Origin of the sequence: Odoribacter sp. N15.MGS-14, from assembly GCF_000980245.1 — a bacterium.
GTDB classification, from domain to species: domain Bacteria; phylum Bacteroidota; class Bacteroidia; order Bacteroidales; family Marinifilaceae; genus Odoribacter; species Odoribacter splanchnicus.
Genome location: NZ_LARE01000003.1, coordinates 1 through 88,504 on the forward strand (window position 1 = coordinate 1; position 88,504 = coordinate 88,504).

Below are 88,504 nucleotides of genomic sequence, written 5' to 3' on the forward strand. Positions count from 1 at the left end.
GTTGCCAGAAGAAAATACCGCAACCCAACAGGAGAAAGAATAAGGCGGCATATTTCCATAAACCGGAATACAGCCGGTGTTTGTGCAGACGTTGCTGTAATTGGGCGTAGGCTTGTTTTTCATCCGGTTTGTCCCATTGTTCTGTCCAACGGATTGCCTGATAGTCTTTGGCTGATTGCTTAAACAGCTTTTGGCTTTCCGGATTTTGTTTCAGCCATGAATCGAACTGCTTTTCTTCCTCCGGACTCATTTGTCCTGCGAGGTAGTCCTGTATTTGTTGTTTCGGATCAGATATGTTCATAAAGAGTGTTACTTGTTATAAGTTAATAACACAACTTTAAAAATGGGTGAATGATTTTTTCAATTATTTTTCAAAAAATTGAAAAGTTATAGTGTCAGGGAGTCGTTTTCGATACAATAAAATATTAGCAGGAGTGTATCGGGGAATTGTTTCCGTAATTGCTTTACGCCGTAGTTGAGTAGAGTTTTCACTGTATTGACAGAAACATTTAATTCTTCGGCTGTTTCTTTGTATTTTTTCCCCTGAATCAGGATAGAAACGATCACTTGGCGTGTTTTGTCAGGTAATTGTTTGATCGTTTCCCGGATTGCAGCGATCAGTTCGGGCGATATGGTCATCGCTTCCTCTTCTGCTGCTTCGAATTTCAACAATTCGGCTTCCATAACAAGCTTGCGATTGCGCAGACGGTTCAGGCAGGTATTCCGTATGCACCGGAACAGATAAGTGGTGAGAGCTTCCGGGGCGATCTGGCGGTAGGAACGATGTTTTATGAAATCATAGAAAACATCCTGTACGATGTCTTCCGAAAAATGAATGTCCGTCAAAAAAGAATCTGCAAACAATACTAACGGTTTATAGTATCGTTCGAATAATAATTTTCCTCCCTCGTCCGGATTTTTTGTAAAAGCCGTTAAAATTTCAGATGCGGACGGATACATTCTTTGTTTTTATTTTCTCACAAAAATAATAAAATATAAAATTCAAATCAATTGCTTGAAAAACAAATGGAAAAGCGTCGGATTTAAGATTCCCGGGAATAAAAAACCGTAGATCGCCCCGTAAAAATGGGCATTATGATTGATGTTGTCACTTCCCTGGCGGGCCATATATTGGCAGTAAGCTAAATAAAGAAGGCCGAACAGAATACCTGGAATGGGAATTGCGGCAAAAAGCAGAATTTTGTCCCACGGATTCAGGAATATGGCTGTGAATAAAACGGCAGAAACCGCACCGGAAGCTCCGATAGAAGTGTACCATGCCGCATTACGGTAACGGATCACATCGGAGGCAGAAGCTACAACCATCCCTCCGAAGTAGAGTAATAAAAAAGCCCCTTCTCCGAATCCCAGATAACGGAATGTATCTTCGATATACTTGCCGAATGACCAGAAAGTAAACATATTCACGAATAAATGTACCCAGTCTGCATGAACAAAACCATGCGAAATGATACGGTACCATTCCTTTGCATGTACAATCCGATAGGGTTTGAGCGAAAGTTTATCGAACAATAGTCTGTTGTTGAAACAAATAAAAGAGACCACAACGGTTATTCCGGTAATGAGATAGGTGAGCATTGATCGGGGTTATTGCTTGAAACGTATACTCAGGATTTGATAAATCAGTTTTGAGGCCAGGAAATCCGGGGCTTTATTGATATCGTTCGGACAAAGTTCGACAACATCGAGACCGACGATATTATGGCGTTCGTTGATTAGTTTGAGCAAAGTCAACACTGTCCGGTAGGTCAGTCCGTCGGGTTCGGGGGTACCTGTCGACGGCATATAAGCGGGGTCGAATACGTCCAGGTCGATTGTGACATATACATTATCGTGGAGTTTTTGAGACACCTCGTACATCCAGGTAGAATCGTCCGATTCTTTAATTTCATGGGCATAAAAAATACGGTCCGGATCGATATTGTGCTTTTCTTCGATGGCGCTGCTACGAATACCTACCTGAACGACACTTGGGGTAATTTCTTTGCCCCGGGCCATAACACAGGCATGATTGTAAGGCGAACCTTCGTATTCGTCCCGCATATCCGAATGAGCATCCAGTTGCAGGATAGAAAATGTATCATAGTATTTGGCTATAGCCTTGAAAGCACCGATACTGACCGAGTGTTCCCCACCCAATAACACCGGGAACTTTTTATCTTTCAAGATAGCTTCCACGCGCTGTTCGACTTCCTGAGCCATAGCTTGGGGAGAAGAATCGGCCGTAACGGGTTCTAAAGTGGCGATACCGTGTTTATATACTTCCGAATCGGTTTCGATATCGTAAAATTCCATGTTGGGCGAAGCTTCGAGTATGGCACGTGGTCCCTTGTCTGCTCCTTTCAGCCAAGTACTTGTACCATCGTAAGGCACAGGAAGAATAGCTATTTCCGCCGTTTCGTAATCGGTGTATTGTTCTTCAAAGTCTCCGTAAAGTAATTTATCCATACCTAAATAGTTTATACTACAAATCTAGATTTATTTTGTGGGAAATAAGCGCTATACATGTGAAATATATTTAAAATAGTCAGAACGTTACCTGAAATCCTACACCCAGACTTTCTTTAAATTGTAAGCGTGGCCCTTTACTTCCATCTTTTTGAACGATTTTAGTATCGTTGTCATAGATCAGGTTTGTGGAAATATTGGCCGAAAACCATTTATTCACGGTCATATTTAATTGTACATCCCAACGGACATCCACGTTTTGCGGATCTTCCAGATAATTCGAGAAAAGATCGACTCGTGAATAGATCGTCATATTTTTCAGAAATTCGTATTTTACTTCTACCTTTAAGTTACCACCCATTTCTGAAAAAAGATGCTCGCCGGGATCAACACCGAATGAACCTTCGTCGGAAAGAATTTTACTACTGACAAAAGTTCCCCGCCAGGAAATGGCCGAAAAGGTAGCTGTTATCCAATTCTTTGGATTCCAGGTCAAACCTAGACCGGTAGTCAGGTATCCCGGAGACATAAAACGTGAAATATAAGTCCGGGGTTCTGTTTTATAATCATACCCTTTCGCAAATTGCGTGTTGAAGTTCAACAGAGCACTCAAATAAAGGCTTTTGGTCATTCCGTAGCCATAGGTCGACGAAAAATAAAGTTTGTCATTCGTTTTTTTCGTTCCGCTTGTTTCCGTTTGATTCAAGCCATAAGCCATTTCGATCCGGTTTTGCCACAAATGTTTATTCTTTTTATAATCGGCACTATAATTGAGTAATACATCGAAGCCGACCGCATTCTCGCCTCCTGAGGCCCAATTGCTTAAGCTAACCTGAGATAAATTTAATCCTCCGTTACCTCCGTATGTCCAGCTTGAATCCCGGCTAATGTGACCGGCAGCTGCTGCTGTCCAATTGAATAAAAAGGTAAATGCGCTGATAAATATTAAATTTTTCATAGTTCTGGTTTTTGATTTTTAAACTACAAAATTATACTTTATCAACAATAATTTACAAATTATTTTTGAAAATCGCTTACATTTTTCGGATTTGACCGGAGAGTTGTTTGATTGCCTCCAACGTATTTTCTTTGTCTACATGGCATACGATCCGGTTGCGCATGATCCAGTCCCCATTTACCATAGAAGAGCGTACATTTTTACTGTTCATGGCATAGACAATGGCTGAGTATTCATCATAAACAGGAAGCATATTGGAAGCATCTGCATGTATCAATATCAGGTCCGCTCTTTTTCCTATTTCGATCGAACCGGTTATTGTGTCGAGTCCCAAGGCTTTTGCTCCGTTGATGGTAGCCATCCGGAGGGCTGTCTGGGCTTTTACAGCCTCCGGGTTGTAATGGACGACTTTAGCGAGCAATGCGGCAAAACGCATTTCCTCTACTAAATCGAGGGTGTTGTTGCTCGCCGTTCCGTCTGTTCCTAAAGCGACAGTAATTCCTGCTTTCAGGTAAGTATCTATATCTGCAACGCCACTGGCTAATTTTAGATTGCTTTTGGGACAATGGCCGATCGAAGTCCCGGTTCGGGCCAGGAGTTCGATCTCTTTCGGATTGAGCCATACGCAATGGGCTGCAATCACGTTCCGGTCGAGAAGCCCGATCGAATGGAGGTACTCGGCAGGTGGCATGCCTGTTCGGGCTGTGATGTCTTCGACTTCTTGCCGGGTTTCTGCGACATGAATCTGAAGAAGAGTACCGTACCGGTCTGCCAGTTGTTTGGATTGTTGGAGAGTGGCTTGGGAACAGGTATATGGGGCATGTACACAAACGGAAGGGTGAATGATAGAGTCTCCTTGCCATTTTCGGATCAAAGCTTCACATCGGGCAAGACCTTCGTCTACCGTTTGAAAGCTCGCTGTTGCAAAGTCGATCATCGATTCTCCCATAACTCCCCGGATACCGGCATTTTTAGCCTCCTCGGCTATGATATCTTCGAAAAAATACATGTCGTTGAAACAGGTCGTACCCGATTTGATCATTTCGATAAAAGCCAGCCGGGTAGCGATTCTGACATTTTCAGGAGTCACCAACCGGGCTTCTGCCGGAAAGATGTGTCCGGTAAGCCATTCATGCAGCGGAAGATCATCTGCAAAGCCCCTTAGCATAGTCATAGGAAGATGAGTATGTGTATTGATCAGCCCAGGTAATAAGAACATCCCTTCTGCGTCTGTGATTTCCGCATCGGTATCTTCTAAAGATTGAGTCGTGATGGCACTGATTTTTCCATTTTCGATCAGGATATTTCCGTTAGGGAGAATATCTAACCTTTCATTCATCGTGATAATACGGGCGTTCCGGATGATCTTTTTATTCATAGCTTTTGTTTTTACAAAAATAAGTAAAACTTTAGGATAGCGGTATTCGTTAATATCAAAAACGTCAGAAATAGGTAAAAGTTATAGAGCGAATGAAACGAATAGGATTTATTTTACTTTTGTTTACATCGAGTGTCGGTTTTGCACAGAAATATGCCGTGAAAACAAATCTGGCCTATTGGGCGACTACGACTTTGAATATCGGTGGAGAAATCGCTTTAGCTCCGCGAATGACATTAGATATGACGGCAAATTATAATCCCTTTCATTTCCGTGGGAATAAGAAGATTATGCATTGGGCGGTTCAGCCGGAATGGCGTTATTGGACTTGTCGCCGGTTTATGGGGCATTTTATCGGAGTACATGCACATGGAGGAAAATATAACGGTGGTTTAAAAAAATACCGTTATGACGGATGGGGTGTTGGTGGTGGTTTTTCTTATGGTTACCAATGGATCATCGGTAAACACTGGAACTTGGAAACAGAACTTGGAATCGGGTATGCTTACTTGAAGTACGATAAATATTTACGTAACCGATGCGGACGATTTATAGACACCGGACATCGCAACTATTGGGGACCGACAAAATTAAGTATTAGTTTCATGTATCTTTTTAAAAGCAGGCAGAAATGAAAAAAACGATCGGAATATTATTGGGATGCTTATGCATATTGTTGCTGGAGAGCGGTGTGAAACGGATTGAGAAGAAACCGGCTTTGACTATTACTCCTTCCCGCTTGCAACTATTTGTCGATCAACATACAGATCCATATACGATAAAAATAGTTTATACATTGAATATACCTCATGGGTTTATCCCTTCCTGTGCCCGTATGGTTTATCAACCTTATTTTCTGTCTGCCGGGCATCGCTATGATTTGACTCCTTTGGTCGTTAGCGGAAAAAACAATCTTCGGCAAGAAAAGCGGTTAACTGCCTTGACGGATAAACAACCGGATTATCCCGAAGCTCTTCGGCTTATATCGGAAGGAGAAGGAATGCAGGTCCGTTTGTCGGAAACAGTGCCTTTCGAATTATGGATGGCACAAGCTAAATTGAGGGCTGATGTGACGTTAGAGGCTTGTGACCGGGAGAAACATATTGAAGTTTTAACCTTGGCCGATGGAGTGATCTGGTTGCCTATGGGGCCGGGACCGGTTCGGGTGAAGTACGCAAAAGAAAGAGTGATGGTACAAAAAGTATCGGAATTCGAATTTTTCTTTCCTTCAGGACAATATATCTTCAACCGGGAATATGACGGCAACGCTTCGAGCATGAAACGAATGATGAAGTTGGTCGATTCATTTCGATCGGATTCAACGATGCGCCTGGAAAAACTAGTCATTGCCGGAAGTTCGTCTCCTATAGGTACGGCGACTTTCAATGCCTCGTTAGCCGAACAACGGGCCGAACAAATGAAACAGCGTTTAGTCGAACGGAAACAGATGGAGGCCCAAGAGATCGAGCTCGAATATATCGGTGAAAATTGGGCCGGATTGCGGCAATTGGTCGAACAGTCGAAATTGCCTGATAAAGCTGCCGTCTTGCGTATTCTTGACACTACAAAGGATGCTGCCCAACGCAAAGCTTCATTAAAGCAGCTCCCGCAATATGAATATTTGCGCATAAACTTATATCCCGATTTACAGGAAGTGAGGTGTATCTTCTATTATACTCAAAAAGAAGAGATCACGAAAGTGATCCCTGAATAATGAGAAGAGTTCGGCAGTTATGATTCGGGCTGTTGGGGAAAAATCAGACGGGAAGTGTCGTATCCTCGTTGCCGGGCCTTTTCCAGAATTTGGTTTAGGGTATTTTGGTCGAGATGAGGAGTACGGCTTAAAATCCACAGGTATTTGTCTGTGGAACTGCCGATCAGCGACCATTGGTAGTCCGGGTCCAACTCGAGAATGTTGTAATCGCTGTAAAACGACAGGAAGAAAGCGACCTGCAATTGACCGGGCTGACCGTTATGGGAAGGCCGTGCTTTCCCGATACTACATTTTTCTTTACCGTCGACAGCATCTTGATGACCACAATTCAGAACTTTGATTTTCCCATCCGGGCGTTTTGAATATTCTGCTGTGACATAATGCAGACCCCGTTCGAAACGATGATCGTAGCGGGCGATTTCATACCATTTACCAAGATAACGTTGTAAATTGAACTCTTTTACAGTGCTTTTGTCTATTGTTTTCATAGCCTTTTTCTCAGGTTTACGTAGAACAGGAAGGATGAGTTCTAACAAAACTCAGGACTTTTCGTATTATATCCAGTACTTTATGAACTTGTTATGGGTGAAATACAACAAGACGGTTTGCCTTTGCCACGGCGGAATTGGGCCATGGCAGTAATTGCTTTGGGGATGACGATGGCTGTGTTGGACGGGGCTATTGCGAACGTTGCTTTGCCTACGATTGCCGGAGATTTACATGTCAATCCATCCAGTTCTATCTGGGTAGTAAATGCTTTTCAGTTAGCAATGACCATCTCTTTACTGGCTTTTTCCTCTTTGGGTGATCTTTGGGGATATAAGCGGGTGTATGTGTTGGGCTTGAGTATGTTCACAGTGACTTCGCTGATATGTGCTCTTTCCGATTCGTTTATTACTTTGGTTATAGCCCGTGGTTTACAAGGTTTCAGTGCGGCAGCGATCACGAGTGTCAATACCGCTTTACTGAGGGTGATTTTTCCGGCCCGTTTTTTGGCCCGTGGAATGGGAATCAACGGGTTGATCATTGCTGTCGCTGCTGCTGCCGGCCCTACTGTTGCTGCCGGTATTTTAGCTATTGCCGATTGGCCCTGGTTGTTTGCCATCAATGTGCCCATAGGACTGGTTGCATTTGTATTGAGTTTGAAGTTTTTACCCCAGAATCCGGTAAAAGTAGAAGGACAACGTTTTGATGTAACGAGTGCGGTAATGAATGCCCTGACTTTTGGTTTGCTGATATGTGTAATCGATGGATTTGCTCACGATATTCATTGGTATATTCTGATTCCGGGTTTTGTTATCATGCTGATCATCGGCTGGTTTTTTATCAAACGTCAGAAAATGCAGACTTATCCTTTGCTTCCGGTCGATTTGCTGCGTAATAAGATCTTTTCCCTATCCTTGCTGACTTCCGTGTTTTCTTTTATAGCACAAATGCTGGCTTTGGTGTCTATTCCTTTCTTTTTTCAACGGGTATTACACCTGAGTGAAGTTGCGACGGGGTTATTGCTGACACCCTGGCCACTGGCCACTATGATTACAGCTCCGCTGACCGGGCGTTTGATGGATCGTTACAATGCCGGTTTATTGGGGGGGATCGGATTGATGATATTCGGTACGGCTCTTTTGTTGTTGGCGATGATGCCTGCACATCCTTCACATATCGATATTATCTGGCGTATGTTTTTAGGAGGTATAGGTTTCGGTCTCTTTATTACCCCCAACAATAGTACGATTATTGCATCGGCTCCCAGAGAACGTAGCGGCGGAGCCAGTGGTATGCTGGGGATGGCCCGGCTCTTGGGACAGACTGTCGGTGCGGCTTTTGTGGCAGTCCTGTTTGCTATGTTTCCCGGACATGGGATGCGATATGCTTTGATTTTTGGAGCCGTTATCGCTGTTGTTTCGGCCGTTATCAGTAGTTTGAGACTCAGGAAGTAGAACCAGATCGGTATTTTTCATGGCTTTGGAGCGGTCTACAGCTCCGGCATGTAGAAGGATATGTTTCCCTTTCCAGTTGGATGGAATGATAAAATTCCGGCGATACCACAGGTCGGTTTCGTTTTTGCCGACGATACCCGAAAGTTCGGTTATTCCCTCCGACAGTGAGCGATGAGTTGCTGAAATAAGGGTAACATTTTGTCCGAACCGGTCAGGAGCATTTCGGGATGCCATTGGATACCTACGACAAAAGTGTGATCGGGCATTTCGACAGCTTCGATAACTCCATCAGGGGCTGTCGCTGTGATTTTCAGGTGACGTCCTAAATGGTTCAGGCATTGGTGATGAAAACTGTTGACTTCCAGTTGCTCTCCCCAAAGTCGGCCTAAAATAGAATCTTTTTCAATACTTACCGGGTGGAAAATATCCTCCCGTGGGCTGTATTGGCTGTGTAGCATAACCGGATGGCCGATGGCTGTGATATCCTGCCAAAGCGTACCGCCCAATACGACATTCAATAATTGTATTCCCCGGCAAATGGCTAATAGAGGCTTGTCTGTCCTTAGGATTTCTTCGGTCAACGCCCATTGTGCCCGATCGAGTCCGGTATGAAATTCCTCCAGGCAGGGATGAGGGAAGTCTCCGTATAAGATGGGGTTGATATCTCCTCCGCCCGAGAGAATAAAACCATCGCAGACTTCGGCATACCGGACAATGGAAGCCCGATCGGCTACCGGGGGAAGAAGCAGGGGAATGCCCCCTGCCTTAACGACTGCATCGATATAGTCTTTGTTGACGTATATCCTTTCCATCCCCAGAAATTTACCTTTATCTACGGTATGGAGATTTGTGCTGATACCAATAATCGGAGTCATTAATCGATCGGCTTGGTTTTGATAACGGTAATGCCGTTTTCTGTATACTGGTCTAAGATCCCGACTAAACTGATCAAATGGGGGGCTGCCATGTGAGCGTTCCAATCTTCGACAGTCTGCCAGGTTTCGTGAAACATGAAATCTTTCGGATCGTCTTTACTGACATGTAATTCATAATGCAAAGCCCCTTTTTCAGCTAATGTAGGCGCAATCAGATCTTCGAGAATTTTTTGCCATTCTTTTTCAGTATTTCCTTTGTTCCGGTTATAGGCGAACAATACCAACGAATCCGGGACTATCACGGGATTCGGAGCTTCCGAACGTTCCCAGCGTTGTAAAACCGGTTTTCGGTCTGTCAGTTCGTCTCTGCGGGCCCGAAAAGCTTGCAGATGTTCACTTTGGGTATGTTTTTTCCAAAGTGCTTCGTTTGCCCATATTTCATGAAAAATGAATTGACAGGGGTCTTCCCGATCTTCATACAAATGGTAACTGATAGCTCCTTCTTCCTGACGGGTCTTTTCGATGAGGTCGAGACAGGCTTTTTTTAATTCTCCGGCTTTCCCTTCGCGGGCATGGGAAATAGATACCAGAGTTAATTGTTCCGCAGTTTTTGACGTAAAATAGTTCATTGTAGCATTATTTTAAAAAATCCCTCACTTTTTTTTCTGCTTCCCGGAAGGCCTCTTCCAGCTTATCGTTGACGATGATCGTATCGAATTTGTCTGCGAAAGTCATTTCGTATTCTGCTTTTGCCAGGCGTTGTTCGATTTTTTCAGGAGCATCGGTTCCCCGGCCGGTCAAGCGTTGGCGTAGTACTTCTACAGATGGGGGCTGAATAAAGATCGATAACGCATTGTCTCCGAATTTCTTTTTGATATTTAGGCCGCCTACGACATCGACATCGAACAATACAGTATGACCTTTCGCCCAGATCCGGTCGATTTCACTGAGAAGCGTACCGTAGTAGCATCCCGGATACACCTCTTCCCATTCCAAAAATTCTTTATTTTCAATTCGTTTCCTGAATTCATCTGCTGTAAAGAAATAATACTCTTTACCATGTATTTCTTTTCCCCGGGGAGCCCGGCAGGTTGCTGAAATAGAAAATTCCAACCCTAACCCCTTTTCCAATAAGTAATTTACAATTGTACTCTTACCCGCTCCACTCGGTGCTGAAAAAATAATTACTTTTCCCATACGATGATAGTTTATAAGGTTTATAAAGTTTGTAAAGTTTATAAAGTGGGATCAAAGTTTTTTTATAAAGTTCGATAACATTTTAGGTATTGTTTCGGTATCTGAGTTCGACGTTTGATTTTCGTTCATAGCCTTCGGTGATGTTATTCATAATCAAAGCAGTTGCTCTTTCGATTTGGTCTTTAAAACCGAAATCATGGCTTTTATCGAATAGCAAATAGATTTCTATACACAACTCTTTTGCCTTTTGCCACGCCAGACTATCTTCAAAACGTTCAATCTTCATGATTTATCCTTATTATGTTTAACACCAAGCGCCTGCAGGGTCCATGAACTTTAAAAATCTTATAAACTTTACGGACTTTAAAAACTTATAGGACATTCAAACTTTGCTCTTTTATCTTTTCCAGTTCGTCTTTCATTTTTACGACGAGTTTCTGGATGTCGTGGTCGTTGGCTTTAGAGCCCATGGTGTTGATCTCCCGACCGATTTCCTGAGCGATAAAACCGATTTTCCGGCCCGGAGCATCTTCATGTTCGATCGTTTCCAAAAAGTATTTACAGTGATTGGCCAACCTGACTTTCTCTTCTGTGATATCCAATTTTTCCAGGTAGTAGATAATTTCCTGTTCCAGCCGGTTTTCATCGATATTTTGAATATCCGTCCATTCATTGATTTTTTCCTGTAATTTCTGACGGATGACTTCTACACGTTTTACTTCAAATTGAGGTACCTGAGCAGACAGTTCCTGAATAAGTTCGATGCGGTGACATATATCTTTGATTAAAGCTTTTCCTTCCTGGATTCTGAATTTGTTGATTTCTTCCAAAGCTTTTTTTATTCCAGCTTCCAAAGCCTCCCATTCGGTATCTTCCAACTCTTCCGATTTGATTTGCAAGGTATCGGGGAAACGCATGACGGTTTGGAGAATCTTGTTTTTGTCGGCTTCGATGCCCAATTCGTTGGCGATGTCTAGTAATTGATTGAAGTATTGAGTTACTACAGGCTTATTAATGGTCACATCCTTATCGCTTTCTGTATTGTCAAAGTAGATACACATTTCTACTTTCCCCCGGTCTAATTGTTCTTTTACTATATTCCGGATTTCCATTTCTTTTTCTTTGTAAAGATTAGGCATCTTCAGATTCAAGTCCAGGGTTTTTGAATTCAGACTTTTAATTTCGATCACGACTTTCCTATTTCCGTTTTCGATGGTGATTTTTCCGAAACCGGTCATTGATTTTACCATAATATTGATTTTTGATTCTTCTGCAAAAATAACGATTTGTTTGTAAATATTCTTATTGCAGATTATTTCATTTTTCTTCGTATCTTTACACCCTAAAATAATAAAAGAGAAAAGATAGCAAAATCATAAATCAAGAATTGATTCATGGAAAACATCCGCAATTTCTGTATTATAGCGCATATTGATCACGGGAAGAGTACATTGGCCGATCGTTTGTTGGAATATACCGGGACGGTAACCGGTAAAGATTTACAGGCGCAGGTACTCGATGATATGGACCTCGAAAGGGAGCGTGGGATCACGATCAAGAGCCATGCCATTCAGATGGATTATCATTTTGAAGGGAAGAAGTACGTTTTGAATCTGATCGATACTCCGGGACATGTCGATTTTTCGTATGAAGTATCGCGTTCTATTGCAGCATGTGAAGGAGCTTTACTGATCGTCGATGCTACTCAGGGAATACAGGCTCAGACGATTTCCAATCTTTACCTGGCCGTAGAGAACAACCTCGAAATTATTCCTGTACTGAATAAGATGGACATGCCGAATGCTATGCCGGAAGAGGTGAAAGATCAGATTGTGGAATTGATCGGATGTAAACGCGAGGATATTATCGAGGCCAGTGGAAAGACCGGGTTGGGGGTAGAGCAAATTTTGCAGGCGATTGTCGAGCGGGTACCGCATCCCGAAGGTTTTCCGAATCAGCCCTTACAGGCTTTGATCTTCGACTCCGAATTCAATTCTTTCCGGGGAATCATTACTTATTGCCGTATTGTAAACGGGAGTTTGCGCACCGGAGATGTGGTGAAATTCGTTAACACCGGGAAAGAATATACAGCCGACGAGATCGGTGTACTCCGTTTAAAACCCGAGCCACGGCAAGTGCTCGAGACCGGTGATGTGGGATATATTATTTCAGGTATCAAAACTTCCTCCGAGGTAAAAGTCGGAGATACGATCACTCATGTCGACGAACCTTGTGATGTTGCCATCGATGGTTTCGAAGAAGTGAAACCCATGGTATTTGCCGGGATTTATCCTATTGATTCGGAAGATTACGAAGATTTGAGGGCTTCGATAGAGAAATTGCAATTGAACGATGCATCGCTGACTTTCGAACCTGAATCTTCGGCAGCCTTGGGATTCGGTTTCCGTTGCGGATTTTTGGGAATGCTCCATATGGAGATCGTTCAGGAACGTCTGGACCGGGAATTCGATATGAATGTGATTACCACGGTTCCGAATGTGATGTATATCGCTCATACCACCAAAGGCGAGGTCTATGAGATGCACAATCCTTCGGATATGCCTTCTGCCAGCACGTTGGATTTTATAGAGGAACCGTTTATCCGTGCCCAGATTATTACTCCGGCCGATTATATCGGTCCGATTATGACCTTGTGTCTTGGGAAACGGGGGATTTTGATCAACCAGCAATATCATACCGGTAACCGGATAGAGATCACCTATGAAATGCCCTTAGGAGAGATTGTGTTCGATTTTTACGATAAATTGAAAAGTATAACGAAAGGATATGCTTCGTTCGATTATTATCAGATCGGATATCGGCGGGCAAATCTGGTGAAACTGGATATTTTATTAAACGGAGAGTCCGTCGATGCACTGTCGGCATTGATTCATTTCGATAATGCCTATGGTTTCGGGCGTCGCATTTGTGAGAAGCTCAAAGAACTGATACCGCGTCAACAGTTCGATATCGCCGTACAGGCAGCGATCGGAGCTAAAGTCATCGCCCGGGAGACAATCAAAGCAGTGCGTAAAGACGTGACGGCCAAATGTTATGGGGGGGATATTTCCCGGAAAAGAAAATTGCTGGAAAAGCAGAAAAAAGGAAAGAAGCGGATGAAACAGATCGGAAATGTCGAAGTTCCTCAAAAAGCTTTCCTGGCTGTGTTGAAGTTAGATTAAAGTGAAAGGAATGACAGGCTTATTCTTCGGGTCTTTTAACCCGATTCACAATGGTCATCTGAAGATCGCACAGTATTTGTTGTACAAAGGATATTGTCAGCGGATTTGGTTTGTCGTTTCGCCTCATAATCCATTGAAAAGCGGTCGTTCTTTATTGGATGAGCAAAAAAGATTGGAAATTGTGAAAGCTGCGATCCGTGGGGATGAAAGGATGCAGGCATGTGATGTCGAGTTCGGTTTGCCTAAGCCTTCCTACACTTATGCCACTTTGCAGCTGTTGAAAAAAAAATGGCCGGAGGAAGAGTTTGCTTTGATCATCGGAGAGGATAACCTGAGAGATTTTCATAAATGGCGGAATGCTAAAGAAATTGTGGAAAATTACCGTATATTGGTTTATCCTCGTAAAGGAGAGGGGGTATCCGCTTCGATGTGGGAAAATCTATTTCTGATAGACGCACCTCTTGCCGATGTTTCTTCGACGGAAATCCGGGAGATGCTCGGAGAAGGGCAGGATATTTCACCTTATGTGCCTCAGCCGGCTTTGCCTTTGATCCTGAATTATTATTCCGTAAAATGAAAATTCTGTTTTGTCTATTATTATGGGGGACAATCTCTTCAGGTGTTTATGCACAATGGGTGCTTCCTGCAAAAAGTAAAGAACAGAAGAGAACAGAAAAACAGATAGAAAAGAAAGAAAAATCTCTCCGGCAGAAAGATACCGAGTTGCGGTGGGATCCCCGCCGATTACCTTCAAAGAGTAAAGGTTTTCCGGAAATCTCTGCCTGGCATACCGGGACAGCAGGTATTGTCGCTTCGGATGCAGCAGAAATCAGTCTTTTTAATCCCACACGGATCGGTTTCTCAAAACGTACGGAAATCCTTTTTCGGATAGCTGAGGAACCTTTTTTACCTAATATCGGGTTGAAACACCGTTGGTGGGGGAACAGGCGTTTTGCCTGGGCTACAGCACATACGTTGTATTATTCTTATCCCGGTTTGAAAATATTGCAGTCGACCGGTTTTAAAGAACTGGTTCCGGATTCGGTACAGGTGGCCCAGGGGATGGCTATGCGGCATGAAATATTGTTTTCCTGGTTATTGAATCCGCAAGTATGGGGATGTCCCGATCCTTCGGCCGAAAAAATACTGACCCTGCATGCGGGCATAGAGGGTTATGTCGGGTTCGGGAATAACGAAGTAATGCCGTTCGATTATGCCCACACCTTGTATCATACTCAGTTGCTCGACGGTAAAGTGCTTTATTATGGAGGATTGCAGTTTGATTCTTATTGGGGACACCGGTTTCATTATAGTTTAAACGGCCTTTTTTATAGTGTTGATTTCACAAAAGCATATGCTGTAGAAGGAAATTTGCGTCTTACTTATTATGTGTCAAGGCACTTCGGGCTCTCAGCTGTTTGTAAAATTCCCTATATCAGGATAAATGAAAAATCCGGATGGACTTATGTTCCTTTACTCGATTTGACCTATCTGATACATCCCGGACGTACAGTGATCAGACATGGCTTATATAAAAACAAAAGACGACAAAGATAGATCAAAATGGAAAATGTATTGTTGCATAGTTGTTGTGCCCCTTGTTCGGCTGCTATCGTCGAATGGATGCTAGCTCAGGATATCCGTCCGACTTTGTATTATTTCAACCCCAATATCTTTCCACAGGAAGAATACGAAATCCGGAAATCCGAATGCAGTCGTTATGCACAAAAATTAGGTTTGGAGATTATCGACGGGGATTATGATCATACAGCCTGGTTGAGTGACGTGGCGGGCTTGGAGGATGAACCCGAACGGGGAAAGCGATGTCTGCAGTGTTTCAAAATACGGTTGCTGGCCACGGCAAAATTGGCTGATGAAAGAGGCTTTCGTTTGTTTACTACTACACTGGCCTCTTCGCGATGGAAGAGCCTTCAACAAATCACCGAAGCCGGGAAATGGGCTGCGGCTCGCTTTGAAGGTCTGGAATTTTGGGAAAAGAACTGGCGTAAAGGTGGTTTAAGCGAACGCCGTAAGATACTTTTGGCCGAAAATGGTTTTTATAATCAGCAATATTGTGGGTGTGAATTCTCCTTCAGAAAGCCCCAAAATAACGATTTACCTTAATATAGGGATACCAAAACAGGCGGAATACCTAGAATCGGGGATTTCCGGGTCTATTTAGCCGGCCTATCTTTGTGTCATCAGAATTTTGTCACGTTTTATTGATTAATAGTTGCGAAAGTCACAGGTAAAGCCGGCCTGTGACTTTTTTTGCCAGAAAAGCTCCGCTCCGAAAAGACATAAAAAAAAACACCGGCAGGATGCGACTGGCGGATCCTTCAAATAAAAACCCTGTATCTTTCGTATTGTGGCCACATCATACAATACTTCCGCATACACCATTTTTATCTCCGGTGTTTTTAACAGTACAGTAAATATATATGTGCAGGTGTCCCACTCTAAATCCTCGAGAGTAAAGACGTTTGCTGTTACTGGCAGGTCTTCTGACTTGCTTCTCTCCGGACGCCTTCCCGTCGTACATATTGCAGACAGTGGCAGGAGTATTGTCCGGATCTGGTTATGAAGCTTACAGCAGCGGGACTGTCCGGGATTTTCACCCGATTCCCTTTTATTTCTTGTACCGGATGATAACAAGAAAACCAGTATGGAACAAAGATACGAAAAAAATGAAATGCTAATCCAAGTTTTTTTATTATTTTAATATTTCCGGAATGGGTTGGCCTATACAACCATTAGGGGCTTGTATGTGCAATAATGCTGCTATAGTCGGGGCTATGTCTGTCAGCCCGACAAGGCGCCGGGTTGCTCCTTGCCGGATTCCCCAACCCATGAAAAGCAGGGGAACATGAGTGTCATAAGAATGCCATGTCCCGTGAGTAGTTCCCTGCGGGGTAGGCGTCCCGCTTTCATACCAGCCTGGTTTGACGATGATTTGTATTGCTCCGCTGCGTTCCCGGCAATATCCGTTGATGATTTTTTCTCTGATACCTGTAGGGAGTGTAGAAATTGCGACTTTTTCCATATCTACGGCATAGGCTATGCCTTCCAGATTGTTTAGATAATCCAGGACGGCCGACTTTACGGTTTCATACGCTAGCCTGGACCGGGAAATAAGCTGACGGTCCAGATGGACCTGATAGTTATCCAGGCTATAAACCAGGCCTTGAACGGCGAAACGATTGTTCAAGGTACTGTCCAACCGATGTAAGACCTTTTGATATAACCAGCTGTCGGAAGGGATCCGGTGGGATTGTAAAAAGCCGACATTATGGGCTGCTGCATGATCGGCTGTCAGAAAAACGGTATAATGATCCCGGCCGATTTTCTCGTCGAGAAACTCAAAGAACAGACCGAGATCCTGATCTAACCGGAGATAGGTGTCTTCGGTCTCGATGGCATTCGTACCGAATTGATGACCGATATAATCTGTAGCCGAAAGACTGACAGCAAGGAAATCGGTTTCTTCACGCTGGCCCATTTCCTCTTTTTCGACAGCTGTTTTCGCCATTTCCAAAGTGAAGGTATTTCCGTAAGGAGTTTGGCGGATCATACTATATCCATTTGTCTTCAATAATTTGGAAGTCGGAATAGGAAAAACAGGTTTTTCTCCTTTTATGAATGGGGCTTCATAAGGAGTATCGTCTTTTGTACTTTGTTTATATGTCCCGATAGGATACAACGTATTCCAGTCTTGTTGCAATAGTTGGGAGGCTCGGTCCCGGGCATTGAAATCTTCGACCCAGCGGGGTAATTTATCGGTGTAATAACTACTTGTAATCCATTTGCCGGAATCGTAGTCGAACCAGTAAGCGGCATTTGCCGTGTGTCCTGCCGGTAGAATAGCGGCCCGGTCTTTGAGAGCGATCCCGATAACTTTAGAATGGAAATTTGTACCCAGACGTAATTCGTCGGTGATTGTCGTTACCCATAAATTCCGGGGTGACATCCGGCCGGCTTGTGAGTCGCTACCGACACATTCGACTGTCGGATCGGCTGTACAGTATAACTTTTTCTTTTCCTTTTCAATATAGAAATCATTGGCTGCAATACCGGTCACCGAGGGAACAGAACCGGTGTAAATGCAGGTATGCCCGACGGCTGTGAAAGCCGGTAAATAATTCAATTGAGTGTTTTCACATGTAAACCCTTCTTTCAGCAAGCGTTTGAATCCACGGTCTCCATAACGGTCGTAATAACGGTAGAGGTAATCCCAGCGCATTTGGTCGACTACGATGCCTACTACTAATTTGGGACGCGGAAGAGAAGATTCGGCCGGTTCTGCCCCGAGGGACAGCGAAGTGAGAATGAGGATCAAACCATAAAAAAACTTTATTTTCATAACAGTAAATGTGAATTTTATTTGCAGCAAGATTACCCGAAAATTGTTTCAAACAGATTACGATTTTGCTACAATCGGATGTATTGTTCGGATTCCGGGTTGCATAAACAAGGGGGTTTTTCTAATTTTGCCATTCCAAAATTTAATTCTTCCCTTATGACGAACGCTGATACCGATATTCAGGAACTTTCTAATTTTTTACTTGATTTCGCTACGACTTTGATGGGTGTGGGGAGCCATACTTCGCGGGTAGTAAGGAATGTAAATCGCATTGCCGAGTCGTTCGGTTATGGGGTGGATATGACTATTTTTCAGCGTAATATAACCATGACCGTAAAACATGCCGACGATTATTCTATCCGGCGCACTTATGTAAGGCGTATCCCGGCTTTGGCATTGAATTTCAGGACGATATCCGATTTGAGCTCGTTGAGTTGGGAAGCCTATGATCATGATTTGCCTTTGGACGAATTGAAAAAACGTTATGCCGTAATTACGACGCAACCCCGTATGTCGCGTTGGGTAGTGTTGATTTTGGTGGCTTTTGCCAATGCTGCTTTTTGCCGTTTGTTCGGTGGAGACTGGATCGCTATGGGATTAGTGTGGATGGCTACTTTGACCGGTTTTTTTGTCAGGCAGGAATTGACGGTCCGTAAGGTCAATCATATGTTGATATTTATTGTTTGTTCATTTGTGGCTTCTCTGGTTGCGGCGCTCGGTGTGTATTCTGATTGGGGTACCACTCAGGATGTCGCTTTAGGTACGAGTGTACTTTTTTTAATCCCCGGAGTTCCTTTAATCAATTCTATCCTGGATATCCTGGAAGGGCATGTCCTGATCGGTTTTTCCAGGGCGATCAATGCCGCTATCTTGATTATATGTATTGCCTTAGGGTTGTCGATGACTTTGCTGATCCTGGGAAAAGAAGTGTTGTAATTTAGAAATGATAAATATGAATACTGAATTTGGGTTGTCGGTCTTGTTCGACGGTTTTTTAGCTGCAATTGCCGCTATCGGTTTTGCTGTGATTTCGAATCCTCCGAAAAAAGCGGTCTTTATAGCAGCTTTATTGGCAGCGGTTGGGCATGCTTGTCGCTACTACCTTCTCCATCAGACTCCTTTGGATCTTACTTCTTCTACCCTGATCGCTGCTTTTACGATTGGGATGGGAAGCATGTGGTTCGCCAAATTGATTCATTGTCCGGCCGAGGTATTCTCTTTTCCTTCTCTCTTGCCTATGATTCCGGGTATGTATGCTTATAAAACAATTTTAGCTCTGATTCGTTTTATGAAAAATGACGACCCGCTGGTGTTGCAACAGTTGATCGTAGAAATTTTCCGGAATGGCTTGACGGCTTTATTCGTACTGTTTGCTTTGGTCATCGGAGTTTCGCTGCCCTTGTTTATATTTTATAAACAATCTTTTATGATGACCCGCCTTTTGCATCGGAAAAAGTCGGCTTGAAGAAACAAATTTAAATCGAAAAATATGTCACACGACCATCATGACCACCGATCCCTTGGGATTACTTCGCTGAATAAAGCTTTTGTCATAGGTATTGTTTTAAATGCCGGATTTGTCGTTGCCGAATTTATTGCCGGTTTTTGGTATAATTCATTGGGATTGATTTCGGATGCCGGGCATAATCTGGGAGATGTGTTCAGTTTGGTATTGGCCATGCTGGCTTTTCGTCTGGCTAAAGTGAGTCCGACTTTGAGATATACTTACGGTTATAAGAAAAGTACGATTCTGGTTTCTCTGCTGAATGCAGTTATTTTGTTGGTCGCTGTCGGATTTATTTTGGGGGAGAGTATAGATAAATTATTCCATCCTCGTCCGGTAGATGGAGATGCCGTGGCGTGGGTAGCCGGAGTCGGAGTGTTGGTCAATGCGCTGACTGCCTGGTTGTTTGTGAAAGACAAAGAAAAAGATCTGAATGTAAAAGGGGCCTATTTGCATATGGCTGCCGACGCATTGGTTTCTGTCGGGGTAGTTGTCTCGGGAATTGTTATTCAGCATACCGGCTGGTATATGATGGACCCGTTGACCGGCATACTGATCGCTCTTTTTATCGTCTATTCCACCTGGGGATTATTGCGCGATAGTCTTCGTTTGTCGTTGGACGGGGTGCCTCAGGGAATCAGCTATGACCGGATCGGGCAGATTATTTCAACTACTCCCGGGGTGGATAGTTTCCATCACATGCATATCTGGGGGTTGAGTACGACAGAAATTGCTCTGACTGCGCATATCGTCGTTGCAGATATGGTAGAAATGGAACAGATAAAAAGTGAACTAAAATGCCGGTTACAGAAGGCCGGCATCGGACATGCTACTTTAGAATTGGAGCTGCCCGGACAACCTTGTCAAAAGGAACCCTGTCATTAAATCTATTTTTGCTGGCAGGAAATATAAAAATGCTTAATTTTGTCGATGAAATGGTGATTAAACGCTGAATCGATATGGCTAATTTTCTGAAATCTTTATTCTTCGGAGAAACAGATGAATCCGAAGAGACTAAATTGAACCGCAATTTCGATGTATTGAAATACGATGGTATCAAAGCATTGAAGATCGGTAAGAATACTTATGCTATCCGTTGTTTCAATGAAGCATTGAAATTGAAAGAGGATGTGGAAGTACTCGAACATTTGGTCGGGGCCTATAACCGCGAAGATCGGATGGAAGAAGCGATAGAAACGGCAGGACGTTTGGTCGATATCGAGCCTGATAATATTCCTGTCTTGTTAATGAGGGCCAACCTGAATTTTATGGCTGAAAAATATGAAGCGGCCATTGCCGATTGTAACCGGGTAATTGCTTTGGATGCAACCAATGCTTCGGCTTATTATCTGGCTGCGAAGGCTAAAAAAGCTGCTGGCGATGTATTGGGAACGATCGTCTCTTTGTCTCAGGCGATTACGATAAAGGAGGATTTTGCCGAAGCATTGTTGCTGAGGGCAGAGATGATGCTGTCTACTCGGGATTATAAAGATGGATTACAGGATATCGAAAAGGTGATCGGTTTGATGCCCGAAGAAGAAAACGCTTTTTTGATCCGGGGGCGTCTGCATGAAGCTTTGGGTGACGATCAGGCTGCAGAGCAGGATTATGAAGTGGTGACCGGGCTGAATCCTTTTAACGAACAAGCGTATCTGCAACTGGGAACGCTTTATATTGCCCGTGAACAACCGGATAAGGCCATCGAACTATTCGATGAAGCGATAGAATTGAAACCGGAGTTTGCGCGTGCTTACAGTGAGCGGGGACGGGCAAAACTGATGAAAGGAGATAAAAACGGTTCTGTCGAAGATTTGAAAAAAGCACTCGAACTGAATCCCGAAGGAGAAGAAGCACAGAAAATAAACGGAAAGTTTTCTAACTTCGAAGACATGTATTCGAATCGGATTTTATAAGCTCGAACATTTTCTTTCTTTTTTCGTAAGGAATAGAAAAAACGAAAGAATATGAAAACGAGATTAATAGTTGTATTACTTGGATTTTTGGGTTCGGGTATGTTCGTTGCTTGCCGGGACGATGCTTCGGATAAAGATGACGATAGGCCGGGGAAAGCGGTAGAATTGGCTTTTCAGGCTAAATATCCGGGTGCTACCGGTGTAGAATGGGAATCTAAAGGAGTTTTCCGGGAGGCCGACTTTACCTTGAACGGACGTGAATATGAAGCCTGGTTCAATACCTCCGGGATCTGGTTGCAGGCAGAATATGCGGTCACTTATACCTCGGTTCCTGCTGCGATAAAAGATTTTATTGCCAATAGCATTGATTATCCTCCTACTTTATGGACGCCGGATGCGGCTACAGAAGTGCTCGAACGGAAAAATTATCCCGATTGGTATGCGGTGGAATTGGAGAACGGGGCGAATGAGGTGACGATTTGGGCTGATGCCGAAGCTTATCTGCACCGGGCAGTCGTTGAAGATTATAGTGGAAACGATATTCCTCAGACGATTCTTACTTTTGTTACTCAAAATTATAGGCAGGCTTTACTGACTGAAGTCGGGAAATGGTCCGACGGGGCATATCAGGCGAATATGCTGGACGGCAACGAAGCTAAACAAATCTATTTCGATCGCTCGATGAACTGGCAGTATACAGAATGGCCGGTATTGTTTTCCGAAGTCCCTGCGGTAGTGAAAGAAGTCCTGAATAGTACCGCTTATGAAAACTATACCGTACGGAGCGTCGACTATCGGCAATTCCCTCAGGGAGATCGGTATCATTTTGTTTTGACCCCTAAACAACAACCGGGACTCGATATGGCTTTGGATATAGATTTGCAAGGGAATATTATTACGCAATAGAAGAAATAGATTTCCTATTCTCACGGTCTTTCGTTACTTTTGCCGGACATTAAAAAATAGGATGATGGAAGACCGGATACAGCGTGCCGTCGAATTATTCCGGCAAGGCTACAATTGTTCACAGTCGGTATGTGCTGCTTTTGCAGACGAGTATGGTTATACTTTCGAACAGGCATTACGGATGTCGGCTTCGTTCGGTGGAGGGATCGGTCGGATGAGAATGACTTGCGGTGCTGCTTGCGGAATGTTTATATTGGCAGGCCTCGAAACAGGTTGTGTAGAGGGAAAAGATAGGGAAGGGAAAGAAGCGAATTATAGACTGGTACAACAATTGGCAGAGAAATTTGTGAAGCGTAACGGTTCGTTGATCTGCGGTGAATTGTTGGGGGTGACTCCCTCAAGAATCGGGTTCGATCCGGTGCCTGAAGCCCGGACACCCGAATATTATAAAAAACGTCCTTGTCTCAAAACAGTGGAAGAAGCAGCCCGAATTTGGGTGGAATATCTACAAAATGAAAAATCAAAAGTAAAAGACGAAGAATAAAATATCAATGCTGAAAAATATTAACTCGATTAATTTTTGGATTTTTATTTTGGAAAACTTTTAAATGTTTGATTGCTTGATGATTTGAATTTTGTTTTGTAGTTATATGTTGATTATCAGTAGTTTGAATGTGCCGGATTCTAGATTAAAAGATTTGTATTGGAAAACTTTGATAATCTGTTACTTTGAAAAAATGTCAGAAAAGTTTCTGAAAATATTTTTCTCTTCGTAAAAAACTTTCTATTTTTGTCTTGATTTCGGTTCTTATCCTAGCGTAGGGATGAGATGAAAAGGGAATCGGGTGAGAATCCCGGACAGTCCCGCTGCTGTAAGCTCCGTAGAGCGGTTTAAACCCGAGAAGAACCACTGCCGTTATTGGCGGGAAGGTTGTTTAAACCGGAAGTAAGTCAGAAGACCTGCCGTAATTATTGTTTTCTGAGGCTTTCGAGGAAAGGCCGGAAAGAAGGATTCGCTTGTCTTTTTTTTGTCCTCTCCTTGCCTTATGAGTTATCGGTTTATGATTAAAAAGTAAAATAATGATTCAGACTGTATTGAAAAGAGATGGCCGTGTAGTTGGCTTTAATGAGGAGAAAATCGTTGCTGCAGTGAGAAGAGCGATGCTGCATACCGATAAAGGAGAAGATATGCAATTGGCACATGAAATTGCCGATCGTATCGCTTGCCGGGGACAGGAGCAGATGAGTGTCGAAGATATTCAAAACTGTGTGGAAATCGAATTGATGAAGAGCCGCCGTAAAGATGTGGCTCAATTATATATTGCTTACCGGAATCAGCGTAGTGTGGCCCGTAAAGCGAAAACCCGGGATATCTTTTTGGAAATCATAGAGACGAAATCGAATGAGGTGACCCGGGAAAATGCCAATATGAATGCGGATACGCCTGCCGGGATGATGATGAAATTTTCCAGTGAAACGACAAAGCCGTTTGTCGACGATTATTTGTTGGTAGAAGAAGTAAAAAATGCCGTTCGGCAAGGATATCTGCACATACACGATAAAGATTATTATCCGACCAAAAGTCTCACCTGCGTACAGCATCCCTTGGATAAGATCCTGAAAAACGGATTCTATGTCGGTCATGGTGAATCCCGTCCGGCAAAACGGATCGAGACGGCTAGCATCCTCGGTTGCATTTCGCTCGAGACGGCTCAGAATGAAATGCATGGCGGACAGGCGATTCCGGCTTTTGATTTTTATCTGGCACCTTATGTGCGGAATAGTTTTATCGAAGAGGTGAAAGTATTGGAAGAGATTACCGGCGAAGATTACAAACACCTGTACCATTTTCCCATCAAAGATTATGTCCGGATTGAGCTGGACGGTTTGAGCGGGGATGAGCGGGTTTTACAACATGCGATCAACCGGACGGTAAGTCGTGTACATCAGTCTATGGAGGCTTTTATCCATAATATGAATACCATTCATAGCCGGGGAGGCAATCAGGTTGTTTTCAGTTCTGTCAATTACGGTACGGATACTTCTGCCGAAGGCCGTTGTATTATTCGGGAAATGCTGACCTCTACCTATCGGGGAGTGGGAAGCGGAGGTACGGCTATCTTTCCGATTCAGATCTGGAAAAAGAAACGGGGCGTGAATTATTTACCTCAGGATCCCAATTACGACTTATATGTTTTTGCTTGTAAAGTCAGTGCCCGGCGTTTTTTTCCCAACTTCATCAACCTGGACGCTACTTTTAACCGGCATGAATTGTGGAAAGCCGACGATCCGGAGCGTTTTCGCTATGAGACGGCTACCATGGGATGCCGGACCCGGGTTTTTGAAAACCGCTTCGGAGAGAAGACTTCCATCGGTAGGGGAAATCTTTCTTTCTCGACGATAAACATTGTACGTCTGGCTATCGAATGTATGGATATTTCCGAACGGGAAGAAAGAATCCGGACATTTTTCTCGAAATTGGACGAACTCCTTGAGTTGACGGCTTTGCAATTACATCGTCGGTTTGAGTTTCAGAAAACTGCCCGGGCAAAGCAATTCCCTCTCTTAATGAGTTCTCTGTGGGTAGGAGCGGAGAAGTTGAAACCTGAAGATACGATAGAGAGTGTTATAAATCAAGGGACACTGGGGATCGGTTTTATCGGTTTGGCCGAATGTTTGGTCGCGTTGACAGGTAAGCACCATGCAGAAGATCCGGCTGCACAGCAGTTAGGGATCCGAATTATAACCCGTTTCCGGGATAAAGCGAATGAATTTTCGGAGCGCTGGCAGCACAATTATAGTGTATTGGCTACTCCTGCCGAAGGATTGAGCGGGAGATTCACTCAGAAGGATAAAAAGAGTTTCGGAATCATCCCGGGAGTGACCGACCGGGAATATTACACGAACTCGAATCATGTGCCTGTCTATTATCGATGCAGTGCCCGGCATAAAGCAGAAATAGAAGCTCCTTATCATGATCTGACCCGCGGAGGGCATATCTTCTATGTAGAGATCGATGGAGATGCAACCCACAACCCGGATGCGATTATGTCGGTGGTAGACATGATGGACCGCTATAATATGGGGTATTGTTCTGTCAATCACAACCGTAACCGCTGTATGGATTGTGGACATGAAGACGCGACCGACGGTTTGGAAGAATGCCCCAATTGCGGAGGACATCATATCGATCGCCTGCAACGGATTACCGGATATCTGGTCGGTACGACAAATCGCTGGAATCAGGCGAAACTGGCTGAATTGAATGATCGGGTCAGACATAATTAGTTTAGCGATGAACCTGTTTTTATTGGATATTATCGAAGATACCGTGGTAGATGGTCCGGGATTCCGGACCTCTCTCTATGCGGCAGGATGCCGGCATCATTGCCCCGGTTGTCATAATCCCCAATCCTGGGAACGTGAGCATGGGCATGCGGTCGGAGTAGAAGAGGTGGCCGAACGCTTGCTGACCGATCCTTTTTCAAATATTACTTTTAGTGGGGGAGACCCTTTGGAGCAAGTTGAAGCATTTACTGAATTGGCTAAGTTGATTAAAAACAAAAGCAAAAAGAATATTTGGTGTTATACCGGTTATCGCTACGAAGAGGTGTGCCGGTCTGCCCGGTTGGCACAAATCTTGCCTTATATCGATGTTTTGGTAGATGGACGTTTTAATCAGCATTTGCGGGATACCGATTTGCTTTTCAGGGGAAGTAGCAATCAACGGCTGATCGATGTTCCTGAATCCCTCTTGAAAGGGAAAATACAACTTTACGATTACTCACCTTATCCTGTTATTGCCGTATAGGGCTTCAATCGTTTTCAATGCGATTTCCTGTTTTTGTATAAATATGCTCTTTCTTGTATAAATATGCCTGTGTCTTGTTGTTTAATAGATTGATATACAGATATAAACAAAACATGTTGAAAATATTTTATGCCAAGAAAATGCCGAAAACAATTCGTAATTTTGGCAGCGTTAAATCATAAATCAAAATCATAAATCTAAAGTCAATATGGGATTTGTTACGAAAGAGAAATTTCTCTCTAAAGATTTTTTTATAACCTATGCCTGGTTGTTGGGCGGATGTTTTGTTTTTGCCTTGGGGGCGGTGATGTTTGCTGAGCCTTATGGGTTTGCTCCCGGAGGAACTTACGGATTGTCTATGGTATTTCACCATTTGTGGGGGTGGGAGACTGAAATTGCAGCCCTGTGTATGGACGTTCCTTTACTCTTGTTGGGAATTTACTTTTTGGGAGGTATGTTCGGGGTAAAAACCATTATCTGTACGTTCGCTATTCCGGCATTTATGCGTCTCATCCACTATTTATACGGCTATGATGCCTTGTTGGAGCCCGGTATTACGGATCGTACGTTACTGAACGAACAGTTGTTGTCCGCTATTTTCGGAGGAATTGTTTATGGTATCGGGATCGGTATGATCTTTAAGGCACGGGCAACTTCCGGAGGATCCGATATCATTTCTATGATTTTGAATAAATATACCCACATATCGCTTGGAACTTTGGTGATTATTGTCGACTGTACCATTACGTTGTCGACGGTTGTTGCTTTCGGTGACTGGCGTTTACCGATGTATTCCTGGATTATCGTATTTATCGAAGGAAAAGTGATCGATCTGGTAATCGACGGTGCTGCTGTACATAAGACCCTGATGATTGTCACTGATAAGTTAGATCCGGTGAAGGATGTTATTATCAAGGATATCAACCGGGGAGCTACCTTATTGCCGGCTGTCGGTATGTATCGGGGAGAAAGCCGCAATATGATCTACACCATCCTCACACGTCGTGAAATGATGATTTTACGGCATCGGATTGCAGAAATCGACCCCGAAGCCTTTATCAACGTAATCGATTCGAAAGAAATTCTGGGACGCGGCTTTAAACCGCTGAAAGAAAGTTGAAACTATTTTACTGCCACTTAGGCAGATTGTCGGTTGTGGTTAAGAAAGAGAATTTTTGAATAGGGTCTGTGCAGTTGCTTTGCGCAGACCCTATTGAGTTTTCGGATTAATACATATCGGTAATATCCCAGACAAAAGCCCGGATACCGTTTTCTTTGTTTACTTCATCCAACGCTTTGACGTATTTCAGAATCAGGGGCACCATTTCTTCTTCGACGATGGTAATGGTGGCGGAGTTCATTTCCGGCCAGGTATGAGATCCCATACGAGGTTCTCCGGTTTCTGTTCCTGCTCCGTTAACCAGAGGCCATTGTGTAAATCCTTTGATCTGTAATTGATCGAGGAGAAAAGCTACTCGCTCTGTCAGGGCTTGGTTGTATGTTATGAATACTGCTTTCTTCATATTTGATTTTGATTTTTGATTTACAATTTCAGACTTTAATATCGGTCTGAAACTGTAAATCTGCATTATCGATTACTTTTTGGGTAGATCTTTTTCAGGATCGAAGTCTTTCATAAATTTAAATTCTTTGGCCAGTGCCTTTTTCTTGTCACGGCTACCGCTTTTGTCCATAGCAGCGTATACGGCCGGGACGATGATCATCGTAATGATGGTGGAGAAAACCATACCACCGATTACTGCGATACCCATTGGCCGCCAGGTTTCGGAACCTTCACCTGCACTGATCGCCATCGGTACCATACCCAGAATCGTAGTCAAAGAGGTCATCAATACCGGACGCAGACGGGAACGACAAGCTTGTGCAATAGCATCGTACAAGCGAATACCTCTTTCACGCATCAGGTTGATAAAGTCGATCAACACAATACCGTTCTTCGTCACGATACCGACCAACATAATAGCACCTAAGGCAGCCACGATACTCAAGGTGGTGTTCGTGAGCAACAGGGCCAGAATTACTCCTGTGAATGCAAACGGAATGGCCAACATGATAATGAACGGCATCTTGAAAGATTCGAACTGAGCGGCCATCACAATGTATACCAACATCAGGGACAACAGTAACAGCCAGATCAAAGAACTGAAGGATTCCTGCTGGTCTTCGTAGTTACCACCGATGTAAAGACTGACATCCTGAGGTACATCTTCCAGATTGTCGATAATCTGTTGTGATGCCTGTGCGATATCTCCTAAAGCTACGCCAGCTGCCGGAGTGATAGACACTTTCAGGATACGCTGTTTACTTTTACGCTCGATATTTGGCGGTGAGAAGTACTCTTTGATTTCACCCAATTCTTTCAGACGTATTTTTTCGCCGTGGCCGTCTATGATCAGGATATTTTCGATCTCCGTCAGAGAAGAACGGTATTTCTCATCCAGGCGGACGATGATGTCGTATTCTTCTCCGTCTTCTTTGAATTTACTGTTACGGAAACCGTAGATCCGGTTACGGACATAAGAACCGACTTCTGAAGTGGTCAAACCATGACGAGCCAGTTTATCCTGATCTAAAGCAATCTGGAGTTCGGCTTTATCGTCGTCCCGGCTGATTTTGATATCTTCGGCTCCCGGGATCTGACGGGCTTTCACTGCGATATCCTGAGCCAAACGGGTGGTTGTGTTGAAATCGTGACCCATAATTTCGATATCGACAGAGTTGCTACCCATAGAACCACCGCTGGATGAGGTACTGACTGTATATTGCAGTACATCCGGGAAACTCTTCAAGATAGAACGAACCTGGTCGGCAATGACGAAAATACTCCGTTCACGGTCTTTAATATCTACGGTACGTAAACGCATATTCAGGATATTGTTACCGGTACTGTTCATCATAGAAGCGAAGGAAGCTTCTTCTTCACTACCGTACGACAAGTTGATGATCGTAATTTCCGGTATATCTGCCCGGATCATTGAGTCGATCTGTAAAGCGACTCTTTTCGTCTCTTCTACCCGTTGGCCGGATTGCATTTTTGCATATACAGTCATATTGCTCTGGTCGTTCTGCGGCATAAAGTCGGTTTTGATAAAACGCGTAAGGCTACAAGACCCCAGGAAGATGGCAGTCATGAAACAAATGACGAATGTTTTATGATGCAGTACCCAACGGATCAGTCTTTCATAACCTGAATCCAGCCTATCCAATTGCCGGGATACGAAATTGTAAAAGCTGAACTTGCTGTTACTGGTCTTTTCCTGTATCCGCATTAATTGTGAACAAAGCATAGGAGTCAGAGAAATAGCCGTCAGTGTCGAGGTACATACGGTGATACAAACGATCCATCCCAACTGTTTGAACAAGATTCCGGTCATTCCGGTTACCAGGGTCAGCGGGAAGAACACAGCTACGGTTACCAGTGTGGTGACGATTACAGACAACCATACTTCATTCGTTCCGTATTTGGCTGCTTCACGTGGCCGGCTTCCCCGGTCGATATGTTTCGTTACGTTTTCCAACACTACGATGGCATCGTCTACCACCATACCGATTGCAATAGAGAGGGAGGACAGTGAAATTACGTTCAGAGACTCACCCGTTGCAAACAAATAGATGAAGGCGACAATCAGTGAGATCGGGATGGTCAGAGCAATGATAAAGGTGGCCCTCCATCGTCCTAAGAACAGAAATACGACCAATACCACAAAGATCAAAGCGTACATCAATGTTTCCTGCAGGTTGTTGATCGACTTTACGATAAAGTCCGAGTTATCCGAAATGATTTGGAAGTTGATGTCCGAAGGCAATTCTTTCATTGCCAATTCCAGTTGCTTTTTCGCTTCTTTAGCTACGGCAACGGCATTGGCGTCGGTTTGTTTGGTGATCATCAGTACACCACCGCGTCCCCGGTTGATCGTTTGTTCCAGTGTGATGTCTTTGATCGTATCCCGCACGACAGCAACATCATGCAAATAGATGGTTTTATTGTTTTGAGTGCCGAGTACGATATTTTTGATCTGGTCGCTTTCCTCGAATTCACCCTCTATACGCAAAGCATAGTCCATCAGCCCCATTTTCACATTACCGGAAGAAACATCCTTGTTCTCTGCCAGAATTTTGTTACCGATCTGTTCGAGAGTCAGGTTGTAAGCATCCAGTTTATTCGGGTCTAAATCGACATAAACCACACGTTCCGGTGCTCCGGCAACGATCACAGAAGCTACACCGTCTACCCGGTTCAAACGGGTGATCAGTTTGTCATCCAGAATCTTGTCTATACCGGGATAAGATTGGTCGGCCGTGACGGCATAAATCAGGATCGGCATCATAGACGTGTTGAAACGCATAATGGTCGGTCGGTCGATATCGTCCGGCAAATTTTGCATTGCTTTATCGACAGCGTCACGTACGTCGTTGGATGCTTCGTCCAGATTGGCTTCCCATTCGAACTCCAGAGAGATTACTCCTAAGTTGTCATAGGACGTAGAGGTCATCTCTTTCAGATTATCTACGGAGTTCAATTGATCTTCCAGGATTTTGGTTACATTTTCCTCAATATCCGAAGCATTCGCTCCCGGATAAGTTGCCATCACTGTGAGGTAGGGCGGGTCCATCTTAGGGTATTGGTCCACCGGCAACTGTATATAAGAGGCAACACCTAATACCATAATGGCGATAAATACCATTAATGTGGAAATAGGCTTGTTGACCGCTGTATTGTATATACTCATATTCTTACTATTTATTTGATGTATTTATCTTATTGAGTGATAGTAATGGGTGAACCGTCGATAACACGTCCCTGACCGACAACGATTAATTCGTCTCCTTCCTGGATTTCGTCGCTGATCAATTCGATCTTATCTTCAAAACGCTTCCCTAAATTCACGGATACTCTTTTGGCTTTACCGTCTTTGTTGATGAATACGTAGCGGTCATTCGCACCCTGAAGTTTCAACACAGCGATAGCAGGAACAACAACGGTTTCGGTATTTCCGATAAAGAAATTGATGGTTCCGTACATACCGGGACGTAATGCTTCGTCATCGTTCGGAATCTTCACTTCAACGGTGAAAGTTCTCGAAGCCGGATCGATCGTCGGATAAACGATACTTACCTGTCCTTCGAATATCCGGTCGGGGTAAAGGCTACTTTTCAATTCTACTTTCGTGCCTTTCTTTACCGATAAGAAATATTGTTCCGAAAGATTTACGTAGGCTTTCAGGGGATTGATTTTTTCAATTGCAATGATCGATGGTTTGGAAGCACCACCGAAAGCAGCTCCTGTATATACTTCTCCGTTTTCGAAATATTTTCCGGTCACTACTCCGTTGAAAGGAGCCAACATCCGGGTATTTTCTTTCAGGAAGTCTACGTTCGATTTAGCTACCTCATATTGGGTCACTGCAGCATCGTAGGCTTGCTTACTGATACTCTGAGTTTCATTCAGCATTTTAGCCCGGTTGTATTCGGTTTCCAGATTTTTTAACTGGACTTCGGCTTGTTGCAGATTCGTCCGGTCCATTTCGACTAATAATTGTCCTTTTTTAATCCGGTCCCCAACTTCTACATAGATTTTTTCAATACGTCCGGTAGCTGCAGGTGCATAATACACTTGCTCGTCTGCCTGTAAATTTGCTGTGTAGTCCAGGGTACGGGCAATGTTTTCTTTTTCCAGTTTTTGAACTTTCACCGGGATAGCTTCAACTACGCTGGTATCTTTGTCAGAATCTTTCTTTCCTGAACAACCGGCTAATACAGCAATCGCGAGGGTAGATAAAATTACGTTCTTTATCATTGTTTTCAATATTTAATTTGTTTCTTTTTCAATTACAGAGCTAAAAGATCGCTTTCCGACTATTCACTCCTGATTATTTTAGCTCGTTATACAGTTTCTCCAGTTGAGTTTGTGCCTGTAATAATGTTAAACAAGCCGAAGTATAGTTGTTTTCTGCGGTCAGGTAATTATTGTTGGCCTGGGTCAGATCTAAACTGGATACGGCTCCGGCATTGTATTTATACTGGTAATTTTCCAGCACTTTCCGGGCAACCTGAATATTCTCACTTTGCAGGTTATAATCTTCCAAAGCATTTTTCAGGGCGAATTTATATTGCTCTTCCTGTAAGTTCAATTGATCTGCCAATAAACTCTTGTTCAGCGTGGTTTGTTCCAGCGTGATTTTCTCCTGATCGAGCTGCGCTTTACGTTGCAGACCTGAAAAAATAGGAATACTCATCGTAATGGTAGCTGAATGTTTCGGACTGAAATCCAAGCTAGGTTTCAGGATTTTATAGGTGTAACCGTAGTTTGCAGAGATCGTCGGTGAATAAGCCCATTTTTTCAATCCTACCATTTTCTTTTGTAATTCCTCCTGGGTCTCCATCAGTTTGTATTGGGCATTCTGGTTGATATCGAATTCCTGGCCGGCCAGTTTCAGGAAATTACCGACTTCCAGAAAATTATCCAGTTGATCGGCCAGGGTGATCGGAGTCCCGGCTTGTAAACCCAGTTGCAGGCGCAGTAAATTATAGTTTACGTCTACTGTCCGTTGCATAGCCAGAAGGCTGTTTTTCAACTGTCCGACAGTGATGCGGATCTGATCGACGTCTGTCGGCTCGGCAGTACCTGCTGCCAGCATATTTTCGGTATGACGCTGTATCTGGCTCATATTTTCCAGGTTCTGCTTTACGATTTCCATCAGGCGTTCGCTCACCAGGATGGTATAATACGAATTATAAACCGTTTCTTTAATATCCAATTCGGTTACATCCACTTGCTGAGAAGCAATCAGTTTAGCAATCTTACTGGTTTGTATTCCCAATATCCATTCACCACTGAATAGCAGTTGGTTAACGGTAACCCCGACGCTCGACTGGTCTTTCAGTACGGTAGACGATTCCGATCCAGGGAAACTCATCTTATATCTGAAATTGGTGCTATAGTTCAGATCGCCGTTGATTTGAGGCAAACCTTGAGAAATGGCTTCTGTCACCATTTTATTTCTCAATTCGATATTCATTTGGGATGCCTGTAGTTCTTTGTTGTGCTCTACGGCAAAATTTACCGCTTGTTCTAGCGTCAGACGCTGGGGATCATTCGGTGTGGTCTGGGCTTGCAGCAAACACGGAATGAGAATCGCAACAAAAATGATTAATACTCCTCTTTTCATTCTCTTTAATTATTAGATTTTTGATTTTGATTATACACGTTTATATCCCGAAATTCAGCTAAACAGCATAGCTCCTGGGAAAGTTAGATCTGTTCTTTTTCATGGCTTAGTTGTTTTTTCATGAGGTTTATTATAAAGTAAATGTTCCAATTCATGCATCCCTTGGGGAGTCGCGAAACTGCGGATAATATTTTCTACAATCGTAGAGACGATCGTAGAAATCGGATATTTCAATTCACTGATCATTTCCGGCTCACCGATGAGAGACATTTGCTTTACAAACAGGTAGACCTGGATCTCACGATTGATATCAGACCGGAAATAACCATCCCGTATCCCTTTGTCGATCACTTCGTTAAATAAATTTTGGATAAAAATCTGATCTTTGTTATTTACTCGTTGATAAACATCCGGATGGTATTTCTTTAAATCGAATAAATTCGCCGGCATCCTGCTGTTGAAGCTCCGGATGATATGGTCTCTGATCGTCAACATGATCTCTATAGAATTATGTTGTTTCAGTTCTTCGATATCCTTCTGTGTACGGTAATTATTTCTACGGTGCATCATGATCTGTTCGACAAGATCGTCTTTATTACTGAAATATTGGTATAAAGTTTTTTTCGAGATCTTGAGATGCGAACAGATATCGTCCATTGAAGTACTTCTTAAGCCATATTTTAAAAATAACTCAGAAATATTTTCTAATAGTTCTTCTCTTGTCCGATTAAATTCGCTTTCTGTCATGATAAAATTAAATTTGCACATGAAAACGTTTTGAATATATATCGTTTCCATGGGACGCAAAAGTACAAATATTGTGCCAAAGCGTGATTGTAATGTAGTTAAAATACTGTGAAATATAATAAATAGAAAAACCTTTTACTTTTTACCTTTTACCTTTTATCTTTTTCCTTTTTACCTCTTACCTTTGTACTATGATTGATCAAGCGACGATACAGAAGATTTTCGATGCTGCAGATATTTACGAAGTGATTTCCGACTTTGTAAGTCTGAAGAAGAGAGGGGTGAATTATGTGGGCTGTTGTCCTTTTCATAATGAAAAAACAGGTTCTTTTACGGTCTCCCCGTCGAAGGGTATTTATAAATGCTTCGGATGCGGGAAAGGCGGGAATGCGGTGAATTTCATTATGGAACATGAACAATTGTCTTATGTCGAGGCTTTGCGTTGGCTGGCGGCTAAATATAATATTATCATCGAAGAAAAAGAGCTCTCGGAACACGAAAAGCAAGAGAAGAGCGAGCGGGAAAGTATGCTGATCGTGACCAATTATGCCGAAGAATTTTTCGTACAGCAATTGTTGCATACCGATGAAGGGAAATCGGTGGGGTTGGGGTATTTTCGCCGTCGGGGATTGGATGATCGGACGATCGAGAAATTCGGTCTGGGGTATTGTCCCGAAGCTTGGGACGGTTTCACGAAAGCAGCTTTAGAAAAAGGATATAAAAAAGAGTTTTTGGTAAAAACGGGACTGACCATAGAATCGGAACGCGGACTGTTCGATCGTTTCCGTGCCAGGGTGATGTTCCCGATTCGTGATTTGGCCGGTAAGATCATTGCTTTCGGTGGCCGGATTATGACCAACGATAAGAAAAGTGCCAAATACCTCAACTCTCCGGAGTCTGAGATTTACCACAAGAGCCGTACGCTGTACGGGATCTATTTTGCCAAGAAAAGTATTGTACAGCACAATCGTTGTTATTTGGTAGAGGGATATCTCGATGTGATCTCTTTTCACCAAAAGGGGATAGAAAATACCGTGGCTTCTTCGGGTACTTCTCTGACGATCGAACAAATCCGTCTGATCCGCCGTTTGACCCCGAATGTAACGATCATCTATGACGGTGATGCTGCGGGAATAAAAGCGTCTCTACGCGGGATCGACCTGGTACTCGAAGAGGGATTGAATGTCCGTGTCGTGTCCTTGCCCGACGGCGAGGACCCCGATTCCTATGCGCAGGCGCATACTGCCGAAGAAGTGTTGGAGTATATCTCCGGGCATGAAACGGATTTTATTCATTTCAAGACAAAATTATTGTTGACACAAGCGGGTAGTGATCCGATAGAAAGAGCGAAGTTGATTACAGATATCGTCAGGAGTATTTCGTTGATTCCCGATACGATCACCCGTTCGGTATATGTTCAGGAGACAGCGAACCAAATGAAGGTGGAAGAAAAGCTCCTTTACAATGAGATCGCCCGTATCCGGAAAGAAAAAGTCGGTGATCCGATCCCTTTGCCCTATAAATCGCCCACTCAACAGCCCCCTCGGGTGACTCTGACTCCGGCCAAGACTGTTCAGGTGACGCCTTGCGACACCGAAGAAATGGTGTTGGTGCGTTATTTGTTGCTCTTCGGAGGACAGGAGCTTTACGAAGAAGAGCGTGACGGGATGCCTTATTCGGTTACTGTCGGGGAATATATCATTCACGAACTGGCTGAGGACGAACTGGAAATGTTGAATCCCCGTTTGAGAGAAATTCAGAATGAATACCGGAAGAATTATCGGAATCCTGGATTTATCCCTTCTAAGTATTTTATCGGCAACCCGGATGTGTCGATTTGTGAACTTGTCGCGGATATTCTGAGCGAACCCTATGAATTGAGTAAACTTTGGACCCTGAAAGATTCCTCGATGCGGACCGAGGAGATGATGCTCGACGAACTATTGCCTAAAATTGTAGATAATTATAAGATGCGCCGGATAGAAATCCTTTGCCGCGAGGCTGACGAGAAGATTCTGGAATTTCAAAATGCAGGCGATATGGAACGGCTTGTCGAATGGATTAAGAAAAAGAATGCCATGATTAAAGTCCGCTCCAGAATCAATGAGAAATTGAAAAGGACGATTTAGCAAAACAACTGTGGTTGATCCAGGGACATTCCTAAAATATTAGGAAATTAGTCGACTGATTCATGTGTAAATTATTGCGAATTAGTTGACTTTTTTATCTTTAGGTAGGGATATTTACTGAATATCCCGATCTATCGATTTACTTTTTTACCAAAAAAATTATGATTAATAGAAACGCCATCTGTACTGGAAGATACGTTACGAAATTCCCAATTAAATTTTCCTGTGTGATTATCTAAAGCATATAACCAATCATATTCATAATTACCATTATTTTCTCCAATTACACCTAATCCATTTGCACCATTATGGTGTCCCCATACCTCATCATAAATCATAAAAGACCAAAAGAAAATGGAAATATTTACATGTGTTATAGATTTTATGTTAACAGTGCCACTTTGGAAATAACAATGACTATTAGCTGCCATTGAAGCTAACAATACATTTCTTTCTGTTGTTCCTCCATCTTCGCTTGAAGCTTTTAAACGTGGGGAAAGAATATTTAAATTATTTGTCGTATTATGTTTTGTGAATATATAACTTGTGTGAGAAGCTGAATATGTAGTTGGGAATGGATATTGCAAATTTATTTCAAGTGAATCATTTTCTGCTTGCTCTATAACTTTATTTACATCTATGAGATTTGCCAATAAATCTTCGTAGGCTTCCTGGCATACTTTTAATGAATCTATAGCAAAACAGTTATTTTTTGTAAAGATAAGCTTGTTATTTATTGCTTTAACATATTCTTTTTTGGCCAGTCAAATAGAGTCTTTGGAATCTGAACTTGCAGACCTGGCTTCGTCAGAGTTTGACAGGCAGATTAAACTTCTTACATCCATCAAAGAAATTGGTATCACTTTGGCTACGGCCTTGATTGTCGCTACCGGAGGATTCTCCTATTTCGATAACGCCAAGCAAATTTCCCGTTTTATCGGAATATGCCCGACATACCAGCAATCCGGAACATCCGTGCACATCAAAGGTGGGATAAACCGTAACGGGGATGTGAGCCTGCGTTCACTGCTATATGTCGCCTCGTGGTCGGCATTACGTGGTAACACAACCTGTAAAGAGTGCTACACACGATTGAAAGCCAACGGAAACCTTCCAAGGTGGCTCTTATTACTGTTGCAAACAAGCTCGTCAGGCAAGCATTTGCCGTAATCAAATCAGACCTCCTTATGTGGATGGATTTGTATCTACCCGGCAAACAAAATAGCTTATGGTGGAGTTTTTTCTCTCATTTTACTTGCAGATTAATATAGTTCGTTACTTATTCGTCTCCGGTGTTCGTGTTATCACTGCATGGAAAACGAACTGTGACCTAAAAAGTATAAACTTCTATCAAACAGATGTTTTTCTGATACTTTATGCATTAGAGATTAATTTAATAATCAGTATTTTATAGAAATAATCCGATCTAATAATCCAGGTATTCGTACTCCGGTCAGGGTGGCCTGCCCTTTCATTCAATAAAACTTTCCTTCTTTGCCCTGTAGTGCTGACGGAAGATGGAGGGTTTTGTGGCGGAAGACCATTGGAGCAGGAACGAGTGTCCGGTTAGGTTTTCCGAACGCCCGACCGGTGGTGTCTGACGAACGTAGTGAGGAGTTCCGCCGGTCAGTGAAGGAAAGCCTTACCGGACCGTTCCAGGCGAACCGGTCTGACGGCACAAAACCCGGAATCGGAATAGAAAGAAAAAATAAACCTACGTTTATAACGTGTTAATATGTATATAACTGCCTAAATATTTAGGGACATTTACTGAATATCCTCAGTTAACGGAAAAATGAGAAGGGTTGGGGATGGGGAATGGCGGTTGACGAACCGGGAGGCGCTGGATATGCCCCTTTGGGGGTGGGAGAAATATATCTCGGATACGGGTGGATATTTCTCCTGGGCGGACTCGGTGAGTCAGATGAACTTTTCCCGGTTTTGTGTCTTGTAAAGTCCTACCAATAAGAATATGAAGGAAGAGAGTAAGATAATCAATCGGTTGTCGAACAGGGTGTTATAAAAAATTTGCGGATTTTTATCCAAGGGGACGTCAAAGGGGTTCAAAAATACATTCCATTTGCTGACGTCCAGAATTTTACTCGATGCGAACAGCAATAAACCGATAATGATAATCATTACTGCCGTACCGTTGCCATTCCGGATGAGTGTACTGAGCATAAAACACAGTAAACCGATGAAAAGCGCAGGTACCATACTTTGTAAAGCGAGTTGCAGGGGAGGTACCTCTACAACCAGCCAGTCGGTGACGGCAGCTAAAAGCAAAGTGATGATAAAACAAATCATATAGGCGATTAAAAGCCGGAATAACCAGATTTTATACCGATAGTTCGGAATACCGAAAATGATTTCTATGATTTTGGCATCCTGGTCGTTCTGTATACCGAAACAGGTCGGATAGAAGATCAATAGGATAGAAGGCACTAATAACATACTGTATCCGGTAGCCATCGTAATCTCCGAATCCGAAATAAGATTTAACCCCACCGTCAGGATATAAAAACCGACGGCACTGAGAATAAAATACATAAACTTATTGCCGAAGATAATCTTTATATTATACCGGGCGAGTTTTGCTATAGGAGTGATGTAATATTTCATGGCTTTACAAGTCTATTGAGTGATGATATTTTCATGATTAGCTAATTTTACATTCCTCAACAACCACAGATACGAGTCTTCCAGTAGAGGAGAAGTATGTACGGCATTGGGAACCGGTTGGGTCTCCGACAGACACCTGACTTTGATATTCTCTCCGTTCCGGATATGATGTACCAATAACAGGTCGGAAGGCAATTTTACAAATTCCCGGGCCGGAATTTCGAAAGTCCATGTCACATCTTTAGCAATTTCCACCATTTCGGAAGGAGTTCCGTGATATTTCAACGACCCTTTGTTGATAACACCCACCTGGTTACAGGAACTGGCGATATCCTCGATAATGTGGGTAGAGAAAATAACGATCCGGTTGCGCGACAATTCTACCAAAAGATTTCTGAAACGGATTCTTTCCCGGGGGTCCAATCCGGCAGTCGGTTCATCGACAACCAGAATGCGGGGCAGGTTCAGCAAAGTCTGTGCAATTCCGATCCGTTGTTTCATACCTCCTGAGAAACCTCCGATCTTTTTATCTTTGTTTTCATACATATGAACCGCTTCGAGCACTTCTGTGATCCGTTTGCTCCGGGTTTTGGGATTATAAATTCCTTTCAGGAGAGCCTGATATTCCAAAAACTCCCAGGAGGTCAGGTTTTCGTAAGTACCGAATTCCTGAGGCAGATAACCGATCAATCCCTGCAATTCTTCCCGTTTTTTCTGGGTATCGATGCCATTGATGAATATTTTTCCATAGCTCTGCTCGAATATGCCGCAGATGATACGCATAAGGGTGGTTTTACCTGCACCGTTAGGTCCTAACAAACCGAACATACCGGTATGGATCTCCATAGAGACGGCGTTCAAGGCTTTGAACGGTTTTTTCTTGTATCCGATCATCGGAATTTTTGTGGCGATCTTATATACTCCTTTTTTCAATTCCCTGAACCGACCGTCGATCATATCGATGTTGATATTGTATTTATGGATCCGCTCCGATAAATAGCGGGCAACTATAGCGACATACCAAAGGAGACCGAGTAAAATAGCCATGCCGGAATCCGAGAATTTTATAGAAGCCCATATGAGCGTAAACAAGGGCGAAAAGTAATAAATGAAGATTCCGCATACCCGTATACACCAGCTCAAGCTTTTGATTTCATGAGCTTTAAAATATTCACCTCCGATGGCAATCAATTTTGTCAGCAACATCCAGGTGCAGACGGCAAAAATGATGGCCCAGAAGGTCAATGTTTGATAGAAATAGGTGAAATAAATCAGGAAGCCGGTGATAGGTAACATCCATACCAAAGGTTTTAAATCCGACCATTGCCGGTATTCTTCCTTTAATCCCAGCCGTTCCCGTACACGTTGGCCGGATTGCCATTCCCGTTGAAATTCATTGGGACGGCCGTAGATCTTCACCAGATTACGGATTGAAATATGGATTTCCTGATCCGGAGGGATAATCCGGCTGTTGGCCTGACGCAGACTAGTCTCCATAAACCAGGTGGCTGCCGGTATCAGTATAATGGCTCCGACAAAGTAACCCAATTGCCATATCAGCGAGTCGGTTATCATCACTATGCCGATGACTGCCAGGATCAAAAGGGTGAGTTGAATAATCTTCAGGGTTAAACTCTGGGTACGCAGCCGATGAAGTGCTTCTTCCAAACCGGAATATAGGGTGGGGATAATCACCAGGGTCAATAATGTACTCATGGTCAATCCTCCGATCACCGTGATGGCGAAAGGAGCTCCGAGTCCTGATACAAATTCTCCTTGTCCCATGGCTAACGGGAACATGGCCACGATGGTGGTGATGGCTGTGATCAGGATAGGACGTACCCTCGAGATTCCGGCGATGATGAGGGCTCGCGGTTTACGGTTACCCTGTCGCCGCAATTGCGAAGTGTAGTCGATCAGGATGATACTGTTGTTGACGACGATACCGATCAGGATAATGACACCGATCAATACATTGGCATTCATCAACGAATTGCTGGTAAACAATAAGGCCAGTAAGGAACCGATGGCAGCCAGGGGAATAGCGAACATCAATACGATCGGGGCTGTAAGTGATTCGAAAACAGACGCCAGGATCATGTAAATGATCACAAAAGCAGCCAGAATCAGAAAAGTGAATTCGCTGGTTTCGTCCTCTTCATGTACCACCTCGACAGCGATGCCGGTAGGAATATCGGTATTCTGCACCAGTTCGTCTATCTCTGTCCTTGCGGCTTCCAGAATATTCTTCGATTCGTTTACATCGGAATTGAACCGGTAGTTCACCGTGATTTCTTTATCCTGGTTGACCCGGTTTATGTTTCCTTGTCCCCGGGTAAGGTTGATATTACTGAAGCTACGTAATTCGGTAAGGGAATTATTCGTGTTGGTGACTTGCATATTGCGCAAGTCTTCCAGCGTACGTACCGGATCCTGGTTTTCTTCTTCTTTTTTCTCGGCTAGCCGTTTGTCTTTGATGATGATATCGTACTCCTGATCTCCCGCTTTGTATTTGATCGAAGTCGTATTTTGGGGGGCGAAATTATTGAGCTCGGTGACGACATTATTCGGAGTTACATCATTGATTCCCATCAGATATTGGTCGAACATGATCCTGGCTTCGGGTTTTCCCCGGGATGAACTGACCGATGAATAGCTGATATTGTCCAATTCTTCCAATTGGAATTTGAGCAACTCGGCCAGGTTAGCCATTTTTTCGAAATCCTGGCCCTTGATGACAATTTTTTCCGTTTGGGTACCCATACCCATTTTTTTCATCAGTTGGTCGGCACCTCCCATGAGTGAACTGCCACCACCCCGGAAGTTCTCGCTGCTCTCGATAGCTTCGAGGCTGATATCGCTGACTCTTAACCCATCAGAGAGGGATAGAATCGTACTCTTGAGTTCGTTCAGTGTTTTTTTGTTGATCTTTTCGAAGTCCTCTTTTAGTTTGATGGTGACACTGGCATCCGTGGAATAGATCTTTGTACTGTATTGTTCGATTTCCTGGATATCGTTCAAGCGTTCTTCATAAGCTTTTATTGTTTCGTCTGTCCGGTTGAGGGTATTCCCATTGGGGAAAGTCATATAGACATTGAACGTATCGGCTTCGATTTCTTTTAACGTATTCATGGTCAGTGTCAAAGATAAAGCTACCGTGACGATCAATACCAATATCGCAGTAAATACGACTGCTGCCGGTTTGCGCAGGCACATTTTCAGTAAAGCGATATAAATCTGTACCGGCCGGCTATGAATCGATAATGTACTGAAATTTACCCGGTCGCCCTGGCCTTTCATGAATTGATTGACGGCCATAGGGATCAGTAGCAAAGCCACGACCAACGACAGGATAAGAGTCGTGATGATCGACACGCCGATATGTTCACCGATCAGCTTCAGGATAAAATCGTCTGAAAACAGGAAAGGAAGAAATACAGTGATCGTAGTCAGAGTGGCGGCGATAACCGCTTTGGCCACCTCCTGAGTGCCCCTTACCGCTGCTTCCTGACTATTGACTCCGATCGCACGCAACCGGAAGATATTCTCCATGACGACGACCGAATTATCCAACAACATGCCCACAGCGAGGGCTATACCCGTTAAAGTCAGTGTATTGATACTGATACCGAAAAAGTAAAAGAAATAAAAAGCAGAGAATACCGAAATGGGGATTGCCACGGCAATGAAAGTGACGATCTTGAAGTTTCGCAAAAACAGGTAGAGAATGAAAATAGCCAGAATCGCTCCGGTCAAACCCAGATTGATGATGGTGTTGATGTTTTCACTCATCGTTTCGGCTGTGTCCGTATCGACTTTGATAGAAACTCCTTTGGTAGCCAGTTCTTCATTCAACTGGGCGATTTCTTCCCGTACCCGCTGTGAAAGATCGATGATATTGACCAGCGGAGATTTGGAAATAACACAGGTGATAACTTCTTTCCCATTCACCCGCGAATAGGATTCTTCTTCTTTAATGCCGAAATTGATGTCGGCGATGTCTTTCAACAATACCGGACCTTCGGATACAACGATGTTTCCCAGGTCTTCTGTCGCGAGATATTCTGCCGTAACGTTGACAAAAAAACGTTTGTTATCCTGAAATACCGAACCGGCGAAGGTCTTTTCAGACATATTCTTGCCGATCAGTGAGCTGACTTGTGATGCGGTGATATTGAGCGCTTTGCATTTTTCATCGTCGAGAAGGATTTCGATGCTCTTCTGACGTCCGCCCATGACCGTGACCGAGGCTATTCCATCCGTACTTTCAAGGATGGGAGCAATGTCGATATCGGTGATATTCCGGACATAATCGACATCGTCGTCTCCCAGAATCTGTAGAGTCATAAACTGATCACTGGCCATTCCGCTACCGGCTTTATTGACCTGGATGGTGAAGTCTTCCGGAATACTTTTGGTGATCGCTTTGATTTTTTCTTCCAGCTTCAGGTAAGCATATTTGACATTTGTATTTTTGGTAAAGGAAACAGTGATACGGGCGTTCCTATTGGAAATCAATGTCGTTATATCCTCGACGCCTTCCAAGCCGCTGATTACGCCTTCTACCGGAATAGCTGCCTGACTCTCAATGTACTTCGGATCCAGCTCGGTCTTGGTGGAAATAGTTACATTCAGGGAGGGGAACTCCGCATCCGGATATAATTCCATCAGTAAGTACCTGTACGAAAACAACCCCATCATGGTCAAACCGATGAAGATCATCGAAATCAGTACTTTACGATTTATTAGTTTGTTCATTTTTTCTTATTTAGAATCAAAAATGTCAAAAGCTCGAAAATGCCTTTCAAATCTTCTCTACGTTTTTGACTTTTTTGTCAAAAATGTAGTAAACACACGGGATCACTACTAATGTCATCAGGGTAGAAGTGAACAGACCGCCGATCACCGCCAAAGCCATAGGGGATCGCAGTGAAGCACCCTCTCCGAATCCGAAACACATCGGCAATAAAGCCAGGATAGTAGTCAGACTGGTCATGATGATCGGGCGGATACGCTGTTGGGCGGCTCCTTTTATGGCCTCTGTCAGAGCGAATCCTTCTGCCTTGAGCCTGTTGGCTGCATCTACCAGTAAGATGGAGTTGTTGACAGCTATACCTGCCAGCATGATGATACCGATAAAAGCCATCATATTCAAAGAGGCTCCGGCTAGCAAAAATGCGTAAATACAGCCTACTCCGGCCAACGGGATCGTCAGCAAGATGGTAAACGGATGACGCAAGGATTCGAATTGAGAAGCCATCACCATATATACCAATACGATAGATAGTATCAGAGCAAAGGACAAACCTTGAAACGATTCGGCCCGTTTCTCTTCTTCTCCGGTAATTTGTGCTGAATATTTAGCAGGGAATTGGATATCTTTCAACTGTGCTTTGATTTCCGGAGTGACACTGCCTAATGTATAGCCCTTTTCGAGCATTGCGGTGACTTTACCGATCCGGTTTTGGTTGCTGCGGTTGATTTCTTTCGGAGCTGTCGTAATCGAAACCTCTGCAATCTCACCCAGACGATATTTCTTTTCTCCTTGTACGATTTCAACATTTTGCAATTCATCGAGCGATACTTCCGGTACTTTGATTTCGATATCGATCGGTTCACCTTCGGATTCGAAATTGCTGGCCGTCTTCCCGTTCAGCTTTTCTTTTATCTGACTGGCCACCGAAGCGATATCTACCCCGTAAATCCCGCTTTTCAACCGGTCGATAGAGATGTTGACTTCCGGAGCTCCTTGTTCCATAGAAGTTTTGATATCGTAGAGTCCGGGGATAGAGGCTATTTTCTCCTTCACCTCCGTGCTGAGTTCGTCGATCATTTCCAGTTCCTCCCCTTTAATCTCGATAATTACAGGAGCTCCTTCCGTTCCGAGGATGCTTTGTAAGGCAGATTGTTCCTTTTCGAACGATATTTCCACGCCCTCGGGAATCGTGTAATTATGACTCAGATTACTGATAATATAATCTGCATCGGCTTTGGCTTTGTTTTTCAATTTGACTTTTACCTCTGCCTGATTTTCGCCTTCGAGTTTCCCGCTAGTCGTTTGGCTTTCGGTTGTTGTCGAAGGTCCAACCTGAGTAAAAATCCATTCCAGATCGTCTCCTGCCAACTCTATAATCATATTTTCGATGGTAGCGGCCGCATTATCCGTGCTTTGCAGACGGGTTCCCGGTTCCAGAGTGATGTAAGTCGAAAATTCCCGGGAATCTGCTTTAGGCATAAATTCTTTATCGATCAACGGGAGCAGCAGGTAACTTCCGATCATGACCACTAACGCGGCCAGGACGACAGCGTACCGGTGTTTCAAAAGTTTACCGACAAACTGACCGTATCCTTTGATTTTTAAAGAAGCCTGATTTTTGGCAGGTGCTTTCACATATTGTGAAGCTAACATCGGGATTAACAATACCGCAACAAAAAGAGAAGACAATAGAGAGAACGAAACGGTCCAGGCCTGTTCTTTAAAAAGTTCTCCGGCAGCTCCCTGGATGTAAACGATAGGTAAGAATACCACTATGGTCGTGAGGGTTGAAGACGTGATAGCCCCTGAAACTTCCGAAGCTCCTTTGATAGCCGCTTCCTTGGGGGAAAGGCCGTTTTCCAGATTCCGGAAAATATTCTCCATGACGACAATGGCATTATCGATCAACATACCGGCTCCCAGGGCTAATCCCCCCAGTGTCATGATATTGATCGTCAATCCGTTGAAGTACATCAAATTGAACGTAGCGATGATGGACACCGGAATAGAAACACTGACGATCAAGGTTGTATTGATGCGGCGCAGGAAAACGTACAATACCAGCATGGCCAATAAAATACCCATAACGGCAGAATCCTTGACCTCCCCGATCGAAGCTCCGATAAAATCTCCCTGGTTACTGATGACGTGAAATTCATAACCGGGCATACTTTTCTGCAATTCTTCCAGTTTGGCAGTGATATTTTCAACTGCCTTCACTGTATTGTATTTATTCTCTTTGTAGACACTGATACTCAGACTACGTTCGGCATCGTAGCGCACCAGATTTTCAGGATCTTTATTTTTTAGTTCGATTTTGGCAACATCTTTCAGGTATACCGGAGCTTTCACGGTAGAGCTGTTCCCCGACTCGGTGTCGGTACTACCGGGGGTTTTGAAAGCAACGATAATATTCCCGATGTCTTCCAGGTCTTTTAATAAATTCACCCCTTTTACCGTATATTGGATGTCGTCGTTTACAATGGTACCTCCCGAAACATTCCGGTTCATACTTTCTATTTTCGACGCGATCGTTTCGGCAGTCAGGTTGAAAGCTTCCAGCATATAAGAGTCGGTTTTGACCTCCACAAAAGCATTTTCCTGGCCGTTGAGTCGGATATCGGCCACACCTTCCAGTCTGACCAGTTCGCTCCGCATATAGTTTTCTGCTATTTTCCGGAGTTCGTTCATATCCTTGATTTCTTTATGGCTCATGGAAATGATCATGACCGGCGTGGCATTGGCATCGTAGCGGGAAACATTCAGGGAAGTGATTTCTTCGTCCTGAGCGATTTGAGACATGCTGCGTTGCAAATCCAAAAAGGCGGCATCCATATCCTGATCCCAGTCGTATTCCACCGTAATCGTGGCTCCTCCTACCTTACTGCTGCTACTGACGTCTTTCACACCTTCCTGGCGTGCTGCCATAGCTTCTATTTTTTCTACAAACTGTTTTTCGATCTCTTCAGGTGGACGCTCACCGGCTTGCAAATCGATATATAAAGCCGGATTTTTTAAATCGGGAAATAAATCTGTTCCCAATTTATTGTATGATATGATTCCTAGCAGACATACCCCCAGTGTGATCATTAATACACTGACCGGGTATTTTACTGCAAATTTTGTAATTCCCATAATTTAATCGTTTACCAATTTGGACGTTTACCGACAAAGAATTTTTCAGACTGTCGTGAATACAGTTACTTCATCACTTTTACTTTGCTCCGGTTACGTAACCATTCGTAACCTTTCACGACGATCTTGTCCCCGGTTTCGAGTCCTTTTTCTACTTCGATGTATTTATCGTCACTGATACCGGTATGGATGACTTTTTCTTCGGCACTGTTTCTGTCGACCGTATATACTAATTTACCTCCCCGGCGGTTTTTAATGATATCTTTGGGAATAGAGATGACAGAGTCTTTCCGTACTGTGACGATATCTGCTTTGGCGAACATACCCGGACGAAGTTTTAAATCCGGGTTATCGATTTCGATATACCCCGAGAAGGTACGGGTTTCTTCGTTGATGGCCGGAGATAACTGAGTCAGTATGCCTCTTAAAGTATCCGATTTGATATTGTAATTGGTGATATGTACTTGCTGTCCGATTCTCAGTTTGGTCAATGTGTTTTCAGGGAATTGGGTTTCTACATACATTTTACTATAATCCATCAGGCCGACCATCACACTACCGGAAGCGACTTCTACCCCCGGAGTATAGTAGGGAAGATTGACGATAACTCCTTTGAACGGAGCTTTGATACTCAGTTTTTCTAAAGTGATATAACCGTTTTCCAAGGCTAACTTCGCATTGATATAAGAGTTTTCAGCGTTGTTTACGTCTTTTTCGGTTGCTCCGCCTTTCTCGAGCAGGATTTTCTGACCTTCCCATTCCTTCTCGGTGATCTGGATTTGTAATTTCTTACTTTCCAACTGCACGTTGTTTTCATATTCCTTATTTTCCAGACGGATGATGACGGCTCCGGCTTCGGCGATGTCACCCAGCTGATAAGGACGACCGGTTTTCGGATTTTTCTGTAAGTAGTAAGCTCCGTTGGTTTCCGATTTTATTTCTATCGTTTTAGCTGCCTTTGCTGTTCCGGTTGTTGTAATATATTCCTCAATGTTTCTGAGTTGTACGTCCTCGACCCATACTGGGGTAGTGGCTTCAGAAGAGTTATTTCCCTGATTGTTATTACAGGAAAACGACATGAATCCTAACATAACAGCTCCCAGGATTTTAAAATTCTTATTCATGATTATCGTGATTTTACTTGTTAACGGACTTATAGGGTTATTTTTATTTCAATAGATCTACCGGTAAATAACTTTTGTGGGTTTCAAAATCCCAAAGGGTTTGGATTTTCAGGTTCAAGAGCTCGATTTTGTAGCTGATAATAGCGCTCGTATAATCTTGTTTAGCAGTAGTCAACTGGTTTTGGAACTGTTGTAAGTCCATACCGGTCAGATTACCGTTGCGATATTTTTCCAGATTGATTTCATAGGTACGTTCTGCATTTTCAATGCTTTTCTTTTTGATTTCGATTTGACGGATCAGCGTCGGCAGGTTACGGCAAATCTGGCGGACATCGATGACAATCTCTTTTTTCTGTTCTTCGAGGCTGATTTCGTCCGATTCCATAGCCAGTTGGCTGGATTTTACTTTTGCCTTTTTAGCCCCCCAATCGAAGATCGGAATGGTGAGGGTTACGCCAACCTCTTCGTTGTCGGTGGGCTTGTCGTACATATTTTTTACTTTTCCAGCCAGGGCATCCATACCTACCCGGACACTTAAATCACCTTTGAATTCGCTTTCTGCTTTTGTCCGGATAATCGAAAATACATCCTGTTCTAGGGTAATCTGTTTTTGGCGGATTTCCATGCGTTGATCCAGGGCGTATTTAACTGCATCGTTAATATTGACATCGACTGTCGGAATATTATTGTCGAACAGTATCGCGATATCTTCATCCAGCGACATTCCCAGTAAAAGCTTGAAATTGTCTTTCGCATTTTCAAAACTGATCTCTTTCGAATATACAGTGGATTCACTGTTCGCCAGATTGACTTCCGCCTGATAAAGTTCTTCTTTGGCTAACAGCCCGGCTTCGACCTTATTTTTGATGATATCGTAGTTTTGTTTCTGGTTGTTGTATTCATCCCGGGAGATGTTCAGATCCTTTTGTTTTTGATATACATCGTAAAATTGGCTGGTGACGTTTTTTTCGATACTTAATTGTTGGAGGGCATAACTGATTTTGGCATTTTCGAGTGCATATTCCAGTTCTTTGAGCTGCATCTTTGTCCTGTTATAAGTGAACAAAGGCTGCGAAATACGTAAAGACAGATTATGGTTGAAGGAGGTATTGTTGCCACCGGAAGTCCTGTTGGAAGCGTCCTGCCAGGAAAAGTCATTATATAGAGAGATGGTTCCGTCTGTCCATTTTATGGGTTGCGTGATACCGAATGAAGCCGATGACATTTTGGTCTCGTTGGCATACCATTTACTGTTGAAATTATCGTATTGGTTGTTACGGGTATACCTGAAAGGAGTGACATCCAATGAAAATTGTGATTTCAGGGAAGCATCCTGAGCTTTTAGATTCAATTGACGTTGCTCGAGGCTGAGTTTGCTTTGAATCAGTGAAGGACTGTGTTCGAAAGCCGTGTTCAATGCTTTTTCGAGTGTAAGTACTTCCTGTGCATGCGCACTATATAACCCGCTGAGGGTTAAAAGACCGAGGACCAAAGTTTGTTTAAGCATATTGTCTGCGTTTTATCGGGTTATTCGTTTATTATTCTTCTGTGGCTGTAAATTTAACGGCGTCTGCAATGACGTAATCTCCGGAAACTTTATCTGTCAAAGTGATGATGACTTCTCCTTGAGGTAGATAGAAATTCCCGATCGAAACCCATCCTTCGGTTTCTTCATCCAGGTCCAGTGTCACCGATTCTTTCTCTTTATCGTATTGGATGGTATAAGTCTGATTACGTTCCTCTTTGTGACGACCGCGGCGTCTGTCCATAAAAAACATTCTGCCCGACATTTTTGCATTCCAGATGGACACCTCGTAGTAACCGTCTTTAGGGATTTCCGTTTTCCATTCTACGGCATTGGCCCCACTGCCTTTATTTTTATAAACCGCAGAGTTTATCGTTTCACCGTAGCAATAGTCGGCGGCTATGGCCGTCCATTGGGAAGGCATCCACCAGGGCATAAAATTCTTATACTTTTCGTCATCTTTTTTCTTGAAAAGATCCTTCAGTTTATGCCGGTTATTCGAGGCGATCGTCCTGAATCCCGGATCCTCATTGTCGATAATGATTTCATTCGGATTCGGCTTGAAGACATCCGGGTTTATCGGATAAATTCCCGAAGTAGTATCGCTGATCGTATTGTCGATTTTAGAAAAATTGAAATTATGCGATGTCGGTAGATTGTGTGAAATATTGGTATTTATCGAAATATTGGCCGGACGCTCGTCACTGATAATCTTGATTTCCCGGGCTTCTCCGGCCGGAATAATGTAATTTTTTTTCTCCGTTTCAAAACTCATACCGCCTCCCCGCCGCATACCGCCTCCTCCGCCTTGCATGACTTCCGTACTGATGATAGCATCTATGTCGGAGGGATTATTGACCTTGAATTTAATTTGGTATTTGGTAAACTCATCCAACACAATTTGATTGGCATCCACATCCTTGATATAGATGGTCGGGGTATGGGAGGCCGTATACCAGGTGTCGATAAAATCGGACAACCGAATCCCGAACCTCTTCTCTATTTCGTATCGGAGTGTATCGAACGGTATATTCTGGAACTGACGGCTAGTAAAAAATGCCTTTAGGAATTTATTGAAATCTTCCTGTGTGATCTGGGAAGTGATATAGTTATTCAATGCTGCACTTTTCAATTTCAGCAATTCATAGAAAATTTCCGGCTTCAGTTCGGTATCTCCGATCGCTGTCTCGAAACTATGTGATTCCAGATAGAGGTTGGCTCGCTGTTTGTCGTTGATGATACCTCCCCAGAAACGGAAGCCCTGATCGGAAGAAGTATTCATCATGTTGTTGACTGCGATGTCGATTACCGGATATTCGGGAGAGCTGATGTAGTTCGTATGTCCGAACAACATCGGAGTGATATTGGATTTATTGATCAGTTTATTGTCCGGATTCCAGCCATTTTGGCTGTTTTCGGAGGTTAAAGAGCTCACGAAACGATTGAAGAGGGAAATATTTTGTTCCGTCTCGTCCATAGGGCCCCCATGCCGTCCCCATTCATTCATCCGTCTTCTTTCTGCCTCAAAATCCTGGCCTAGAGAAATTCCTCGTTCCGGGACGAAGAGGATTTCAGGCATGACATATTCGGTATAACCTTTCCAGTTACGGGCATAAGTGGCAAATTGTACCGGGGTTTCGGCTAAGACAAATTTTCCGAAAGGATAATCCCGGTCTTTCTCTATTTCCAGGCTGTTTTTTACTTCCCGAATGACTCCGGGCAAGGTATCGGATAAGGGTTCGAAGTATTTTGAAAAATAATCGTGGCCTTTAAAGTAATAGATCTCGTAATCCGTGGAATCTACCCGTAAAGCCTTTTTATCATAATCGGCGATGGTTAGACTGATTCCGGGCAAAGCGGAGGTATTCGTAAAGGTGATGACCGAACCGTCGATCTTACTTTTGCCTTGTGACAAAACGGTCTTGTCGCCTTCATAATGAACGGTAAGTGTATAGTCTGTGAAATTCTTCCTGACATTGTACGGAGCTCCCGGGTTAACGGGGGCGATGGTTACCGGATACCAGATACATTCGGGAGTCAATAGGGTAAAGGTATTACTCAGCCATGCATAACGTTTACCGAAACGCCAGAATACCTGCGGGACTTTAGTATCCAGGTAATCTTCTGTCAGGACATCGGTATAACAAATATTTTCACTGATTTTCCCTTCATAGTTGATCGTCAACGTAAGCTCGTCTTGCTGCTGGATGGGTTGATCTATTTCGATAACCTGGTGATCTCTTCGGAAGGGCAGGTTTTTCCCGGCCATTTCAACAGAGGTAACCGTTAGCTCCGGATTAAGGTAAAAAATAATTTTATCCAGAGGCTTTGCATTGTTATTGGCTACTTTTACCGTACTCTTTCCTGCTAGTCTGTGTCCTTGAGGAGTAACCGAAATATCGTTGACCAGCAAGTCGACATGCGGGACATCTGCATATTTATCGAATGTCATGATGTACTGATGACGGAGATCGAGCTGATGATTATAATGCAGGATGTATAACAATCCTCCGAGACAGGCTGCCAATAGAAATAGTGAGCTAAAAGTATATACGACAGCTATTTTCCACGGTTTGTGAGGCAGACGTTTCACCAAAGCGATGGTCATGCTGATCAGGCCGATTCCTGCCAGTAGATAAGAAAACCGCTGGAGTAAAAAAAGCCGGAGATCGGCATGTCCCGTGACATCTGAAAATATGGCCGGGATATTTACTCCGAAGAAATCGAATACCCCATATAACGTATCGGTCAGGTAAAAGAAAACAGTGCCGATAATTCCCAGCATTACGATGAAAGTGACCGCCTGATTTTTAAGGATGCACATGGCCGTAAAGGATAAACCCAGGACAAACAACAGGGAAGGTACCGAAATCGTCAATAAATAGAATAGATATGGAAACAGATCGAACGGAGATTTATTGATCAGTATGTTTAAAAAAGCCGTAAATAATAAGGTGATAATGTTCAGTGTAATGAAAACCTTTACAATACCCCAGGTCTTACCGACAATATAGTCGGCATTACTCATCGGCCGGACATAGATGACTTCGGCGGTATCGAGTTTTTTGTCTCTTTTCAGGAAGCTGCCGGCCAGAAATACGACGATGACCGATTGAGCGATATTATAAAAATAAGTGTTACAGAATGGCATCAGTGAAGAAACGGCGATTCTCGGCCAAAGATTATCCATCCGGTTGACGATACCGGTTTGATAACCCAACATAATGGCAGAGATGAATAGCAGCGCGAGTATGGCAAAAATACGAAACAACCAGCTTCGTTTCACCAGTTTTACTTCGTATCGGGCAATAACATTTATATGGTTTAAATTCATATCAAAACATTAATACATTATTAATTAAATAGGTCTCCACCGATTTTTTCGCTATACATTTCCATTTTATCCTTTAGCAGATAGTCCATAAAATAGACGTAAGCATGTTCGATATTGGGGATAATGGCTTTGCCGTCGAAACCTTCCAATTTTTCGGTTACGATTTGGATCTCCCAGCCTCCTTCCGAAGGAATAGTAGAAATGATCGGATATTTTTCCTTGATTTGCTGCAATTCAGGGTCGGTAACGAAGATTTCCCATACTTTCCCCTGGGCTAATTCAATCATATCGTCCGGAGAACCTTCGAATTTCAATTCTCCCTTGTTCAGTAAGGCCAGTTTTTTGCAGGTGCTGGATATATCCCCCACAATGTGAGTGGATAAGATAATGATGACATCTTTATCACTGACTTCCGAAAGGATATTTCTGAACCGGATTCGTTCTTCCGGGTCCAGACCTGTCGTCGGTTCATCGACGATGATGACTTTCGGATTACCGATGATCGCCTGTGCAATCCCAAGACGTCTTTTCATACCACCCGACAACCGGTTAGCCCAACGGTCCCTGACTTCATACAAACCGACCTTTCTCAGCATCTCATCGACGATTTCCGACCTTTTCCGGGTGCCTTTTATTCCCGCCAGTCCTGCCCCGTAGTCTAGAAATTCCCAGGTTTTTAGTTTTTCGAAAAAACGGAAATCCTGAGGTAGATAGCCTAAAACAGAACGAATAGCCTTACGATCGCGCAAAATATCGTAATCATCGAAAAAAATAGTACCTGAAGAGGGATTTTGCAAAAGAGTCATAATCCGCATCAACGTCGTTTTACCTGCTCCGTTAGGCCCCAGTAAACCGAACATGCCGGGTTCTATATTCAGGTTCAAGCCGTTTAACGCCTTATGACCATCCGGGTAAACCTTGGTCAAATCTTGGATTTTGATATTCATATTCCTGTTTTTAAAGCTCTACTTGCAAATCTTGACGATAAATATAATAAAAGATGTTAACTTTGTACTGCAATATTCTCATTTTATAAAATATTTAAAATATTTCTTTCCAATCAGACGGGGAAATAACATTTTTTTTAACAACACTCTGAACTTTAAGACAATTTCTCAACTTCAAAGTTTATTTCTTTTTTTAATTTGACCAAATATTATAGACGAAGGGTATTTTTCTATCGACTGTTGGGGAAATATCGGGAATGTTCAGGCAAAAACTTCCCGGATAACCTGTATACTTTTAATATTGAAATTGATATTCAGATGGATGCTGTAAAAAAGCAGGATAACATCCAATAGAATATTGCGCGATTGCCGGTTGAGAGGAATGGCTTTTATTTCGGCCAGAGGACAAGTACATAGCTGGTAAATGATTTTAGCGGTATTCGGTCCCGAAATATACGGAGTGGCCGGATCGGAAGGATAAAAGCTCCCGTCGTTGATATTGAAAACGTAATTCTCCTGCCATGAAGAAGTGTTGATCCGAAAACCGATAAAACCGGCCAGACGATAGAGAAAATAAAGGTTAAAGTTTCCGATGTCGTTATGGGTCGAGTTCAGGTATTCGATGGAATGGGTCAGGTAATCGAACAGCTCTTCATTTTTCCCTTCATTTTTTAAAATCAGGTTCAGAATTTCTCCCCACAACAAAAGGATATTCATCTTGAAAATATCGAAATATAACTCGGGCAGGTTGATGATCGGAGAGATTTGACGGAGTTTGTGCAAATCGCTCTTTTCATTCTCGAAAAATTCGATCTCGCTGATTTGCAGGAGATGGACAGTTTTGGTTTTTCTTTTGAATACGACAGAAGGGGATATCATGGACAGATACCCCTTTTCTTTCGTATAGATTCGGATAATTTTCTGAGTTTCCGAGTAAGGGCTGGTTTTTAATATGATTCCCTGAACAATTTCCATTTTTGAGTTTTCACTTGTTGTGTTGCTCTTTCAAAAATGCGATTAATTGCTGAATAGCTCTTCCCCGATGGCTGATTTTATTTTTTTCGTCTATAGGCATTTCAGCAAAACTGAGGTCGAACCCTTCGGGTTGAAAAATCGGGTCATATCCGAAACCGGCTTCTCCTTGTTGGGCGGTTAATATTTTGCCGTCTACCCTTCCTTCGAACAGCTGCTCTTCTTTTCCTTGAATTAAAGCGATAACCGTACGGAAACAAGCTTTCCGATCGGATATCCCCTCCATTTCGCGAAGTACTTTCTTCATGTTTTCGACAGAATCTTTTGCAGGACCGGCATAGCGGGCAGAATATACACCGGGACGCTTATCCAGTGCTTCGATTTCAAGCCCCGTATCATCCGCAAAACAGTCGTACCCGTAATGTTCTTTGATGTATCGGGCTTTTTGCAAGGCATTTTCTTCCAGAGTGTCGTGATCTTCCGGGATATCCTCCTGGCAACCGATTTCCGCAAGCGAGCCGATTTCGGCTTCGCCTTCTAATAAATGGCTGATCTCTTCCAGCTTATGCTTGTTGTTCGTTGCAAATACTAATTTCATAGAGCGATAACAATTGATTCGTTTGTCGACGCAAAAATAGGTTTATTTTTATAGCTTTGCAGGTATAAAATGATAATTTTGGACGAAAAAGATGAAAAGAGGAATTGTCGTAAAATCGACCGGTAGTTGGTATTGGGTAAGATTGGAGGAAGGGAATATGGTGCAGTGCCGTATTCGGGGGAAATTCCGGATGGAAGGAATCCGAACGACCAATCCGTTAGCTGTCGGAGATGAGGTGGAATTGGAAGAAGGAAGTGAAGGCTATGTTATTACGGCAATAGGAAAGAGACGTAATTATATTATCCGTAGATCGACGAATTTGTCCAAAGAGTCGCATATTATTGCAGCAAATGTCGATTTGGCTTTGTTGGTGGTGACTGTTAATCATCCGGTGACTTCTACCGTATTTATCGATCGTTTTTTGGTAACCGCAGAAGCTTATAATATTCCTGCTGTACTGGTTTTTAATAAAACGGATCTGTATGATGCCGAAGATCAGGCAATGTTAGGGGGATTGACGGTGATTTACCGTAAAATCGGGTATCCTTGTTATGCCGTATCGGCGGAAACCGGTGAACACGTCGATGAAATCCGGAGTTTACTGAAAGACAAGATCACCGTGCTTTCCGGCTTGTCGGGAGTGGGGAAATCTTCTTTAGTCAATTGCATTGAGCCTGGCTTGGACCTGAAAACTGCAGGAATTTCGGATGCCCACGATTCGGGGAAGCATACCACCACTTTTGCTGAAATGTTTCCATTGAAACAGGGCGGTTTCATTATCGATACTCCGGGATTACGAAGTTTTGGAATTATCGATTTGAAAAAAGAGGAGTTGTCGCATTTTTTCCCGGAAATATTCGCGAAGTCCGGAGAATGCCGCTTTTATAATTGCACCCATACCCATGAACCCGGTTGTGCTGTGTTGGAAGCTGTGGAGCAAGACGAAATCAGTGAGAGCCGTTATGTGAGCTATCTGAGTATGATGGAAGAAAGCGGGAAATATAGATAATGTATTTTCGAACGGTTCGACGATCAGGCGAAGACAGAAATAAAGACAGTTAAAACACCAGTATTGAAGAAGTTAATTTAGTTAACTCTGTCTTTTTTTTTAGCCTTTCGTTTTTTGTTTCTAGTTTTTGTATTATCTTTGCGCCGTTTTACGTCAAGGCTTGTGGATAGATTGAGAGAATATAAGATAGCATTCAGAGGATTAGGAGAGGGAAAACACTCTTTTGAGTTCATCATGGATGAGGGATTCTTCGATTGTTTTGAAGCAACGAAAGGAACCCGGGGAGAAGTCAAAGCTACCGTCCTGATCGTGAAGAGTTCACTTTTAATGGAAGTACGTATAACGATCGAAGGAATGGTAAAAGCAACCTGCGACAGATGTTTAGGAGAAGTAAATCTTCCGGTGTCCGGTGTTATGAATTTGTATGTAAAACAAAACGGACGAGAAGAAGGGAACGAAGATGATTATATAATATTGTCGCCGGAGGATGACTATTTGGATGTAAGTTCGTATCTTTATGAAACTTATATGTTGAATTACCCGATGCGGGTAGTGCATCCCGAAGGAGAATGCGACGAAGATATGCAGGAAGTGTTGCATGAATATGTGATAGAAGAAGATGATAAACCAATAGATCCGAGATGGAATGAATTGAAAAAATTAATTAATAACTAAATAAATAATAAAGAAATGGCACATCCGAAACATCGAACCTCAAAACAGAGAAGAAATAAGAGAAGAACGCATGATGCGATTACGGTAACCGCTATTGCTAAGTGTTCTAACTGTGGTGCTGCTGTACAGTATCATACAGTATGTCCTGAATGTGGATATTACAGAGGAAAGTTGGCTATTGAGAAAGCAGTAGTAGCATAATCTTGACACGAAAAGGATTGTTTTAGAATCATACACAGCCAGCCTCCTAAGCCCTAGGGGGCTATGGTTGTTTATATAATTCATGAAACTTACCCTTGCGTGTGCGGGGGTAATCTCTGATTTAAATTTATAGTTATGCAAACGAATAGGCTGAGAGCCATAATAACCGGAGTAGGGGCATATTATCCCGACTATATCCTCGACAATGAGGAATTGAGCCAGATGGTGGATACCTCTGATGAATGGATCATGACCCGGGTAGGGATCAAAGAAAGACGAATTTTAAAAGATCCGACGAAAGGAAGTGCCTGGCTGGGTGCACAAGCCGTAAAAGATCTGTTCGAGAAAACCGGAACCAAACCGGAAGAAGTAGATTTGTTGATTTGTGCCACAGTGACACCGGATATGCATTTCCCTGCTAATGCGCAGATTATTGCCGATATGGTTGGAGTGAAGAATGCTTTCGGATTTGATTTGAATGCAGGTTGTTCCGGATTCCTTTTTGGCTTGGTTACTGCTACTCAGTATGTAGAAAGTGGTAGATATAAAAAAGTGGTATTTGTCGGATGTGAGAAAATGTCCGTGATCACCGATTATACGGATCGTAAGACTTGTCCGTTGTTTGGTGATGCTGCTGCAGCTGTATTGCTCGAACCGACAGCAGAAGAGCTTGGTGTGATGGATCACATCCTGCGCTCGGATGGTATGGGACGCGACCATTTGTATATGAAAGCCGGTGGATCGCTGAATCCTCCTTCCATAGAAACGGTTACTAACCGTGAACATTTTATTTTTCAGGATGGCCAGTTCGTATTTAAACATGCCGTAACGAAAATGGCCGATACCGCAGCAGAAATTATGGAAAAAAATCACCTGACCGCCGACGATATCGCATGGTTGGTGCCCCATCAGGCAAATCTGCGTATTATCTCTGCTACCGGCGATCGTATGGGACTCGATCCTTCTAAAGTTATGGTGAATATCCAGAAATACGGAAATACCACTTCTGCAACGATTCCATTGTGCCTGTACGAATGGGAAAATCAGTTACACAAGGGAGATAATCTGATTCTCGCAGCGTTCGGTGCGGGATTTACCTGGGGAGCTATCTGGCTGAAATGGGCTTACGATCCCAAGAAGTAAAGTTGGAAAAAGGATATGGAAAACCGGTTTGAATTTTCAAGCCGGTTTTTTTATAGCCAAAGAAGTTTATAAAGTCCATAATTAAAACCTTTTAATGCCGGCAGTTGATCGGACGAAGTGTAGACTTAACTCCTGTACCCCTTGTAACTACAGAAAAAACGAATTTTTGGGGGAGCTAAAAAAAGCCGTGTAAGTCGCTTTTATATTTCAATTACTTGTTATATCTTCGATGTGAATTTATAGTTTATGAATCAGGAACGTTTTGATATTGAATATGAGGGGAACCGGATACTGGAAAATACCAGAATTGACGGTAATTTGAAGACCGATAAGAGTGTATACCTGGATGGTATGATTCAAGGAAATGTACATGCCGGAAAACTGGTGATCATAAACAAAGGGGGGAAGGTCGACGGAGATGTGGATTGCGATGAATTATATATCAACGGCACTATTACAGGTAATGTATGTGTGGCCTGTAAAACTGTTATGGGAGGAGATGCTGTGATCGAAGGTGGCTTGATTACAGATACACTCGAAATAACGCTTGGTGCAACCATCAGGAAAGGATTGAAATTAAAAAAGCGTCGAAATAAATTAAGGTGATTATTATGGGTAAAGAGAATCCTGGAAATGCTGTCAATTTGTTGTGCGAAGGTACGGTTATTGTAGGGGATATAAAAACAAAGAACGATATCCGGATCGACGGAATCATAAAAGGTAAGATCATTACTTCAGGGAGATTAGTGGTTGGTAATACGGCCAAGATTGAAGGCAACATCGATTGCTGCAATGTAGACGTATTGGGGGTTGTACTTGGTGATATACAAGCTTCCGGGACGGTTTCACTGAAATCGTCCGCCAAAGTGATTGGAAATATTGTTTCATCTGTACTCTCGATCGAACCGGGAGTGATATTCAATGGCAATTGCCAAATGACAAAAAAAGAGGGGCGTGAACCGGCTAAAGAATAATTGAATGAATGTTTTAATTTTGATTCCGGCGCGTTATGCATCGACTCGTTTTCCGGGTAAACCTTTGGCTGAGATCGGTGGTAAACCGATGATCCAGCATGTGGTAGAAAAAGCACAGTTGGTTTCACAAGACGCTTTTGTCGCAACGGACGATCAGCGGATATACGACCGGGTTGTAGGGTTCGGAGGAAAAGTAGTGATGACTTCTGCCGACCACAAGAGCGGAACCGACCGTTGTTGCGAAGCCTACCGGCATATTGTGGCTGATTACCGAAAAACTTATGATGTTGTTGTCAACATACAGGGAGACGAACCCTTTATTCAACCCGATCAGGTACGTGCTTTGATCGCTTGTTTTGAAGATCCCCGGATTCAGATCGCTACCTTGGCAAAACAATTCGACACGAATGCGGATATTTTCGATCCCAATAAGGTTAAGGTGGTATGTTCGTCTCTGCAGACCGCTCTTTATTTTTCCCGTTCTGCCATTCCTTATTGCCGGGGAAAAGAGCAAGGAGAATGGAGTGCTGTGATTCCTTTTTACAAACATGTGGGCATGTATGCTTACCGGCCTGAAGTATTACGAGAGATTACAGCTTTGCCTCAGGGAAAACTGGAAAAGGCAGAATCTCTGGAACAATTGCGTTGGCTTGAGAACGGTTATAAGATTGCGGTAAGGTTCACCGATCACGAATCGGTAGGAATCGATACGCCCGAGGATTTGGAGAGAGCGAGAAAGATCAGTGAAACCTCTGATCTCTGGTCTGCGAAATACTGATTAAAAAACTACGTTTCGGATCGAATATTCAGTCAGAACCGAGAGTTCGTTAATCAGCATCGAAGATGCACTGATCGGAAAAACCGAAGGTCTGACACCAATCCGGAACGTAGTTCCGCTAATCTATTTTCTGTCAAAGACAGAAAATCTTAGATGGTCATAATATCCTTTTCCTTTGCGGTCAGGATTTCATCTATCTTTTTGTTATAGCTGTCTGTGATCTTTTGAACTTCATCTTCGGCATCTTTAGCTTCATCTTCGGGCAGACCACTCTTCACCATTTTTTTGAATTCGTCGATAGCATCGCGACGGGCATTCCGGATACTTACCTTGGCGGTTTCACCGACCCCTTTCGATTGTTTCACCAGTTCTTTTCTTCTCTCGGCAGTCAAGGGCGGTACATTGATCCGGACAACTTCTCCGTTATTATCCGGGTTAAATCCCAGATTGGCATTCATAATGGCTTTTTGGATAGGGCCAAGCATATTTTTTTCCCAAGGCTGAACTGCAATTGTACGTGGATCCGGAGCCGTGATATTGGCTACTTGTGACAATGGAGTCGGTGATCCGTAATAATCTACCAGAACATCGTTCAGAATTTTGGGGTTTGCTTTGCCGGCTCTGATTTTCGCCAATTCATTTTCGAGGTGGACCAATGCATTTTGCATTTGTTCTTTGGCCTCGTCCATGTACATTTTTACTTCCTCGTTCATATGCTTACTCTATTAATTTTTACAATTATAAAGCAAAGATAGGAAAAAAAATAATACGCTTTCTATCTTACTCCAATGAAAAGCTTATGGGTAAAGTGTAAGCGACTCTGACCGCTTTACCTCTTTGTTTTCCCGGGATCCATTGGGGCATATTATTTACAATTCGTAAAGCTTCTGCATCCAGCAGAGTAGATGCACTTCTGGCGATCTTAGCATTTGTAATGCTTCCGTCTTTTTCAATAACGAACTGAACAAAGACTTTACCTGTAATATTTGCTTCTATTGCTTCTTTCGGATATTTGATATTTTTCATGATCCATTCCGCCACGTTTCCCTCTGCAAATTCGGGCATCTCTTCAACTACCTGAAATATGCAAACCTCCGTACTGTTTTCTGTTTCAGAAGAATCTTTCACTAATGTCGGTGTTTTGGCCTCGTTATGGGGAGGAATTATGGTAACCTTCGGAGCGAAGTTGCCGGCTTGGTCTTTGAGACTGAAAGTAACAGGCAGGGTATAAATTACTCGCACCGCTTTTCCTCTTTGTTTTCCCGGAATCCAATCGGGCATAGCCTCGATTCCTTTTAAGGTTTCGGCATTCAATAGTGACTGGGTACTTCGTTGTATTTCAGCATGTCCGACCCGACCTGTCGAGTCGATAATAAAATTGACATACACTTTCCCCTCGATTCCTGCTTCGATCGCTTTTGAAGGGTATTTGATATTTTGTGTCGCCCACTTGGAGAGATCGCCTGAAAATTGAGGCATATTCTCTACAATCTGAAAAACTTGAAGCTCCGGCGACTCCGGTTCTTCGCACATGTTTTTACAAGAGAAGAGATAAAATAGCATTCCGGCTAATAAAAATGCCGGAATATAATTGATCATCTGGAATTTGTGGGATTGTTTTTTGGTCAACATAATGGTTCTTTTTTTTAGATTCGAACACGAAAAATAGTTCGTAAAAGAAAAGGCTCCTTTCAGACTTTGCTGAATGAGTAATTCAAGGTATCCGCTGATTTTATATTTACGGATAACCTGTTGATCGGCGATATATTCGTGGTTTTCGAGAATAAGCTGTTTTATTAACCACACAAAAGGATTGAACCAATTGGCGATGCAGATGATCTCGGCTATACACAAATCCAGACTGTGGCATTGTTGTATGTGAATTTTTTCGTGTGCAAATATTTTCCGTCTGTTTTCCTGACTCAAAGAGTGGGTGTTGATAAACAGATAATTAAAGAAGGAGAAAGTAGGTAGGCCTTCCTGAATTTGGATCATATACAATCCATGTAATCGTTTGCGTGGATTTCGATGAACGAATAAGTATAGCCGGCATAGAGTGGTTAAATAACGAAGGAAAAAAAACACAACTCCGATCCCATAAAGTAGGGGAATCATAGGGATCGGCTGTTCTGTGGCTGTAATAAGCGTGCTTTGACTGCTTTTCCCTATCTGGTTTTCCTCCAACAATTCACTGACTGAGGCGAGAGTGGGAAAACCGATCATATCGTTCCGGTTTATTTCAATGGAAATAAAGGGAAGCAATGCCGATAGGATCAATACGCCTAGCAAAAAAATCCGGTTCAGATTAAAGAAAGTCTGTCTTTTCAGGAAAAATTGATAATAGGTCAATAATACGATCAGAATTGTTGAAGATTTGATCATGTAAAGGAGGAAAGTTTGCATGGAGGATAGATTTTAAAGAGTTAGTTTTCTGATCGTCGTGCTTCGTCTGCACGTTTTAGAATTTCTTCCAATTCCTTCAAATCAATGTTTTCCTCTTTGGCAAAAAAAGAAACCATTTGGCTGAATGAATTTCCAAAATAGTTACCGATGAAATTCTTTAAAAACTTTTTGGTATAAGTATCTTTGGCTACCAAAGGATAATAACAATGACTTTTCCCAAAAGTTTCGTGACCGACAAATCCTTTATCCTGCAAAATCCGAACGATAGTAGAGACTGTGTTGTAAGCTGGCCTGGGCTCCGGAAGTTTATCTATAATATCTTTCACAAAACCTTTTCCTAAATCCCAAAGCACTTGCATAATTTGTTCTTCTGCTCTTGTTAATTCTTTCATAGTTGTTTTTATTGAATTTCTTTTTACAGACAAATGTATAACTAATTTTTTAGTTGTAAAATATAATTCTAAAATAAAATTAGTTTATAAATAGTTACGGAAGTCTGGTCTAACCATTGTGGCTTGTATAACCGTTATCACTAAAGAATGGTAGGTTTAATTTTTTTTCTTTCTATTCCGATTTCGGGTTCTGTGTCGTCAGACCGGGTCGCCAATTCCGATCACCGAAGAGGAATAAGTAACAAAATAAACTTAGGTTTTGATTCTATTTTCAAAGAAATCATTATTTATCGGTCATTTACTTATGCTTTTACTTTAATTCTTCGTATTTTATAATGGATGATCGTGATGAAAATATTCATCAGCGGGGAAATTAAATTAAAGAAACAATAAGGGAGGTATTCGATCGTAGGTACGCCGAGTACCCGTGATTGGGTAGCTCCACAAGTATTCCAGGGGACCAATACGGAAGTGACTGTCGCAGAATCTTCCAGAGCCCGACTGAGGACTTCGGGTTTCAAGCCTCTTTGTTCGTAAATTTTTTGCATCATTTTACCGGGTACGACTATAGAAAGATATTGATCGCAGGCTGTGATATTGAAGAAGATACAAGTCAGTATGGTCGTGCTGACCAGCGAAGTGTCGTTATAAATAAAATGCATAAAAGCTTCACCCACTCTTTTTAAGGATCCGCTGGCTTCCATCACTCCTCCGAAAGTAAGAGCTGCAATAATTAGCCAAACTGTATCGAGCATACCTTCCATTCCTCCTGTTGTCAACAATTCGTCGACTTCGGATACCCCTGTGCTCAGTGTCATTCTACTTCCGACAGCTTGGATGATCAACTGATAGGTGTTGTGGAACTTTTCTTGAGCGATCAGCTGATCGAGGAGATCAGGTTGAAAAATGAGGGCGAAAATAACTCCGAGAACAACTCCACCCAGCATGGCAGGTATGGGGGGAACTTTTTTTATAATAATAATAATGAGTAAAACAGGGACCGATAATAACCAGGGAGTAATGTGGAAACTACTTTCCAGGCCCTTTTTTATAAAGCCGGTATCTATGGCAGTATCTGTATTTAATTGATATAGGCCGATGATTCCGAAAATGATCAACGTGAGAATTAAAGTTGGGAAAGTGGTGTATACCATGTAGCGGATATGAGTGAAAAGATCCGTTCCTGCAATTGTAGGAGCCAGGTTTGTCGTGTCTGAGAGCGGGGACATTTTATCGCCGAAATAGGCTCCTGAGATGACGGCACCTGCTACAAGCCCCTGATGAAGTCCGAAAGCATTACCGACTCCCACGATAGCTACACCTACAGTGGCGATCGTCGACCAGGAACTGCCTGTTGCCAGAGATACAATAGCACAAAGGACGACAGAGGCCACCAGAAAGTAGGACGGGTGCATGATATCTACTCCATAGTAAATCATAGCTGGAATGACTCCGCTCAGCATCCAGGAACCACTTAGCGAACCGATCAATAACAGAATAAGTATCGCCGTCATAGCCGAATTAATGGTCTGCAATATTTTTCGTTGGATTTCATGCCAGCTGACATGATTGAAAAGGGCCAGGATGCTACAGATACTTGCTGCGATGATTAAGGCTATTTGATTAGAGCCCCCCAAAGGATCGTCGAAATAACTGACATTAAACGAGAGTAGGGCGATCAGAACAATCAATGGAAGAATTGCTTGTATCAGTGAAGGGGCTTTGGTCTGAGTTTTCATTTTGCGGGAAATAAGTCGGTTTTGTAGTTATACTTTTGGGGTATAGATTTGTTTGTGCCAAAAATAAAAATCCGGAATAAATTTTGCGATTTATTTATTTTACCTTTGTATTTCAAATGGATGAGGTTATGACCAGAAAAGATTTTGAAGTGATGGCGCCTGTAGGTTCTTATGAATCTTTATATGCTGCTTTGCAGGGAGGTGCGGATTCGGTTTATTTCGGTGTGGAAGGATTGAATATGCGGGCACGTTCGTCAGCAAATTTCACGCTGGAGGATTTGAAAAATATCGTATCGGTTTGTTCGGAGAAAGGGGTGAAAACCTATCTGACTGTCAATACCGTAATTTATAATCAAGAGTTAGAGAAAATGCGGCAAGTGATCGATTGTGCCGGTGAAGCCGGAGTCACTGCTATCATTGCATCCGATTTGGCCGCTATTTTGTATGCACGTTCTGTAGGAGTCGAAGTGCATATCAGTACTCAGTGTAATGTCACTAATTTCGAAGTAGTTCGTTTCTTCGCCCAATATGCCGATGTGATCGTTTTGGCCCGCGAAGTGGTATTGGAGCAAGTTATGGAAATCCATCGTCGCATCGTCGGGGAGGATTTACGGGGACCGAATGGAGGGCTGATCAAAATTGAAATGTTTGCTCATGGGGCTCTTTGTATGGCTGTTTCAGGGAAATGTTATTTGAGTTTGCACGAGAAAAACGCTTCTGCTAACCGGGGAGCCTGTAATCAGATTTGCCGGAGAGCCTATACGGTCAAAGATCGCGAAAATGAAGTCGAACTCGATATTGAAAATGAATACATCATGTCGCCCAAAGACCTTTGCACAATTGGTTTTATCAATAAAATGATCGACGCCGGTGTGCGGGTTTTCAAGATCGAGGGGCGTGCCCGTTCCGCCGAATATGTACGTACGGTTTGTGAGTGTTATAACGAAGCGATAAATGCTTATCTCGACGATACCTATTCAGCGGATAAGATCCGGATTTGGAAAAAACGCTTGGCAACAGTCTTCAACCGCGGATTCTGGAATGGATACTATTTGGGGCAACGGTTAGGAGAATGGAGCGAGGTATATGGTTCGAAAGCGACAAAAAAGAAAATTCTGCTTGGCAAAGTGACCAATTATTTTACCAATTTGCAGGTCGCAGAGTTTAAACTGGAATCTTTCGACTTGAAAGTTGGGGACGAAATATTGATACAAGGTCCTACAACCGGAACGATTCAAATGAAAGTACCTGAGATAAGGGTCGATTTACAGCCAGTGGAAAAGGTGGAAAAAGGAATATTGTTTTCGGTTCAGGTGCCTGGAAAAATCCGGCGTGGTGATAAATTATATAAATGGGTAGATACGACTCCGGAATTGATGCAATGACGACCATTTTGGATAAAAAAGAATAGCTTGTTATAGGCCGGGATACTCGATAAATTGTACCGGCTGTATGGACTTTGACTAATTTATTCTACCTTTGTAGCCTGATTTATTGAAATTAAAGCAAGAGAAGTATGAAAAAATGTTTTTTGTATCTGTTGATGGTTGGAGGATTGGGAGCTTGTATTCAAAGCGAGCCTTTAAATGCAGAAGCAGATATTACGGCATGTAAGATTTTAAATGCAAAGGGATCACCGGAAACAAATATTAAAGGAAATATTATCATTAACAATGCTCAGGTGCTGGCCCAGGCTAATCCGAGTATCGACCTGACAAAACTGGCTTTAGAGGTGACCTTGACGGAAGGGGCAAACATTTCGCCCGATCCGGCCCGAGTGATGGACTATTCGCATCCCCAGAAATTTACCGTAACCTCCGAGGACGGAAATTGGCATAAAGAATATTCGGTGATCATCGATACATTCGATTTGCCGCTTCGATATGATTTTGAACATTATGAACTGAATGAAACGGAGAAATATCAGGTGTTTTTCGAGGAAACACAAGGTACAGCCCTGTTTAAACAATATATTTGGGCTTCCGGAAATTCAGGGTTTGCCTTGACAGGTGTCGGCCGGAATCCGCAGGAATACCCTACGGTTTCTATCGAAAATGGAATAGATGGAAGCAGAGCCATCAAGTTGGAGACGAAGAGCACAGGACAGTTCGGAGAGACGGTTAAAATGCCCATTGCGGCAGGAAACTTATTCCTGGGCAGTTTCGATGTAAATAATGCCGTACAAAAACCGTTGAAAGCCACTCGTTTCGGATTGCCTTTCGGGAAAAAACCGCTGCAACTCAAGGGATATTACAAGTACACTCCCGGTACCCAACCTTTCAAGGCGAAAGATAAAAATGGAAATACTGTCACGATTCCCGGGCAGGAAGATGAGGGAGATATTTATGCTGTTTTATATGGAGCGGCAGAACTCGATGGAAAAGCATTGGACGGAAACAATGTGTTGACGAGTAAGAATATCGTTGCTTTGGCCCGGGTAGAGGTAGAAAAGAAAGATGAGTTTACTGCATTTCATGTCGATTTTCACTATGGATCGCGCATACCGATCGATTGGCCGAAGTTCATCCAGGACCAGCGGGATCCGTCGGATGATGGAACGGGTGAGTATCTGCCTTTCAAAGAAGAAAAAATGAAAAATTACGAGTATAATCTGGCAGTAGTTTTCACTTCCAGCAAATATGGGGCATATTTTGCCGGTTCTGTAGGGAGTACCTTGTGTATCGATAAAGTAGAGATTGTTTGTGAAAAATAAGAATTGAGACAATGAAAACGATAAAGAGTATATACCTGATTGTTTTTTTACTGGTAACAGGAGCTGTTTTTGCTGAAAATAAGAAACCGGGTGCTTTGGTTCGCTCTACCTTGAAAGGATTGGAGTATCGGATTAAAGCAGGTGTCAATATCGGAGGAACTTCTCCATTACCCTTGCCGGCAGAAATCCGGGAAATCAATAGTTACCGGCCGGGTGCTCAGCTTGCTATCGAAGGAAATATCATTAAATGGTTCGACCGGAACCGGAAATGGGGAGGGCTGTTCGGAATCCGCCTCGAGAACAAAGGGATGAAAACCGATGCCAGGGTGAAAAATTATTACATGGTGATGGATTCGTATGATGGGGAAGTGCTGGGACATGTCGAAGGCAATTGGACAGGAAATGTAAAGACGAATGTAAAAAATTCATATATCACTCTGCCTTTTCAGGTTATTTATAAAGTGTCACCCCGTTGGGATTTGAAATTCGGCCCGTACATCTCTATTCTGACTAACGGAGATTTTTCCGGAGTAGCCTATGACGGATATATCCGTGAAGGAGATCCGACCGGTACCAAAGCGAATGTCACAGAAGCAACTTACGATTTTTCGGGCGACTTGCGTAAATTTCAGTGGGGATTGGATGCCGGAGCTGAATGGCGGGCATATAAACATTTGAGTGTTTATGCAGATCTGACCTGGGGGTTGAATTCTATTTTTCCCGGTGATTTTGAAAGTATCAGCTTCAAGATGTATAATGTTTATCTGAACTTCGGGTTCGGATATGTCTTCTAGTACCGGATTCCTTTCTTTACCAGATATTGTTTTAACCAGGTCCGTAAAGAAAGGAACCCGATTTTCACTAATTGCGGATAACTTTTTTCCAATTCCTGGCTGACCATCAGAGGCCATTTCCAGTTATTGTAGCTGATTTGTACCAAACCGGTCAAAGCAACGACACCGCAGATTCCCCAATCGGTATAATAGAGAGAAGTCAGGGAAAACAGGGCGATAAAAAAGCCGGAAATCAAGGCAGCTTTCAGGTAAGGAACTTCATTACGGGTAGTAATTAAAGTGGCTGCCATACCATGGTTGGATTCTAAAAATTGTACAAACAACATCAGTAAAAGAGGACCTGGAGGTAAAAGTTGGGTTTTACTATGAAATAGTTCCAAAGCCCAGGGACCTAATAGGACCAGGCATAAGGCTCCGAGGATATATAGAAGGTAGAATACAAAAATACCTTCTCCGAATATTCTGCGGATATCCGGGAGGTTATTGTCGATCCTATCCTTGTAGATTTCAGGAATATGAGTGCCTAAATAAAGTGGGGATACCCCTGACAGAATATTTATAAGATTAACGGTTAGACCATAACTGGCAACTGTTTCCAGAGGTAAAAACATAGATATGAAAAGCAAATTGCCTTTTTGGACAAAATATCCACCCAAACTGCTTAATCCATTTTTTTTGGCATTTACCCATAAAATAGGTAATAATTTTTCTTTTGTTGCTTGGGTATTCCGGAGGATTTTGCGGAGACCGTTTCGGTAGAAAAAATGAATCGCCACCAACCGATTGATAATAATAGATAGAAAGTTGGCTGTGGCTACTGCAATTAAGCCATAGCCTGCAATCAGACCCAAGGCGGCTAAAACGAGATAGGTGGAACGGGTGATAATGATGAGTTGGTTGTTTTCTTTTACAAGGCCTCTACCCACTAGTAATGCATTATAATAGGAATAATAAAGATTTAAAACGGTGGAAGTGGTGTATATAAACCATGAAATCATGATTTCTTCATTAGCTGCGATGTGGTTTGTTCGATCATCGATATACCAACTACCTGCAGTTAGGAGGAGAAAAATGACCAAAAGCGAAATACCTCCGTAAAAACGTTTCATTACAGAAATCATGTTTTTGAGAAGCGGGTAGTTGGGATGATCCAGATGAGTTTGGCCTTTATCCAGACCTTTGGCCTGAAGTTTTACAGCACCACTGAATACATAGGCGACATTTCGGGTAAAAGTCGGCTGAAAACCGAAGTCGATCATTTGTACCAGACTCGAAATAGTCAGGAAAATGTACCAGACTCCCAATATATCTGCCGGGAGAAGTTTTAATATCACCGGGAGTAAAAGTATTCCTGCTCCGATGTTAAAGAATTGGGCAATGTATCCCCACAAAACATCTTTTTTGGTGATATGAATTTCCATTACTTTTTTTACGGTAAATGGTGAAAATACTTTGTTAGGCCTGATCCGAGGAACACTTCCGATTTTTTCTGATATACCCGATAATACTTCCCAGAAGAGCTAAAATTAACAAAATGGAACTGATTTGTGAGATCAGAGCTCCCTGATAAGCAGATCTTGGATTATACACTAAAGTAATAGTATGTTCCCCTGCCGGAACAGACAGGCCTCGTAAAATATAATCGGTACGGAATAGTTCACCGGGTTGGTCGTCGATGTAAGCTTGCCAGCCTTCGGGATAATATACTTCACTGAATATAGCCAGTTGTTCCTGGGAGGCTTTTGTTTTATAAGTCAGTTTATTAGGAGCGTAGGAAGTCAGTTGAATCGTTGCGGTTGAATCGAACCGGATGTTCTTACCTGCTATAGCCTGGGCAAAATCGCGGCCGATAATAGCTGTCTTTTCAGGATCGATAGCTTTCAGGCTTAAAATTTCTTCATCAGGAGTGTCGACGAGTTGATAGTTTTCGACAAACCAAGCATTTCCTGATCTGGCGGTGTTTTCGATCGGTGTGCTGTTGGCTGATAGAATGATATATTTGGTATTTAGCATGTTGATGACAGATAGCTTTTGTAAGCTCGAATCTATATCTGCCCGTGTTTGTCCTCTTTGCAAATCATTGGCTAAAGACTGAATTTCAGGAACCAGATGATAATCGATTATATCCTGATAACGCTGTAGTTTAGCAGCACTATATCCTCCGATTGTTTTATGATAAAAACTGGAATGTGAGTCGTTAAAAGTATTTACGGCCAAATCCAAAACCCGGTAATGGATATCGGTATCTTTCAATATCTCTTTATCGACAGGCCGTAAATTAAAATTGTTAGTAAATTCACGTGGTGTAACGAAATGGTCGTTATTTAGATACCGTTTGTCTACACTCCACATATCTAAGATGATAAGTAGTCCGAGAAGGATTATGGACGAGGATAATTTTATTTTTTTCATATAACCGGCCCAAATGGTAGCTGCACCTGCCAGAATAAAAAGTAATGAACGGAAGGCATCACTTCGTAGCATACTTTGGCGATCTTCGGGTAGGGCTTGTTGTAACCAATCCGGGAATTGGCTGTCTGCCGGGGAAGTAAAACTACCGGCAAGACTTGGAAGAAGAGCGAATAACAAACAAAAACCACCTGTAATCCCCAAGGCTAGTTTCAGTCCTTTAATGACTCTTTTCTTCTCGATTTTATCCGAGAAAATCTGATGAAGACTATAAAATCCCAACAGAGGAATAGTTAACTGCAGGATGGTTAGAATCATAGAGGGTACCCGGAATTTGTTATATAGAGGTACGTAATCGAAAAACAAGCTGGAGAGCCACATAAAATGTTTTCCCCATCCCAATAGTAAGGCTAACAGTGATATCCCGGCGATCCACCATTTGGTTGTGCCTTGGAGAACAACTAAACCCAATACGAACAAAAACACCGAAATCGCTCCCATATACATCGGGCCGGCAGTAAAGGCTTGAGGTCCCCAATAGGTCGGCATTTGTTTGATGACTTGTTCAGCATTCGGAACCCCTCCTTGTTTTAAGATTTCATATGTTTTGGATTTTTTACTGAGCTCACTGGCTGAAGCTCCTCCGTTAAAATTAGGAATAAGCAGATTCGGCGTTTCTTCTATACCGTAACTCCAGGCTGTTGCATATTCTTTATTCAATCCACCCTGGGTCTGATTCCCTTGGGCATGAGCCATTTGTAATTCAGAACCGCCCCGCATCGTGTATTTACTGTATTCCCAGTTGGGCCAAAGTCGGTTGACGTTCGTACCTGCTGCCAATATCGTGGCCAACAACACAAAACAAGATGTTTTGATGAAAGCAGGTAAAGACTTGTTTTTAATAGCAGAGACCAATTGAGCGATAGCATAAGCCAGAATGATCATACCCAGATAAAAAGTGATTTGGGGATGGTTGGCTGCAATTTCAAAAGACAGGGCAAATCCGAAAAGAACCGCCCCTAAAAATGCTTTTTTACGATAAGCATAGACCACTCCGGCTAATACCATCGGCATAAGAGCGATAGCTACCATTTTCGAATTGTGCCCCACTTGCAGGATTTGAAAGTTATAGGCACATAAACCGAAGGCCAAAGCTCCGACAATAGAGAGCCGGACATTGATTCCCATCGCAAGCAACAGCAAAAAGAAACTGACAAAAGTCAAGATCAGATAAGAAGCAGGGCGTGGACCCCAAAATAAATGATTGTAGATAGTTTCAAGATAGTTTCCTTTGTAATGAGCTCCGATCATGGTTGTCGGCATACCACTGAACATCGAATTGGTCCAGAAAGATTCTTCTCCTGTCTGTTTTTTATAATCGTCTCTTTCTTTTGCAGCTCCCTGGTAAGAGGAAATATCCGCTTGATTGATGATTTTCCCTTCCAAAACAGGTGAAGCATAAATATAAGCGATCAGGATAAATATAATAAGCGCAATGGCGTAAGGCAAACAAGATCTGAAATTGATTTTTGTCATGACTGTACTTTTGAATAATGAACAAACAAAGATAAAGAATTATTTGGTATATGAAATTGCCGGAATGATTTGATTCTTAAATAGTCGTTAGAGCCGAAGTAAAAGCCATAAAGCGGTTTTTTGGATTTTCAATTTTCGGGCCATCCGGACCGAAAAGGGGACCTCCCGGACCAATTGCCGTATGGTTGGATTTTTGCGTATGGTAACTAATTGGATAAAAGCCTGATAACAGGATTTGTGATGTATTTCATTTTTCAGGGTACGCCATAAAACATGTAAAGTTGAAAAGAAATAGTCCCATAGGTGTTCATCTCTGAGGTGATGGGTAGTGAGGAAGTGATCCAAGTACATTAAATGGTTGATCACCAGTCGGGTTGAATTGTAGATATAACTGCTTGCCTGGTTTTTTTGGTGAAAAACATGATGATAGAGTATCAGGGGAATACAAGTGATTCGGTTGGCTGCATGAAAGACCTGAATCAAAAAAAGCAGGTCTTCGTATGTGATTTCTCTGTTATCTGAAAACCATATGTTGTGGTTTTCCAAGATTTCTCTTTTGTAGAGGATGTGCCACATATACCCCCAATGGGTAAAAGGTCTCCACTCCTGCTCCTTTTTCCAGTCACCGATGAGGTGGGAGAAGATTTCTTGTTTCAATTGTTCTTGGTTAGGACAGTCAGGGTAATATGGATGAGGAATGATCCGATCCGGATAAATGCTGTCGAAATTGGAGATGGCAATATCGGCCTGATCTTCCCTGGCCTTTTGGTATAATTTTTCGTACATATCCAATTCCCTCCAGTCATCGTGGTCCGAAAAACCGATGTATTCTCCCCGGGCGATTTTAAGTCCTTCATTGCGGCTTAAACCGATATTCAGATTTTGTTCGTTGATTATCAGCCGGATGCGTGGATCTTTTTCGGCATACTCCCGGGCGATCCGGTCGCTACCGTCGGTGGGACAGTCTAGAACCAAAATGATTTCGATATCCTTTAATGTTTGATTAACAAGTGTATCCAGGCATTTTTCCAGGAATTTGCCGGCATTATAAATGGGGACGATGATACTTACTTTGGGTGTCATATACCTGTTTATATAGATTTTGACAAAGGTACGGATAATATTGTGAGTTTAAATACAACAAAGGCATTTGCATTTGAGAGAAAGTTCGGTTATTTTCGCCTATTTTAAAATTATATTTATATGAAAATAATTTACAATATTCCAAATATAATTCGAATGGCTGGTATGGAGCGTATACTGGCAATTAAAGCAAATTATTTGGCCGGATTGACCGGAATGGAAGTTGTGATTATAACCTATGAACAAAAAAATCTACCCTTGGCTTTTGATTTTTCGGATAAAATCCGGTTTTATGATTTGGATATCGATTATGCAGCATGTAGGGGAAAAAATATTTTTTGGAATAAGATACGCAGAATAATTTATACGAAACGCCATCAAAGGCGGTTAGAGGAAATATTATTGAAAGAAAAGCCTGATATTACGATTTCCATGATGACCGGACGAGAGCGGGAATGGTTGTATCGATTGAAAGATGGAAGTAAAAAAATACTGGAATGTCATTTTTCTTATTTTAGTTATCAAAATGTCAAAGGAATAATTAACCGATATAAGATTAAAAGATTTTTAAACAAGATAAAATACTATGATCGTCTGGTGGTTTTGACGGAAGAAGACCGAAAAGATTGGGGAAGAAAGGATAATATCGTGGTTATACCGAATGCATTGACTTTTTATCCTAAGGAATCTGCCGATTTGTCTATTCCCAGAGTTATTGCAGTGGGACGTCTGTCAGCACAAAAAGGATTTGATCGTTTAATCGCTATTTGGGCTGAAATAGAACCTTATTTTCCGGATTGGAAATTAACTATTATCGGCTCCGGGGAATTACAAGATACTTTGGAACGGCAAATTGGGTTATTGAAGTTAAAATCGGTAGAAATATGTCCACCACGGGCAGAAATCATTCGGGAATATTTAGGTAGTTCGGTTTATGTGTTGACATCCCGGCATGAAGGTTTTCCTATGGTATTACATGAAGCGATGGCATGTGGATTACCTGTAGTGGCTTATACCTGTAAATGTGGTCCCCGGGATATTATTCAGGACCGGCAGGATGGTTTCTTGATAGAGGAAGGCGATGAGAACGAATTTGTAAAGCGATTGAGCCAGTTAATGGCAGATTCTTCACTGAGGCAGAAAGTGGGAAATGAAGCCCGCCGGAATATTATTCGTTTTGCTTTGCCATCGGTTATGAAGAAATGGGAAAATTTATTTATAACTTTAGCCTCTCAAGATGAGTGATATGATTTCAATTATTATACCTGCATATAATGCTGCTGATTATCTGGCGCAGACAATCGAAAGTGTTTTGAATCAAACCTATTCTGATTTTGAATTGATCTTGATCGATGACGGAAGTACGGATCGTACACGTGAGATTATTAAAGATTACCAATGCAAAGATGCGCGAATAAAGTATTTTTATAAAGAGAATGGAGGAGTATCTTCGGCCCGGAATCTAGGACTTCAAAAGGCTACCGGTGATTTCGTGTCTTTTTTGGATAGTGACGATCTTTGGGATAGACGTTTTCTCGAGTTGATGTATCATAAATTAGTGGCTGGAGGGGAATTAGCCTGTTTTTGTGGTTATATTGAAAAAAGAGGGGATACCATCACGAGGTATCCCGGCCATTTTGGAGCGGTAGACGTATTGAAGGAGAAGTTGAGGGTCGGTTCGTTTCGGGTTTCTACAGACTGTTGGCTCATCGATCGTAAATTTCTTTCCGCTGAGCATATTACTTTTACAGAAGGATGTCACTACATGGAAGATTTAGAGTTCTTTGTCAAATTATTATTTAGAGCTACTAATCAACGGATTACTTATGTTCCGGAATATTTGTCTTATTATGTTTTGAGAAAAAACTCTTTATCTTATCAAGACCTGATGGTTTTACCTTTATCTGTTATGAATCAGATTCTCGATGTATTGAAACGAATATATAATTGGATAGAGATTCAGCATGCTGAGTCGGAGTATTACCTGGAGTGTTTGAAAATATCAATAAGAGAACGGTATATTAAATTCTTATGGGATGTATTGTTGCTTGGGAATGCTGAGGATTTCAAAACGTTGTTAAGCTGGTATTATAGAGATAAGGAAAAGTATATCTCCATGAAATTATCCTTACCTTTTAAATATAAAATATGGTCATGGGCTGTCTTTCCGGTCTGTTGCCGTTATGTAGCCCTCTTCGTTCTACGTCCATATATACAATACAAAAGAAAGGTTAAGATGCAAAAGTTAAAAGCCTGAATAGCCTGTTAATCATTCAATATCTGACTGATAAATCGGGGATAATTTTTTCCCGCGTTAAATTTTTCTTCCCATAACCGGCGAGGATGGAAACGGTCTTTATGTTCATATACCCGGACAATCTGGTCGGCCAATTCCTGAGCGGAAAAGTGAGGATCAAGTAATACTCCTGATTCGGAAGTCACGATTTCGTTCGTTCCTCCTACATTAGTCGCTATAACAGGGATATTGAATGAAATGGCTTCCATAATACTGACGGGAAGACCTTCACTGGCACTGACATTGACAAATATATCTACTGGATGGTGAAGATAATGTCCGATCACTTCCCGATTTGTAATAGCTCCTGTCAGGTGTACGGTCAGATTGGCTGGTAGTTGTTGGAGCTGTTGTTGTAAAGCATTGAATCCTTTTCCTCCTCCGATGTGTGTCCATTGAATAGGACGGTCAGGAATCAAAAGTAAGGATTTTAGGATCAAAGAAACCCGTTTTACCGGGACAACATTAGAACAACTGAGGATATGAATAACTCCATCCTCGTTTTTTATTTTGGAAATCCCATGGTCTTTAGTACCTAAATAACTGCAATAGGCACTGAATTTATATTGTCCAAAATTCTTTTTCGCATATTCCAAACCTTGTTTGGAGATGAAAACAGCCTTATTCAGGCTTTCGAATACTTCCTTTCTGAAAGGGATATATTGATGTGGACGTAAATCCGCATATAAATCAGTTCTGTGAAAACGGACTATTTTTTTGTCTTTATTGTGGATGAAAGGCAGGATGTAGGCCATACCGATGCCCCAATAAAAATAGACAGTACTTTCCGTGGACTGCCGGTTTAGCCGTTTGAAGTTTTTATCGGCAAGGATACACCGGCAGGTAATGGCGGTAGCGATATACTTTTTGAATTTATACAGAGAAGTATAGGCTTTTTCCGATATCAATTTTTTGAAAAAATAAAAGAGTGGACTGAAACAAAATAATCCTTTGAATACAAGTTCCCCCGAACTTCGGAATATCGGAGGGAAAACGATACAATTTGCAGGTAGAGAACGTTGCTCCTGGGTGGAACTGGTTTTGGGCAGAATGTAAATCCGGTCGAATTCCCGTGATAAATATTCGATTTCATTTTCTATAAAGCTTTCTCCTTTTCCGTATGGAAAACTTTCAGTGAAAAAAATGAGTTGTTTCATTCCGGGCATAGGGATTAGAATTTATAAAATCTGTTCCAGAATACCGGTGATATACCTGGCTGCCTTACCGTCTCCGTAAGGGTTTACGGCTTGGCTCATGCGGGTGTATTCCTCAGGATTGTCCAACAGAGAAGAGGCTAGCCGGATAATCTCTTCGGAACGGGTTCCTGTGAGTTTGGCTGTACCTGCTTCCAAGGCTTCAGGGCGTTCTGTCGTTTCACGCATAACGAGTACCGGTTTTCCTAAACCGGGAGCTTCTTCCTGTATACCTCCACTATCGGTCAATAAAAAATAAGCGATTCCCATCAGGAAGACAAAGGGCAGATATTCTAAAGGGGGAATCAGGTAAATATTGGGGGTGGAATGAGAATTACCCAGTATTTCAGTCACCGGCTGGCGTACATTCGGGTTCAAATGCACAGGGTAGACGAAATCTACTTCAGGATATTGGCTGGCCAGCTGTTTGATCGCTTGACAGATATGCATGAAACCCTCACCGAAGTTTTCACGTCTGTGCCCTGTAATGAGTACTAATCTTCTTTTTTGTTGTTTCCAGTTTTCTAATTTTTCTGATGGAATCTCCAGCTTGTTGAATTGTTCCCTTAAACTTTCTTGTGTGGTTTTGTCCTGTTCTATTTTTCGGTTAATCCACAATAGGGCATCGATAACCGTATTGCCGGTGACAAAGATGTGATCGGGCCGACAGTTTTCTGCCAATAGATTTGCCTGGGCTTTCTGTGTCGGGGCAAAATGCCAGTCGGCAATCCGGCCGGTGATCTGCCGGTTCATTTCTTCCGGCCAGGGATTATAAGGCTGATGTGTCCGAAGGCCCGCTTCGATGTGGCCGACAGGAATCTGTTGATAAAAAGCAGCCAGAGCGGCAGCCATAGAGGTTGTCGTATCTCCGTGTACTAATACCAGATCCGGCTTGGACTGCTGCAATACATCCCGTAAATTTATAAGAATTCTACTCGTAATATCATATAAATCCTGGCCCGGTTGCATGATATTCAAATCGTAATCAGGACATATATCGAAAAGTTTTAAAACCTGATCTAACATTTCCCGGTGTTGCCCTGTTACACAGATTTCGATTCCGAGCGAACGGCTTTGCCCGGTTTCTTTGATTAATGGCGCCATCTTTATCGCTTCAGGACGCGTTCCGAAAATGAATAAGATTTTTTTCATCCAATTTATTTTTTGAATATTCCACAGAAATCAAGGATAAGCTTACTGTTGTCATAAGGAAGTGTTTTAAACTCTTTATGAGCAACCAGAAAAGCGATAATATCGGCCTGTCGGTAAGCGTATCCGGTTTCCGACAATTGAAATTGTGGGTGTTGCGAAATATTAGGTTCGACAATCAGACAGGCTTCGGGAAATTCAGACACTATTTTTTCTGCGATATATTTTGCCGGACTTTCCCGTAAATCATCGATATCTGCCTTGAAAGCAAGTCCCATCAAAGCTATTTTCGGCTTTCTTTTATTTTCAAGCTGGTAAGTAAGAATCGTATTTTTAATTTTTTCTGCACACCAGAATGCTTTGTAATTATTAATTTCCCGGGCTTTTCCGATCAATTGCGACTCTAAAGGAAAATCGGAGGTGATGAAATAAGGATCGACTGCAATACAGTGACCACCTACTCCGGCGCCAGGTTGAAGAATATTGACACGAGGATGTTTGTTGGCCAGTTGGATCAATTCCCATACATTAATCCCTGCTTTGTCGCATATAATAGAGAGCTCGTTTGCAAAAGCAATCTGTACATCCCGGGAGGAATTTTCCACTAACTTACACATTTCTGCTGTAGGGGAATTAGTGGAATGTAAGGAGCCGCTGACAAAATGGGAATAGAACGCTATAGCCTGCCGGGTCGATTCCGGCGTATAACCACCGATGACCCGGTCATTGTATTTGAGTTCGTACAGAGCGTTGCCGGGCAGAATGCGTTCCGGACAATAGGCGATAAAGATCTGATCTTCTAACTCCGGACGTTCACTGAAAATCAGTTGTGCCATTTTTTGAGTGGTACCGACGGGAGAGGTCGATTCGAGAATATATAGGTCTCCTTTCTTTAAGTAAGGGATAATCTGACGTGTTGCGGCAGTGACATAGGATATGTCAGGCTGATGATGTTCATTGAACGGGGTCGGAACTACGATCAGAAACACATCACTCGGACTGGGAGTGAGAGAAGCTTTTAAACGGCCGTTCCGGATATTTTTCTCTACAATTTCCTGTAAACCTGGCTCCTGATTGCTGATGTCACAGTTATTGATATTATTGACCACATTTTCATTGATATCGACTCCGGTCACTTGTAGGCCTGCATCGGCGACGAGTGCTGCTGTCGGGAGACCGATATATCCTAGACCCATAAACAATACTGACTTCTGCATAATTTCTATTTTTGTTCGATTACTCTATTGATGAAAAATATGTTCAGGATGGCTTATTTACTAACGTATTGAAAATATCACATAATTGTCCGGTTTCATTTTTTCGTTCGAATTGCTCGATTTGAAAGCTCAAGCTAGGTAAAACACCTGAGGAAAGACGTGACAATAAAATGAAAATTTCTTCTTCATTGTGGTGAGCGATACAAAACCCGGAATTCGTGGTTTTGATAATTTCACCGGCTTCTCCTGTGGGATCCCCTAAGCAAAGAATCGGTTTACGGGTTCCTAAATATTCAAAAATTTTACCGGGGACAATACCTTTGCCATTAGCGACCTGATTGATCACTAATAACAAAAGATCGGATTGTTGCAATTCTGCAATAGAAGCAATATGAGGCATATAAGGTTTGAGTATCACTTTGTTGCCCAGGTTCAGCTGCTGTATTTCCTGTTTCAATTCCGGGCATGTATTCCCGATAAATTGTAATTTTATATTGGAATGTTCTAAGCGGCTGAGAGCACGTAATAAAGCATGGGGTATTCTGTCCTCGGATAGTTCCCCCGTGTAAGTGATCAGGAAATCCTCTGTGTTCTTGGACTTTGGCTTTGGGAAATCACTCGGATCATAACCGTTATAGATGACTTCGATTTTCCGGTCGACATGTGTTTTGATACATGTCGCGTAGTCGTTGGCCGCAGCAACAAGTCGGTCGGCAGAACGGAAAACCGATTTTTCAAAATGACTGTCGATTTTTCTTGTCAACCAGGTACGTTTGTAAGATTGATAATGAACCAATTCAGACCAGGGATCCCTGAAATCTGCAACCCATTTAATCTTATTCTGTTTAGCTATTTTTTGTGCTATAAGCTGTAAACTGTGTGGAGGAGAAGAAGAATAAATCAAATCGATGTGCTCTTGTTCGATGATTTTTTTTGCTGCTTTAACTGCATAGACATACCATCCGATCCGGGCATCGGGAATAAATAAATTCAGGCGTATCCATTTGGCTAAACGTTCGGCGAAAGTTTTATCCTTTTGACCAAAAACGTTGGCATTATTATGTGCATGTTCTTTTTTACCGGTTAACATCCGGTAAAGTTGGAACGGTTGGAAAGCTTTTGTTTTATATACCTGTATGTTTGCCGGAATTTCCTGGATCAGTGAAGAATCGATAGCCGGATATTCCCCGTTTTCAACAGTTAATACAACAGGTTCCCAACCGAAGAATCTCATGTATTTTACGAATTTCAGAGTCCTCTGTATTGCCGGTCCTCCAGCTGGTGGCCAATAATAAGTAACAATTAAAACTTTTTTCAATTCAGACATTGGGTCGATTCTATATTGACGTAGCAAAGTTAAAATAATAATAATACATATCATATTCCTTTGCCTTTACAATCCTGATTTTCCAAATGAAAAAATATTCTTTACCTTTGGAAAAATTAGGAATTAGACTTATGCCTTATTTGTCATTGATCGTACCCGTGTATAATCGGCCGCAAGAGGTGCAGGAATTGTTGGAAAGTCTGGCAGTTCAGGATAACCGCGATTTTGAAGTCATTATCGTTGAAGATGGTTCTACAATTCGTTGTGACCGGATCGTGGAGCAGTATAAGTCTGCTATTGATATCAGGTATTTTTATAAAGAGAATAGCGGACCTGGCCTGAGCCGGAATTATGGTGCCGAAAGAGCCGAAGGGAAATATGTGATCTTTCTCGATTCGGATTGTATTATTCCCAGGCAATATACCCAGGTAGTGTGGCAGGCTTGTCAGGAGTCTGGTGTCGATGCTTTCGGAGGGCCCGACCGGGCGCATGACTCTTTTACAGAGGTGCAAAAAGCCATTAATTATTCGATGACCTCCTTTTTTACTACAGGAGGAATACGGGGACAGAAACAGTCTATGGAAAAATTTCATCCCCGGAGTTTTAATATGGGTTTTTCACAGGAGGTACTGAAAACTACCGGGGGCTTCTCCGGTCTGCGTTTTGGGGAGGATATCGATATGAGTATCCGCATCATGGCTGCCGGATTTAAAACCTGTCTGTTGCCCGAGGCCTATGTTTTTCATAAACGCCGAACTTCTTTCCGAAAGTTTTTCAAGCAGGTGTATAATTCGGGTATGGCCCGGATCAATCTGTACCTTTTACACCCCCATTCTTTGAAATTGGTGCATTTCCTGCCGGCTTGTTTTGTTATCGGTTGTTTGTTGTGCTTGTTGGGAGGGATATTTTTTTCTTGGTATTGCCTGCTTCCTTTGCTCTTATTAATATTTGTCTTTTTTATCGATTCTTGGCGGTTGAATAAAAGTATAAAGGTCGCGTTTTTGTCGATTGTGGCTGCTTTTATTCAGTTATTTGCCTATGGAATAGGTTTCATTCATGCCGTTTTTGCAGCTTTGATACTGAAAAGACCGATTAAAGGTATGTTCGTGCGGAATTTCTATAAATAACCAGAACTTCCTTCCTGATTATTTTGGTTTTCAGGGAGAAAGTTCCGCTGGTCAGAAATCGGCAAGATTTCGCTGATTCAGGTTTATCCGGTGCTCACAAATCAGTCTTGTAAAGCCCTTCTCCGCTATAAAATCTTTTTGAAATAGGCGATGGTTTCCTTTAATCCGTCTTCTAATCCAATGGTCGGTGCCCAGCCTAGTTTCGATTGGGCCAGGGTGATGTCCGGTTTACGCTGGGTCGGGTCGTCTAAGGGGAGGGGCTGAAAAACAATTTTCGATTTGGAATTTGTCAATCGCAGCACAGTTTCTGCCAACTGTAAAATGGTGAATTCACAAGGATTTCCCAAGTTTATGGGCCCGATGAAATCATCTCCCGTATCCATCATTTTTACCATGCCTTGAATGAGATCGTCTACATATTGGAAACTACGGGTCTGCTGCCCATTTCCGTAGATCGTGAGGTCTTTACCCTGTAGTGCCTGGACAATAAAGTTCGAGACGACACGGCCGTCCTGTGGATGCATATTCGGGCCGTATGTATTGAAGATACGGATAATCTTGATCTTTACCTTATATTGCCGGTGATAATCCATAAAAATGGTCTCTGCACAGCGTTTCCCTTCGTCGTAACAGGAACGGATTCCGATGGGATTAACATTCCCCCAATAATATTCGGGTTGCGGATGGATTTGCGGATCTCCGTATACCTCACTGGTCGACGCTTGCATGACCTTACACTTTACCCGATTAGCCAGGCCTAGAACGTTGATAGCTCCCATAACCGACGTGTTGATGGTTCGGATAGGATCGTACTGGTAATGGATGGGCGAAGCCGGACAGGCCAGATTATAAATTTCATCTACTTCTGCATAGAAGGAATTCATGATATCGTGGCGGATGACTTCAAAATAAGGATTGGCGATAAGAGGAAGTATATTTTCTTTATTTCCTGTGAAGTAATTGTCCAGGCAAAGAACTTCATTTCCTTCATCTAATAAACGCTTACAAAGGTGTGAACCGATAAAGCCGGCACCACCGGTAATTAATATCCTTTTTTTCATAAAAATAGGGTTAAAAAAAACAGGAAGAGTTGTACTAACCCCTCCTGTCTTTTCATATTTATATTTTCTATCAATAGAATTTGTATCTCTGGTCGACTATCTCGCCATTTTTCAAAATAGCTTGAATAGCCTGATAGTTTGCGCGATACATATTGCTTTGTTGCAATGCTTGTTTGCTCTGAGCGACCATATCCGGGGTTACCTCTTCGGTTGTCCGGTTGTTTACCAGGATCAGATATACCCCCTGATTTCCTTCGATCGGTTCGGAGATCTTTCCTTGTTCGGTCATGCTGGAAGCAGCGATTACTTTAGGTTCGATTCCTGCTCCCGGAATTTGGAAAGAATTGAATGAAATTTCGTTGGCTTCTTTGACTTCCAAACCGGCTTTCTGGGCAATGGAAAGTAAACTTTCACTACCGCTCTTAGCCGATGCCAGTTCTTTTTTCAACAAATCGGCTTTCTTCTTCTGTATCAGGATCCGTTTGATATTACCGGCAACCTTATTGAGCGGAGCGATACCTTCTTCGTCGATTTCTGTCAGTACGGCGATGGTGAATTTGTTCCCGTTTTCAAAGATGGTCGAGCCATCGTTTGTTTTTAAAACTTCGTCCACCTCTTCGGCCATATAAGCCTGGCGGATCATTTCACGGGCACTCTCCATACCGGCGATTGTTTTATCGTTTTTGCCGATGGTAGCGATACGTTTGGTTAAACCGCTTTCTTCGACTTTTTTGTTAAAGTTGTCGAGATTGGATACTTCAATAGCAAAAGTACGTGCATCGTTGTAAATCTGATTAGTGGTTTTAGCAGATGGAGAAACTTCTTTTTCAACCGTTGCAATCTGGATTTTTTTCACCGGTTTAGCCATGTCCGTTACCTGCAGCACATGTGCGCCATATTGTGTCAAGACTACCTTGATATCGTTTTTCTTAGCGAAGAAGGCAGAATCACTGAAAGGCTGTACCATCGTTCTCGACGTAAACCAACCCAGATCGCCTCCGTTGACTGCTGAATTTTGGTCTACGGAATTGGTTTTAGCCAATTCTTCGAAATTAGCTCCTTTTCTTAACAGATCGGCTAAGCTGTCTGCTATATTTTTTGCTTGTGCATAGTCTTGATTTTGAGGAGCGATCAGAATATGGCGAGCTCTTACAGAATCAGGCAACATTTTGACAGAAGCTACTCTGGAAATTTTATAGGCGTTATTTTCCAGATAAGGACCGAATACGGCTTTCTCGTTGTTAAAAAGGAATTGAGCCATACTGTCGTTTGCTATTTCATCTTGTTTGAAATAGTTTCGGTCGGCTTTTTTATCGGAAGAGAGGTTTACAAACTCCAGTGGGTCTGCACTTTCTTCAAATTCTTTTACCAGGTCGTTCACCGCCCCTTCAGTTTCGGAGAAATCTTCTCCGGAAGGTTCAATATCAAAGTTGACGTAAACAATTTTCCGCGATTCCGGTTGTTCGAAGCTCTTCTGATGTTTGTTGTAATATTCTTTGATCTCCCCGTTGCTTACGTTGATCGTAGAATCTTCAATTGTAGAATAGTTTTTGACGATATAACTGATGTCGGCTTTATCAGCACTGTTGGCTGCTGCTTCTTGTGCCTGGGCATCCGTAATATACAGCGCTTTGGCGACAATTGCATTGTATTTCGCCATTTTCCGGCTGTCGGAAACTTCTTTTTCCATGTTCAGCCAATATGCTTTCTGCGGAATATTATTGGGAGCGGAGATTACTTTTTTTACATAATCTCTGGCACCGGCATAATCGATTTCGCCCGTATTCGGATTTGTAAAAAGCTGGCGTAATGCCGGACTCATATTTTCGCCGAGTAATGCATCGTACAATTCATCACCACTGACATCGATACCGATTTCATCATATTCTCTTTGCATCAATTGTTCCATGATCATTTGCTGCCAGGTGTTTTCCCGCAACATGGTCTGCTGTTCTTCATTCAGTGAAGATACATTGTTCATCGCTTTGATCATTTCTTCATTTTTACTGACGCGGTTTTGGAAATCTATGATAGATACTCCCTCTCCTGCGATCTCGCCAATCTGATTCCGTTGGCTATTGAAAATTCTTGAACCTGAATTTAATGCATCTCCTACAATGAATGCTATCAGGGCCAGACCGATCACAATACTAACAAGTAGTCCGCCGCGATTTCTGATTGTTTGTAATGTTGCCATTTATATTAAAAATTTAATGTTTTTTACGGTTTACATTATTTTTAGAGGCTACGAAGATAGATAAAAGTGCATTGTTGTGCAAATTTTCGGGCTCGCTTTTCCTCACTTTATTTCAGGTTTATTTCCTGACACACATCCTTTTAATAAAGAAATGGTTTAATTTTTCTTTTTCGTGGTCGTTTGGGCTTTTCGGACAGGCGTTTTTTTGCTGCTTCCGCCTGTCTTTTTCTTGCTACTTTCTTTCTCGATCAATTCCATACATTTTTCTAATGTAAGCTCGTCTGCTTTACATGTTTTAGGGATTTTATAGTTCGCTTTATTGTAAGAAATGTAAGGTCCGAAGCGGCCGTTCAGGATTTGCACTCCATTATCGAAAACTTTTATCAGTTTATTCCGGTCACTTTCTCTTTTTTCTTCAATGCGTTGAATGGCTGTCTCGAGAGTGATGGTCCCCGGATCGTCTTCTCCTTTTTTCAAAGATACGAACACATTGTTGTGTTTGATATAAGGTCCGAACCGGCCGATCCCGATACTGACGTCTTTATCTTCGTACTGGCCGATTTTACGTGGAAATTTGAATAAACCCAAGGCCTCTTCCAGGGTGATGGTTTCCATGAGCTGTCCTTTTAAAAGGCCTGCATAACGTACATGCTCTCCTTCCCCGATTTGTGCCATCGGACCGAACCGGCCGATTCGTACACTCACTGTCTCGCCGCTTACCGGATCCGTACCTAGAATTCTTTGCCCGCTATTCCGTTCCGAATTTTTGAGGGTAGATTCGACAGTTTCATGGAAAGGATGATAGAATTCTCCGATCATCTTTTGCCATTCGACAGACCCTTCGGCAATATCGTCGAGGGCTTCTTCTGCTTCAGCGGTGAAGTTATAGTCCATGATATTGGTGAAATGCTCCGATAGAAAATCAGTAACTACCATACCCATATCGGAAGGGAAAAGTTTTTTCTTTTCTGCGCCGAATATCTTTTTGTTGGGTTTGATTTTAATATCGTTGCCCTTCAGTTCGATCTGTTCGATATTACGCTCGACGCCTTCCCGGGATTCTTTGATGATGTAGCCCCGGTTTTGTATAGTTGTGATCGTCGGAGCATAGGTAGAAGGACGTCCGATACCCAAAGCTTCCATTTTCTTTACCAGACTGGCTTCGGTGTATCTCGGCGGATGAAGGGTGTATTGTTCTATAGCTGTAATGAGCTGACGTTGTAACTGGTCTCCCGGAGCTAAAGCAGGTAATAGACCGGCCTGTTCATCATCGGTTTCTTCGTCATGTGATTCCATGTATACTTTCAGAAAACCGTCGAAAATAATCACTTCACCGGTTGCCGTAAAGGGGATGGAATGGTTGGATAAACCGATGATCATATTGGTCCTTTCCAATTGGGCGTCCGCCATTTGCGAAGCCAGAGTCCTTTTATAAATCAGTTCATATAATTGTTGCTCGTTCCGGTCGCCTTCTATGGCCGTTTTGTTCATATAGGTAGGCCGGATAGCTTCGTGGGCTTCTTGTGCTCCTTTGGTCTTGGTCGCGAAATTCCGTGGTTTGGAATATTTTTCTCCCAATGTTTCGCAAATGACAGCTTTGGCTGTCCGGATGGCCAGATCGGAGAGATTGACCGAGTCGGTACGCATATAGGTAATAAGCCCGTGTTCATAAAGCTTTTGTGCTACCGACATGGTCTGGGATACCGAAAAACCCAGTTTTCTGGAAGCTTCCTGTTGTAATGTGGAAGTGGTGAACGGGGGAGCAGGCTTGCGGGTCGTCGGCTTGGTCTCTACACTATCCACATGGAAAATAGCTGTTTTACAGGCTTCCAGATAAGTAAGTGTCGTTTCTTTATCGGTAAAACGGGTCTGTACTTCGGCTTTTAATTGAGCATGTTGCTGGGTTTCGAAAGTTCCGCAAACCCGGTAATATTGTTGTTCTTTGAAAGCATTGATTTCGCGTTCGCGTTCAACGATCAGTTTTACGGCAACGGATTGCACCCGGCCGGCAGAAAGTGAAGGCTTTACCTTTTTCCATAACACCGGCGACATTTCGAATCCGACCAAACGGTCCAATACCCGCCGGGCCTGTTGGGCATCCACCAGATTTTTGTCAATGTTTCTTGGGTTTTGAATCGCATGGAGAATCGCATCTTTGGTAATCTCATGAAATACTATTCGCTTGGTGTTCTCCGGTTTTAATTTCAACACCTCAAATAAATGCCATGCAATGGCTTCTCCTTCACGGTCCTCATCGGAAGCCAGCCATACGGTCTTCGCTTCCTTGGCCAGTGTTTTCAGCTCTTTGACGATTGTTTTCTTGTCGGAAGATATTTCATATTTAGGCTGAAAATTATGTTCGATATCTACTCCTAAATCTTTTTTTTCCAAATCGCGGATGTGTCCGAAACTCGACTTCACGGTATAACCATTCCCTAAAAATTTCTCAATGGTCTTGGCTTTTGCCGGAGACTCCACTATCACTAAATTCTCAATCATATACTTTCAAAATAGCAGGTACATTACATACCGAAATTAACCTTTGGAAATCGGCTACAAACCTACGAAAAAAAATTAAAATCACAGCATCTTTCATTTTATCGTAATAGAATATATTTAGGCGTGTTATTAACGGCTGCCGGAACAGCCGATAGGGACGAAGTCCAAAAAATATTTTGATATTTAGTTAGTTAAATTATTTTATTAACCATATTTTTGTCACAAAAAAAAATAAATGAGTATAAAATTGTTTTTGATTTGTGTGTGGAGCGTGGGAGTTTTCTCTGTTCGGGCAGCCGTTCCGGTGGAGGGTATTATTTATTTCAAGGAGGGAAAAAGTGTCGGATTTTCGGGTGATCATCGTGTGTGTATTCCCAAAAAAGGCAAAGATGTTAAAGCATTCCGGGGCATTTTCACCAGGGACAAACAGAAAGAGGTTTATCCGGCGGAGGAAATCGATTCAATTGTCTGTTGGCATCCCCGGACACCGGAATTCCGGCGGAAATTCATACTGGCAGAGGGTATCGGTTGGTGTTGGCAGTATTTTGCTACGCCGCATATCGAGGCTTACGTTTACTCCGGACGGGGTTATGGTATCGCTTCTAACGGAGGAATCCAGGTTTGGCAACGGAGAGGGGTCTTCAGTCGTTCGCGGGTGATTTATTATCTGCGGAAATCGGGTGACACCCTCTATTATTCTCCTGGAAAAATGAAGCCGCGGACGGGAAACGCTTTTCGGGAACGGCTTTGCCGTTACGTGGCTGACGATGCGGAATTGTGCAGACGCATCCGTAGTTTGGATACGTGGCGTGATAAAACCGTGTTGATGTTACAGGAATATCATATCGGACATTAACCTTTAAACATACAATTATGAAAAATCTTTTTTTAGTAGTACTGGCCTTGTGTGTGTACATACCGCAGGCGAATGCGCAGAAAGTAAAAGACCAGGAGTTTCGCCGTGTGGTGGTGACCTTGACATCCGGTGAAAAAGTGGAAGGATATGTGAAGAGGGGCTGGCATGCCGAAGCCTCCGCTTTCAAAAAGAGCAATTATTCCTTCAAAATGACTGCGACACCGGATGATAAGGAAGTATTGAAATATACGGCGGATGAAGTCGTATGTATCGATTATACGGAAAAGACAGAGAATAATCCTGACGGTATCCGCTGGGAATCGCGTGAGTTGGCGTCACCTTCCATTGCCGATCGTTACCGTACGATACGCCGCCTTGTATGTCTGGAAAATACGGGAGAGCACGCTTCTGTGTACTGGTGGAAAGACTGGGATGTCACAACCAATC

General features: G+C 42.6%; 74 protein-coding genes, 2 pseudogenes and 2 riboswitches. Of the genes and pseudogenes, 34 read left to right on the top strand and 42 right to left on the bottom strand.

Annotation, left to right across the window (positions count from 1 at the left end; genetic code table 11):
* From WS34_RS00940 to WS34_RS00965, 6 genes are all read right to left on the bottom strand, one after another.
* Window positions 1-301: anti-sigma factor family protein (locus tag WS34_RS00940; protein WP_046402554.1), on the bottom strand; the 301-nt coding region annotated here is incomplete at its 3' end.
* 86 nt (window positions 302-387) lie between these two features.
* Entirely contained in the window at window positions 388-960 is a 573-nt protein-coding gene (locus WS34_RS00945) for a sigma-70 family RNA polymerase sigma factor (protein ID WP_013612743.1), read from the bottom strand.
* 42 nt (window positions 961-1,002) lie between these two features.
* Window positions 1,003-1,599: a rhomboid family intramembrane serine protease gene (locus WS34_RS00950; protein WP_046402557.1), complete on the bottom strand. Its 597-nt coding sequence runs from the start codon at window positions 1,597-1,599 to the stop codon at window positions 1,003-1,005.
* Window positions 1,600-1,608: 9 nt separating this feature from the next.
* Complete coding sequence (gene speB, locus WS34_RS00955) at window positions 1,609-2,469, bottom strand: agmatinase (RefSeq protein WP_013612741.1); 861 nt, start codon at window positions 2,467-2,469, stop codon at window positions 1,609-1,611.
* Between the two features lie 79 nt (window positions 2,470-2,548).
* A complete protein-coding gene (locus WS34_RS00960; protein ID WP_046402559.1) occupies window positions 2,549-3,427 on the bottom strand; it encodes a DUF3078 domain-containing protein in 879 nt (292 codons plus the stop codon).
* Between the two features lie 76 nt (window positions 3,428-3,503).
* Window positions 3,504-4,805, bottom strand: a complete 1,302-nt coding sequence (locus tag WS34_RS00965) for an amidohydrolase (RefSeq protein WP_013612739.1) — start codon at window positions 4,803-4,805, stop codon at window positions 3,504-3,506.
* Window positions 4,806-4,897: 92 nt separating this feature from the next.
* Here WS34_RS00965 and WS34_RS00970 point away from each other — a divergent pair, with 92 nt between their 5' ends.
* Together WS34_RS00970 and WS34_RS00975 are read left to right on the top strand one after the other, a co-directional pair.
* Window positions 4,898-5,440, top strand: a complete 543-nt coding sequence (locus WS34_RS00970) for a DUF3575 domain-containing protein (RefSeq protein ID WP_013612738.1) — start codon at window positions 4,898-4,900, stop codon at window positions 5,438-5,440.
* A complete protein-coding gene (locus tag WS34_RS00975; RefSeq protein WP_013612737.1) occupies window positions 5,437-6,519 on the top strand; it encodes an OmpA family protein in 1,083 nt (360 codons plus the stop codon). The genes WS34_RS00970 and WS34_RS00975 overlap by 4 nt, the downstream gene beginning before the upstream one ends.
* A gap of 17 nt (window positions 6,520-6,536) precedes the next feature.
* Here WS34_RS00975 and WS34_RS00980 read toward each other — a convergent pair whose 3' ends face one another.
* Window positions 6,537-7,007 (bottom strand): lipocalin family protein, encoded by a 471-nt coding sequence (locus WS34_RS00980; protein ID WP_013612736.1) that lies wholly within the window; start codon window positions 7,005-7,007, stop codon window positions 6,537-6,539.
* A gap of 93 nt (window positions 7,008-7,100) precedes the next feature.
* Here WS34_RS00980 and WS34_RS00985 point away from each other — a divergent pair, with 93 nt between their 5' ends.
* Window positions 7,101-8,459, top strand: coding sequence for an MFS transporter (locus WS34_RS00985; protein ID WP_046402561.1), 1,359 nt, complete (start codon window positions 7,101-7,103; stop codon window positions 8,457-8,459).
* Window positions 8,460-8,608: 149 nt separating this feature from the next.
* On the opposite strand, the gene WS34_RS00990 is transcribed toward WS34_RS00985, so the two are convergent.
* The 5 genes from WS34_RS00990 to WS34_RS01015 form a co-directional block, all read right to left on the bottom strand.
* Window positions 8,609-9,334, bottom strand: a complete 726-nt coding sequence (locus WS34_RS00990; RefSeq protein WP_046402563.1) for a gamma-glutamyl-gamma-aminobutyrate hydrolase family protein — start codon at window positions 9,332-9,334, stop codon at window positions 8,609-8,611.
* Window positions 9,334-9,963 (bottom strand): putative quinol monooxygenase, encoded by a 630-nt coding sequence (locus WS34_RS15310; RefSeq protein WP_272054405.1) that lies wholly within the window; start codon window positions 9,961-9,963, stop codon window positions 9,334-9,336. The genes WS34_RS00990 and WS34_RS15310 overlap by 1 nt, the downstream gene beginning before the upstream one ends.
* A gap of 7 nt (window positions 9,964-9,970) precedes the next feature.
* Window positions 9,971-10,531 carry a guanylate kinase gene (gene gmk / locus WS34_RS01005; protein ID WP_013612732.1) on the bottom strand — a complete coding sequence of 187 codons (561 nt, stop codon included), beginning with the start codon at window positions 10,529-10,531 and terminating at the stop codon, window positions 9,971-9,973.
* Window positions 10,532-10,613: 82 nt separating this feature from the next.
* Entirely contained in the window at window positions 10,614-10,817 is a 204-nt protein-coding gene (locus WS34_RS01010; RefSeq protein WP_013612731.1) for a four helix bundle protein, read from the bottom strand.
* An 85-nt stretch (window positions 10,818-10,902) separates the two neighbouring features.
* Entirely contained in the window at window positions 10,903-11,781 is an 879-nt protein-coding gene (locus WS34_RS01015) for a YicC/YloC family endoribonuclease (protein ID WP_013612730.1), read from the bottom strand.
* Window positions 11,782-11,925: 144 nt separating this feature from the next.
* Here WS34_RS01015 and lepA point away from each other — a divergent pair, with 144 nt between their 5' ends.
* From lepA to WS34_RS01035, 4 genes are read left to right on the top strand one after another with little or no spacing between them, the layout of a single operon-like run.
* Window positions 11,926-13,713, top strand: a complete 1,788-nt coding sequence (lepA, locus tag WS34_RS01020; protein ID WP_013612729.1) for a translation elongation factor 4 — start codon at window positions 11,926-11,928, stop codon at window positions 13,711-13,713.
* 10 nt (window positions 13,714-13,723) lie between these two features.
* The gene (gene nadD, locus WS34_RS01025) at window positions 13,724-14,290 is read left to right on the top strand and encodes a nicotinate (nicotinamide) nucleotide adenylyltransferase (RefSeq protein WP_046402566.1); all 567 of its coding nucleotides are present in this window, start codon (window positions 13,724-13,726) and stop codon (window positions 14,288-14,290) included.
* Window positions 14,287-15,270 carry a hypothetical protein gene (locus tag WS34_RS01030; protein WP_046402568.1) on the top strand — a complete coding sequence of 328 codons (984 nt, stop codon included), beginning with the start codon at window positions 14,287-14,289 and terminating at the stop codon, window positions 15,268-15,270. The genes nadD and WS34_RS01030 overlap by 4 nt, the downstream gene beginning before the upstream one ends.
* A gap of 6 nt (window positions 15,271-15,276) precedes the next feature.
* Window positions 15,277-15,837: an epoxyqueuosine reductase QueH gene (locus tag WS34_RS01035; RefSeq protein WP_013612726.1), complete on the top strand. Its 561-nt coding sequence runs from the start codon at window positions 15,277-15,279 to the stop codon at window positions 15,835-15,837.
* A gap of 353 nt (window positions 15,838-16,190) precedes the next feature.
* Window positions 16,191-16,393, bottom strand: a riboswitch (cobalamin riboswitch).
* A 33-nt stretch (window positions 16,394-16,426) separates the two neighbouring features.
* On the opposite strand, the gene pafA is transcribed toward WS34_RS01035, so the two are convergent.
* Entirely contained in the window at window positions 16,427-18,073 is a 1,647-nt protein-coding gene (gene pafA / locus WS34_RS01045; protein WP_022159562.1) for an alkaline phosphatase PafA, read from the bottom strand.
* Window positions 18,074-18,229: 156 nt separating this feature from the next.
* Here pafA and WS34_RS01050 point away from each other — a divergent pair, with 156 nt between their 5' ends.
* The 9 genes from WS34_RS01050 (at window position 18,230) to WS34_RS01090 (ending at window position 27,327) form a co-directional block, all read left to right on the top strand.
* Entirely contained in the window at window positions 18,230-19,009 is a 780-nt protein-coding gene (locus WS34_RS01050; RefSeq protein ID WP_013612723.1) for a threonine/serine exporter family protein, read from the top strand.
* A 16-nt stretch (window positions 19,010-19,025) separates the two neighbouring features.
* Window positions 19,026-19,538: a threonine/serine exporter family protein gene (locus WS34_RS01055; RefSeq protein ID WP_013612722.1), complete on the top strand. Its 513-nt coding sequence runs from the start codon at window positions 19,026-19,028 to the stop codon at window positions 19,536-19,538.
* Between the two features lie 24 nt (window positions 19,539-19,562).
* Window positions 19,563-20,462, top strand: coding sequence for a cation diffusion facilitator family transporter (locus tag WS34_RS01060; protein WP_013612721.1), 900 nt, complete (start codon window positions 19,563-19,565; stop codon window positions 20,460-20,462).
* A gap of 74 nt (window positions 20,463-20,536) precedes the next feature.
* The gene (locus tag WS34_RS01065; RefSeq protein ID WP_013612720.1) at window positions 20,537-21,490 is read left to right on the top strand and encodes a tetratricopeptide repeat protein; all 954 of its coding nucleotides are present in this window, start codon (window positions 20,537-20,539) and stop codon (window positions 21,488-21,490) included.
* Window positions 21,491-21,541: 51 nt separating this feature from the next.
* Window positions 21,542-22,396 carry a PepSY-like domain-containing protein gene (locus WS34_RS01070; RefSeq protein WP_013612719.1) on the top strand — a complete coding sequence of 285 codons (855 nt, stop codon included), beginning with the start codon at window positions 21,542-21,544 and terminating at the stop codon, window positions 22,394-22,396.
* A 64-nt stretch (window positions 22,397-22,460) separates the two neighbouring features.
* Window positions 22,461-22,940 carry a C-GCAxxG-C-C family protein gene (locus WS34_RS01075; RefSeq protein WP_022159564.1) on the top strand — a complete coding sequence of 160 codons (480 nt, stop codon included), beginning with the start codon at window positions 22,461-22,463 and terminating at the stop codon, window positions 22,938-22,940.
* Window positions 22,941-23,181: 241 nt separating this feature from the next.
* Window positions 23,182-23,378, top strand: a riboswitch (cobalamin riboswitch).
* A 98-nt stretch (window positions 23,379-23,476) separates the two neighbouring features.
* Window positions 23,477-25,684: an anaerobic ribonucleoside triphosphate reductase gene (locus WS34_RS01080; protein WP_022159565.1), complete on the top strand. Its 2,208-nt coding sequence runs from the start codon at window positions 23,477-23,479 to the stop codon at window positions 25,682-25,684.
* A gap of 7 nt (window positions 25,685-25,691) precedes the next feature.
* Window positions 25,692-26,207 carry an anaerobic ribonucleoside-triphosphate reductase activating protein gene (gene nrdG / locus WS34_RS01085; RefSeq protein WP_013612716.1) on the top strand — a complete coding sequence of 172 codons (516 nt, stop codon included), beginning with the start codon at window positions 25,692-25,694 and terminating at the stop codon, window positions 26,205-26,207.
* A 208-nt stretch (window positions 26,208-26,415) separates the two neighbouring features.
* Window positions 26,416-27,327, top strand: coding sequence for a YitT family protein (locus WS34_RS01090; RefSeq protein ID WP_013612714.1), 912 nt, complete (start codon window positions 26,416-26,418; stop codon window positions 27,325-27,327).
* A gap of 106 nt (window positions 27,328-27,433) precedes the next feature.
* Here WS34_RS01090 and WS34_RS01095 read toward each other — a convergent pair whose 3' ends face one another.
* From WS34_RS01095 to WS34_RS01115, 5 genes are all read right to left on the bottom strand, one after another.
* Entirely contained in the window at window positions 27,434-27,730 is a 297-nt protein-coding gene (locus tag WS34_RS01095) for a PG0541 family transporter-associated protein (protein ID WP_013612713.1), read from the bottom strand.
* A gap of 72 nt (window positions 27,731-27,802) precedes the next feature.
* Window positions 27,803-30,958, bottom strand: a complete 3,156-nt coding sequence (locus WS34_RS01100) for an efflux RND transporter permease subunit (protein WP_046402572.1) — start codon at window positions 30,956-30,958, stop codon at window positions 27,803-27,805.
* Window positions 30,959-30,987: 29 nt separating this feature from the next.
* Entirely contained in the window at window positions 30,988-32,025 is a 1,038-nt protein-coding gene (locus WS34_RS01105) for an efflux RND transporter periplasmic adaptor subunit (RefSeq protein WP_013612711.1), read from the bottom strand.
* 73 nt (window positions 32,026-32,098) lie between these two features.
* Complete coding sequence (locus tag WS34_RS01110; RefSeq protein WP_013612710.1) at window positions 32,099-33,397, bottom strand: TolC family protein; 1,299 nt, start codon at window positions 33,395-33,397, stop codon at window positions 32,099-32,101.
* 99 nt (window positions 33,398-33,496) lie between these two features.
* On the bottom strand, window positions 33,497-34,195 hold the full coding sequence (locus WS34_RS01115; RefSeq protein WP_087383579.1) for a TetR/AcrR family transcriptional regulator: 699 nt from the start codon (window positions 34,193-34,195) through the stop codon (window positions 33,497-33,499).
* Window positions 34,196-34,335: 140 nt separating this feature from the next.
* Between WS34_RS01115 and dnaG the strand changes: the two genes are divergently transcribed.
* Window positions 34,336-36,273 (top strand): DNA primase, encoded by a 1,938-nt coding sequence (dnaG, locus tag WS34_RS01120; protein WP_022159569.1) that lies wholly within the window; start codon window positions 34,336-34,338, stop codon window positions 36,271-36,273.
* A gap of 131 nt (window positions 36,274-36,404) precedes the next feature.
* Here dnaG and WS34_RS01125 read toward each other — a convergent pair whose 3' ends face one another.
* Entirely contained in the window at window positions 36,405-36,926 is a 522-nt protein-coding gene (locus WS34_RS01125; protein WP_046402576.1) for a hypothetical protein, read from the bottom strand.
* 82 nt (window positions 36,927-37,008) lie between these two features.
* On the opposite strand from WS34_RS01125, the pseudogene WS34_RS15315 reads away from it, so the two are divergent.
* Window positions 37,009-37,498, top strand: a pseudogene (locus WS34_RS15315) (transposase); the annotation flags it as partial.
* A 570-nt stretch (window positions 37,499-38,068) separates the two neighbouring features.
* Window positions 38,069-38,227, top strand: coding sequence for a hypothetical protein (locus WS34_RS15320; protein WP_013612706.1), 159 nt, complete (start codon window positions 38,069-38,071; stop codon window positions 38,225-38,227).
* Here WS34_RS15320 and WS34_RS01130 read toward each other — a convergent pair.
* The 9 genes from WS34_RS01130 to WS34_RS01170 all read right to left on the bottom strand — a co-directional run bounded on the left by WS34_RS01130 (window position 38,194) and on the right by WS34_RS01170 (window position 55,286).
* Window positions 38,194-38,895 carry a hypothetical protein gene (locus WS34_RS01130; protein WP_013612705.1) on the bottom strand — a complete coding sequence of 234 codons (702 nt, stop codon included), beginning with the start codon at window positions 38,893-38,895 and terminating at the stop codon, window positions 38,194-38,196. The genes WS34_RS15320 and WS34_RS01130 overlap by 34 nt on opposite strands.
* A gap of 12 nt (window positions 38,896-38,907) precedes the next feature.
* Window positions 38,908-43,653 (bottom strand): efflux RND transporter permease subunit, encoded by a 4,746-nt coding sequence (locus WS34_RS01135; RefSeq protein WP_046402578.1) that lies wholly within the window; start codon window positions 43,651-43,653, stop codon window positions 38,908-38,910.
* A gap of 46 nt (window positions 43,654-43,699) precedes the next feature.
* Window positions 43,700-46,786, bottom strand: a complete 3,087-nt coding sequence (locus WS34_RS01140; protein ID WP_046402580.1) for an efflux RND transporter permease subunit — start codon at window positions 46,784-46,786, stop codon at window positions 43,700-43,702.
* 65 nt (window positions 46,787-46,851) lie between these two features.
* Window positions 46,852-47,910, bottom strand: a complete 1,059-nt coding sequence (locus WS34_RS01145) for an efflux RND transporter periplasmic adaptor subunit (protein ID WP_046402582.1) — start codon at window positions 47,908-47,910, stop codon at window positions 46,852-46,854.
* 43 nt (window positions 47,911-47,953) lie between these two features.
* Entirely contained in the window at window positions 47,954-49,417 is a 1,464-nt protein-coding gene (locus WS34_RS01150) for a TolC family protein (protein ID WP_022159284.1), read from the bottom strand.
* A 31-nt stretch (window positions 49,418-49,448) separates the two neighbouring features.
* Window positions 49,449-52,769 (bottom strand): golvesin C-terminal-like domain-containing protein, encoded by a 3,321-nt coding sequence (locus WS34_RS01155; protein ID WP_046402586.1) that lies wholly within the window; start codon window positions 52,767-52,769, stop codon window positions 49,449-49,451.
* 20 nt (window positions 52,770-52,789) lie between these two features.
* Window positions 52,790-53,716 (bottom strand): ABC transporter ATP-binding protein, encoded by a 927-nt coding sequence (locus WS34_RS01160; RefSeq protein WP_046402587.1) that lies wholly within the window; start codon window positions 53,714-53,716, stop codon window positions 52,790-52,792.
* 261 nt (window positions 53,717-53,977) lie between these two features.
* Window positions 53,978-54,691 carry a DNA repair protein RecO gene (gene recO / locus WS34_RS01165; RefSeq protein ID WP_022159287.1) on the bottom strand — a complete coding sequence of 238 codons (714 nt, stop codon included), beginning with the start codon at window positions 54,689-54,691 and terminating at the stop codon, window positions 53,978-53,980.
* Between the two features lie 10 nt (window positions 54,692-54,701).
* Window positions 54,702-55,286, bottom strand: a complete 585-nt coding sequence (locus tag WS34_RS01170) for a non-canonical purine NTP diphosphatase (RefSeq protein WP_046402590.1) — start codon at window positions 55,284-55,286, stop codon at window positions 54,702-54,704.
* A gap of 91 nt (window positions 55,287-55,377) precedes the next feature.
* Here WS34_RS01170 and rsgA point away from each other — a divergent pair, with 91 nt between their 5' ends.
* From rsgA to kdsB, 7 genes are all read left to right on the top strand, one after another.
* The gene (rsgA, locus tag WS34_RS01175; RefSeq protein WP_013612696.1) at window positions 55,378-56,295 is read left to right on the top strand and encodes a ribosome small subunit-dependent GTPase A; all 918 of its coding nucleotides are present in this window, start codon (window positions 55,378-55,380) and stop codon (window positions 56,293-56,295) included.
* 162 nt (window positions 56,296-56,457) lie between these two features.
* Window positions 56,458-56,970 (top strand): YceD family protein, encoded by a 513-nt coding sequence (locus WS34_RS01180; protein ID WP_013612695.1) that lies wholly within the window; start codon window positions 56,458-56,460, stop codon window positions 56,968-56,970.
* A 15-nt stretch (window positions 56,971-56,985) separates the two neighbouring features.
* Window positions 56,986-57,171, top strand: coding sequence for a 50S ribosomal protein L32 (gene rpmF / locus WS34_RS15325; protein ID WP_013612694.1), 186 nt, complete (start codon window positions 56,986-56,988; stop codon window positions 57,169-57,171).
* Between the two features lie 135 nt (window positions 57,172-57,306).
* Window positions 57,307-58,314 carry a beta-ketoacyl-ACP synthase III gene (locus WS34_RS01185; protein WP_013612693.1) on the top strand — a complete coding sequence of 336 codons (1,008 nt, stop codon included), beginning with the start codon at window positions 57,307-57,309 and terminating at the stop codon, window positions 58,312-58,314.
* 246 nt (window positions 58,315-58,560) lie between these two features.
* Window positions 58,561-58,920: a bactofilin family protein gene (locus tag WS34_RS15330; RefSeq protein ID WP_013612692.1), complete on the top strand. Its 360-nt coding sequence runs from the start codon at window positions 58,561-58,563 to the stop codon at window positions 58,918-58,920.
* Window positions 58,921-58,925: 5 nt separating this feature from the next.
* The gene (locus WS34_RS01195; protein ID WP_013612691.1) at window positions 58,926-59,288 is read left to right on the top strand and encodes a bactofilin family protein; all 363 of its coding nucleotides are present in this window, start codon (window positions 58,926-58,928) and stop codon (window positions 59,286-59,288) included.
* Window positions 59,289-59,292: 4 nt separating this feature from the next.
* A complete protein-coding gene (kdsB, locus tag WS34_RS01200; protein ID WP_013612690.1) occupies window positions 59,293-60,066 on the top strand; it encodes a 3-deoxy-manno-octulosonate cytidylyltransferase in 774 nt (257 codons plus the stop codon).
* Between the two features lie 149 nt (window positions 60,067-60,215).
* Here kdsB and frr read toward each other — a convergent pair whose 3' ends face one another.
* The 4 genes from frr to nhaC form a co-directional block, all read right to left on the bottom strand.
* Window positions 60,216-60,779, bottom strand: coding sequence for a ribosome recycling factor (gene frr / locus WS34_RS01205; protein WP_013612689.1), 564 nt, complete (start codon window positions 60,777-60,779; stop codon window positions 60,216-60,218).
* 67 nt (window positions 60,780-60,846) lie between these two features.
* Complete coding sequence (locus WS34_RS01210; protein WP_046402594.1) at window positions 60,847-62,469, bottom strand: M56 family metallopeptidase; 1,623 nt, start codon at window positions 62,467-62,469, stop codon at window positions 60,847-60,849.
* A 20-nt stretch (window positions 62,470-62,489) separates the two neighbouring features.
* Complete coding sequence (locus tag WS34_RS01215) at window positions 62,490-62,861, bottom strand: BlaI/MecI/CopY family transcriptional regulator (protein WP_013612687.1); 372 nt, start codon at window positions 62,859-62,861, stop codon at window positions 62,490-62,492.
* A gap of 302 nt (window positions 62,862-63,163) precedes the next feature.
* Window positions 63,164-64,600: a Na+/H+ antiporter NhaC gene (nhaC, locus tag WS34_RS01220; RefSeq protein WP_046402596.1), complete on the bottom strand. Its 1,437-nt coding sequence runs from the start codon at window positions 64,598-64,600 to the stop codon at window positions 63,164-63,166.
* A gap of 128 nt (window positions 64,601-64,728) precedes the next feature.
* Between nhaC and WS34_RS01225 the strand changes: the two genes are divergently transcribed.
* The 3 genes from WS34_RS01225 to WS34_RS01235 all read left to right on the top strand — a co-directional run bounded on the left by WS34_RS01225 (window position 64,729) and on the right by WS34_RS01235 (window position 68,107).
* Window positions 64,729-65,985: a peptidase U32 family protein gene (locus WS34_RS01225; RefSeq protein WP_013612685.1), complete on the top strand. Its 1,257-nt coding sequence runs from the start codon at window positions 64,729-64,731 to the stop codon at window positions 65,983-65,985.
* A 131-nt stretch (window positions 65,986-66,116) separates the two neighbouring features.
* Window positions 66,117-67,313, top strand: coding sequence for a PCMD domain-containing protein (locus WS34_RS01230; protein ID WP_046402599.1), 1,197 nt, complete (start codon window positions 66,117-66,119; stop codon window positions 67,311-67,313).
* Between the two features lie 11 nt (window positions 67,314-67,324).
* Complete coding sequence (locus tag WS34_RS01235; RefSeq protein ID WP_013612683.1) at window positions 67,325-68,107, top strand: porin family protein; 783 nt, start codon at window positions 67,325-67,327, stop codon at window positions 68,105-68,107.
* On the opposite strand, the gene wzx is transcribed toward WS34_RS01235, so the two are convergent.
* The 3 genes from wzx to WS34_RS01250 form a co-directional block, all read right to left on the bottom strand.
* Complete coding sequence (gene wzx, locus WS34_RS01240; RefSeq protein ID WP_013612682.1) at window positions 68,104-69,528, bottom strand: O-unit flippase-like protein; 1,425 nt, start codon at window positions 69,526-69,528, stop codon at window positions 68,104-68,106. The genes WS34_RS01235 and wzx overlap by 4 nt on opposite strands.
* 34 nt (window positions 69,529-69,562) lie before the next feature.
* Window positions 69,563-72,052 carry a YfhO family protein gene (locus WS34_RS01245; protein WP_046402601.1) on the bottom strand — a complete coding sequence of 830 codons (2,490 nt, stop codon included), beginning with the start codon at window positions 72,050-72,052 and terminating at the stop codon, window positions 69,563-69,565.
* 87 nt (window positions 72,053-72,139) lie between these two features.
* The gene (locus WS34_RS01250; RefSeq protein WP_022160753.1) at window positions 72,140-73,135 is read right to left on the bottom strand and encodes a glycosyltransferase; all 996 of its coding nucleotides are present in this window, start codon (window positions 73,133-73,135) and stop codon (window positions 72,140-72,142) included.
* Window positions 73,136-73,291: 156 nt separating this feature from the next.
* On the opposite strand from WS34_RS01250, the gene WS34_RS01255 reads away from it, so the two are divergent.
* Together WS34_RS01255 and WS34_RS15335 are read left to right on the top strand one after the other, a co-directional pair.
* Entirely contained in the window at window positions 73,292-74,380 is a 1,089-nt protein-coding gene (locus WS34_RS01255; RefSeq protein ID WP_162609973.1) for a glycosyltransferase family 4 protein, read from the top strand.
* Window position 74,381: 1 nt separating this feature from the next.
* Window positions 74,382-75,392 (top strand): glycosyltransferase family 2 protein, encoded by a 1,011-nt coding sequence (locus WS34_RS15335; RefSeq protein ID WP_195203493.1) that lies wholly within the window; start codon window positions 74,382-74,384, stop codon window positions 75,390-75,392.
* Between the two features lie 8 nt (window positions 75,393-75,400).
* Here the strand turns inward: WS34_RS15335 and WS34_RS01265 are convergent, their stop codons facing one another.
* Genes WS34_RS01265 through WS34_RS01280 form a run of 4 tightly spaced genes read right to left on the bottom strand, consistent with a single transcriptional unit; the run spans window position 75,401 to window position 80,224 of the window.
* Complete coding sequence (locus WS34_RS01265; RefSeq protein WP_191835281.1) at window positions 75,401-76,588, bottom strand: glycosyltransferase; 1,188 nt, start codon at window positions 76,586-76,588, stop codon at window positions 75,401-75,403.
* A 21-nt stretch (window positions 76,589-76,609) separates the two neighbouring features.
* Window positions 76,610-77,776 carry a non-hydrolyzing UDP-N-acetylglucosamine 2-epimerase gene (gene wecB, locus WS34_RS01270; protein WP_046402604.1) on the bottom strand — a complete coding sequence of 389 codons (1,167 nt, stop codon included), beginning with the start codon at window positions 77,774-77,776 and terminating at the stop codon, window positions 76,610-76,612.
* A 5-nt stretch (window positions 77,777-77,781) separates the two neighbouring features.
* Window positions 77,782-78,990, bottom strand: a complete 1,209-nt coding sequence (gene wecC, locus WS34_RS01275) for a UDP-N-acetyl-D-mannosamine dehydrogenase (RefSeq protein ID WP_046402606.1) — start codon at window positions 78,988-78,990, stop codon at window positions 77,782-77,784.
* 43 nt (window positions 78,991-79,033) lie between these two features.
* Entirely contained in the window at window positions 79,034-80,224 is a 1,191-nt protein-coding gene (locus tag WS34_RS01280; RefSeq protein ID WP_046402608.1) for a glycosyltransferase, read from the bottom strand.
* 179 nt (window positions 80,225-80,403) lie between these two features.
* Here WS34_RS01280 and WS34_RS01285 point away from each other — a divergent pair, with 179 nt between their 5' ends.
* On the top strand, window positions 80,404-81,444 hold the full coding sequence (locus WS34_RS01285; RefSeq protein WP_502685459.1) for a glycosyltransferase: 1,041 nt from the start codon (window positions 80,404-80,406) through the stop codon (window positions 81,442-81,444).
* A gap of 125 nt (window positions 81,445-81,569) precedes the next feature.
* Here WS34_RS01285 and WS34_RS01290 read toward each other — a convergent pair whose 3' ends face one another.
* The 3 genes from WS34_RS01290 to topA form a co-directional block, all read right to left on the bottom strand.
* On the bottom strand, window positions 81,570-82,505 hold the full coding sequence (locus WS34_RS01290; protein WP_046402612.1) for a UDP-glucuronic acid decarboxylase family protein: 936 nt from the start codon (window positions 82,503-82,505) through the stop codon (window positions 81,570-81,572).
* 70 nt (window positions 82,506-82,575) lie between these two features.
* Entirely contained in the window at window positions 82,576-84,702 is a 2,127-nt protein-coding gene (locus WS34_RS01295; RefSeq protein WP_046402615.1) for a peptidylprolyl isomerase, read from the bottom strand.
* A 156-nt stretch (window positions 84,703-84,858) separates the two neighbouring features.
* Entirely contained in the window at window positions 84,859-87,201 is a 2,343-nt protein-coding gene (gene topA / locus WS34_RS01300) for a type I DNA topoisomerase (RefSeq protein ID WP_046402617.1), read from the bottom strand.
* 235 nt (window positions 87,202-87,436) lie between these two features.
* Here topA and WS34_RS01305 point away from each other — a divergent pair, with 235 nt between their 5' ends.
* Both WS34_RS01305 and WS34_RS01310 read left to right on the top strand, forming a co-directional pair.
* Entirely contained in the window at window positions 87,437-88,057 is a 621-nt protein-coding gene (locus WS34_RS01305; protein ID WP_013612666.1) for a hypothetical protein, read from the top strand.
* 17 nt (window positions 88,058-88,074) lie between these two features.
* Window positions 88,075-88,504: pseudogene (locus tag WS34_RS01310) on the top strand (hypothetical protein); the annotation flags it as partial.

What these genes read in the sequence shown, in the direction of transcription:
- WS34_RS00945 (WP_013612743.1), bottom strand. Translation starts at nt 960, where the DNA reads ATGTATCCGTCCGCATCTGAAATTTTAACGGCTTTTACAAAAAATCCG.
- WS34_RS00950 (WP_046402557.1), bottom strand. Translation starts at nt 1,599, where the DNA reads ATGCTCACCTATCTCATTACCGGAATAACCGTTGTGGTCTCTTTTATT.
- speB (WP_013612741.1), bottom strand. Translation starts at nt 2,469, where the DNA reads ATGGATAAATTACTTTACGGAGACTTTGAAGAACAATACACCGATTAC.
- WS34_RS00960 (WP_046402559.1), bottom strand. Translation starts at nt 3,427, where the DNA reads ATGAAAAATTTAATATTTATCAGCGCATTTACCTTTTTATTCAATTGG.
- WS34_RS00965 (WP_013612739.1), bottom strand. Translation starts at nt 4,805, where the DNA reads ATGAATAAAAAGATCATCCGGAACGCCCGTATTATCACGATGAATGAA.
- WS34_RS00970 (WP_013612738.1), top strand. Translation starts at nt 4,898, where the DNA reads ATGAAACGAATAGGATTTATTTTACTTTTGTTTACATCGAGTGTCGGT.
- WS34_RS00975 (WP_013612737.1), top strand. Translation starts at nt 5,437, where the DNA reads ATGAAAAAAACGATCGGAATATTATTGGGATGCTTATGCATATTGTTG.
- WS34_RS00980 (WP_013612736.1), bottom strand. Translation starts at nt 7,007, where the DNA reads ATGAAAACAATAGACAAAAGCACTGTAAAAGAGTTCAATTTACAACGT.
- WS34_RS00985 (WP_046402561.1), top strand. Translation starts at nt 7,101, where the DNA reads ATGGGTGAAATACAACAAGACGGTTTGCCTTTGCCACGGCGGAATTGG.
- WS34_RS00990 (WP_046402563.1), bottom strand. Translation starts at nt 9,334, where the DNA reads ATGACTCCGATTATTGGTATCAGCACAAATCTCCATACCGTAGATAAA.
- WS34_RS15310 (WP_272054405.1), bottom strand. Translation starts at nt 9,963, where the DNA reads ATGAACTATTTTACGTCAAAAACTGCGGAACAATTAACTCTGGTATCT.
- gmk (WP_013612732.1), bottom strand. Translation starts at nt 10,531, where the DNA reads ATGGGAAAAGTAATTATTTTTTCAGCACCGAGTGGAGCGGGTAAGAGT.
- WS34_RS01010 (WP_013612731.1), bottom strand. Translation starts at nt 10,817, where the DNA reads ATGAAGATTGAACGTTTTGAAGATAGTCTGGCGTGGCAAAAGGCAAAA.
- WS34_RS01015 (WP_013612730.1), bottom strand. Translation starts at nt 11,781, where the DNA reads ATGGTAAAATCAATGACCGGTTTCGGAAAAATCACCATCGAAAACGGA.
- lepA (WP_013612729.1), top strand. Translation starts at nt 11,926, where the DNA reads ATGGAAAACATCCGCAATTTCTGTATTATAGCGCATATTGATCACGGG.
- nadD (WP_046402566.1), top strand. Translation starts at nt 13,724, where the DNA reads ATGACAGGCTTATTCTTCGGGTCTTTTAACCCGATTCACAATGGTCAT.
- WS34_RS01030 (WP_046402568.1), top strand. Translation starts at nt 14,287, where the DNA reads ATGAAAATTCTGTTTTGTCTATTATTATGGGGGACAATCTCTTCAGGT.
- WS34_RS01035 (WP_013612726.1), top strand. Translation starts at nt 15,277, where the DNA reads ATGGAAAATGTATTGTTGCATAGTTGTTGTGCCCCTTGTTCGGCTGCT.
- pafA (WP_022159562.1), bottom strand. Translation starts at nt 18,073, where the DNA reads ATGAAAATAAAGTTTTTTTATGGTTTGATCCTCATTCTCACTTCGCTG.
- WS34_RS01050 (WP_013612723.1), top strand. Translation starts at nt 18,230, where the DNA reads ATGACGAACGCTGATACCGATATTCAGGAACTTTCTAATTTTTTACTT.
- WS34_RS01055 (WP_013612722.1), top strand. Translation starts at nt 19,026, where the DNA reads ATGAATACTGAATTTGGGTTGTCGGTCTTGTTCGACGGTTTTTTAGCT.
- WS34_RS01060 (WP_013612721.1), top strand. Translation starts at nt 19,563, where the DNA reads ATGTCACACGACCATCATGACCACCGATCCCTTGGGATTACTTCGCTG.
- WS34_RS01065 (WP_013612720.1), top strand. Translation starts at nt 20,537, where the DNA reads ATGGCTAATTTTCTGAAATCTTTATTCTTCGGAGAAACAGATGAATCC.
- WS34_RS01070 (WP_013612719.1), top strand. Translation starts at nt 21,542, where the DNA reads ATGAAAACGAGATTAATAGTTGTATTACTTGGATTTTTGGGTTCGGGT.
- WS34_RS01075 (WP_022159564.1), top strand. Translation starts at nt 22,461, where the DNA reads ATGGAAGACCGGATACAGCGTGCCGTCGAATTATTCCGGCAAGGCTAC.
- WS34_RS01080 (WP_022159565.1), top strand. Translation starts at nt 23,477, where the DNA reads ATGATTCAGACTGTATTGAAAAGAGATGGCCGTGTAGTTGGCTTTAAT.
- nrdG (WP_013612716.1), top strand. Translation starts at nt 25,692, where the DNA reads ATGAACCTGTTTTTATTGGATATTATCGAAGATACCGTGGTAGATGGT.
- WS34_RS01090 (WP_013612714.1), top strand. Translation starts at nt 26,416, where the DNA reads ATGGGATTTGTTACGAAAGAGAAATTTCTCTCTAAAGATTTTTTTATA.
- WS34_RS01095 (WP_013612713.1), bottom strand. Translation starts at nt 27,730, where the DNA reads ATGAAGAAAGCAGTATTCATAACATACAACCAAGCCCTGACAGAGCGA.
- WS34_RS01100 (WP_046402572.1), bottom strand. Translation starts at nt 30,958, where the DNA reads ATGAGTATATACAATACAGCGGTCAACAAGCCTATTTCCACATTAATG.
- WS34_RS01105 (WP_013612711.1), bottom strand. Translation starts at nt 32,025, where the DNA reads ATGATAAAGAACGTAATTTTATCTACCCTCGCGATTGCTGTATTAGCC.
- WS34_RS01110 (WP_013612710.1), bottom strand. Translation starts at nt 33,397, where the DNA reads ATGAAAAGAGGAGTATTAATCATTTTTGTTGCGATTCTCATTCCGTGT.
- WS34_RS01115 (WP_087383579.1), bottom strand. Translation starts at nt 34,195, where the DNA reads ATGGAAACGATATATATTCAAAACGTTTTCATGTGCAAATTTAATTTT.
- dnaG (WP_022159569.1), top strand. Translation starts at nt 34,336, where the DNA reads ATGATTGATCAAGCGACGATACAGAAGATTTTCGATGCTGCAGATATT.
- WS34_RS15320 (WP_013612706.1), top strand. Translation starts at nt 38,069, where the DNA reads ATGAGAAGGGTTGGGGATGGGGAATGGCGGTTGACGAACCGGGAGGCG.
- WS34_RS01130 (WP_013612705.1), bottom strand. Translation starts at nt 38,895, where the DNA reads ATGAAATATTACATCACTCCTATAGCAAAACTCGCCCGGTATAATATA.
- WS34_RS01135 (WP_046402578.1), bottom strand. Translation starts at nt 43,653, where the DNA reads ATGAACAAACTAATAAATCGTAAAGTACTGATTTCGATGATCTTCATC.
- WS34_RS01140 (WP_046402580.1), bottom strand. Translation starts at nt 46,786, where the DNA reads ATGGGAATTACAAAATTTGCAGTAAAATACCCGGTCAGTGTATTAATG.
- WS34_RS01145 (WP_046402582.1), bottom strand. Translation starts at nt 47,910, where the DNA reads ATGAATAAGAATTTTAAAATCCTGGGAGCTGTTATGTTAGGATTCATG.
- WS34_RS01150 (WP_022159284.1), bottom strand. Translation starts at nt 49,417, where the DNA reads ATGCTTAAACAAACTTTGGTCCTCGGTCTTTTAACCCTCAGCGGGTTA.
- WS34_RS01155 (WP_046402586.1), bottom strand. Translation starts at nt 52,769, where the DNA reads ATGAATTTAAACCATATAAATGTTATTGCCCGATACGAAGTAAAACTG.
- WS34_RS01160 (WP_046402587.1), bottom strand. Translation starts at nt 53,716, where the DNA reads ATGAATATCAAAATCCAAGATTTGACCAAGGTTTACCCGGATGGTCAT.
- recO (WP_022159287.1), bottom strand. Translation starts at nt 54,691, where the DNA reads ATGGAAATTGTTCAGGGAATCATATTAAAAACCAGCCCTTACTCGGAA.
- WS34_RS01170 (WP_046402590.1), bottom strand. Translation starts at nt 55,286, where the DNA reads ATGAAATTAGTATTTGCAACGAACAACAAGCATAAGCTGGAAGAGATC.
- rsgA (WP_013612696.1), top strand. Translation starts at nt 55,378, where the DNA reads ATGAAAAGAGGAATTGTCGTAAAATCGACCGGTAGTTGGTATTGGGTA.
- rpmF (WP_013612694.1), top strand. Translation starts at nt 56,986, where the DNA reads ATGGCACATCCGAAACATCGAACCTCAAAACAGAGAAGAAATAAGAGA.
- WS34_RS01185 (WP_013612693.1), top strand. Translation starts at nt 57,307, where the DNA reads ATGCAAACGAATAGGCTGAGAGCCATAATAACCGGAGTAGGGGCATAT.
- WS34_RS15330 (WP_013612692.1), top strand. Translation starts at nt 58,561, where the DNA reads ATGAATCAGGAACGTTTTGATATTGAATATGAGGGGAACCGGATACTG.
- WS34_RS01195 (WP_013612691.1), top strand. Translation starts at nt 58,926, where the DNA reads ATGGGTAAAGAGAATCCTGGAAATGCTGTCAATTTGTTGTGCGAAGGT.
- kdsB (WP_013612690.1), top strand. Translation starts at nt 59,293, where the DNA reads ATGAATGTTTTAATTTTGATTCCGGCGCGTTATGCATCGACTCGTTTT.
- frr (WP_013612689.1), bottom strand. Translation starts at nt 60,779, where the DNA reads ATGAACGAGGAAGTAAAAATGTACATGGACGAGGCCAAAGAACAAATG.
- WS34_RS01210 (WP_046402594.1), bottom strand. Translation starts at nt 62,469, where the DNA reads ATGCAAACTTTCCTCCTTTACATGATCAAATCTTCAACAATTCTGATC.
- WS34_RS01215 (WP_013612687.1), bottom strand. Translation starts at nt 62,861, where the DNA reads ATGAAAGAATTAACAAGAGCAGAAGAACAAATTATGCAAGTGCTTTGG.
- nhaC (WP_046402596.1), bottom strand. Translation starts at nt 64,600, where the DNA reads ATGAAAACTCAGACCAAAGCCCCTTCACTGATACAAGCAATTCTTCCA.
- WS34_RS01225 (WP_013612685.1), top strand. Translation starts at nt 64,729, where the DNA reads ATGACCAGAAAAGATTTTGAAGTGATGGCGCCTGTAGGTTCTTATGAA.
- WS34_RS01230 (WP_046402599.1), top strand. Translation starts at nt 66,117, where the DNA reads ATGAAAAAATGTTTTTTGTATCTGTTGATGGTTGGAGGATTGGGAGCT.
- WS34_RS01235 (WP_013612683.1), top strand. Translation starts at nt 67,325, where the DNA reads ATGAAAACGATAAAGAGTATATACCTGATTGTTTTTTTACTGGTAACA.
- wzx (WP_013612682.1), bottom strand. Translation starts at nt 69,528, where the DNA reads ATGGAAATTCATATCACCAAAAAAGATGTTTTGTGGGGATACATTGCC.
- WS34_RS01245 (WP_046402601.1), bottom strand. Translation starts at nt 72,052, where the DNA reads ATGACAAAAATCAATTTCAGATCTTGTTTGCCTTACGCCATTGCGCTT.
- WS34_RS01250 (WP_022160753.1), bottom strand. Translation starts at nt 73,135, where the DNA reads ATGACACCCAAAGTAAGTATCATCGTCCCCATTTATAATGCCGGCAAA.
- WS34_RS01255 (WP_162609973.1), top strand. Translation starts at nt 73,292, where the DNA reads ATGGCTGGTATGGAGCGTATACTGGCAATTAAAGCAAATTATTTGGCC.
- WS34_RS15335 (WP_195203493.1), top strand. Translation starts at nt 74,382, where the DNA reads ATGATTTCAATTATTATACCTGCATATAATGCTGCTGATTATCTGGCG.
- WS34_RS01265 (WP_191835281.1), bottom strand. Translation starts at nt 76,588, where the DNA reads ATGAAACAACTCATTTTTTTCACTGAAAGTTTTCCATACGGAAAAGGA.
- wecB (WP_046402604.1), bottom strand. Translation starts at nt 77,776, where the DNA reads ATGAAAAAAATCTTATTCATTTTCGGAACGCGTCCTGAAGCGATAAAG.
- wecC (WP_046402606.1), bottom strand. Translation starts at nt 78,990, where the DNA reads ATGCAGAAGTCAGTATTGTTTATGGGTCTAGGATATATCGGTCTCCCG.
- WS34_RS01280 (WP_046402608.1), bottom strand. Translation starts at nt 80,224, where the DNA reads ATGAGATTCTTCGGTTGGGAACCTGTTGTATTAACTGTTGAAAACGGG.
- WS34_RS01285 (WP_502685459.1), top strand. Translation starts at nt 80,404, where the DNA reads ATGAAAAAATATTCTTTACCTTTGGAAAAATTAGGAATTAGACTTATG.
- WS34_RS01290 (WP_046402612.1), bottom strand. Translation starts at nt 82,505, where the DNA reads ATGAAAAAAAGGATATTAATTACCGGTGGTGCCGGCTTTATCGGTTCA.
- WS34_RS01295 (WP_046402615.1), bottom strand. Translation starts at nt 84,702, where the DNA reads ATGGCAACATTACAAACAATCAGAAATCGCGGCGGACTACTTGTTAGT.
- topA (WP_046402617.1), bottom strand. Translation starts at nt 87,201, where the DNA reads ATGATTGAGAATTTAGTGATAGTGGAGTCTCCGGCAAAAGCCAAGACC.
- WS34_RS01305 (WP_013612666.1), top strand. Translation starts at nt 87,437, where the DNA reads ATGAGTATAAAATTGTTTTTGATTTGTGTGTGGAGCGTGGGAGTTTTC.